The sequence below is a fragment of the Ruegeria sp. CI1 genome (genome assembly GCF_056536925.1).
In genome coordinates, this window is record NZ_JBQFQP010000021.1 from 1 (window position 1) to 82,458 (window position 82,458).

70 protein-coding genes and 1 riboswitch are annotated in these 82,458 nt (G+C 57.6%); of the genes, 41 read left to right on the forward strand and 29 right to left on the reverse strand.

What is annotated here, in order from left to right; genetic code table 11:
• Window positions 1–284: 284 nt before the first annotated feature.
• The 4 genes from ACR0LZ_RS19670 to ACR0LZ_RS19685 are packed head-to-tail and all read right to left on the reverse strand — an operon-like array spanning window position 285 to window position 4,613.
• A complete protein-coding gene (locus ACR0LZ_RS19670; protein ID WP_480751933.1) occupies window positions 285–1,256 on the reverse strand; it encodes a 2-hydroxyacid dehydrogenase in 972 nt (323 codons plus the stop codon).
• On the reverse strand, window positions 1,256–2,146 hold the full coding sequence (gene sucD / locus ACR0LZ_RS19675) for a succinate--CoA ligase subunit alpha (protein ID WP_480751829.1): 891 nt from the start codon (window positions 2,144–2,146) through the stop codon (window positions 1,256–1,258). Before sucD ends, ACR0LZ_RS19670 begins: the two co-directional genes overlap by 1 nt.
• Entirely contained in the window at window positions 2,146–3,342 is a 1,197-nt protein-coding gene (locus tag ACR0LZ_RS19680; RefSeq protein ID WP_480751831.1) for a malate--CoA ligase subunit beta, read from the reverse strand. The genes sucD and ACR0LZ_RS19680 overlap by 1 nt, the downstream gene beginning before the upstream one ends.
• Window positions 3,343–3,371: 29 nt before the next feature.
• On the reverse strand, window positions 3,372–4,613 hold the full coding sequence (locus tag ACR0LZ_RS19685) for a pyridoxal-phosphate-dependent aminotransferase family protein (RefSeq protein WP_480751832.1): 1,242 nt from the start codon (window positions 4,611–4,613) through the stop codon (window positions 3,372–3,374).
• A gap of 218 nt (window positions 4,614–4,831) precedes the next feature.
• On the opposite strand from ACR0LZ_RS19685, the gene ACR0LZ_RS19690 reads away from it, so the two are divergent.
• Window positions 4,832–5,467: a LuxR C-terminal-related transcriptional regulator gene (locus ACR0LZ_RS19690; protein ID WP_480751834.1), complete on the forward strand. Its 636-nt coding sequence runs from the start codon at window positions 4,832–4,834 to the stop codon at window positions 5,465–5,467.
• A gap of 118 nt (window positions 5,468–5,585) precedes the next feature.
• Here the strand turns inward: ACR0LZ_RS19690 and ACR0LZ_RS19695 are convergent, their stop codons facing one another.
• The 4 genes from ACR0LZ_RS19695 to ACR0LZ_RS19710 all read right to left on the reverse strand — a co-directional run bounded on the left by ACR0LZ_RS19695 (window position 5,586) and on the right by ACR0LZ_RS19710 (window position 9,085).
• Window positions 5,586–6,074 (reverse strand): universal stress protein, encoded by a 489-nt coding sequence (locus ACR0LZ_RS19695; protein ID WP_480751835.1) that lies wholly within the window; start codon window positions 6,072–6,074, stop codon window positions 5,586–5,588.
• A 24-nt stretch (window positions 6,075–6,098) separates the two neighbouring features.
• Window positions 6,099–7,439 (reverse strand): TRAP transporter large permease, encoded by a 1,341-nt coding sequence (locus ACR0LZ_RS19700; protein WP_480751837.1) that lies wholly within the window; start codon window positions 7,437–7,439, stop codon window positions 6,099–6,101.
• Window positions 7,439–8,002, reverse strand: a complete 564-nt coding sequence (locus ACR0LZ_RS19705; protein ID WP_480751839.1) for a TRAP transporter small permease — start codon at window positions 8,000–8,002, stop codon at window positions 7,439–7,441. The genes ACR0LZ_RS19700 and ACR0LZ_RS19705 overlap by 1 nt, the downstream gene beginning before the upstream one ends.
• Window positions 8,003–8,068: 66 nt before the next feature.
• Window positions 8,069–9,085, reverse strand: coding sequence for a TRAP transporter substrate-binding protein (locus tag ACR0LZ_RS19710; RefSeq protein ID WP_480751841.1), 1,017 nt, complete (start codon window positions 9,083–9,085; stop codon window positions 8,069–8,071).
• Between the two features lie 184 nt (window positions 9,086–9,269).
• Between ACR0LZ_RS19710 and ACR0LZ_RS19715 the strand changes: the two genes are divergently transcribed.
• Window positions 9,270–10,181 carry a LysR family transcriptional regulator gene (locus ACR0LZ_RS19715; protein ID WP_480751843.1) on the forward strand — a complete coding sequence of 304 codons (912 nt, stop codon included), beginning with the start codon at window positions 9,270–9,272 and terminating at the stop codon, window positions 10,179–10,181.
• 234 nt (window positions 10,182–10,415) lie between these two features.
• Here the strand turns inward: ACR0LZ_RS19715 and ACR0LZ_RS19720 are convergent, their stop codons facing one another.
• Window positions 10,416–11,381, reverse strand: coding sequence for an MBL fold metallo-hydrolase (locus tag ACR0LZ_RS19720; RefSeq protein ID WP_480751845.1), 966 nt, complete (start codon window positions 11,379–11,381; stop codon window positions 10,416–10,418).
• A gap of 182 nt (window positions 11,382–11,563) precedes the next feature.
• Between ACR0LZ_RS19720 and ACR0LZ_RS19725 the strand changes: the two genes are divergently transcribed.
• Window positions 11,564–11,905: a winged helix-turn-helix transcriptional regulator gene (locus tag ACR0LZ_RS19725; protein WP_480751847.1), complete on the forward strand. Its 342-nt coding sequence runs from the start codon at window positions 11,564–11,566 to the stop codon at window positions 11,903–11,905.
• Between the two features lie 84 nt (window positions 11,906–11,989).
• Here the strand turns inward: ACR0LZ_RS19725 and ACR0LZ_RS19730 are convergent, their stop codons facing one another.
• The 7 genes from ACR0LZ_RS19730 to ACR0LZ_RS19760 are packed head-to-tail and all read right to left on the reverse strand — an operon-like array spanning window position 11,990 to window position 19,607.
• The gene (locus ACR0LZ_RS19730; protein ID WP_480751849.1) at window positions 11,990–13,279 is read right to left on the reverse strand and encodes an amidase; all 1,290 of its coding nucleotides are present in this window, start codon (window positions 13,277–13,279) and stop codon (window positions 11,990–11,992) included.
• Window positions 13,276–14,466, reverse strand: coding sequence for a YlbE family protein (locus tag ACR0LZ_RS19735; RefSeq protein WP_480751850.1), 1,191 nt, complete (start codon window positions 14,464–14,466; stop codon window positions 13,276–13,278). The genes ACR0LZ_RS19730 and ACR0LZ_RS19735 overlap by 4 nt, the downstream gene beginning before the upstream one ends.
• The gene (locus ACR0LZ_RS19740) at window positions 14,466–15,092 is read right to left on the reverse strand and encodes a hypothetical protein (protein ID WP_480751851.1); all 627 of its coding nucleotides are present in this window, start codon (window positions 15,090–15,092) and stop codon (window positions 14,466–14,468) included. Before ACR0LZ_RS19740 ends, ACR0LZ_RS19735 begins: the two co-directional genes overlap by 1 nt.
• Window positions 15,083–15,724: a hypothetical protein gene (locus ACR0LZ_RS19745; RefSeq protein ID WP_480751852.1), complete on the reverse strand. Its 642-nt coding sequence runs from the start codon at window positions 15,722–15,724 to the stop codon at window positions 15,083–15,085. Before ACR0LZ_RS19745 ends, ACR0LZ_RS19740 begins: the two co-directional genes overlap by 10 nt.
• On the reverse strand, window positions 15,721–17,088 hold the full coding sequence (locus tag ACR0LZ_RS19750) for a Rieske 2Fe-2S domain-containing protein (protein WP_480751854.1): 1,368 nt from the start codon (window positions 17,086–17,088) through the stop codon (window positions 15,721–15,723). Before ACR0LZ_RS19750 ends, ACR0LZ_RS19745 begins: the two co-directional genes overlap by 4 nt.
• 35 nt (window positions 17,089–17,123) lie before the next feature.
• Window positions 17,124–18,584: an aldehyde dehydrogenase gene (locus ACR0LZ_RS19755; RefSeq protein ID WP_480751856.1), complete on the reverse strand. Its 1,461-nt coding sequence runs from the start codon at window positions 18,582–18,584 to the stop codon at window positions 17,124–17,126.
• Entirely contained in the window at window positions 18,585–19,607 is a 1,023-nt protein-coding gene (locus ACR0LZ_RS19760; RefSeq protein WP_480751857.1) for a succinylglutamate desuccinylase/aspartoacylase family protein, read from the reverse strand.
• A gap of 114 nt (window positions 19,608–19,721) precedes the next feature.
• Between ACR0LZ_RS19760 and ACR0LZ_RS19765 the strand changes: the two genes are divergently transcribed.
• From ACR0LZ_RS19765 to ACR0LZ_RS19775, 3 genes are read left to right on the forward strand one after another with little or no spacing between them, the layout of a single operon-like run.
• Entirely contained in the window at window positions 19,722–20,816 is a 1,095-nt protein-coding gene (locus tag ACR0LZ_RS19765) for a pyridoxal phosphate-dependent aminotransferase (RefSeq protein WP_480751859.1), read from the forward strand.
• Window positions 20,816–21,364 carry a decarboxylase gene (locus ACR0LZ_RS19770; protein ID WP_480751861.1) on the forward strand — a complete coding sequence of 183 codons (549 nt, stop codon included), beginning with the start codon at window positions 20,816–20,818 and terminating at the stop codon, window positions 21,362–21,364. The genes ACR0LZ_RS19765 and ACR0LZ_RS19770 overlap by 1 nt, the downstream gene beginning before the upstream one ends.
• On the forward strand, window positions 21,361–21,936 hold the full coding sequence (locus tag ACR0LZ_RS19775) for a thiamine pyrophosphate-dependent enzyme (RefSeq protein ID WP_480751862.1): 576 nt from the start codon (window positions 21,361–21,363) through the stop codon (window positions 21,934–21,936). Before ACR0LZ_RS19770 ends, ACR0LZ_RS19775 begins: the two co-directional genes overlap by 4 nt.
• Here the strand turns inward: ACR0LZ_RS19775 and ACR0LZ_RS19780 are convergent.
• Complete coding sequence (locus tag ACR0LZ_RS19780) at window positions 21,920–22,813, reverse strand: LysR substrate-binding domain-containing protein (protein WP_480751863.1); 894 nt, start codon at window positions 22,811–22,813, stop codon at window positions 21,920–21,922. The two genes, ACR0LZ_RS19775 and ACR0LZ_RS19780, sit on opposite strands and share 17 nt — an antisense overlap.
• 153 nt (window positions 22,814–22,966) lie before the next feature.
• On the opposite strand from ACR0LZ_RS19780, the gene ACR0LZ_RS19785 reads away from it, so the two are divergent.
• The 4 genes from ACR0LZ_RS19785 to ACR0LZ_RS19800 are packed head-to-tail and all read left to right on the forward strand — an operon-like array spanning window position 22,967 to window position 26,425.
• Window positions 22,967–23,818 (forward strand): amino acid ABC transporter permease, encoded by an 852-nt coding sequence (locus tag ACR0LZ_RS19785; protein ID WP_480751865.1) that lies wholly within the window; start codon window positions 22,967–22,969, stop codon window positions 23,816–23,818.
• A gap of 44 nt (window positions 23,819–23,862) precedes the next feature.
• Entirely contained in the window at window positions 23,863–24,705 is an 843-nt protein-coding gene (locus ACR0LZ_RS19790) for a transporter substrate-binding domain-containing protein (RefSeq protein ID WP_480751867.1), read from the forward strand.
• Window positions 24,706–24,754: 49 nt separating this feature from the next.
• Window positions 24,755–25,660 (forward strand): amino acid ABC transporter permease, encoded by a 906-nt coding sequence (locus ACR0LZ_RS19795; RefSeq protein ID WP_480751869.1) that lies wholly within the window; start codon window positions 24,755–24,757, stop codon window positions 25,658–25,660.
• Between the two features lie 9 nt (window positions 25,661–25,669).
• Window positions 25,670–26,425, forward strand: a complete 756-nt coding sequence (locus ACR0LZ_RS19800; RefSeq protein WP_480751871.1) for an amino acid ABC transporter ATP-binding protein — start codon at window positions 25,670–25,672, stop codon at window positions 26,423–26,425.
• A gap of 27 nt (window positions 26,426–26,452) precedes the next feature.
• Here the strand turns inward: ACR0LZ_RS19800 and ACR0LZ_RS19805 are convergent, their stop codons facing one another.
• A complete protein-coding gene (locus ACR0LZ_RS19805) occupies window positions 26,453–27,031 on the reverse strand; it encodes a helix-turn-helix domain-containing protein (protein WP_480751873.1) in 579 nt (192 codons plus the stop codon).
• A 95-nt stretch (window positions 27,032–27,126) separates the two neighbouring features.
• Window positions 27,127–28,194, reverse strand: coding sequence for an aromatic ring-hydroxylating dioxygenase subunit alpha (locus tag ACR0LZ_RS19810; protein ID WP_480751875.1), 1,068 nt, complete (start codon window positions 28,192–28,194; stop codon window positions 27,127–27,129).
• A gap of 349 nt (window positions 28,195–28,543) precedes the next feature.
• Here ACR0LZ_RS19810 and ACR0LZ_RS19815 point away from each other — a divergent pair, with 349 nt between their 5' ends.
• The 7 genes from ACR0LZ_RS19815 (at window position 28,544) to ACR0LZ_RS19845 (ending at window position 39,788) form a co-directional block, all read left to right on the forward strand.
• Window positions 28,544–29,794, forward strand: a complete 1,251-nt coding sequence (locus ACR0LZ_RS19815) for an FAD-dependent oxidoreductase (RefSeq protein WP_480751877.1) — start codon at window positions 28,544–28,546, stop codon at window positions 29,792–29,794.
• A 16-nt stretch (window positions 29,795–29,810) separates the two neighbouring features.
• Window positions 29,811–30,065 carry a sarcosine oxidase subunit delta gene (locus tag ACR0LZ_RS19820; protein WP_480751879.1) on the forward strand — a complete coding sequence of 85 codons (255 nt, stop codon included), beginning with the start codon at window positions 29,811–29,813 and terminating at the stop codon, window positions 30,063–30,065.
• A complete protein-coding gene (locus tag ACR0LZ_RS19825) occupies window positions 30,055–32,925 on the forward strand; it encodes a 2Fe-2S iron-sulfur cluster-binding protein (RefSeq protein ID WP_480751880.1) in 2,871 nt (956 codons plus the stop codon). The genes ACR0LZ_RS19820 and ACR0LZ_RS19825 overlap by 11 nt, the downstream gene beginning before the upstream one ends.
• Before the next feature lies 1 nt (window position 32,926).
• Window positions 32,927–33,424, forward strand: coding sequence for a sarcosine oxidase subunit gamma (locus ACR0LZ_RS19830; protein ID WP_480751882.1), 498 nt, complete (start codon window positions 32,927–32,929; stop codon window positions 33,422–33,424).
• Window positions 33,425–33,841: 417 nt separating this feature from the next.
• Window positions 33,842–35,572 carry a thiamine pyrophosphate-binding protein gene (locus ACR0LZ_RS19835; protein WP_480751883.1) on the forward strand — a complete coding sequence of 577 codons (1,731 nt, stop codon included), beginning with the start codon at window positions 33,842–33,844 and terminating at the stop codon, window positions 35,570–35,572.
• A gap of 13 nt (window positions 35,573–35,585) precedes the next feature.
• The gene (locus ACR0LZ_RS19840; protein WP_480751884.1) at window positions 35,586–38,408 is read left to right on the forward strand and encodes a peroxidase family protein; all 2,823 of its coding nucleotides are present in this window, start codon (window positions 35,586–35,588) and stop codon (window positions 38,406–38,408) included.
• 3 nt (window positions 38,409–38,411) lie between these two features.
• Window positions 38,412–39,788, forward strand: a complete 1,377-nt coding sequence (locus ACR0LZ_RS19845) for a hypothetical protein (RefSeq protein ID WP_480751885.1) — start codon at window positions 38,412–38,414, stop codon at window positions 39,786–39,788.
• A gap of 2 nt (window positions 39,789–39,790) precedes the next feature.
• Here the strand turns inward: ACR0LZ_RS19845 and ACR0LZ_RS19850 are convergent, their stop codons facing one another.
• The 3 genes from ACR0LZ_RS19850 to ACR0LZ_RS19860 form a co-directional block, all read right to left on the reverse strand.
• Window positions 39,791–40,222 (reverse strand): GtrA family protein, encoded by a 432-nt coding sequence (locus ACR0LZ_RS19850; protein WP_480751887.1) that lies wholly within the window; start codon window positions 40,220–40,222, stop codon window positions 39,791–39,793.
• Between the two features lie 691 nt (window positions 40,223–40,913).
• Complete coding sequence (locus ACR0LZ_RS19855) at window positions 40,914–45,344, reverse strand: two-partner secretion domain-containing protein (RefSeq protein WP_480751888.1); 4,431 nt, start codon at window positions 45,342–45,344, stop codon at window positions 40,914–40,916.
• Window positions 45,345–45,348: 4 nt separating this feature from the next.
• A complete protein-coding gene (locus ACR0LZ_RS19860) occupies window positions 45,349–46,920 on the reverse strand; it encodes a ShlB/FhaC/HecB family hemolysin secretion/activation protein (RefSeq protein ID WP_480751889.1) in 1,572 nt (523 codons plus the stop codon).
• 359 nt (window positions 46,921–47,279) lie between these two features.
• Here ACR0LZ_RS19860 and ACR0LZ_RS19865 point away from each other — a divergent pair, with 359 nt between their 5' ends.
• Window positions 47,280–48,671 (forward strand): hypothetical protein, encoded by a 1,392-nt coding sequence (locus ACR0LZ_RS19865; RefSeq protein WP_480751891.1) that lies wholly within the window; start codon window positions 47,280–47,282, stop codon window positions 48,669–48,671.
• Between the two features lie 67 nt (window positions 48,672–48,738).
• Here ACR0LZ_RS19865 and ACR0LZ_RS19870 read toward each other — a convergent pair whose 3' ends face one another.
• Complete coding sequence (locus tag ACR0LZ_RS19870) at window positions 48,739–49,584, reverse strand: M15 family metallopeptidase (RefSeq protein WP_480751892.1); 846 nt, start codon at window positions 49,582–49,584, stop codon at window positions 48,739–48,741.
• Between the two features lie 166 nt (window positions 49,585–49,750).
• On the opposite strand from ACR0LZ_RS19870, the gene ACR0LZ_RS19875 reads away from it, so the two are divergent.
• The 15 genes from ACR0LZ_RS19875 to ACR0LZ_RS19945 all read left to right on the forward strand — a co-directional run bounded on the left by ACR0LZ_RS19875 (window position 49,751) and on the right by ACR0LZ_RS19945 (window position 66,120).
• The gene (locus ACR0LZ_RS19875; RefSeq protein WP_480751893.1) at window positions 49,751–50,329 is read left to right on the forward strand and encodes an OmpA family protein; all 579 of its coding nucleotides are present in this window, start codon (window positions 49,751–49,753) and stop codon (window positions 50,327–50,329) included.
• Window positions 50,330–50,368: 39 nt separating this feature from the next.
• Entirely contained in the window at window positions 50,369–52,549 is a 2,181-nt protein-coding gene (locus ACR0LZ_RS19880) for a protein kinase domain-containing protein (RefSeq protein WP_480751894.1), read from the forward strand.
• Between the two features lie 206 nt (window positions 52,550–52,755).
• Complete coding sequence (ehuR, locus tag ACR0LZ_RS19885; protein ID WP_480751895.1) at window positions 52,756–54,150, forward strand: MocR-like ectoine utilization transcription factor EhuR; 1,395 nt, start codon at window positions 52,756–52,758, stop codon at window positions 54,148–54,150.
• Window positions 54,151–54,246: 96 nt separating this feature from the next.
• A complete protein-coding gene (locus ACR0LZ_RS19890; protein WP_480751897.1) occupies window positions 54,247–55,266 on the forward strand; it encodes a TRAP transporter substrate-binding protein in 1,020 nt (339 codons plus the stop codon).
• Between the two features lie 67 nt (window positions 55,267–55,333).
• Window positions 55,334–55,900 (forward strand): TRAP transporter small permease, encoded by a 567-nt coding sequence (locus ACR0LZ_RS19895; protein ID WP_480751898.1) that lies wholly within the window; start codon window positions 55,334–55,336, stop codon window positions 55,898–55,900.
• Window positions 55,901–55,910: 10 nt separating this feature from the next.
• Window positions 55,911–57,197, forward strand: coding sequence for a TRAP transporter large permease (locus ACR0LZ_RS19900; protein WP_480751899.1), 1,287 nt, complete (start codon window positions 55,911–55,913; stop codon window positions 57,195–57,197).
• 15 nt (window positions 57,198–57,212) lie between these two features.
• Window positions 57,213–57,650: a universal stress protein gene (locus ACR0LZ_RS19905; RefSeq protein ID WP_480751900.1), complete on the forward strand. Its 438-nt coding sequence runs from the start codon at window positions 57,213–57,215 to the stop codon at window positions 57,648–57,650.
• 10 nt (window positions 57,651–57,660) lie between these two features.
• Entirely contained in the window at window positions 57,661–58,425 is a 765-nt protein-coding gene (eutA, locus tag ACR0LZ_RS19910) for an ectoine utilization protein EutA (protein ID WP_480751901.1), read from the forward strand.
• Between the two features lie 17 nt (window positions 58,426–58,442).
• Window positions 58,443–59,456 (forward strand): hydroxyectoine utilization dehydratase EutB, encoded by a 1,014-nt coding sequence (gene eutB, locus ACR0LZ_RS19915; protein ID WP_480751903.1) that lies wholly within the window; start codon window positions 58,443–58,445, stop codon window positions 59,454–59,456.
• Window positions 59,449–60,438 (forward strand): cyclodeaminase, encoded by a 990-nt coding sequence (locus ACR0LZ_RS19920; RefSeq protein ID WP_480751904.1) that lies wholly within the window; start codon window positions 59,449–59,451, stop codon window positions 60,436–60,438. Before eutB ends, ACR0LZ_RS19920 begins: the two co-directional genes overlap by 8 nt.
• Window positions 60,439–60,457: 19 nt before the next feature.
• Complete coding sequence (gene doeA, locus ACR0LZ_RS19925) at window positions 60,458–61,645, forward strand: ectoine hydrolase DoeA (RefSeq protein ID WP_480751906.1); 1,188 nt, start codon at window positions 60,458–60,460, stop codon at window positions 61,643–61,645.
• A gap of 3 nt (window positions 61,646–61,648) precedes the next feature.
• Window positions 61,649–62,641, forward strand: coding sequence for a N(2)-acetyl-L-2,4-diaminobutanoate deacetylase DoeB (gene doeB, locus ACR0LZ_RS19930; protein ID WP_480751907.1), 993 nt, complete (start codon window positions 61,649–61,651; stop codon window positions 62,639–62,641).
• Between the two features lie 13 nt (window positions 62,642–62,654).
• Complete coding sequence (locus tag ACR0LZ_RS19935) at window positions 62,655–63,134, forward strand: Lrp/AsnC family transcriptional regulator (RefSeq protein WP_480751908.1); 480 nt, start codon at window positions 62,655–62,657, stop codon at window positions 63,132–63,134.
• A 110-nt stretch (window positions 63,135–63,244) separates the two neighbouring features.
• The gene (locus ACR0LZ_RS19940) at window positions 63,245–64,720 is read left to right on the forward strand and encodes an NAD-dependent succinate-semialdehyde dehydrogenase (RefSeq protein WP_480751910.1); all 1,476 of its coding nucleotides are present in this window, start codon (window positions 63,245–63,247) and stop codon (window positions 64,718–64,720) included.
• A gap of 26 nt (window positions 64,721–64,746) precedes the next feature.
• Entirely contained in the window at window positions 64,747–66,120 is a 1,374-nt protein-coding gene (locus ACR0LZ_RS19945) for an aminotransferase (RefSeq protein WP_480751912.1), read from the forward strand.
• Window positions 66,121–66,347: 227 nt separating this feature from the next.
• Here the strand turns inward: ACR0LZ_RS19945 and ACR0LZ_RS19950 are convergent, their stop codons facing one another.
• From ACR0LZ_RS19950 to pobA, 5 genes are all read right to left on the reverse strand, one after another.
• On the reverse strand, window positions 66,348–67,193 hold the full coding sequence (locus ACR0LZ_RS19950) for a 3-oxoadipate:acetyl-CoA acetyltransferase (RefSeq protein WP_480751913.1): 846 nt from the start codon (window positions 67,191–67,193) through the stop codon (window positions 66,348–66,350).
• Between the two features lie 60 nt (window positions 67,194–67,253).
• Entirely contained in the window at window positions 67,254–67,874 is a 621-nt protein-coding gene (pcaG, locus tag ACR0LZ_RS19955; RefSeq protein ID WP_480751915.1) for a protocatechuate 3,4-dioxygenase subunit alpha, read from the reverse strand.
• Window positions 67,875–67,876: 2 nt separating this feature from the next.
• Window positions 67,877–68,605, reverse strand: a complete 729-nt coding sequence (gene pcaH, locus ACR0LZ_RS19960; protein ID WP_480751916.1) for a protocatechuate 3,4-dioxygenase subunit beta — start codon at window positions 68,603–68,605, stop codon at window positions 67,877–67,879.
• Between the two features lie 45 nt (window positions 68,606–68,650).
• A complete protein-coding gene (pcaC, locus tag ACR0LZ_RS19965) occupies window positions 68,651–69,028 on the reverse strand; it encodes a 4-carboxymuconolactone decarboxylase (protein ID WP_480751918.1) in 378 nt (125 codons plus the stop codon).
• A gap of 88 nt (window positions 69,029–69,116) precedes the next feature.
• Window positions 69,117–70,286, reverse strand: coding sequence for a 4-hydroxybenzoate 3-monooxygenase (gene pobA / locus ACR0LZ_RS19970; RefSeq protein ID WP_480751919.1), 1,170 nt, complete (start codon window positions 70,284–70,286; stop codon window positions 69,117–69,119).
• Window positions 70,287–70,533: 247 nt separating this feature from the next.
• Between pobA and ACR0LZ_RS19975 the strand changes: the two genes are divergently transcribed.
• The 7 genes from ACR0LZ_RS19975 to ACR0LZ_RS20005 all read left to right on the forward strand — a co-directional run bounded on the left by ACR0LZ_RS19975 (window position 70,534) and on the right by ACR0LZ_RS20005 (window position 79,836).
• On the forward strand, window positions 70,534–71,529 hold the full coding sequence (locus ACR0LZ_RS19975; RefSeq protein WP_480751920.1) for an HlyD family secretion protein: 996 nt from the start codon (window positions 70,534–70,536) through the stop codon (window positions 71,527–71,529).
• Window positions 71,526–74,219: a ribosome-associated ATPase/putative transporter RbbA gene (gene rbbA, locus ACR0LZ_RS19980; protein WP_480751921.1), complete on the forward strand. Its 2,694-nt coding sequence runs from the start codon at window positions 71,526–71,528 to the stop codon at window positions 74,217–74,219. The genes ACR0LZ_RS19975 and rbbA overlap by 4 nt, the downstream gene beginning before the upstream one ends.
• The gene (locus tag ACR0LZ_RS19985) at window positions 74,220–75,344 is read left to right on the forward strand and encodes an ABC transporter permease (protein WP_480751923.1); all 1,125 of its coding nucleotides are present in this window, start codon (window positions 74,220–74,222) and stop codon (window positions 75,342–75,344) included.
• 189 nt (window positions 75,345–75,533) lie between these two features.
• A riboswitch (TPP riboswitch) is annotated at window positions 75,534–75,639 on the forward strand.
• 32 nt (window positions 75,640–75,671) lie between these two features.
• Entirely contained in the window at window positions 75,672–76,652 is a 981-nt protein-coding gene (thiB, locus tag ACR0LZ_RS19990; protein WP_480751924.1) for a thiamine ABC transporter substrate binding subunit, read from the forward strand.
• Window positions 76,628–78,175 (forward strand): ABC transporter permease family protein, encoded by a 1,548-nt coding sequence (locus ACR0LZ_RS19995; RefSeq protein ID WP_480751926.1) that lies wholly within the window; start codon window positions 76,628–76,630, stop codon window positions 78,173–78,175. Before thiB ends, ACR0LZ_RS19995 begins: the two co-directional genes overlap by 25 nt.
• Window positions 78,162–78,854, forward strand: coding sequence for a thiamine ABC transporter ATP-binding protein (locus ACR0LZ_RS20000; RefSeq protein WP_480751927.1), 693 nt, complete (start codon window positions 78,162–78,164; stop codon window positions 78,852–78,854). The genes ACR0LZ_RS19995 and ACR0LZ_RS20000 overlap by 14 nt, the downstream gene beginning before the upstream one ends.
• Window positions 78,855–79,152: 298 nt before the next feature.
• On the forward strand, window positions 79,153–79,836 hold the full coding sequence (locus ACR0LZ_RS20005; RefSeq protein WP_480751928.1) for a hypothetical protein: 684 nt from the start codon (window positions 79,153–79,155) through the stop codon (window positions 79,834–79,836).
• A 181-nt stretch (window positions 79,837–80,017) separates the two neighbouring features.
• Here the strand turns inward: ACR0LZ_RS20005 and ACR0LZ_RS20010 are convergent, their stop codons facing one another.
• Window positions 80,018–80,170 carry a transposase domain-containing protein gene (locus ACR0LZ_RS20010; protein ID WP_480751930.1) on the reverse strand — a complete coding sequence of 51 codons (153 nt, stop codon included), beginning with the start codon at window positions 80,168–80,170 and terminating at the stop codon, window positions 80,018–80,020.
• A gap of 630 nt (window positions 80,171–80,800) precedes the next feature.
• Here ACR0LZ_RS20010 and pdxR point away from each other — a divergent pair.
• Window positions 80,801–82,306: a MocR-like pyridoxine biosynthesis transcription factor PdxR gene (pdxR, locus tag ACR0LZ_RS20015; RefSeq protein ID WP_480751931.1), complete on the forward strand. Its 1,506-nt coding sequence runs from the start codon at window positions 80,801–80,803 to the stop codon at window positions 82,304–82,306.
• Window positions 82,307–82,458 lie beyond the last annotated feature (152 nt).

Consider the following 82,458-nt stretch of genomic DNA (forward strand, 5'->3'; position numbering starts at 1 on the left):
GACGCGATCAGCTCGATCTCGTCGCGCTGACGGCCAAGCTCCGACGCGATCGAGCCGTAAAGCTCAGGATCACGATCCGCGAGAGATTGGGTGAAAAAATCGTCGGTACGATAGGGGGCATTCATGTCGAAACCTTTCGAATTGTGTTGGTCGTTCCGGTCCGGAACAGCAAAACTGGGGGGCAGGGGCAGGGGCAGGGGCAGAGCAGGTCTGGACCTCGTCACAATCACTTTGCGAAAGCCGTTTTGACCCGTACCTGCCTGTTGCCCAAGACGTTGTCTGTATCAGATCACCCGGTCACGCGGCGGGCGTCCCTCGAAGAAATCGCTCAGATTGTCCAGAACGCGAAATCCCATGGCTTCGCGCGCTTCTCGGGTGGCGCTTCCCAGATGGGGCAGCATGACCAGATTGTCGCAATGCAACAGGTCCGGGCTGACGTGGGGTTCTCCGTCGAAGACGTCGAGCGCTGCGCCGCCGATGGTGTCAAACATGAGGGCCTGGATCAGGGCATGTTCGTCGATGACCTCGCCGCGGGCGGTATTGATCAGATAGGCGTCAGGCTTCATCAAGTCGAGGCGGCGACCGTCGATCAGATGCCGGTTGGCGGCACCTCCGGGGCAGTGCAGCGAGACAAAATCGCATTGCGGCAGCAAGTCGTCGATGGTGTCGACCTGCGCGGCATTGCATTGATCCAGAATCTCCGACGAGACACGCGACCGGTTCTGTACAAGAATTTTCATGCCAAACCCGTGATGGGCGCGACGGGCCATTTCCTGGCCGATTCGACCGAAACCGATGATGCCCAATGTCTTGCCGCTGACTTTGGTGCCGACAAGATGTGTGGGCCGCCATCCTGTCCATTGGCCCGCGCGCAACTCTCGTTCTCCTTCGCCTGCTCGGCGGGCAACCATGAGCAACAACGTCATCGCGAGATCGGCAGTACATTCTGAAAGCACGTCGGGCGTATTGGTGACGGTCATTCCCAGGTCGCGTGCCGCAGGCTCGCAAATGTGGCTGTACCCAACACCGTAGTTGGCCAGGATCCTGGTTTGCGCCGACGGTACGTCCAGTGCTTCGGCATTCAGTGTATCGGTCACAGTCGGTAGGACCGCATCATACCGTTTGAGCGCTTCGCGAATTTCCGCCGGGGTCAAAGGTTTGTCCCCGGTATTCAGAACTGCGTCATAGCTCTCCATCAGTTGCGCCTCGACGGCGGCGGGCCAACGACGGGTGACAAGGACAGAGGGTTTGACCATCACGCTGCCTTTCCCATGACACGGGCGATGGTTTCGCCAATCACAGCGGGGTTTTCAGCCACGGTCACGCCTGCGGCCGAAAGGATTTCCACCTTTTCCGACGCACTTTCGCCAAAGGCCGAGATGATCGCACCAGCATGGCCCATCGTTCGCCCTTTGGGAGCGGTCAGGCCAGCGACATAGGCCACCACGGGCTTTGTGACGTGATTGCGGATATATTCTGCGGCTTCCGCCTCCTGAGGTCCGCCGATTTCTCCGATCATGGCGATCACCTCGGTGTCCTCGTCCTGCTCGAAGCGTTCCAGGATGTCGCGGAAAGACGAGCCGTTGATCGGGTCGCCGCCAATTCCGACGCTGGTCGAAACACCGATGCCGCGTTCCTTCAACTGCGCGGCCGCTTCATAACCCAGCGTGCCCGAACGCCCGATGATGCCGACAGGGCCAGGCAGATAGATATGGCCCGGCATGATCCCCAGCAGCGCTTTGCCCGGGCTGATCGTACCTGCGCAATTGGGGCCGGTCAGAACCATGCGCCGCTCTTTCGGATAACGGTACATGTAACGCTTGACGCGGATCATGTCCTGCGCCGGAATTCCGTCGGTGATGCATACGCAATAGCGGATACCGGCGTCAGCGGCTTCCATGATCGAATCCGCGGCAAACGGCGGTGGTACAAACACCAGGCTGGCATTGGCGCCGGTTGCTTCGACGGCTTGTTTGACCGTGTCAAAGACCGGAACGCCTTCGACGGTTTCGCCGCCCTTGCCGGGAACAACCCCGCCAACAACGTTGGTGCCATATTCCAGCATGTCCTTGGTGTGGAACCTTGCCATGCGGCCGGTTATGCCCTGAACGATTACGCGGCTTTCGCGATCGAGAAGAATGCTCATTACACGGCCCTCATCTGGGTGTTATGGGTCAGATCGTGCTTCCACGCGCTCACGGCGCGTTCGGCGGCTTCCATCAGAGTTGTTGCACGGATGATTGGCAGGCCCGATTTCGCAAGAATCTTTTGACCTTCCTCGACATTCGTTCCGGCAAGGCGAACTATGACGGGCAGATCGATCTGCAATTCGCGCAGCGCCTGCACGACACCTTCGGCAACCCAGTCACAGCGGTTGATGCCCGCAAAGATATTGACCAGCACCGCCTGAACGTTCTTGTCTGTCAGGACAAGACGGAACGCCTTGGCCACCCGTTCGGGCGAAGCGCCGCCGCCAATGTCGAGGAAGTTGGCAGGCTCACCACCAGCCAGCTTGATCGTGTCCATCGTGGCCATCGCAAGGCCGGCGCCATTCACGATGCAACCAATATTGCCCTCGAGCCCGACATAGGACAGGCCGCGATCTGCCGCACGGCTTTCGCGCGGGTCTTCCTGACTTTTATCGCGCAGTTCAGAGATTTGCGGATGACGGAACAGGGCGTTGTCGTCAAAGCTCATCTTGGCGTCAAGCGCCAGAACCCGATCGTCGCCGGTGATTACCAGGGGATTGATTTCCACCATGGTCGCGTCCAGCTCACTGAATGCGGCATAACACCCTTGCAATGTGCGGACCATTTGCTGAATCAGGCGGGGTTCCAGACCAAGGTTGAAGGCAATCTCCCGGGCCTGGAATTCCTGCAAACCTACTGCCGGTTCCACTGTGGAGCGCACGATACTTTCGGGTTTTTGCGCCGAAATCTCCTCGATCTCCATGCCACCTTCAGAGGATGCAACAATCATGATCCGCTGGCTGGAGCGATCAAGCACGAAACCAAGATAAATCTCGCGATCGATCGGCACCGCGCTTTCCACATAGACGCGATAGATGCCCTTGCCCTCGGGGCCGGTCTGATGGGTTACCAGCTTTCGACCGAACAGGTCATCGCATGCTTCGTAGATCTCGCCTTCGCTATTGCAAAGCTTGACGCCGCCCGCCTTGCCGCGACCGCCGGCGTGGACCTGTGCCTTGACGATCCATTTGTCGCCGCCCAATTCGCGGGCGCGATAAGCGGCCTGCTCCGGGCTGTAGGCCAACGCTCCCGAAGGAACTTCGACCCCGAAATTCGAAAGAATTTCTTTCGCCTGATACTCATGAATGTCCATTTGGAGTTCTCTCTTTTCTGCAGCGCAATTCAGGCGGCGATCGAAGTGCCGTAACGGCTCTCGAGCAAAGCCTCGACGACGTCGTTGTCCACCTGACCTCCGAGCTCCCGCAGGGCTTCGGCAAACAGACGCACGATCCGGCTGACGGCTTGGCGGTTCAATTGGTTGAGAATACCGATCCGCACCTGTACTGGCGCACTCAGTGTCGGCCATATGCCAAAGCCGCGCGCGCGGCAGTTCTGGACCAGTTCCATTTCACGGCCGGCCAGTTCCGGCGGCAGGTTGAGTACGACGAGGCTGGGCATGTCCGATGTGACTTCGCATCCCATCGCAGTTACGGCATCGCGCAGAACGTTTTTGTGGGTCCGGTACGCATTTGACCGCTTTGCCAGTCCTTCCTGCAGGGTGAGGCGCAGTGATTCATGAAAGGCAGCGACGGCATAGCCTGAATGGGTCCGGTGATAGGTGCCCTTTTCGACATCCCGACCATCGACAATTCCCCAATGGCGCGCCTCGAAAATCGGGTTGTGCACATAGGTGTAAGCGCCGGTGCTTTTCAGCGAGTCGATGTAGGCAGCGGTAAAGCTGACGGGCGCATAGGTCAGCGGCAGGCAACACAAACCTTTTTGTGGGCACGAGGCCCACCCGGCGACACCGGGAAAATCGTCGATCCGGAAATTCTCGACCCCAAGCGACGAGACGGCATCGATCAGCCCCATGACGCCATGGCGTTCGCACGCATCCGAGAACCCGCGCAGATCGTTGATACGGCCTGAACCGGTTTCCCAATGCGCCATGAAGGCCCACTTCGGCTTGTGCTCGGCCAAAGCGGCCTCGATTGTTTCGGCGGTGACCGGCTGGCCGTGCGGTACATCAATGACGATTACGCTGGCAGCTTTCGGATCGAGTGGATCGGCGGCGTGTTCCTGCGGTGTTGCTGCCTTGATCCGGAGTGTCAGCGAGTCGATGCCCGAAAAGGTTCCGTTCGAGAAAGCGACAACCTTGTCACCCGGCATGACGGCCGAGAACATGGTGTCCAGCCCGCTCCAGCCGGTGCCGGCCACAGCAAAGGTATACGCGTTTCTGGTGCCCCAGATCTCGCGCAGCATGTGCTTGCATTCGACCATTCCACGCAGAACGTCTGCTTGCATGTGATCGGCCACTCCGGCGCCGGAGAATGCCTGCAACACGCGGGCATCCGTGTTACCCGGCCCGGGGCCAGCCGCCAACGTCTCGGGGATTTCGAGCTGGGGGAAAATCTGAAACGTCATTGACGGCCTCCACTTCATCAGGGGCAATTGCTGGCCCCGTGTCTTTCGCTGACGTGTAGAAAAGCGATACTTGCTTTGGTCCGCAACGTAACTTACTACTGCTACGGGGCTTCCAAATAGATGGGGAAAAACCTACCCAAACTGGTAAGGATACCGATGCATACAAAGAAACCTACTGCCAAAACGGGTAGGTTTTGAAAATTTTAGGTGGAATTACAATGACTGGAACTCAGCGTTCTCCAATTGCCGTCATGCTCGCTGACAACAATCCGCTGGTGTTATCGGCGATGTCCGAGATCTTCGAACGCGATCCCCGATTCTCTTTGGTCGCAACATCGGCAACTGCCGAGGGCTTCCTGGGCGCGGTGATGCGGGTGCCGGTAAAGGTCTGCATCGTCGCTTGGGATTTGCCGGTTCTGGGCGCCGCGAAACTCATAGAAGTGCTGCGAGAGCAGGAAAACGCGCCGCGTTTTGTCATCTACGGGGATGAAGTTGGTGATGTGCCGCGTCTGGCGATGCAGGCGGGTGCCGCGGGTTTTGCGGCGCGCTCTGGCGAAGTCGAAGGGTTATTGGAAACCTGCGTCGATGTTGCGGCGGGCAAGATGGTTTTTCCCTTCATCGATGTCCGAAAGATGCAACGAAACCCGTTAGACAGCCTGTCACGAAAGGAAAGGGCCATTCTTGAGGCCCTTGCCAAAGGCATGTCCAATCGCGACCTGTCCAAGGACCTGCAGATTTCCACGAATACGGTGAAATTTCACCTGTCGAACATTTATGAAAAACTGTCGGTCAAGAACCGGGCGCAGGCTATTGCCTACTACTATTCTTCAAAATTCTCAGACATCAAACAGTAGGGGATTCAAAGCCACTGCATCTATCAGGTGCCAACACCAGAAGGGCCGCCATGGCGCTAAAGATCGCTGAAAAAAAGGCGACCGTTTGGCCGCCTAAGTTCAGTCCAGGAGGGTAATTCTAGTGCACATGAGGTACGACAAGTGTCGGGATTCTGGATCGTCGAAGCACCCGTTTGACGACGGTACCGATAAATGTGTGACCCGTTCCATGTTCATGCGTTCCCATGACGATCAGCCCGCAATCAAGGTCCTTGGCTCTTTGCAGGATCGCTTCCGCCGGGTGACCATCGACCAGTTCAACTGACGCAACCTTTTCGTAGGCCTGCTTTTCTTCCTTGCTCAGCGAACTGACAAAGGCCTTCTGGTTTGCCTTCAGCATGTCCTTTATGGACGCGTGCCGTTCCCTGATCGCATGCTTTCGCGATGCATCATCCTGGATGAACATCCGCAGCGTCATGATTGCGTCCTGAGTCAACGGTTCGGTCACATGCAGAACGTGAACTCTTGCATCATGCGTCTGCGCCAAAGCAATGGCGTGGCGCAAAGCATTGTCTGCGTTTGCCGACAGGTCGGTCGCGAACAGGATGTCTTTTATCTGAGGTAACATTGTTCAGTTCCTTTCATCTGCCGCTCAGTATCCGAACGCCCGAGGCAACCAAAGCGAGATTTCAGGGAAAAACGCGATGATGAAGATTGCCACAGTGTTGATGAAGGCAAACGGCAGCGCAGCCACTGATATCCGCTCGATGGAAATGTTGGATATCCCCGACGCGATGAACAGGTTTTCTCCCAATGGTGGCGTCTGAAAGCCGATACCCAGGGTACAGACCATGACAACTCCGAAGTGGATCGGATCGATGCCAACGCTGTAGGCAACCGGCAGCATGACCGGTACAAGGATCAGGATCGTGGCCAGCGTTTCCATGAACATTCCGACGAACAGCAGGAACAGGATCACGAGGGTCCAGATCACATAGATATTGTCGGTGACCGACAGCATCCCCTGCGCGATGATGGCCGGAATTTGATTTTCGACCAGCAACCGCCCAAAGACCGTCGCCGTGAACATGATCAACAACACACGGCCTGTCAGCCAGGTTGTCGTTTCAAGTGACGTGAAAAGCTTGTGCCACGACAATTCCCGATAGATGAACGTACCCACCACCAGAGTGTAAAAGATCGCGACGATCGCGGCTTCTGTCGGGGTGAAGAAACCCGAATAGATACCGCCAAGGATCACGACAGGTGCCATCAGCGCCCAGAAACCGCGGTACATTTCACACCAGATGTGGCGCGCGGACCAGCCTTCGGTGGTTCCCTTGTAACCGTTCTTCTTGGCCAGGATGTAGTTCATGATTAACAGGCTGCCGGCGATCAGAAAGGCGGGGAAGAATCCTGCGATGAACAGTTTCGGGATGGAAACCGTCTGGAATGTACCATGCTCGGCCACGGCCTCCGGCGGCGCGGGCATGCCAAGGGCGGCAATGCCGAAGATGATCAGCGGAATCGATGGTGGAATGACGATACCAAGACCCCCGGATGACGCGGTGATCGCAGACGCGTAATCCCGGTCATACTTGCGGTCGATCATGGCCGGGATCATCAGCATACCGACCGCAGCGGTCGTTGCCGGGCCAGAACCCGAGATTGCGCCGAAGAACAGGCAGGCAAACACCGTTGCGGCAGACATGCCACCGGTGAACGGACCGGCAAAGCTTTCGGCCACGGAAATCAACCGCCGGGACAGGCCTGATGCCTCCATCAAGGCTCCGGCCAGAATAAAGGCGGGCAAGGCCATCAACGGGAAAGACCCGACAGAGGTGAACGCGATCTGCACGAATTTGATCGGATTCTCATCAAGGACGAGAAACGTGATCATCGTCGAAACGCCAAGCGCCACCGTGATCGGCGCGCCAATGAACAAAAGCAGCAGGAAGCCGCCAAACAGGATATAAACGATTTCCACGCCCATCACTTGTCCTCCTCGCTTGCAGCGTGCGCTGCGTCGCCGCCGAATTCGGCGCGTACTTCTTCCAGATCGATTGCATCGGGATCGCGAAGGTCCTCATCCAGGACGATCTTTTTGTAGTTCACCTGGATGATGCGGATTGTCATCAGGGTGAACGCGATCGGCAGAACGATATATACCCAGCTCAGGTGGAACCCGAGGGTCTGTGAGGACTGGAACTTGTTCATCCGGTTGAAGATGAAATCCAGCGCCAGATAAACGAAATAGACATTGAAGCAGATCCAGAACAGATCGGCGAATGCCTCGATGAACTTGATTGCGCGAGGCGGAAGGAACTTGAACTGAAAGGTCACCCGGTTGTGGGCGCCCATCTTGGCCGCATAGCTGGCTCCGAAGAACACGAACCACACGAACATATAAACCGAAAGCTCTTCCACCCAGGAGAATGAGAAGTTGAACAACGTTCTCACCACGACCTGAAGGAACAGCAGACACACGAACACTGCCAGCAGGAACCGGCAAAGATAACTTTCGATATTGTCTAAAACACCCCAGAAGTTTTTCATGGGCCCCTCGCTGTCAGTGCGGCATGCGCCGGTTCAGCGCATGCCATTTGTTATTGTTGAGCGATATTATTCCGAGACGGGGTCGCGACCGATCGCGGCCAGCACCGCGTTCAGCTTTTCGACGCCGCCGATGCTTTCATAGAACTTCGGCCAAACGGCAGCGGTCGCCAGGTCGATGAATTCCTGCTCGTTGTTTTCCGGATCATCGATCTGCATGCCCTTGTCGAGCAGGATCTGCTTGATCTCGGCTTCCTTGTCGCGCAGGAACTGGGCCGATGCCGCGGTTGCCGCTTTGCCAGCCTCAAGGATGATTTCCTGATCTTCGGCCGACAGGTCCTGAAAGACCTGCTCGGAAATGATCAGCGGTTCAATCGAGAAGATGTAGCGGATGTTCGTGACGTACTTTTGCACCTCGTAGAACTTCATCGCGTTGATGGTGGTGTAGGGGTTGTCCTGACCATCCACAACCTTGGTCTGGAGACCCGCAAAAGTTTCCGACCATGCCATCGGCGTCGGGCTGATGCCCCAGGCTTTGTAGGTGTCGATCATGATCTCGTTCTTGGGGACGCGAATGACCAGGCCTTCAAGGTCGGCAACCGATTTGACCGGCTTTTTCGAATTGGTCAGCCGGCGGAAGCCGGTATAGGTCCAGGCAATGATGCGCACGCCTGCGTCATTGATGGTGTTTTCGGTCAGTTCCTGACCGATTGGGCCCTGGGTCAGCGTTTCGGCGTCTTCCAGGCTGAGAATGACGTAAGGCAGCGTGAACACGCCCACAGAGGGCGAAAACGGTGTCACGTTGTTGATCGCCAACAGCGACATGTCCAGCGTGCCGATCGCAGCCTCGTTCACGGTGTCCTGTTCCGAGCCCAGCTGGCCGTTCAGAAACAGTGTTGCGGTATGATTGCCGCCGGACAATTCCTCAAGTTTCGCCTTGAATGCCAGACCCGTGGCTTCCTGGCTTGATCCGCCGCTGTCGCCCACCGCGATTTTGAAGTTTTTGGCCTGAGCGGGGGCCGTAAGAGCAAAAGCCGCAACTGATGCAGCAATCGCAAACGATGACAGGTTTTTGATGAGTGTCATAAAGTCTCCTCCGGAGTTGGACTTTTTGTCTTGCTGGATCAGGCGACAGACACAGCAATGCCGCGCGCCGAAATCCAATGGAAAACATATAATTTGCAATTACCGTTCAGGTAATACAAAGTAATCGAAGCAAAGTTTGATAAACAGGAAACCTTTTATCTCGCGAAAATCGATCATATCGCGCGTGGCGAACGTAGACATCCGGCTGTTGGAGGTTTTTCGCACCGTCGTTGCATGCGGTGGGTTCACCGCGGCCGAGTTCGAGCTGAACATCGGCCGCTCGACTATCAGCAAGCATATTTCCGATCTGGAAACGCGTCTGAACCTCAAGCTTTGCCACAGGGGGCCGGCAGGTTTTTCCCTGACATCCGACGGGCAGCATGTTCTGGACGCAGCCGAAGACCTGTTCGCTGCGATCGACAAGTTTCAGGAACAGATCGACGAAGCGCACACTGCTCTGACCGGAAAGCTCAAGATCGCGATCTTCGATCACTCCTCGACGAACCCGGGCGCAAACGTCTTTGGGGCCATTCGCTTGTTCAGAAGCAGGGCGCCGGGTGTGACGCTCGATATATCCATGGAACCCCCTAACATCATCGAAGAGGGTGTGATCAACGGGCGCTTCAATCTGGGAATCGTTCCTTTGCACCGGCAATCGCCGATGCTCAACTATGCGAACCTCTATCAGGAAGACATGCGTCTTTATTGTGGAAAGGGGCACGAGCTGTTTGACGATCCGCGCGAAGAGTTCGAACTGAAATCGTTAAGAGCATTTTCGTTTGCCGGGTTGAGCTTCAACTCACCGAACATGTCGGTGCACCAGAAACTCAAGTTGAGAAAATCCGCATTCGTCCAAAATGAAGAAGCGCTTGCCCTTCTTGTTCTGTCAGGACGCTATCTCGGGTTTCTGCCAACCCACACGGCCTATCCATTCATCGAGGCCGGGCTGGCGCGCGAGATCCCGTGCAAGGGAACCCGTTTCGTCTCGCAGATGTCCGCGATCGTCCGGCGCAGCGCATCCAAGGGTCGTCGTCTCAATGCGTTCCTCGAAAGCCTCCTTAGCGCGCATGCAGATGATATGTTTGCCAAGCAATGATGGCTTTCACCCGGAATTGATCCGCTCTGGTTTTCTTGTCAGCCGTCGGGTTCTGGATATGCCAATGTCTTTGGAAATGGCTTCCAGGCGATAGTCGTGCATTGTGAAATCCTGGGGTTCATCCGGCTCTGCCTGTCGCAGAAATGCCCTATGGCAACCAGCAAGTGAATGCTGGCTGCCCCTTTCTACACGCCCATGGCAACCCAACGACTGGCCTTGGCGTGTTGGATCAGATCAAACCTCGAACCGGTACTCGTCAGGCTGCCATGCGTATGCCGAACCCGAGCGAAGAACACGGCCAAAGCTCGGGAAAGGCAAGTGGGCCGAAGCGACCAAAACGCCCTCGCCGGCTGCCATGTCCAGAAGTGAGGCGCGGGTCGCCTTGCCCGTTGCCCCATCGACATCAAAGGCAAGACCCGCTTCGGGATGCTGAAACTGAACCGAGGCCACACCACAGGCATCGCCCCAGATCAACAGGTCTTCTCCAGCCGAGGACAACCGGTATCCGGTATGACCCGGCGTGTGCCCGACCAAAGGCACCGCGGTAATGCCAGGTATAACTTCGGGGGAACCGGTGAACAGTTTGATCCGGCCATCATAAGCTGCCTTCACGCCCTTTGCCGCGTCGAACCAGGGCTTGGCAAAGTCCGGTGCGGCTGATTGTTCGCTGCTTGACGTCCAATAGTCGAACTCTGTTCCGCAGATATGGATTTCGGCATTCGGAAACACCGCAGCGCCGTTGGACAGCATTGAACCTATGTGGTCAGGATGCATGTGCGTGATAAGGATCGTATCTATTTGATCCGGAGTGTATCCAGCCGCCGCCAGCGTTGTCAGAAACTGCCCGGCCGTTGGGCCGAAATAGTCTGCAGACCCGGTGTCCACCAATGTCAGGCGATCTCCCTGATTGATGAGGTATGAGGTGACACCAATTCGGATCGCTCCCGATGCCGGCAAACCCGCAGCGGCAGCCAGGTCTTCGACTGTTGCCTGTTCGATGTTGGTCCAGAACCCGTGGGCAACGTCGATGTAGCCATCCAGCAATGCGGTGACCTGGGCGTCCCCCACTTTTCTGCGGTAAAATCCCGGTGCTTGACCGGATGCCTTTGGCGCCTTGGCCGCGACCATGCCGGGCATGGTCGCGGCAGTCGCGGCGACCGCCGCAGTTCCCAGAACCATTCTTCGCGTGACGTTTACCATATCGGTTTTCCTTTCTATTCAACTGCCCTGCGCGCCAGCAGCGGGTCCGTCAGCAACCTGGCCGGTCCACAGGGTTTCCGATTTCGAGTGAATCTTGTTGTTGCATCACATGTGAGAGACGATATTATGATAAGAACCAATGATAAAGTACGCACCTTCTGGTTCCTGTCGAAAGGTCACAAATGCTTGATATCAAACCCGACCCATATATCGCGCTGTGCCCGTCCCGGAAAATCATCGCGGTGATTGGCGATAAGTGGTCGCTGCTTGTCATTCCGTTGCTTATCGACGGGCCAAAACGGAATTCGGAACTCATGCGAGAGATCGAGGGCCTGTCTCAGAAGATGCTGACGCAGACACTCAAACGGCTGGAGAAATACAATCTGGTCGCGCGCCACGATTACGGAGAAGTGCCACCTCGCGTGGACTATCGTTTGACACCGCTTGGGCATTCGCTGGCCAGTGTGGTCAGAACGCTTGATAACTGGGTCATCGCAAACTTCGATGACCTGACCACCCTGTGATGCCAAGATCAGGTGTGGATCTCGCTCACCCGGGCCACGGTTGAACGCGCGAAACAGCAGCCCTTCGGTCCGGATCGAGAAGCTTCACCAAGACTGTTGCAGCACGCCATGCATCCATTGTGCGATGTCAAGCAAGCGGTCGTCATGTCCGCGCGGGGCGATCAGTTGTATGCCCAACGGCAAGCCTTGCGGATCGGTCCCGAACGGCAGCGCAACCGAGGGCACCTGCAACAACGCCCACATGCGCGAGAACAGCGGATCGCCGGTCGCCGCCAGACCCTTGGGCGCGGGACCGGGCGCCGAAGGAACCAACATCGCGTCCACATCCATAAACAACTGATCAAAAATCGCATTTGCCCGATCCCGCAGGTCCAGCGCTGCGTGGTACTCCGCTTCGTCGACCCGGTGTCCCGCCTCGATCAGGGCGTGGAATTGCGGGCTTATTCCCGGCTCGCCGATCTCGTATTCCCGCGCCCGCTGCCGGGCGGTCTCATAGCCCATGACAACGATATGCGCCCAGACCAGACCTTCAAAAACAGCGGGATGAGCAATCTCACCCGTTTCCGCACCGGTCCCGGCGATGGCGGCCAACGCCCTTGTGCAGACGTCGCGCATTTCGATCGATCCGTCCTGCCAATGTGGTCCACGCATCAGGCTGATCCTTGGCAAACCTTCATCGAAAGCCGGAACCGGAGGCAGCTCGGCACCTCGAAGAACGCTGTCGGCCAGCACCAGATCGCGAGGGTCGCGTGAAAGAATTCCAAGCGTATCCAGGCTGTGCGACAGACCCATCACACCGCGCAGATCGAACCGCCCCGCCGTCGGCTTGAATCCGCAGACACCGCAATAGGCCGCGGGCCGGATCAGCGAGGCCGCCGTTTGCGAACCGAAGGCCAGCGGCGCCATGAAATCGGCCACCGCCGCGGCCGAACCCGACGAAGACCCGCCGGGCGTATGCGCCGGGTTGGCGGGATTTGCTGTCTTGCCGGGGCGAAAATAGGCGAACTCGGTGGTCACCGTCTTGCCGAGCGGGATCGCCCCGGCCTCCAGAAACGCGTCAACACAGGCGGCGTTCTGCTCGGGGCGGCGGTCGGCGTACAGATCGCTGCCCCATCCGGTCGGCATGTCCCTTGTGTCAATGATGTCCTTGATGGCAAAGGGCACGCCATGAAGCGGCCCGCCGACGGGGAGAGTGTCGGCGGCGAGTGCCCGCTCCATGGCGCGCTCCGCATCGAGGCTTTGGAATGCCCCGATCACGGGTTCCCGCGAACCGATCCGGTCCAGGTGCGCCGCCATCACCTCTGACGGTTTGACCTCGCCATCGCGGATCATGGCGGCAAGCTCATAGGCGCGGTACCGGTTCAGTTCGCTCATGCGTCCAGCGCTTTCAGGGCGGCGGCAAAGGGGTCGACCGGCATGTCATAAATGCCACCTCCCAGACGCCCCGCTTCGCCCAGCCTATCAAGGATGCCAAGCCCGATCACCGGCCCCGCCCCCTGTGCGACCGCACCGCGCGCGGTGGTGCCCAGCCGCAGATCAAGCGCGCCGAAATAGGGATGCGCGCCAACCGACAGCCCGGATGTGCGGGCCGCCGCGTTTGCAGGCAGGAAGGCTTGCAAGCCTTTCTTCTGCTCGGGGCTCAATTCAATGGCCATCGCGCCCAGGCCAAAGGCCTCGACCACGGCGCTGTCGCCGATCGCTCCCAGGGCGCGATCCTCGGGCAAATCGACATCGAACCGGCCCTTGGGTGGGGTGGCCGGAACCGTAAACCATTGCCCCGGCAACCCCGATATCTGAATACCCACGTCGCGCCCGTTGCCGCCCGCGGCCGTGACAAAGCTCGATCCCTCGATTCCTTCGGCCAGTTTCATCATGATCTTGGTCGCCGCCATCCACAGGTTCAGGAACAGCGATGGCGAACCGGCCATGAACTCCAGGGAATCTTCGTCTGCAATGCCGTTCGGTGTGCGGTCCTTCAGCTCGGCCACCAGCGCAGCGGTGGCAACCGGGGTTCGCCCGTGGCAGTCGTCTCCGCCCATCAGCCCGGTCACGGCCAGCGGCACCAGCGCGATGCCTTCGGCCAGCCCGTTTTCCAGAACCTCCAGAAACCGTGTGTTGAGCCAGCGGATATGCGCCAGCACCGCCTCGGACCGCAGCCCCAGCCGCATGGCCGGGCGCGACCCGGCGTTGATCGGCGTGAACACTCGCTGCTGACCGCGCCAGGCGTCATAGATGGTGTGCAGCGGCATATGCGCCGAAACCACCGCCGCCAGCGGGGTGACGACGTCATGGTCCTGCGCCGGTTCCAGCACAATCTCGCCCGCCAGGATCATCGCCTCCGCCTGATCGAAATCCCGCGCCAACCCTTCCCAAACGGAGGCGACGCAGGCCGAGTTCAGAATCGGCGCGGCGATCTGATCGGGGCTGGCAAAGGCCGGGCCGGCATGCAGCAGCACGTTGTCCGGCAATTTGACCGCATCGGCAGCGGTGTTGAACCGGTTCCAGACCGGCTGGGTCACCATCGCCTTGTCGAATGCAAGCTGATCGGCAGGATGCAGCATCACGCCCCCTCCGGCGGAATGATCCATGTTTCCGAGAAATACAGGAACGCGGTCGTCGTTTCGTACCCGGCCTGAACCCGTGTGCCCAGCTTGCCGGGCAGCGCGCGGCCATTGACGATGATCTGCGCCGAATGCGCCGGCACCAGCAGCGAAAACATGTTCTGCTCGCCCGAGGCCACCTCATGCGGCGACAGTTCCAGCGCGCGCGGCGGTTCAAACCCTTCCCAGACAAGCTCCACCACCAGGTTTTCTCCGGCAATTGTCTCGGTATAGCGGTGGCCCATCGGATCGCCCGAACTGCGAACGGCCTGCGCGCCGATCTCGGGCAGGGTGGCAAAGGCGGGTGCGTTTGCAAAGGCCGCCAGCTTGCTGATGAAGTTCGTCTTCAGGAACGCGGTCAGCTCTGGATTGTCGCTGAGGATGATATTGGGTGCGCCGGACGGCCCTTCGACCTGATCCGGGGTTCCGTAAAGCAACAGCACTTGCCCCTGACCGACCGGTGACCATGCCACCCGGAAAAACAGCGCCATGGCGCTGAAATTGCCATCGTCGTTTTTCAGCAGAATCCCCGGATTTTCACCGGTCCAGTCAACCACGCCCGGAGTAATCGGTTCGTTCAGCGGCATCGGATGTCCTCCTTTGGCGTGACCCAGGTTTCGGAAAAGGCCAGAAAGGCCGTGGACATGGTGCGGCCAAAGAATTGGCGGCTGGCCACCTGACCGGGCAGGGGGGTGCCGTTGATCCGGACCTCGGCTGCCCGCGCCTCCAAAAACACCGAATACATCTCATGCGCCTTGGTGGCCGAGTTCTCCTTGGTGACCTCGACCGGCAGCGGCGGCCCCATGTCGCGCCAGATCATCTCCAGCGTGACACCAGACCCGCGCAGGGTTTCGGAATACCTGCCTTTCAGATCGCCGGGGCGCTTTTCGACACTGTCACAATCCAGCCAGCTCATGGCATCCAGTCCGGCCTTGCCGACAAAGGTCGGCATCCTTGTCACCCAGCCATCGACGATCCAGCGCATCATGCGCTGATTGTCGGTCATGATCAGGTTCGGTGCATGCGGCCAGCCGCGCGCCTCGTCCGGGGCGCCCAGAACGATGGCCGCATGGCCCCGCCCATAGGGTGAAAGAACCACCCGAAAGAACAGCGCCAGCGTATCATAGTGATCCTGATCCGGGTCCTGCTTGAGATAGATGCCGGGGTTTTCCCCCGACCAGTCGACCCGGCCGGGATTGTGCGGAATACGTGTGCTCATGCCCAGCCCGCCTCATAGTCCCTCAGCGCGTTTTCGATGAATTCCCGGCGCGCTTTGCCTTGCAGATGGTCACCGGATTTCAGGATCTCGGCGACCTTAAAGGACACTTCTTTTTGCAGCGCGCCGTCGTCGCGGCCCTCCTGCAGCGGAATTTTCAGCACCGTATCGCCGGCATAGGTCGGGATCACCGCGTCGAAATTGTCGGTGGGTTGCGGCGGCCTCTCGCCCTTTTGCAGCGCCCGGATGGCGTTGCGCACCATGCGCCGCGCCTTGGCCACGCCGCGGTCGGTAAAGCTGAGGTTCTCGCGCGCATGCACGTTGATCGGCCCCTGGCTGACCCAGGCGTCATAATCGCCCGGATCGCGCTGGCGCATCTCATAGGGCCGGTCCGGCCCCTGACCATAGAAATCGGTCTTGCCGTAACCCACCTCATCGCGATTGGTCATGCCGCGCGGATCGTCGTTGAACCGGTTCTCGCGGAAATGCCGCCAGGCGATGACCATGGTGTTGGTGTCGTCAATCGGCGTGATCCAGCGGGTCAGCCCGCCACGCCCGAAATAGCGCGACCGGTCGGGGATCGGAAAATGCCCGCCATTCTGGGTAAAGCTGGGCAGCATGTGATCATGCACCCGCACCCAGATGAAATCGCCGTCGCGCCGCACATTGGTATAGAAATCGCCGGTCTGGCTGTCGTGGAACTCGATCATCGGCATATGGGCGAACGCCTCGTGAAACTGCACGCGGGCGGCCTTGGTATGCAGGTAAACGACGTGAAACGGATCCCAGGCGTTTTCCATCACCTGCAGCCAGTTGCAGGGCGACTTGATCAGATAGGGCACCAGCTCGTCCCCCTCGTCATCAAAGGTGTCCATGACGGGGAAAGGCGGGCGCTCGGCGCTTGGCCCCATATAAAGAAACGCCAGCCCCTTGTATTCGATCACCGGATAGGCCCCCAGACAGGCCTTTTTCCTGACCTGAGAGGCGGGCGGTTCACAGGGCGTTTCCAGAACCGTGCCATCCAGCCCGTATTTCCACCCATGATAGGAACAGCGGATGCCGCCCTCTTCGACAATCCCGAATTCCAGGCTCATGTTGCGGTGACAGCAATGCAGATGGGTACAGCCCAGCCGACCCTCTTTCTTCTCCCGAAACAGCACCAGATCCTCGCCCAGAATGCGGATGCGATAAGGCAAATCGCCGATCTGGTCGGTCATCGCCACCGGCATCCAGAACCGGCGCAGGTATTCACCGCACGGCGTGCCGGGGCCGACCTCGGTCAGTTCCGGGTCATGCGCCTGGCCCCAAACCGATTGCTGATCGTGACCGCGAAAATTGCCCTCGGGCGCCTGAAAAAGATCGTTCATGGGTTCCTCCGTTACTTCGTTCGGTCCGTTTTGGGTCAGGGGAACGGGTCTGGCACCGGCGCGTTGCCGGTCCAGACCGACTTGACCTGCAGGAAATCCTTGATTGCCTCCGGGCCAAGCTCGCGCCCATACCCGGACAGCTTCATTCCGCCGATGGGGCTGGACGGATCGACGCTACGGTAATGGTTGACGTAAACGGTGCCCGCTTCGATGGATGCCGCCACCCGCGCGGCCCGGTCTGAGTCCGAGGTCCAGACCCCGCCCGCCAGGCCATAATCGCTGTCATTGGCCAGCGCGATGGCCTCTGCTTCGCTTTCGAATGTGGTCACAGCCAGAACCGGCCCGAACACCTCGTCGCGCCACAGCTGCATATGCGGCGCGACATCGGCGAAAATCGTGGGTCCGACATAAAATCCCTCCCGCCCCCGCGCCGTTGCCAATCCGTCCAGCAGGCACGTGGCGCCGTCATCCTTCGCCTGCACGATCATCGAGCGCACCTTGCGCAGGTGCGGCTCGTTGGCCAGCGGCGCGACCTGCGTATTCGGGTCCATCGGGTCGCCCATCCGCAGCGCCTGCGCGCGCTTTAGCAAGCGGTCAACAAACCGCTTGGCAATCGGGGCTTCGACAATCAGCCGCGATCCGGCGACACAGGTCTGACCATTGGACAGAAAGATGCCGGACAGAACCCCGTTCACCGCGTTTTCGATATCGGCATCGGCGAAAACCACCTGGGCCGACTTGCCGCCCAGCTCCAGCGTTGTGGGTACAACCCCGGCCGACGCCGCTTCGGCCACCTTGCGGCCGCCCAGATCCGAACCGGTAAACGTGACTTTTCGTGTCAACGGATGGCGCACAAGCGCCTCACCCACCTCGTGCCCAAGACCGGTCACCACGTTCAGCACACCGCCTGGCAGCCCTGCTTCGTGTGCCATACGGGCAAATTCAAGTGTCGAGGCCGAAGCCATCTCTGACGGTTTGACCACTACCGTATTGCCCGCCGCCAACGCCGGGGCCAGCTTCCACGCAAGGATCATCAGCGGTGAATTCCAGGGGGTGATGGCGACCACCACGCCATAAGGCAGGTGATAGCCGGTGCTCTCGACCCCCGCGACCGCGTTATTCTGACGCTCCGGTCCCAAGTTGCGCGCCTCAGCGGCGAAATGGCGATACCAGCTGTGCAGCCCGGCGAATTGCGCGCGCACTTCGGTGATGCGTTTGCCATTGTCGCGGATTTCCGGCTCGACCAGCTCTTCCCAGCGGGCCTCCAGCACATCAGCCAGTTGCTCCAGCATTCGCGCCCTGTCCCCGGTATCCGCCCCGGCCCAGTGCCCGGTTCGAAAGGCCCGGTCCGCCGCCCGCACGGCAAGGTCGGCCTCGACCGCGCGGCATCTGGCAACCCGGCTCCAGACCTGACCGGTTGCGGGGTCGGTACTGTCCAGTACCGGCCCCGACCAGCCGAGCGAGCGGCCATCTATGAACGGAGCGTATATGCGCATTCATCCTCCCCCGGTTGCGGGCAGGTCTTGCGCCACCAGCGCCAGCATTTCACCCCGGCGCACCATCCCCCGGTTGCCATGCGCCAGAACAAAGCCAGCTTCGGGAAAGGGCAGTGGTATGGGGTCTCGCGCAGGTTCCAGCGGGAATCGCAGGGTTCCGGCCAGTTGACCTGCCTCAACCGTTTCGCCCGCGCTCACAAGGCGATCGAACAGCCCGTCCGACGGGGCAAAGACCGAATGCAGCGGAGAGGCGATATGAACATGACGGGGCAGGGGCGGTTCGCGCAGTTTCCCCGGCAGCAGGCCCAGATGGATCAGGCAGTTGCGCAAACCGGCTTCGGTCTGGTCGGTGATATGCGGATCGGCGCCGCCGCCGCCACCCAGTTCCGCCGCGATCATCGGTACACCGGCGCGCACCGCCGCCGCGTTGACCGAGCGGTCGTCATTGTGTTCGCCCAGCACCCATACCAAGGGCAGGCCGAAGCACTGCGCCAACTTCCGGCTACGCTCCGTCAATTCCGGGTCTTGATACGGTCCGGCCAGCGTGCATGTGGCAAAGACAGACGCCTTGCCGCCCGAATGCAGATCGATCACCGCGTCGCACCGGGGTATCAGAACCCGCTCGATGAAATCCGCGATCATCTCGGTCGGGCCGCCATCCCGGTCGCCGGGAAAGGCACGGTTCAGATTGCCGCCATCCAAAGGCGAAACCCGCGTCGACGCGGCCAGGGCAGGGGCGTTCAGCGCTGGAACCAGCAGAACCTGACCGTTCAACTGCACCGCATCCAGCACCTCCGCCAGTCGCATGATTGCGGCCGGCCCTTCGAACTCGTCCCCATGAGTGCCGCCAACGATCAGAACTGTTGGTCCCGTGCCGCCTTTGAAGCTCATGATCGGGATCGGATGATACCCCAGAGGGTTGGTGTTGTCCGACCAGCGCAGCATCAGATCGCCCGTCTGAAAACCCGGCTTTTCCAGGTCGATGGTCGATTTCAGCCTGCTGTCCAAATCGTGCAAACGCATTCCAGATACATCCGATAACGATAACCTGCATTCTTCTAGCATAATTTTTTTGCAAGTGAATTGTAAAAATGCTGTAATCATGTGATGCAAGAAAATCTTGAAACGGAGACCTCGATGACTGTTGCCCGCGCCAAGGCCGGAATTGAGAGAATCAAGGCGCACATGATCGGTGCTCCATCCGAACCTGCACCGCCCGCGTCGATACTTCTGAATTCGAACGAAAGCGTGTTCGGAGCCAGCCCGCATGCGCATGCCGCAGCGCGCGCCGCAGTCACCGGGATCGAGCGTTATCTGGAAGATCCGGACCATGTCCTGGCCCCTGCAATTGCTGCGCATTTCGGCCTGGACCCGGCGCGGATCGCCACCGGTCAGGGTTCGGATGATCTGTTGGCACGGCTGGCGCGCGCGTATCTGGGGCCGGGAACCGAACTGATCCGCAGCGCCAACGGCTATCTCAAGGTGCCGAATTACGCGCATGCCAACGATGCCGAGGTGATCTCGGTGACGGACGACCATTTCAAGCCGTCGGTTGATGCGATGATCGCAGCGATCACCGACCGGACCCGCATCGTCTATGTTGCCAACCCGGAAAACCCCGCCGGCACCTACCTGAGCGGGGCAGAGCTGCGGCGGCTGCATGCGGCGGTGCCCGACACCTGCCTGCTGGTCATCGACAGCGCCTACGAAGAATACGTGGACGCCGCCGATTTCGAACCCGCGCACAAGCTGGTGGAAGGGGCCGGAAACGTGGTCATGTGCCGGACTTTTTCCAAGATCTTCGGGCTCGCGGGTGCGCGGGTCGGGTGGATCTACGCCCCCGATGACGTGATCGACTCGGTGCGCCGCATCGCATTGACTTTCCCGGTCGCCTCGCCCTCGGTCGCCGCAGCGGTCGCCGCGCTCGAGGATCGGGCGCACACGGAATTCGTCCGCACTGCCAACCGACGCGGGCGCGACTGGCTGACAGCCGAGTTGACTGACCTCGGCCTGCCGGTGGTGCCAAGCCAGGCCAATTTCATCCTGACACAGTTTCCCGATCCGGGCCGGTCCGCCGCAGCCTGTGACCGGTTCCTGCGGCAGCGGGGCATCGCCATTCGCCGTTTCGCCTCGCCCGCCTATCGGGACTACATCCGCATCAGCATTGGCCACGCGCACGAGATCGAGGCCGCGCGCGATGCCATCGCGCTGTTTCTGAGCGGTGCGGACTGATGGGGTCCGGCGTCGCCATCACTCCCGATGCGCCCCCGGTCGCCCACCCCTCGGGCGCCCAGATCATTGCCAGGCTCAAGGTGTCCGGCGTGCGCGAAATCGTGGCCCTGCCGGATATCGTCACCAGCGACGGCCTGCTCTGGCCGATCTCGCGCGACCCCGATTTCCGCCTCACCCGCATCTGCAAGGAGGACGAGGGCGTCAGCATCTGTGGCGCCATGTCCTATAACGGCACCCGCGCCCTGCTGATGATGCAACAGACCGGGCTGATGGATTCCCTGAACGCCATCCGGGCCATCGGCGTCGATTACGAACTGCCGGTCGTGATGATGGTGGGGCTGCAGGGAAAAGAGCCGCACCTGCCTCCCGACCTCTCGGGCTCTTTCGGGGTCCGGATCATCCGCCCGGTGCTGGACGCGATGAACCTGTCGCATTCGCTGATCGAAAACCCCGAGGATATCGACCATATCCCTCAGGCGATCGACGCCGCTTATGCCGCGTCGCGCCCGCATATCTTCCTGATTGGCCGTCCCCCGGAGGTATCATGACCCTGCGCCGCGATCACGCATTGAAAGCCCTGATCCCGCATGTGCGCGACGATGATATCGTTGTCGCCGTCTACCAGACCTGTTTCGACTGGCTGGCGCTCAACCCGCGCGACCTGAACTATGTGGCCGTGGGCGCGATGGGGCAGGCGTCTTCGCACGGGCTGGGTCTGGCGCTGGCCAATCCCGACCGCCGGGTGATCGTGCTCGACGGTGACGGTAGCCTGCTGATGAATCTCGGGTCTCTGGTGACCATCGCCAATGCCGGGGTCGGCAACCTGTATCACTTCCTGTCGGTGAACCGGGTCTACGAGGTCAACGGCGCACACCCCTTGCCCGGCGCTGACAAGGTCGATTTTCACGCAATGGCGCGTGCCGCAGGCTATGCCGGATCATGTCAGATCGATACCCTGGATCGGTTGGACCGCGCGCTGCCCGGCATACTGGCCCAATCCGGCCCGCAATTTGTCGCGCTGGATATTGTCGCGGGCGATCCCTATCCGCGCGACTACGACTATATCCACAGTGCCGACGCGCGCGATACCTTCCGGCGGGCGCTCAACCGGCGTCCGTAAGGTTCGCGCGGGCAACATCCAGAAAGGTTTCGCCAACGGCGGAAACCGGCTTGTTCTTCGACCAGAACAGTACGGCCCGGAAATTGAGCGGCGCCGCAAAAGGCAGCGCCACGCAATCTGTAAAGCTCTTCAGATACTCGCCGCTTGATCCGACAACCGAAACGCCCATCCCCCGGGCAACCAGACGACAGATCACGTCGGTCGTCCGGGTCTCGTACTGCATCCTGCGCTCAATCCCCTTGGCTTCGAAAAACTGGTCGATCTCGAACCGGAAACGTGAGGACGGCATGTACGAGATAAAGCTTTCGCCAGCCAGATCGCGGGCCTGAACGATGGTCTTGTCGGCAAGCCGGTGGTTCTTGGGCAGTACGCAGTACACGTCATTGTCCTTGATCACCATACTTTCAAATGACGGATTGGCGGGTTCCATCGTGGTGATGCCGAAATCATAGTTCTGGGACACCATCCATTCGACCGCATCATCACTTGATGCGATTTCCATCCGGGCCATCGCCTCAGGGCGCGCTCTGGCGAATTTACTGATCAAATCCGGGGCAAGCTGTGACGACACGCCTGGCGTGACGGCCAGGCTTAACCTTGCATGACCAAACTTGCCGATTGCGGTTGCCGCCTCTTTTATGTGCTCCATTCCACTGACGGCCTGACGCACTTCGTCAACCAGCAGACGGGCTTCTTCGGTCGGCACCAGAACCCGACCCGACCGTTGGAACAAGGCAAACCCGACCTCGGCTTCCAGGTCCGAAATCAATCGGCTGACCGCGGGCTGGGAAATCCTCAGCATCGATGCCGCTTCGGTTACGGTGCCGGTGGACACGACGGTTCGAAAAGCATCTACCTGTCTGAACGTGATCTTCATGGTGTATCTACTTCCTCAATATCCGGCGCTGACACAATTGATTTATCAATGCATAGCATTTTTGCAAACCATTGCCCGAAATATGTTGACAGAGCTATGGATTGAAATTGATACTTCAGAGGCATGTTTTATGCCGCAAGGCGAGGAGAAGCTATGGCGGGACGCGTATGGGCGGCAACGCCCCGCGACAGACGGCGACGCGAAAAGACCGAACTGAACATGGCCGAACTCACTCGCACTCTGTGGCAGATCGGGCAGGCGGTTCTGGTGTTCGCCGTTGTCGGTTTCCTGATCTGGCGGGGCGCCGACGCGATGGACTACAACTGGCAATGGTACCGGGTACAGCCATTCTTCTATCGCGTCGTCGATGGTGAACTCATCTGGGGTCCGCTGGTTCGCGGCCTGATCCAAACCCTCAAACTGGCCTCGATCGCCGGGGTATTCGCGGTCCTGATCGGTTTTGTCACCGCCTTTGCGCGCCTGTCGGATTCGATCTCGGGCCGGGTCATTGCCACCACCTATCTCGAAGCAATCCGTAACACGCCGCTTCTGGTTCAACTGTTTCTGTTTTACTTCGTGCTGGCCCCGATCTTCGGCATTGACCGGTTTTGGGCCGGAGTACTGTGTCTGGCCTTCTTCGAAGGGTCCTTTGCCGCCGAAATCATTCGGGGCGGTATCCTGGGGGTCGACAAGGGCCAGTACGAAGGCGCCGACGCAATCGGGCTGAACATCGTCGACAAATACCGTTTCATCATCATTCCGCAATCGCTGCCGCTGATCCTGCCGCCACTCACGGGCCTGATCATTTCACTGATCAAGCATTCGGCCATCGTCAGCGTCATCGCGGTTGCGGAACTGACCACGGCGGGCCTGAACCTGATCGCCGACACATTCATGGCGTTCGAGGTCTGGTTCATCGTCGCAGGCATCTATCTGGCAGTGACCCTGACATTGTCGATCGGCGTCAGCCTGTTCGAACGATCTCTCAACAAGGACAAACGATAAATCCTGAAAACAGGATGCCAAATGCAACATCGGAGGTAACACCAATGAAATTCATGAAACCAGTCAAAGGCCTGCTCGCAGCGGCGGCAATCGCCGCAACCAGCTTTGGCGTCTCGTCCACGTCGGTCGCGGCGGAAGAACAGGAAAGTGTCCTGATCGAGATTCAGAAGCGCGGCAAGCTCAAGGTCGGCATGGCCACATTCGTGCCCTGGGCCATGCGCGACAAGGAAGGCAACCTGATCGGGTTCGAGATCGACGTCGCCAAGAAAGTGGCCGAAGACATGGGCGTCGAGGTCGAGTTTGTTCCCACGGCATGGAGCGGTATCATCCCCGCCCTGATCGCCAAGAAGTTCGATATCATCATCGGCGGCATGTCGATCACGCCGCAGCGCAACCTGACGGTCAATTTCACCACGCCCTACGCGCATTCCGGCCAGCAGATGGCCGCGAACAAGGAACTGGCGGGCGGCTTCACCACGCTTGAGGATTACAACGACACTTCGGTGACCATTGCCTGCCGCCGTGGCGCCACCCCCTGCAACCTGGCGCAAAAGCAGTTTCCCAAGGCCAACCTGCGCCGCTTTGACGACGATGCCCAGGCCTTCCAGGAAGTCGTGAACGGCAACGCCCATGCGATGATCTCCTCCGCGCCCAAGCCGCTCTTCTGGTCCGAAGCGCATCCCGACAAGGTATTCGTCGCCAATGACGGCGAGAACCTGAGCAAGGGTGACGAGGCCTTTGCCCTTCGCAAGGGCGACAGCGACGCGCTGAACTTCTTCTCGAACTGGATCGTGGTGAACACCTCCAACGGCTGGCTGAAGGAAACCCATGACTACTGGTTCAAGGATCAGTCGGCCTGGAAAGACATGGTCGCCGAAAGCCAGTAACGCCACTCCCCGGAGGCGCCCCGCGCCTCCGGCCCTTCGGGATAGCATGATGGACCGAAACGCGCCGCCTCCGGCCCCGCCCCGCAAACGCCTGACGCCGGTCGACTATGCGCTGTTTGCGCTGGTGCTCGGTCTTGTGGCCTATGCTGGCTACCGGGTGAATGACGTTCTCGTCTATAACTGGGATTGGTCGCGGGTCCTGGGGTTTCTGGTCCGCTATGACGCCGATACCGGCCGCTGGGTCGGAAACCTGCTGCTGACCGGGCTGTTCACCACGCTGCGCCTTGCCGTCTGGGCCACCGTTCTGGCCACCGTGATCGGCATCGTGATGGGCTATTGGCGCACCAGCGAGAACCTCACCCTGCGGATCATCAGCCGCTGCTATGTCGAACTGATCCGGAACATCCCGCCGGTGGTGTTCATCTTCATCTTCTTCTTCTTCATCTCCAGTCAGCTCTTCCCCGCGCTGGGGCTGGAAGACATCAATCCCGATGGCGGCATGGTCGACAACCCCGTCTTTCGCTTCCTGTTCGGCGACCCGCGCCTGTTGTCCAACTTCCTTGCCGGCCTCCTGTGTCTGGCGATGTTCGAAGGCGCCTACGTGACCGAGATCGTGCGCGCCGGCATCCAGTCCGTACCCAAGGGCCAGTGGGAGGCCGCCCGCGCCATCGGCCTGTCGCGCACCAACGTCCTGCGCGACGTGATCCTGCCACAGGCGATCCGCAAGATCCTGCCGCCTCTGGCCGGGCAGTTCATCACCCTGATCAAGGACAGCGCCATCGTATCGCTCATCTCGATCCAGGAGCTGACCTTTCTCGCCACCGAAGTCGCCGCGACCACCACCAAGGTCTTCGAGACATGGATACTGGTGGGCGGCATGTATTTCGTCCTGTGCTACAGTTTCGCGGTTCTGTTCGCCTGGCTTGAACGCCGCGCCGCCCGCAGTCGCCGATAGGAGTTTCCGATGCTGCAATCCTCACCCGGCAAACCGCTGGTCGAAATCACCGGCATGTGCAAATGGTATGGCGATTTCAACGCGCTCTTCGACATCAACCTGACCGTGCACGAGGGCGAAAAAGTCGTGGTTTGCGGCCCGTCCGGATCGGGCAAATCAACCATGATCCGCTGCATCAACCAGCTTGAGGCGCACCAGAAGGGAACGATCCACGTTGATGGCGTCGAGGTGACGCCCGACATGAAAAGCATCGAACACATCCGGCGCGAGGTCGGCATGGTGTTCCAAAGCTTCAACCTGTTCCCGCACATGACCATCGTCGACAACCTGACCCTCGGGCCGGTCCGAAATCGCGGCATGTCCCGCAAGGAAGCAACCGAACTGGCCATGCACTATCTTGACCGGGTCCATATCGCGGCGCAGGCCGATAAATATCCCGCGCAGCTGTCAGGCGGTCAGCAACAGCGGGTCGCCATCGCCAGATCGCTGTGCATGAAACCCAAGGTGATGCTGTTCGACGAACCGACCTCGGCGCTGGACCCCGAGATGATCGCAGGGGTGCTCGACGTCATGATCGAACTGGCCGAAGAGGGAATGACCATGGTCGTCGTGACCCATGAGATGGGCTTTGCCCGCAAGGTGGCCGACCGGGTTGTGTTCATGGACGAGGGCGAGATCATCGAAGTGGCCGAGCCCGAGGCGTTCTTCGGCAATCCTCAAAGCGACCGCGCGCAACTGTTCCTCAGCCAGCTTCTGGGTCACTAGCCTTTTCAGTCCCGCCGGTGTCGCTGATCAGGCCGGTCGGGTCGAGGTGGTGATGAACTCGATCGCAGGCGAGCGGATTTTCTTGAACCCGTGTGGCAGCTTGGCGTCGAAACTCAACGTATCTCCCGCCGACATTTCGAACTGTTCCTCGCCGCAGCCATAAGTCGCCTCGCCCTCGATCATGTAGATAAAGACATAGCCCTCATGCTGGTAGCTGGGCAATGTGCCCGAATTCTCCCGCAATATCCGTATGCGCGAGGCCTGAAAAATACCGCTTGGCCCGCTATGCTTGCCCAGCATCAGATAGTCATGGGCGTGATCGGGCGTCAGGCGGCGCGAGGGCAGGCCTTGCCCGGCCTTCACATGATGGACATCCGCCGCGCTGTTGCTGTGGGAAAACAGGGCCATCAGCGATACCGACAAGGCGTCAGCCAAGGCATGCATCGAAGAGAGCGAGGGCGAGACATGACCGTTTTCGATCCGCGAGATCATCGCGGTGGACAGGTTCGCCTTGGCCGCCAGTTGGGTAACGGTCAGCGATCTTTCGGTTCGCAGCCGGTTCAGCGTGCGCCCGATTTCCACGTCTATCTCAGATCCTGACGCCACCGCCGCCTCTGCTTCTGTTCGCGTTTCAGCCCGCCCAATCTAAGGTTGGCCCGGCCCCGTATCAAGAAGGCTCGGTTCGCCAGCGGCAAGCCATGTCATTTTGCGGCGACAGGCGCGGATTGTTCTTCCTTGGCGCGGCGGACGATTTTTTGGCGAAAGCGCATGGCGCCCGCGTCAAGCCCAAGGTTGAGATAGGGCGTCTTGCGATTTGCCATGCCGGTCTGAACTTCCTCCAGCACCTCCTTGTCTTCGGTAAAGGCCATGATGGCGCCTTCGAACATGTGCTTGTCGATGCTTTCGTCGCCGGCGTGCTGGTTGCGGTGCTGGAACCAGAAATAGAGCGAGTTCTCCTCATCCACCGGCGTGATGAAATTGTAGGAGATGTTCATGAAGGTCTCGGGCGGCAGAGTCTTGTCCTGGCCACCGGTTCCGGCGGGGGCATAGATCGACTTGTTGATCGCGATGGACGGCAAGCGGCATTCATAGTGCTGCTTGCGGTCGCAGTTGGGGCCAAATCCAAGCAGGGGCTTGTAATAGGGCGCGGGCGGCTCGTTCGAAATCCAGCGGAAGATCGTGACATGGTCTTCGCTTTCTTCCATCTCCAGCGGCCGGTTGTCGGTCCCCGCCCCGGCAAACGAGGTCACGTGCACCCAGGCGACATGGCTGGGATCAAGCAGGTTGTCGGTGATGTAGAGATAGTTGCAGGCCATCGACATCGCGCCCAGCGGGGTGCGTCCCCATTGTGGATTGTCGAAATTGGGGATGTCGATGATGGTGTCGGGGTCGGCCTTGTCGGCATCGCCCATCCAGATCCACAGGAACCCCCACCGGTCCTCGACAGGGTAGGACCGGACCGTGGCGCGTTTGGGGATGGAATCCTCCTGTGTCGGGGCGGCGACGCAGGCGCCCGTGCAATCGAAGGTCAGCCCGTGATAGCCACAAACCACCGCGCTGCCCTCGATCCGCCCGCGCGACAGTGGCAGTTTCCGGTGTGGGCAGGCATCCTCCAGTGCGATTGGTTCGCCCTGTTCGCCGCGAAAGATCACGACGGCGTCGCCCAGCAGCTTTGCCGCCGTCAGCGTGCGTCCGAAATCCGCGCTGCGCCCGGCGACGTACCAGCTGTTGCGAATGAATTGTTCACTGCCGATCAGGTCATTTTGCATGATGGTCTCCATGGCTTGGCACGCTTGTGGCGAATTTACTGAAAGTCAAAATTTTTCGCAAAGAGAAAATTTAGGACAGGCAGACAAAAGTACAATTCGAACAATCGGGGGTGATGAACATGTACATTTCGGACAATTCCGAAAGAAACCGGTCCGGCACCATCCAGGCCGAGGATGGACGCCTCCTCTGAATTGCTCTCGGCCAAATTGTCCGTCCTCTCGAGCCGTGGTTTAAGTACTCAATCAAAAAGATCCAATAAAAGCAACGCATTGCTGATATAACATTGGCTTGATCTCAAGTAAAAAAATTCTTGACGAAATATTAGTCAAAGTAAATATTCTTATTATCATGCAAAAGTATTCGATCTTCTCTCTCGCCCGAAACGCGATGACCGGCCACCGAAACTGGCACCGCGCCTGGCGCTCTCCGCCGCTGAAATCTTCCTATGATATCATAATCATAGGCGCCGGCGGCCATGGTTTGGCCACCGCTTACTACCTCGCCAAGGAGTTCGGAATCACCAACGTAGCCGTTCTGGAACGAGACTGGCTGGGCGGCGGCAACATTGCCCGCAACACGGTCACGATCCGCTCAAACTATATGCGAGACGCATCGATTCCCTTCTATGTCAAGTCGGTAGAGATGTACGAAGGGCTCACAAAAGAGTTGAATTTCAACATGATGCACTCCAAGCGCACCATGGTCGATGTCGTTCAGACCTACCCCAAAATGCGTGAGCTGCGTCGTCGGCAACTGACTATGGACATCTATGGATCCACCTATGAGCAGATCTCGACAGAGGAATTGCGCCGCCGCATACCGGCACTGACCGGGGGCGGCCCAGATGCACGTTTGCCGGTGATCGGCGGGATGGTGCATACGGATGCCGCGGTCAATCGGCACGACGCGGTGGCGTGGGGCTATGCTCGCGGTGCGGATGCGTTGGGGGTTGAAATACATCAACAAACTGCTGTTCTGTCACTGATACGCGGTGCGGGCGGTCGTATCGAAGGGGTCGAGACCACCCGTGGCACAGTGGCGGCGCCCAAGGTAGTGGTGGCCGTGTCAGGTCACACGACAACAATCACCGAAACTGCCGGATTGAAACTGCCTTTGCGCACCATAAACCTGACAGCCTTTGTCTCGGAGCCGGTCAAGCCGCTGGTCGACGTGATCGTCAACTGCCCTGATAGTGGCTTCTATTTCAGCCAGTCCGACAAGGGAGAGATGGTGATCGGCGGCGCGCCCGATATGGGGCAGAGCTTTCGACGGGACATCAAGCAGCACGTGTTCGAAGACACGGTGACAGCGATGTTGTCGCTGTTCCCGTCGTTCAAGAAACTCAAGTTGATGCGGCAATGGGGTGGTCACCTGGACATCGCTCATGACGCCTCTCCGATCATGTCCAAGACGGATGTCGAAGGGCTTTTCATCACCGCCGGATGGTGGGGTGGATACAAGGCCATTCCCGCCGGGGGGCTGACATTGGCGCATCTCGTCTCTCGGGGTGAGCCTCACCCGTTGATGGCGGATTTCACCCTAAACAGGTTCCGAAATCTGGATTTCGTGATGGAATCCGGCACCACAACTGCCCGATGAGCAGGAGGACGAGATCATGATGAACATTCCCTGTCCTTTCTGTGGGCGTCGCAACGAAAGTGAGTTTGTCTATGGCGGTCCCGTCGGAGCTGATCGCCCCAACCCGAATACTGCCAGCGATGTGGAATGGGTCGAATACCTGACCATAGTACCAAACCCCTTGGGTCCTGTGCAGGAACGTTGGTGGCACGCGCGCGGGTGCGGCACCTGGTTCGAAATCTGGCGTGATACCAAAACCCATGACATTGTGGAGAAGCCCGATGGGAAATGAAAACCGTTTCGCTTCGGGTGGGCTGATCAACCGAGAACGCCCGATCAAATTTCGGTTCAACGGCAAAACTTATGAAGGCTATGAAGGCGACACGCTGGCCTCGGCGTTGTTGGCAAACGGAGTGCGCGTCACTGCCCGTAGCTTCAAATACCACCGGCCGCGTGGCATCGTCGGGCATGGGCCGGAAGAACCCGCCTCTCTGGTCGAGCTTGAAGGTGTCGACGCCTCGGGCAACAATCCGATTACCACGGTACCGCTGCGTGACGGGATGAGCGCGCGCTCGGTCAACTGTTGGCCCTCGCCTGATTTTGATCTGGGCGGTGTCAATCAGTTGGCTGCGAAATTCATCCCGGCGGGGTTCTACTACAAGACATTCAAATGGCCGGACTGGCACCTGTTCGAACCTTCGATCCGAAGGGCTGCAGGCCTTGCCGAAGCGCCGCCCGAACCGCCCGCATCGGGTCATTTCGAGGCGCGTCATGCGCATACGGATGTGCTGGTTGCGGGGGCGGGTCCGGCTGGATTGCGTGCCGCGCTGGAAGCGGCCCAGACTGGGAAACGCGTGTTCCTTGCGGACGAAGGCCGTGAGGCCGGCGGCAGCCTCCTCAACCGCGAGCTGTTCATCAATGGCGCTCCGGCAATGGAATGGGTGGGGGACACGGTTGCTCAATTGCGAGCGATGAAAAATGTCACCCATCTGCAGAACGCAACTGTTTGGGCCTATCGTGAGCACAACCTGTTGATTGTAAACGAGCGCGGGCCTGAAAACCTCTCGGTGATCGAGCGCAGTTGGCGGGTCCGGGCGGGTGAGGTGGTGATTGCAACCGGCGCAACCGAACGTCTGCTGGTGTTCGGTGACAACGACCGCCCAGGCATGATGCTGGCCTCGTCGGTGCAGGCTTATGCCAACCGCTTTGGAGTGCGGCCGGGCCAACAGGTGGCCCTGTTCACGAACAACAACAGCGCCTATGAAGTTGCTGCGGATCTGGTGTCAAAGGGTATCACGGTGACTGCCGTTCTGGACAGCCGCAAGACCGTGCCACAGGCCGCGCTGAATGCAGTCAACGGCTTGCCGGTTTACGCTGGCACCGTGGCCGCAGGTGTTCGGGGGAGAAAAGGCGTCAAGGCCGTTTTTACCAAGCCGCTAAGTGGCGGTTCGGGCCAGTGGATCAATTGCGATGTTCTGGCCTTGTCAGGTGGTTGGAGTCCAAATGTACATCTGTGGTCACAGTCGCGCAGCTCGGTGCGGTTCGAAGAAAGCATCGCCGGATTCGTTCCCGATCAGGCCGTGCAGGCTTGCCGAGCCGTCGGTGCAGCCGCTGGTGATATGACGCTGGATCGGATTGTCGAAGGTGGTGAGGAACTGGACTATGCGATCGAACCGCTATGGCGTGTAGATACGGAAGGTCAGCGCGGAAAGGCATTTCTGGATTTGCAGAACGACGTGTCTGTGGATGATGTACATCTGGCGCTGCGGGAAGGCTATGACAACATCGAGCATGTCAAACGCTACACCACTGGCGGCATGGGAATTGATCAGGGCAAAACGGGCAACATCAACATCATCGGAACGGTGGCGATGCAGCAGGGTCGCCCGCTGCAAGATGTCGGAACAACCACCTTTCGCTCGCCATACACCCCGGTCTCTTTTGGAGCGATTGGCGGCATTCGCGAGGGGAGCGTCCTGTTCCCCTATCGTCACACGCCGGTGACGAAGTGGAATCTGAAACAGGGTGCCTTCATGTACGAGGCGGGCGCGCGCTGGCGGCGGCCGGGATATTTTCCGCGTGGAAATGAGAGCTTTCAGGAGACGGTAAATCGGGAATGCCGCGCAGTGCGCGAACGCGTGGGTGTCTATGATGGTTCGCCATTGGGTACGTTCGAACTCAAGGGGCGGGATGTCGGCAGGTTTCTAGATTTCCTCTATACCAATGTGATGTCCAGCCTGAAGCCGGGTCAGGTACGGTATGGCCTGATGTTATCTGATGATGGGCTGATCCTGGACGATGGCGTGACTCTGCGGCTGGACGAGCATCGCTGGTTAATGTCGACCTCAACCGGTCATGCTGATGCGATGAACCAGCATATGGAAAAGTTGCTGCAGACCGAGTTTCCCGATTGGCAGGTGATGATCACGACCGTCACCAGCCAGTGGAACAATGCCACGATCTGTGGGCCGCGGGCACGCGAGGTATTGCAGGCCATGGGGACCGATATTGATCTGTCTTCCGACACGTTCTCGTTCATGAGTTTCCGTGAAGGGACTGTTGCCGGCCTGCCTGCGCGGGTGGTTCGGGTCAGCTTTACGGGCGAGCTGTCTTTCGAGGTCAACGTCGCCCCTCGGCACATGCGGGAATTGTGGGACAAGGTAATGGCGGTAGGCGAATCCTTTGGGATCGAGCCGGTGGGGTCCGAAGCCAGCCATGTTCTGCGGGTTGAAAAGGGGTTCCTGTCGCTGGGGCACGAGGTCGACGGAACCGTCGATGCCCATGATCTTGGAATGGGATGGGTAATGTCGAAAAAGAAACCCGACTATCTGGGCAAGCGCGCGGTCGAGCTTCGCCGCGCCGGCGGCAGCCCTCGGCGCGAGCTTGTGGGTGTGCTCCCACAGGATCCGAGCCGCCAGATTCCCGAAGGTGCGCCGCTGACCCCAGGCGGGCGCAGGGAAGCGACCGAAGGGCTTGTCACTGCATGCGTCTGGAGCGTTGTCAACGATCGTTGGGTTGGTCTTGCGCTTTTGGAAAATGGCCATGCACGGCACGGGGAAACCGCGCATGTGCGTCTAAAGGGTGGGACGATCCCGGTAACCATCACCAAGCCGGTGTTTCACGACCCGGATGGCGAATTGTTGAGGTCCTGACATGAGCTATGACGTGCAGATCCGCCGGCAAAGCCTGTATGCGCTATTCGATCTGAAAGGCGCGCCCTCGGCTATCCAAAGCTGGTGCGGTGATATCTTGCCCAAATTGCCAGAAATGCCCAACACGCGGCGCGCGCGGGGCAACATAGAAGTGTACTTTATCGGGAACCACCATTGGATCGTCCGGGCACCTCTGGAGCTAGAAGGCGTACTGAATACAACGCTCCGGCCGACTGACTGCCCGGCCGATATCAGTATCGTGTGTGTTTCCGATACGCTGATCTTTTTTCACGTAGTGGGCCCACAGGCCGCCGAGGTGATGTCCATAGCCTGCCCGTTGGATATGCATGACGCTGAATTCAGTGAGGAGGCGACCACGTTCACCGAAGTTTTCGGCCTCAAGGCACTGGTAATGCGGTGCGAAAAGGGCTTCGAAATTGCCATCGAGCAAAGCTTTGGTGATATGATGGAGGATTATTTGTCCCGCGCCACCGCTTGATGAAGGAGCCGCAATGACCCGCGTCCATATCCACAAATACCAGACGCAGTATCATGCGCATGCAACCTATTCTAGCAACTGATTTTTCAAGCGGTCTGAGCGGTATTGCCAAATTGTTTGCACGCGACTGACAGCGGTCTGGCCCGCGTCTTTCAGGCGGCCATTTCGAGAGCGTAACCGTCCCAGAGGCCGAAAGCATCGGTTCTGGCGGGACGGCATGAAACGGTAGAGAGTTGATAGCGGCGGGGTCGGAATATGGCTGTGGCTCTACATCGTGTAATCAGTGTTATGGTGAATTATTAGAAGTATTCCATTGGCGACTTTATACCAACCGGTTTGGCCGTCACTATCTTAATTCGCGATTTTTTGGTAGATTACTCAAACTATACTAGAGAATTTATTGGCGGAGTGCATTGAATGCGGGTGTACGAAGCGGTTGTTGCCGCGCTCGAATCCATTGGTGTCGATGCCGCATATGGTGGCGCTGGTGAAAACGCCGCGGGATTGATGCTGGCGCTGGATGCCTCGGAAAAGATCAGACCGGTTATCGCCAAGAACGAACAAGGTGCGGCCTTTATGGCCTGCGGCCATGCCATGTTCACCAACAAGCTGGGGGTCTGTTTTGCGACAGCGGGCCCTGGTGCTTTCAACCTGATTTCGGGTCTGTCGGTGGCGTTGACCGACAGTTATCCTCTGCTGGCGATAAGCGGCTATTCGACATTGGCGTGGCAAGGTCGCGGGAGCCTGAACGAGACTTCGGGATTGGTCCGGACACCGGACTCGCGCATGATTTTTCGGGCGGTGACCAAGAAAGACCCCGCCACTGGAGAACCTGCAGATTATTTGGTCACCGATCCGAACGATCTTGTCGATGTGTTGCAGCGAGCGATCGATGTCGCCTTTGAAGGACGTCCGGGACCGGTTCATGTGGCAATCGCCGAAGACATCACCGACCCCAATGTCGAGGTAACGAATTTCCAGCCGTTGAAGCTGAGCAAAACCGTCATGCGTCCTGACCCGGCACAAGTCGGGAAAGTTGTCGAATGCCTCAAAAACGCCTTGGGCGACGAAAAAACGGTCGTTTTGCTGGCTGGTTTCGGGGCCATTCGAGCAGAGGCGCACGAGATCACCAGAACATTCATTGAGCGCTTTCAGATGCCTCTGCTGACGACAATGGACGGCAAGGGAATTGTGGATGAAGAGCATTCGCTTGCCATCGGGCTGTATTGCGATTCCGGCCACAAGGCGGCGTGGGAAGTCTTTGAAGAGGCAGATGTCGTTCTGGCTGTTGGAAATTCTTTCGCACAGCATGCGACTTTCGATTTCTTTGAGGATCTGTTCAAGGACAAAACGCTTATTCACATCAATATCGATCCGGGTGAGTTCGACAAGTTCTACAAGGCCGACCTTGTCATTCAGGGAGACGCCCGACTAGCATTGGAAGAGGTGTTTGCACAGCTAGACCGCCAGATAGGCCCAATCGAAGAACGCGACTATCGGCCCGAGGACTATGATGAACGGTTCATCATCTCGCCGCAGAAAGAACTTCACCCCGGTGAGATGGTGCAAAAAATCTCGCAGATGCTTCCACCCAGTGGGATCGTTCTGACTGATGCGGGGGCGCATGCTGCCTGGACGGCTTATTATCTAGAACTCGACGAAGGTCAGAATTTTCGTAAACCCGGAACTTACGGGCCTATGGGCATCGGTGTGTGCGGTGCCATTGGCGCAAAATATTCTCAAATGCACCGGCCGGTGGTCGCTGCAGTAGGAGATGGCGCCTATCTGATGACCGGGTTCGAGTTGATGACTGCAGTGCAATACGACATCCCGGTCATCTGGGTCATTTTCAATGACCGAGAGTTCAAGTTGATCAAGCTCTACCAGCTATCAGCGTTTTTCAAGACCGGTCTGGTGGAGTTCGACAATCCCGACTATGCCGCCTATGCCCGCGCCTGTGGGGCGCAAGGCTTTTCTGTCGACAAGCTGGACGATTTCGAAGAGGCATTTCGTGCCGCCCTGGCCAGCGGGAAGCCCACGTTGATCGACGCCCGGATCACACGTCTGGCCCTGCCGCATTATTCGCCTCATCCCGAAGGAATTCTGGCTGCGCTCTGGTCGGGTGTGCGCGAAAGATTTGGGTTGTGATTGGGAGGCCAAGATGACCGGCAATACCGCGACTTCGCACAAGTGGACCGAAACCTATTCTGGCGGTTCTCCGGAGGCTGAGCGAAGTGAGACCAAAAAACTTGCCGAACTGATGATGGCCGCCCAACTCAAGTCTCAGGCGGCGGCCAAGGCACGCAAGGTGGACCGGGCCTTTCACACCAAATCGATTGCGGCATTGAAAGGTGCCGAGCTCCGCTTTGTCGAAGATTTCCCTGAAGACCTGCAAGTTGGCTTTGCCAAACCCGGATCTGTTTATCCCGCGATGGTCCGGTTTTCCAACGCGTCTTCACAAACCCAGTCGGACGAGGAAAAGGATTTGCGTGGCATCGCTGTGCGCATTGAAGAGAGCGAAAGCGTCGCGCACGACCTTCTGGCCACGAATTATCCCGTGCCGCACGCGCGCAACGCCCGACAATTCGTGATTTTTGCTCACGCGCTTGCCGGAGGGAGGGTGTCGAAGCTCTTTGGCCTTTTGCAGTTGGCTTTTGTACTGGGCCCGTCCGAGACATGGCGCATGCTGCAAAACGTTCGTGAGGCGCTTAGGACTTGTGACAGTGTCGCCCTTGAAAGCTATTGGAGCCGCGGCGCCATCGCTTGGGGTAACGAGGCGGTGCGGTATGTTTTCAAGCCGGCTCCCGGCGCACCTGGCGTTGCTGGCGAATACACTGGCCCTGCACGTCTTTCATCCGAATTCGCAGCCAGACAGGCCAGGGGGGACATTCTGTTTGAGCTGTTTGCCCAACGCTTTGTATCGGAAGCCCAGACACCGATCGAAGATGCGGCGCATGAATGGGAAGAAACTGTCAGCCCTCCTATCAAGGTAGCTGAACTGGTGATACCCCGGCGGGATCTTTCCACGACCGATGCATTGGCCGACGCCGCGGCTGTTGACGGCATGGCATTCAACCCGTGGAACACGACGGACGCATTCAGGCCGCTTGGAAACCTGAACCGGGCACGCAAGACGGTCTATGATGCCTCGGCGGCCCATCGTCAAGGCAAGCGGTTCAAGGCACATCCACTGCCATTGCAGAACCGGGTATTTGGCAATTTGGCGCGGTCCGTTCTTCGCGCGGTCAACCGGCGCGTGCCATGGCATAAGATCCCGTTTCTGTTGATACAACTGCTGAACCTGGACGCCCTGAGATACGACCTGAGACAGAAAAGTCTGCTCGACACCGATCCCGAAGAAAAGGTTCCGTCAGCGCGAACTGTCCCATCAGAACCTACCGCCGAACAGCGGCTGTATCGAACATATGATGGCACCTATAACGACCTTTCCGATCCCCGAATGGGAGCGGTGGGCGCCAGTTTCGGGCGCAACATGCCGCCACAAATCCAGCCCTCTGCAAGTCCCAACCCGATAGAGGTTGCGCGTAGGCTGATGGATCGGGACTCTTTCATCCCGGCCAAGATTCTGAATATTCTGGCGGCCTCCTGGATACAGTTTCAGGTTCATGACTGGGTCGCACATGAACGCCGCAAGCTGGGCGAACAGGATGACATTGTCCCGATCCCCGATGCCTATCCCGATTGGCGCAATACACCCGATGGAGTGCCCGAACGGGAAATGCGCATTGCGGGAAACATCCCGCTTGGTGACGGTGGCGATCCGTTCCTGTTTGCTAATGAAACCTCGCATTGGTGGGATGGATCGGAGGTCTATGGCAACAATTCAAAGACGGCGCAGTCGCTGAGAGATGGAGCCAAGCTCAAACTAGATAACGGGTATCTGCCCGAGAACGTTCACGGTTTTGAAATGACCGGGTTCAACGAAAGCTGGTGGTTGGGCTTGTCGACCATGCACACGCTTTTTGCCCGTGAACACAATGCGATCTGCGATGCGTTGAGCAGAGAATATCCGCGGATGGACGAAGAAAGAGTCTATCAGACCGCGCGACTGATCGTGTCAGCGTTGATTGCCAAGATACATACGGTCGAATGGACCCCCGCCATTCTTGGCACCGAGGCGCTGGATATCGGGATGAAGACCAACTGGTTCGGTCCGCCAAAGTCCTGGCTGACACGGTTGGGGATATGGCTGACGGACGTGCATGCCTTGAAGGGCATTCCGGAAACCCTTCCTGATCACCACACGGCCAGATACGCGCTGACCGAGGAGTTCGCGACGGTTTACCGGATGCATCCGCTTATTCCGGATGATTACATCTTTTATGACTTCGGGTCCGGCAAGGAAAAAGCGCGGCTTGGATTTTTGGATATTCAGGGCCAGCACACCGATGACCAATTGCGAAAGCTGGGACTGAGGGATGCGCTATACTCACTTGCAGTTGCCCATCCCGGAGCAATCACACTGCACAACTTTCCAAAGTCGCTTCAGAACCTGGAGCGATTTGGCGAGTTGATCGATTTGTCGGTTGTCGACATTGTACGAACCCGCGCGCGACGCGTACCGCGTTACAACGAGTTTCGCAAAGGTTTGCATATGCCCCCGGTAACCCGGTGGGAGGATTTGACGGCAGACCCCGCAACAAACCGGACACTTGAAGAGCTTTATGGCGACATCGACAAGGTCGATACGGTAATCGGCTTGCTGGGGGAAACGCCCCCCGACGGGTTTGGATTCTCCGACACCGCGTTTCGTGTGTTTGTTCTGATGGCGTCGCGGCGGTTGCAGTCAGACCGGTTCCTGACCACCGATTTCAGACCGGAAGTCTATACACCGCTGGGTATGGATTGGATTGCACGGAACGGGATGAAGTCGGTACTGCTGCGTCACTTCCCCGAGTTTGCATCGGTCTTGCCAAAAACGGGTACCGCTTTTGCTCCATGGCGGGTTGTAGACGGAGGGTGAGATATGGGAAAAGCCGACACCTCGAAGGGGCTAGATGCCTTTTTGGAAACCCCCCTTGCCCGAACCCTTTGGAACCGGCGAACCAAGCGGGTCAGCCGTGGTTCGAACGTGGTTGCAGGCTCTTTAAGTTGGACGTCAGAAAACGAACGTTCACCCCTCGATCCATTGCAAGAGGCCATTCTGATCGCGGCAACCGGCGCGTCAGGCATGACCATGCCGGACAGACCCTTTTTCGACGACGAAAGCGGCGATCCGATCATGTCCAAACCCAACCTGGTGATGGAAGGGCGCACTGCGGGAAGCCCGGATAATGCGCAAGGCACGCATTTCTTCATGATCAACGATAGCGGTACATATTTCCTGCGCCGTCTCGATCCATTGGCAGGCGGCACCAAAAACTGGACGCCGGATGTGTTGATGGAGCGGGCGGAACGAGCCAAGGTGCGCATTCTGGATCGCCGTATTGATGTGCCCGGCGATATGCGCGACTTTCCGGCCTATCTTGATGCAAACCGGTTTTTGTCGAACAGGCCCGGATCAACGATCTTTTTCCCCGTGGTGGATCTGTCGCACCAGTACATCAATGCGTTGATGTATCTGCTGACCCAACCCGACCATGCGCGCCCGGTCATTGTGGATGATCGGAACTTTTATCAGCCCGCTGGTGTCAAGGAGTGGATCAAGAAGGGATTCCTGAACCCCGATATCAAAATTCCATTGGGCGCCCTGGGCCAGATGCGTACTCAGATCGAAGCGGATCTGCTGATTCAAAACCTGTTTCTGGTCACGGAGGCCTTGGGCCTCGGTGGCTGGATACACGCTGCAATCTCTCCGCCTGTTTTGCTTGGCGATCCGAAGTTCCAGAAGAAATACGGATCCATGCTGAACTTCGATCATGTTTCGCCAAGATGGCGGTTCATGGATTTGTTCCGCTGGCATACGCTGCCGATCACAAGGATGAAGGATGTCCGCGCTCACGCAGTGGGACTGCGTCACCACGGGGAACATCTGATCAAGGGCAAATGCCCACCCTATTACAATTCAATGTCGGATGCCGTTGATGCGGTTATTGCCGGCAAGTTCGGCGATGGCGGCATCTACAAAAACGAGGAGTTGTTCGCCAGGATCTACAAAGGTGATTTTGGGAACAAGTATCTGGAAGAGGCCGGAGAATACGAGCAGGATGTGATCAACTGCGCGCGCGATATCTGCACCTATATCCATGATACACACGGGCGCTTTCCAGCGCATTGCGAAGCGATTCACGCGCCGGGAATCTGGCTGCAGACGCACCGGGTCGAAAACGAATATTATGAGACTTACTTTGACGACGGTTTGACCGAGGCACAGCGCGCGCAGGACGCGAACTGGCCTTCGTGAGGTCAGAACAAATCGCCCCGATAGTCGCGTGGCCGCACGCCCAAAGCATGGGAGTTCAAAACGTGTGAAAGAAGCGCAATCGGCAAAAGCGCCAGGGCCTGAGCCGTAAGTGCGTCTGCGCCAGACTTCAATACCAGCTGCAGTAGGTAAAGGTTCGACAGATACACGACGATATTCGCAAGGATATAGACGCGCGACCTGGTTGTTCCTCTGGAACGGAACACATGAGTTGCGTGGCATCGCAGATTAAGATCCCAACACAAAGCGAATTGCGCGGTTAGCGCGAGTAACGGATTCAGTCCGGCAAATACCAGCACCGCATAAACTGAATAACCCGACAAAACACAAAGCAATCCAAAAGGAACAAGGTTAAGCCTTAGTCCTCTGGGGAGTGAGATGTCATCAACCGGTCTGGGCAAGCAGCAAACAGTCATCTGCCCACCCTCTGGCCAAAGGCAATGTCTGCAAAGCGACGCTTGCAGACAGACCCCAATGCGGCCTTAGTATTTTCAAAGCCGGCTTCGTCGGACCACGACGAAGACGGCAAACCCTTTTGCTTATCCCCACTCATTGGGACAACCCCCCAGTACCATTTACAACCAAACCACCAAACACGGTGCACTACATTCAAACACATCGCGGGAAACGTTCCTGCGATCATCGAGCGAACGTCTCTCGTATCGGGACCTAAAGAAAGAAGGTTGGCCGCGAAAGAACACCCCGCGTTCCTTGACCTTCCTGCTTTGCTAAAAGGTGGAAACACCAAAAACTAGAGACGGCGATCGACTGTTTCAATCTACCACATCTGAACAGTTAGCATTACAAATTTCTTAAATACGCAATGAATTCAACCAACCAGTTCAGCTTGTGGATTTTGATATTTTTTTACTTACAATGTGTTGCGCGGCGTTCTTCATATGCCAATCGGATTTCGCAAAAATCCATCCCGTCAACAATAACGTAGAGGAATGATTAATCATCCAGTCAATGGAAACATTGCTGCGGTTGGGGCCACTTTCGCGATTGCCTGCCGTTAGGCGTTTCAATTTGTACGCCCCTGCCCTGCAGAGCTGGAGCGCCTTTTGAAATCACACGTAGAAGCAAGTCATCCGTCGTGCCGGTGCATCACAACTCCAGCACGCGGGACAGGCTAATCTCGGCGCGGCCCACCGCCTGTACGATTGTCTCGACCTGCTGACGTTGCAATCCCGCCAGTTCCGGATCATCAGCTCGGATCAGGGTGATCGCCTTACGGATTTCAGATTGAGCCGACTGGATCGCACGTCGTGCTTGTGTGGCGGCCTCACGCCGGATGGATTCACGTTCTGCGGCCGTGGTTGCCAGGGCAAGACGGCGATTGGCATTCTCGCCTGCTTCCCGTACCCCGGCGGCCGCACCGCGGACAATGTCTCCGATCTGTTCCAAACCGGGCGGCAGGTCGGATGCAATGCTTTCAAGATCGCCCGCGTAGTCGTCCATCGCATCGGCGAGACAGGCCAGGTACAATGCAACATCGTCACCTTGGCCACCGCACGACGCGATACGGGCATCCAAGTCATCGGAAACGATTTCGACCGTATCCAGCGTCTTGGCTGCTTCTTCGACCGGTGTGACGGCAGTGCCACCGGTGCTGGAGCCACCGCCACCGCCGCCGGTACTGATCTTGGTATCTACGGTCGGGGTGATTTCGATCTTGGGTATCGGCGGATACGGAACGTTTATTTCCTCCACAACATCGAAAAGGCCGGCCACATAAGTAATGACATAGTTCGACAGGCCGCTGCCGGTCGCATTGGAAACAGATATTGCGTAAGGCGAGTCATCAATTGTTGCGTCCGCTGAGGCACCTGCGCTTTGCAGCTGCGCTGAGGCAACATTATCGGCCGGATTCACAAGGCCAGAAGTGGTGAATTCGGTCCCGTTGAAAACAAATTCAAGACCTTCCGGTTTTACCTGATTTAGCGCGGTAACAGTCAAAGACGCAGGATCAACGAACAATAGGCTGGTATCATAAAAAATGTCGTAGTTCCCGACACCTGACCCGATGGCGTTGCTGGATTCGATCAGATATCCGGCGCTGCCCGATGCCGGAGCGAACTGAGCCGCGCCAGCGCTGGTCAGTGTCACGCTTGTCACCGTGTCGGACCCCAAAAGGCCCGTTGTCGTAAACTCGGTTCCGGTAAAGGCGAAGCCGTCGCCATAAGTGCGGCTCAGGAAGTCGGGGGTGATGGACAAAAACGCGGGATCCACGGTCAGCTGACCGTTTACATAGGTGATATCGTAGTTGCTCAACCCCCCGCCGGTCGCGTTGCTTGCGACGATTGCGTAGGGACTTCCGGCTACACTGGCAAACTCGGCCGAGCCTGCACTTGTCAGCGTGACGCTCGACACAAAATCTTCATTCGCGACGATCAAGCCCGTTGCCGTGAATTCCGTGCCATCAAAGCTGAACGTCGTGCCATATGTCTTGGACTGGTCATTTGCGGTAATAGTCAAAGGCGCGGGTGTAACCGTTCCTGCACCGGACAGGGCCGCGACGTCATATGTTATGCCTTGAGAGCTGTTGAGCGATGTCGTCGACGTCGCAAACGTCGTACTTCCTACCGTATCGTCGGCAAAGAACAAGTTTGTGAAGGCTGGTGCGGTGTCGAGTGTGTCACCTGCCGGCCCGAACAAATAGGTTCCCGGACCACCTGTGACGGTGCCGGTTGCGGTCGCGGAGAATGTGCTGCCGTATTGGGCGGACAGTGGATCATATGTCACGTAGATCACGGGGCTGGTGGTGTAGTTCTGGGGATAGAGGCCGAATGCGCCCGGAGCCCAGTTGTTCGCGAAATCCCACCCAACGGCACTTGCCAGCGAGACAAAACCATCCGTGTCCTGAAACTGGGCCGTGTTCAACCCGGTGCCGCCCGCACTGGTGCTTTGTCCGGACGTGCCCGTGTCCCAGAAAGAACCGCTTACCGTTCCTGTATTGGCCCCGGCCAGACCACCGGTGATGGCAGTTCCGTTCGAAACCGAAACACCGCCTATTGAATAGGATGCAGATACTGTTCCACCTGCATTATTGCCAATCAGGCCCCCAGCCGTCCCGGTGCCGCCGGCAAGGGGAAGTGTTACGTCGCCGATGGCGTAAGAGCTTTGAATGGACCCGGTCGAACCATTCTCACCAACCAAGCCGCCCGCATGGAAGCTGGCGATGGTTGAACCAGACCCAGGATCGGTGCCCGTAACCGTTCCGCCCGCGTGAGACCTGAGTATGGTTCCATCGTTCACACCCGCAAGCCCGCCGATTTCAACCAACCCTGACCCAAAACCCGGCTCTTGGTAGCTGACAGAAGCCAACGAGAAACTGTCGCGAATGGTGCCGTTATTTGTTCCAACCATGCCGCCGAAGGGACCGGAGTCGCCGTACTCAAACCCACCCGAAGACTGATTGCTCATCGATCCCGAGACAGACGAGCCTTCGATCAACCCGTTGTTGACAGCGGCAAGGATACCTCCGCCGCCGGTCACGATATCAGCATTCGCGAGCCGCAAATCTGTTACGACCGCGCCGCTTCCTAGCGTGGTAAACAGCCCGCCTATAGCTCCGGAGCGGTCGACAAACAGCCCGTCAATCGTGTGGCCCATCCCATCGAAGGTTCCGTCAAACGAACTGATGGGCTGGAATCCCTCGAAACCTTCGCCAAAATCGAACCAACCAGATGTTCCGCTTGCGTCGATATCATTGGCAAGTACGAAATTCGACGAGGATAGTGAGGTGCTGTTTACCCCTTGTACGCCGTAGATGTCCGCCAATTGATATGGATTGGCAGCAGACCCGTCACCGCCGAGGGCACGCAAAAAGGTGGTGGAACCGCCGAGTTGAAAATCCGAAGCCTGAAATGCGGGCAACGTTCCGTTCACCTGAGACCAAGTACCGTTTTCCAGTCGGAAAGTCCCTACGTTTACGGCTCCGCTTGCGCCGGTGGTGATCGTGCCGCCGGCATTAATGGCAAACTCACCGGTCGTTCCGGTTATCCCGGCGTTCAGGATGACATTTCGGTTAGCTGTCAGCCGGAATTCGCTGAAGCTGTTCCAGGTAATCGCGCTGTTGATCGTAATGTCACCGACGTCCGTCCCCGAGCCGCCGAGATCCGTCGGGGAACCACCCACAACCAAAGATCCGGTGCCATTGGTGTTGAGTTCAACAGAGGTGGTGGCCAGATTGGATTCTATCGTGACCACGTCAATGGTGCCGGGCACGGTGATGTTTGTAGGATCGAGCAGCAGCAGTCCGACTTCGCCGTTGGGTGCTCGCAAATCGGCCAAACCGCGATAGCGCAAATCCAGTTTGCCCGACACTTCGGCAAAGCCACCGTCGCCAGCAATATCACCGCCCCGGGCGGATATCAGGCCGTCGAACTCGGTATAGACATCGGACCAGACGATGATGCGACCGCCGTCCCCGCTGTCGCCGCCATTGGCGGACAGCCGTGTATCGGCATCGACATCAACGTGCGAAGCGTGCTGAAGAGTGCCGCTGCCTTGATAGTCACCGCCCACGCGGATCAGGCCGCCTTGTCCCTCCCCTGCCCCGTCGGCCAGAAGCTCGGCGCCAGCAAGCGTGATCTGCTCGCCAGTGATGGTGATGTCCCCTCCGGTCGCCGGTCGAGCCACGGGACGCGGACTGGTTTCAACCAACTCTACCTGTGCAGAAGCGTTGATTGTTCCGCTGACGTTAACGCTGCCGCCGCTTCCTCCCAGAACAACGGCGCCGGAACGTCCGCCGACTGTCTGCGCCTCGATCACGCCCGACATGTTCACAACCTGACGCGCCGCATCCCGCGCGCTGGCCGCCAACAGATGCACCTGACCGCCATTTGCCTCGATCAACCCAGAGTTTTCGACCAATGCATCCATGCTGTCGTCGCTGTCGGAGGGTACGGCAACCTGAAGGAAACCGTCACCGGAGACGTCAAGCGTAATCTGCTCTCCGGCCGCCAGGCCAACCTTGCCCAGAGGGACCCGGATGACACCCGAGTTTTTGACCTTGCCACCCATCAGAGCGGCATATCCCCCCGGTACAACTGAAATCTGGCCCGCATTTTCGACACTTGCCGAACTGCCGTGCCCATTGAATCGATATTGCCCGGTAAGGAAATCGTCGTTGTTGATATCCAAAGTGGACGCCACGAAACCGCCGGTTTGTACATGTCCGTTCGGGCCGATGAAAATACCGTTTGGGTTGACCAGAAAAACCTGACCATTGGCGTGCAGCTGGCCATGAATCTGCGAGGTAGTGTTTCCGGTTACCCGGTTCAACAAAGTGCTGTTTGCCGTTGGCTGGGCAATGTTGACCTGAGCATCCTGACCGATGGAGAAACTGTTCCAGTTGACGATGGCGGCATCTGAGCCCTGATTGATGTTCATTTGGGACGACGATGGAGAAGTGATCGCCACGGAACCAGCGCTTACGGTTCCGCCCGTTGGCAGACTGTCCGCCAAGGCAGTTGTGCAGAGCAACGTCGCCAAGGTGCCGACGAGGAATGGTGAAGAATATGGGTGTGCCATCTTGTTAGAACCTGCGGCTGGCGACGATGCTGAAGCGGTTCTCATCTGGTTCAAGATCATCTCTTAACCCTCTCCCATACTCAACTCGCAATGATCCGGACTTGAATGGGGAGTTTTCAATCGTCAAAAATTCGAACCCAAGTCCGTAACTGGAAGCCTTGGTTGTGCTTTGTTCAAAAACAGTCGGATTTTCCAGTCCTACCATACCTGTGGCTCCGAACAAATATGGTTTGCCAATAAATGGATAGCCGCCAATGGAAAGCGCCATCTGTCGGGCAACCTCGGCCCTCAGGACCCATCCATCATCGCCCTTGATCGTTCCGGCATCAAAGGTCGACAACTCTCCCGTGCCGCCAAGGCTGATCTGCTCGGAGGACACCAGTGGATCCCCGAAGTTGCTTTGGGCGCGACCGCGCAACGACAGGCTCCAATTCTTGTCAAATGGGCGAAGATACTGGAAACCCAATACGAGTTTGGTAAAAACCGCATCAGCACCCTGACGTGAAAGCGGTGTTTCCCCTGGCCCCGGTGTTGTCCGCGCGCCAAACGCATCTATGCCCTGTGACAAAACTGCACTGGCTTGCAGGTATGATCCGTCATCGTAGTTCCAAGTCCCATCGAGGGAAGCCCGCAGAACGCTCAATTCGTCGTCATAGACTGGGAACTCGGTCGTTGTTCCGATCAGGTTTTGCTCGTCACTTGTGCGATCAAGAATGAACTGCGAGGACAAGTTGAACCGTCGCGACCGGATCCATGGGTAATAAAACCGGAAAGACAGGCGGTCAAAGCTGCTGTTGGTCGGAATGAGCTCATTATCTGGCGTCGACCGGCTGGATGTGCCTTCGATGTTGAAGGTCAACCCGCTCAAGCCGATCGGAAACACGGCGCCGGCAGCAAGAATGCGGTATTGGGCCGAGTCTGAAAAATACCGGGTCGGAGAGCCGCCGAGGCGAGCGTAAAACGTCTCGCCCATCTGAAGCGCGCCGTTCAGTTCCACACCGGCGCTCAAATTTAGTGGACCTAGTTCGTCGGAAAGCGAGTTGTCGAAACCAAATGATCCGGTCACCCTTTGGTATTCGCCATCCAGGGTGAGCAACGTGCCGCCATCCTGCTGACCCGTGGAAAGGGTGGAAGACAGCCTTACACCATAGGTGTCGCCGGCCAGTAAAAGTGCCCGCTCGATTTGCTGAAGACGAATGCCGCGCTTTCCGATCAGGGGATCCGTCAGGCGGACGATTCGGTTCCGCACGGGTTCGGGGACGGCTGTTGCATCAATTCGTTCAATGAATCCGTCAACCACAACGATCCTGAGTGCGCCGCCATCCCTGACAGTCTGCTGCGGCAGAACAACCCGGGCCAGCACATATCCTGCATCTGCATATTCACTTTCCAATACCCTTGTGGCTCTGAAAATCTCGGAAACAGGAACCCGTTTGCCAGCCAGAGATTGTGTGAACGCCTGATTTGCGGCCGCCATCTGAGGTAAGGCATTTTGGATTTCGACGGTGCCGATGGTGACGAATAGCCTGTCAGACCCCGGCGGAGTCTGCGCACCCGGGTCTCGCGCGACGGTCACTGGCCCTGACGTTGCGCGCTGGTTCTGCGGCTGAAAAGTGGACGGTGCCAGATTGCCGGCGGACTGTGCCGACGCCGGTCCGTTATCCGCCCCGAACAGCAACGCGGAGATCAAGCAGGCTATAAGTTTGGGCGAGACGGCTAACCGAGGAAAACGCATTGGTTCCTTACTGTATTCAAATGGTCGGGTAGTTGACAGAGAACCCCTTTTAGGCCGTATCAGGCAAGCACAAAGAGCCGAGATGTGTGTTTCTCGTTAATATCCGGGGCCAAGTATGTTGGAGGAGCAACAAATTTCCGCCACATTCCGAAACCTAGGCTATCTTTGTTCCCGACTGCTTTGAACCGGAGTTCAAGCTCATGCTGACCAAATCCCAACGAGCCTTTTTGGAAAGATTTACAGATACGCAGGGGCCCGAAGGCGGCGATCGGACCGATGAAAGCGGCGATTTCGAACGGACTGCACAAGATTTCGAGTTACTTTTGGCGCGGGTTCATGCCTTGCCTCCGCGAGGGGCGCGGTTGTTGCAACCTTTGTCCGCCCCCCTTTCGAAAGCACTTTCCAAGGCGCGCGATCTGATTGCCCAGGGTGCTGGAGAAAACGCTGAAATAGTATTGGATCGGGAACGTGACACGGCTCGCGCTCTGGATCGGGAGTACGATGCGGCCGTCTTGTACCTGGAGGAAGAGAAGAAGTTTCAGACGCGGCTCAAGCAGACCCTGGCCCAGAAACACACTGGGGGGGATATAGCCATTCTCGATTATCTCGCGCGCATGGAAGCAGACGAAAAGCGCAGGCAGGCGGCAATCGCACGCGGGGATATCGGGCAGGCTCTGGCCGTATGCGAAGGGCAGGATCACCGCCATACTGCCATGATGCAAGAGGCCTCACGTGGGGCCGACTATGCGCGCCTGGTCACGGAACTTACTGCTGAAATCGCAAGGATCGAAGCCCTTGCTCCAGCAGGTGGTCCGGCGCGGCCAGTTCTGAACGACGTCCGCGAGATGATGAACGACGCCGCCAACTTTACCAAAAGCGACAATTGGGTCGGTGCGGTTGTCATGCTGCAAAAGGCGCGTACCGAATTGCGAGTGGGCACAAAGGGGCTGGATTTGGCTTCAAAGTTGCCCGCTGTGGAAAAAGATGACGACTTCGACAAAGTCTATGCCCGAATTTTCGCGATGGTGGGAGGGTTGAAAAAGCTACCTGCTTCCCGCCAATTCTCGACTGAACTGTCCGAGTGCATAAAGACACTTCGGCAAGCTCGAGCCATCCTTCCTGATCAAGCGGGTGCGCTGGCCATGCTTGAGACTGCACGGCGGATCGTCGAACAAGTGACCCAAGATGTCCTGCAGGACGGAAAATACGCCAGCGTATTCCGACAGTTGGTCGCCCGTGCGAAAGAGTTGCAGCGCGTCAACGTGGGCAATTGCGTCAAACCAGAACTTGGACAGGTTCATGCGGCTTTGGCCGAGGCCGATCAAGCCGCGCGTGCTCGAAATTTTCTGGCTGCATTTCGCTGTCTCGAAACGGCAGAAGCGGCGATAGCGAATGGCAATGCCGCTGCCCGTGTGTATTTGGAATTTGTCGAACCGGCCCATGCGGCCATCGCGTCAGCGACGCAAAATCGCGATCAAGCTGAAAGCTTGTTGGACCGATTGAAAATGGCATTCCAAAACCGCGAGCTTGATGAAGTGAAAGTGCTTTCTGAAGAAGCGGTTGCCTTCGCGGAACAGGAAATGACCGTATAGAACAGGGCGCTCATGAAGGCTTGGAACGGTTCTGTTGCAAGGACGGATTTCGAAACGTGGATTGCCGCTAAAGCGCGCCTTCTTCGATCCATTCCTCGATTTTGTTGCGGCTGACTTCGAAATGCATCGAGTCTTCGCGGCCCCAGGCCGCGCCCCATACCCAGCCCTCTTCGCGGAAGAAATCGGCCAGGATCGTCAGACCCAACTGGGTTTTCCCATCGCCCAATGTGTCCAGAACACCGTCGATGTTCAAATCCACAGCCAAACCGTAAGCATGGGCTGACGCCGATGAGGTCGATCCCCGGATCAGCCGCACACACAGCGAACCGGCCGTGTTTATCCGGGCATACAGGTCCGGATCTGTCCTTCGAATGTTGTCGAAGACCTGACGCAGAGAATCGATTGCGGGTCTCAGCATACGGACCTGCACCGGGCCAACCTGTTCGAGGATAAGCTTGTCAGCCAACCGCTCGTTGGTCATGGCTTGGCATGTGTCGGTCAGGTTCTCGCGTGGCGGCCCGAAGGTTTGAGCCAGAAATGATGGCGACGCGATCTCCAACTCTCGGTTCACCTTGTTTCTGTTGGCAATCAGAACGACCTGAGCATAGGCATCGATGATATCGTTGGGTGACGTGCTGTCGTAACCATATGAATCCGCATCAAGGCTATCGGGTTGAAGTAACGGTGCGGCATTGCCGGATTGCAAGCGCCCGATTTCACCGGAAATTTCTTCCAAGCGATTTCTCAGATCTTCGACCTGCTGGCTGAGCATTTCAATTTCGATCCGCGCACCTGAATCGATGGCCGGGCCATCAAATGTCTCGTCAGACGAAACAAGCATCGGGAAGACGTACCAGATGATAGGTGCCAGCAGAATTGCGATTGCCAGAATTATCGCAGGCACGATGCGCATGAGTTATTTCCCTGTGAACCGACGTTCTTACCGCTCAGCGATACTTTAGGATGCTCTTTTGCAACTGTCACGTCGAAGGCTCAACAAATGCACATAATGATTGTGACACCAATTCCCGTTGGTTAATCTCAGGAGAACTCTTCATTTGGCGCCAGGGAGCCGGGCAATGTTCTTCAAAAAAAATCTCGTTCGTTTCTGTTCATCGGTCGCGGTGGGGTTGTTCGCCCTGCAAGCGGCAAGCGCACAAACTTCGAGCGAGATGACGGCAGAAGAGATGACCGATGCGTTCAACAAGCAAAAAACGCGCGGCTTGGTTATAGTGCCTTCAACGCAAGCTACGACCGCAGAAACCGAAGAAAGCAGTGGAACCACAGTGGCTGCAGCGGCAGATTATCAAGAAGTCGCGAAGGAGGATCAGGTCAATTTGCAGATCAGTTTCGATTTTGACTCTGCGGCGTTGCGTGACGACCAGAAACCCAAGCTCGCTTCGCTTTGCCAGGCCATGAAATCGGTGGATGTTCAGGTCTTTCAAATCATCGGGCACACAGACAGTTCGGGGTCGGCAGACTATAACCAAAACCTGTCCTTGCTGCGTGCAAAGGAAGTAAAACGTCATCTTGTGGGTGATTGCGGCATTCCGGAAAACCGGCTGGAAGCCATCGGGATGGGTGAAACCGTTCCCTATAACTCGGACGATACCCGCGCAGATGAAAACCGTCGGGTGGAATTCCAGGCGCTTGGTTAAGAACGTACTCGCTTCAACCGATTGATCTATGGGGGCCGAATGACCGAATCCCGCGCCGGTGACCTGTTTCAGCCAGGCGACTTGGTAAATAATACTTACCGTATCGAGGCGATCCTGGGCCGGGGTGGCACGTCGGATGTGTATCGGGCCAAGTCGGAAATTTCAGGCCGACAAGTTGCGCTAAAAGTGCTAAAGGCAGAGTTTTCGGGCAATGATGATTACCTCGTCCTGCTCACGCGAGAAGAGGAAATCCGTGAAATCCGGCACGATGCAGTGGTGCGATATTCGGAAAATCACCGAACTGCCGATGGCCACGTTTATCTTTTGATGGATTATGTGGACGGGCCGGGATTGGACGCAAAGCTTAAAGAAGGCCCGATGTCTTCTGCGGACCTTTTGACAGTCTGCAAGAGGGTATGTGAAGGCCTTGAGGCGGCGCATGCAAGGAACATTGTTCATCGGGACCTGAGTCCGGACAACATCATCCTGCGCAACGGCGACCCGGCGCAGGCAGTGATTATCGACTTTGGCATCGCCAAGGACACCAATCCCGGCGCAGAAACCATTGTCGGCAACGAATTTGCCGGGAAATATGCCTACGCCGCACCAGAGCAACTGTCGGGCAAAACGGATGCCCGCACCGACCTGTACTCTCTGGGCGCTCTGCTTTTGGCTAATTATCGTGGCAAGTCACCCGAGATAGGGCGCAATCCGATGGAGGTGGTCGAGAATAAGAAAAAGCGTTTGGACACAGAAGATGTGCCGGACCCTTTGAAGTCGATAATCGACAAGATGACCGCCCCCGACCCCGACGACCGTTTTCAAAGCGCGTCAGAGGTTTTGCGCGCTCTTGCCAATCGCAAGGCCGAGCACACAACACCTTTGGAGGATGCGACGATTATCGTGCCCAAGGGTGCTGCAAAACCAGAACCGGCGAAGCCACAAGCCGCGCTCATGAAGGAACCAAAATCTTCGCGCCCTGCACCACAGGCGAATGAAACAGGGTCGCGCAGTGGGTTGGTTGTAATTTTGCTTGTTGGTTTCTTGGCTTTGTTGGGCGCAGGCGGATACGTAGCGGGATTATTCGACAGCATGATGGGACCAACCTATCCTGTAGCCAACCCATATACACTGATTGTGGAAGCGCCCCAAAACGGCGTTCCCCGTGCGATTGGCAATGTACCGACTGAACAGATCAGAGAGGAAATCACTGCAATCGTGGAATCTGACGCTGGATTCGCCCAACTCACACTGGCATCTGGTGAAATTGCTGAAACATGGGGCGCGGACGTGGTGGCCACAATAAAGGCCCTTTCTCCGTTGGACTCCTGGAGACTTGAGCTGAATGGGAATGACGCGTCGGTCAACGGCCTGACGAGTGACAAGGGTATCCAGGAACAAGTTGAACAAGTTTTCAGCGCGGGATTTTCCGGCGGATTGAAGGGCAATGTTTCTGTGGAACTGAGGGAACTGTTTTTGTCTGCCGAAGCAATTACATCGGTTCTCGAAAACCTTGCCGATTGCGGTGAGTTGAACCTAGTGGACCCTCCGGCCGCCGGTTACGGCCCCGAAAGCCAGATCCTGGTCAAGGGAACAGTTGCAACGGCTGAAACACGTGCGGCCCTGTTCGATTCCGTTCGCGCGGTTGGGGGAGAGCGTCCGGTTACCGTCGACACCAGTATCCTGAATCCGACGTTGTGCCTGATCGAGAATTTTCTCCCGGCAGCGCCAGCGGGGGAAATCGGTATAGACTTCAGCAACGGAGAAGCGGGTAACGCACCAAACCCGACCGGGGATTATGTGGTTGGCGAAAACCCGGTTATCGACATAGTGTTGCCTGCTGACGCTCAGGATGGCTTTCTGTCTGTTTCGGTGTTGGACGTTTCCGGCAACGTGTTCCATCTGATTCCCAACATTTCACGCCAGAACAACGACATTTCGACGCTCCGTAACGGACGCAACGGACCTTTGTCAGTGCGCGTCGCCTATTCCATTGCGGAAAGTCAGGAAAACGGCGGCATTGCGTTTCAGGTCGATGACAGCACGCTTGGTAAAAGCAAGATTATCGCCATTCATTCCGACGAACCGCTGTTCGAGAGCATGCGGCCAACAACCGAGTCCGCTGTTGGCTATGCCGAAGCCTTACGAGATCAAAGCCGCAACCAAAGCGCGCGTATTTTGTCGTTGGACAGCCGGATATTGACCACGCTCGACAAGTAGCGACTCGAGGACTGAAAACCTGTTTGCCCTACGAACTTCGCACACCCAGCCGCGATATTGAGAAGTTGCACCTTGCCTAACTCGCGAACGGTCGGGGTTATTGGCGGCAGACAGGAAATGACGCTGCTACGACAAGCCTCGCTGGAAAAATCTGAAAGCCGACGTTTGTATTGCCAGTTTGTACTGATCAATTATACATATGTCGCATGACAATTTGGCTTCCTGACCCCAGTTCCCTCGGCTCACCTATACATTCCAGTCTCGCGCGATCCATTGCGAGGGCGATCTCTGATGGCAAGCTGCCAAAGGGTACGCAGCTTCCGACTCATCGCAAACTGGCCGAAGAACTGGGCCTGAGCGTACATACGGTCAGCAAAGCTTATGAAAGTTTGCGGCGGCAACGGTTGATTGATGGTCAGGTGGGACGGGGTAGCTACGTTCTGGATCCTGACAAACCCAACGACCAGCCGTTTCAACTGAGCTCGGAAAGAGGATCCGGTTTCGACTTGTCGATTTCTCGACCGGTTTTCTCGCAGCAACATGCAGAGCGGTTTCAGCAGGCGTTGAAGGAGTTACCCGAAGGGTTGGACCCGACCTACTATTTGTCTTGCCGTCCGAATATTGGCCATGACGCGCATCGCGCCGCCGGAGCGGATTGGTTGAGGATTTGCGGATTGGAAGTATCCCCGGAACGCATCATCATGACAAATGGGGTCAGCCACGGGATGTCTGCCGCGCTGTCGGCGTTGACCCGCCCGGGTGACACGGTGGTATCTGACCGGATCACGCATCATCTATTGGTTTCTGGATGTTCCTATCTCGGACTGAACCTTGTGGGGCTTGAGACGGACGCGGATGGCGTCATCCCTGATGCGCTAGAGCGTCATTGCCGTGAAAAATCCGCTAAAGTATTGTTTTTACTTCCGTCATTAGCCAACTCCACGGCAGGAATGATGCCTGAAGGCAGGCGTGGGGAATTGGTGGAAATCGCCCGAAAGTACGAATTGTACATCATAGAGAACGATGCGTTTGGTCCTGTTGCAGAATACCGGCCTGTTCCCGTGTCCGCCCTGGCGCCCGAACGATCGATATATCTGACAACCTTCACCAAGTGCACCGTGTCCGGGTTGCGCGCAGGCTACATGGCCGCGCCGGACCATCTGCTGCCTGCATTGACCGGGCGGATTGTCGTGTTCGGCTGGATGGCGACACCATTGATATGCGAACTGGCAACCCGGTGGGTAAAGGATGGAACCGCAGTTGAACTTGCGCAATGGCAGCGGCGCGCGTTGGACGAACGCTACCGTATTGCGGCGGACGTACTTGACGGCTGGCGGTGGCAGGGGCACCCATCGGCGCTTCATTTGTGGCTGCCGCTGACAGAGGGATGGACCACTGGAAGTTTTGTCTCGTATGCGCGCGAACTGAAGGTGGCGGTAGCCCCTGATGCGCCTTTTCTCACTCCAAATACATCGCAGCAAAATGCAGTACGCATCTCGCTGGGCAGCATTCAGGATCTGGAGCGGTTCCGGCAAGGCCTGGAGCTGATTGCCGGTATGCTCAGGCGGCCGCCCGAGGGAGTTGCCCCTTTCACGTTCTAACATTGTCATGCTACAATAAAAAAATTGACATGCAGTACAATTTCTCTCAAACCGAACACGACGGTGCTCCGGCGCCGGTGATCTTGGGAGGAAACTATGGCTCAATCCATCAAATTTACATTTGGAGTCCTGACGGCTGCGGGAATTGCACTGACAGCAGGCACCACCGTGCAGGCGGAAACCTGGCGGTATGCATTCGAAGAAGCGATGACCGATGTGCAGGGCATTTATGCCCAGAAATTCAAGGAAGAGATCGAGGCGAACTCGGATCACGAGATCCAGCTGTTCCCCTATGGCACCCTGGGTGAATCCGCCGATATCATGGAGCAGACTCAGGACGGAATTCTGCAGTTCGTGGACCAATCACCAGGTTTTACCGGGTCGCTGATTCCCGAAGCGCAGGTCTTTTTTGTCCCTTACTTGCTGCCCACCGATCAGGAGCATCTGGCGCGCTTCTACAAAGAGAGCAAGGCGATCAATGAAATGTTCAAACCACTCTACGCCGATCAGGGGCTGGAGTTGTTGAACATGTTCCCCGAAGGCGAGGTCGCCATGACCACCAAAACGCCGGTTGCAACATGTTCCGATCTGGACGAAGTGAAATTCCGGGTCATGACCAACCCGCTTCTGGTGGAAAGCTACAAGGCTTTTGGCGCCACGCCGACGCCACTTCCCTGGGGCGAGGTTTATGGTGGTCTGCAGACCAATGTTATCCAGGGACAAGAGAACCCGACGTTCTTCCTCTACTCCACCAAGATCTACGAAGTGACCGACTACATCACTTATGCAGGACATAACAACTTCACCACGGCAGTAATGGCCAACAAGGATTTCTATGACGGGTTGAGTGCCGAAGATCAGCAGGTCGTTCAAAACGCGGCCCAGGCCGCCTATGACCACACGGTTGTGTATCAACAGCAGGCGGCAGAGACGGAGCTGGCCAAGATCATGGAGGCCAAGCCGGAAATGCAGGTTACCGTGCTGAGCGATGATCAGCGCCAGTGTTTCAAGGAGGCGGCAGCCGAGGTTGAGGCGAAGTTTGTCGAAATGACCGGCGATAGCGGCGCGGCCATTCTCGAGCAAATGAAAGCGGACCTCGCGGCCACAGCAAACTGAAACCCTTTGGTGAAACGCGACGGGCCGGGACTTTACCGGCCTGCCGCCCAATCAATAGGGAGAGAAAATGGGCAATCCGCATGATTCGGCCTTGCCGGGATTTTTGGGTGTTCTGGACAGCGCAATAAGCCGTACGGAATCATTTCTGTTGGCCGCAGGCGTCCTGCTGATGGCGGCCAATACCGTGGCCAACGTTGTTGGACGGTTTTTGCTGGGGCATTCGATTTTCTTTTCCGAAGAACTGAACCGCATACTGATCATCCTGATCACATTTGCTGGTATCAGCTATGCTGCACGCCATGCCCGTCATATCCGCATGTCGGCCATCTATGACACGTTTCCACCACGCGTTCGCAAGGCACTTATGGTCGTGATTGCCGTGATCACGGCATTTTTCATGTTCCTGCTCTGTTACTACTCGGTGAAGTACATCGGCGCTCAGGCGTCGCGCGGGCGCGTGTTGCCCGCGTTGCAGATCCCTGTTTGGGTGATTTTGATCTGGGTACCTGCCGGGTTCTTCATGACCGGCACCCAGTATCTGCTGACCGCGGTGCGTAACTTTACGTCGCCCGAAATCTATCTCTCGACCCATGTGCAAGAAGGGTATGAGAGCGAAGAAGAAATCGAGATCTGAGGGCAATTCAATGGCTGCAACAATTTTCCTGACCATGATTGTCCTGCTTCTTCTGGGCTTCCCGATGATGATCCCGCTGATTGCCGGTGCATTCATCGGTTTTCTGATGCTGTTCGGTGATTTGGCCAGGACCGAGACGATGGTGCAGCAGATGATGGCCGGCATCCGCCCCGCATCCTTGATTGCGGTGCCGATGTTCATCTTTGCTGCGGATATCATGACGCGCGGCCAGTCAGCCGGACGGTTGATCAATGTGGTGATGGCCTATGTCGGCCATATCCGTGGCGGGCTGGCGATTTCCACCGCTGCTGCCTGCACCATGTTTGGCGCCGTTTCGGGATCGACCCAGGCAACGGTTGTGGCGATCGGCTCGCCGCTGCGGCCCCGCATGTTGAAGGCAGGCTACAAAGACAGCTTTGTGCTGGCACTGATCGTCAACGCCAGCGACATTGCCTTTTTGATCCCGCCATCGATCGGGATGATCATCTATGGTGTTGTTTCCAGCACGTCGATTGCTGAACTGTTCATCGCGGGCATTGGCCCCGGGCTGCTGATCCTCGTTTTGTTTTCCGGGTACAGTTACGTGTACGCCGTGCGCAACAACGTTCCGACCGAACCCAAGGCCAGTTGGGGCGAGCGCCTGACGACCATGCGGGAGGCGCTTTGGCCAATGGGCTTTCCGATCATCATCATTGGCGGCATCTACGGAGGCATCTTCAGCCCGACCGAGGCGGCAGCGGCCTGCGTGCTTTACGCGCTTATCCTCGAAGTTGGTGTCTTCCGGTCGATGACGCTGGCAAATGTTTATGACACGGCCAAATCCACTGGTCTCATAACAGCCATCGTCTTTATTCTGGTTGGCGCTGGTGCTGCGTTTTCCTGGGTGATTTCTTTCGCGCAGGTGCCGCAGCAGATACTGGGCGCCATCGGTATCAGTGAGATGGGCGCGATTGGCGTGTTGTTCGTGATTTCAATTGCGTTTTTCATCGGTTGCATGTTCGTGGATCCGATCGTGGTGATCCTGGTACTGGTTCCGGTCTTTGCACCCGTCGTGAAATCGGTCGGTATCGATCCCGTGCTGGTAGGCACCATCATTACGCTGCAAGTCGCCATCGGCTCGGCCACACCACCCTTTGGGTGCGATATATTCACCGCGATTGCGGTCTTCAAACGCCCTTATGCCGAGGTCGTACGCGGCACGCCGCCATTTATCCTGATGCTGCTGGGCGTGTCGGTGGCACTGATATTTTTCCCGCAGATAGCATTGTTTCTGCGTGATCTGGCCTTTGCCAAGTAAGGGAAGGATATCCCCATGTTTGCTTCAATCCTAGTTCCATTTGACGGATCTCACGGGGCCGAGGCGGCCCTGCAAAAGGCGGCGAAACTGACGCAGCTGTGCAAAGCCGATTTGACCCTACTGACGGTATATCGTCACCACTCCCTGCTCGAAGCCTCGATGCATATAGTAGGTTCGGACAAACCCGACAATCTGGACGACATCATGCGGGGACACGCAAAAGAAGTGGCCGAGTGCGGCAAGTCTCTTGCAAGCGAAGCCGGCGTTCCCAATGTGCGGGCTTTCGTCAAGGGCGGTCCCGTCGCGCGCACAATCGTCGGCTTTGCCAGAGAACACCAGAACGATCTGATCGTTATTGGCAGCCGCGGGTTGGGGTCGCTCGAAGGGGTGTTTTTGGGTAGCGTTTCGCACAAGGTGACCAGCCTTGCCGAAACGCCAGTTCTTGTCGTTTAGGAGTACGAAAATGGCACTGGATATCCACACCACACCGTCGCGCATTCCCGCCCGGCTGGACACCCGCCCGGTAAAAAAGCGGATTGCTCTGGTGGCATTGGCAACCGATCATACGTCTGAGCGCGACTTCGCTCGAATCTGTGATCCGGATCAGGTTGGCGTTTACGTGAACCGGATCGAATTCGAAAATCCGACCACCAAGGAAACGCTTCTGAAGACCGGGCCGCGTCTGACTGCGGCCGCGGCGCAGATCCTGCCGGATGAAGAGGTGGATGTGGTCGCCTATTGCTGTACCGCGGCCTCAATCGTGCTGGGCAATGATACCGTGACCCGGTATCTGAACGCCGCCAAGCCGAACACGCCCTGCGTCACGCCGAGTTCTGCTGCCTTTGATGCCTTTGCAGCCCTTGGCGCAAAACGGGTGTCATTGCTGACTCCCTACAGCCCGGACGTAACCGATGAAATGGCTCAGTACTTTGCGGCGCATGGTCCCGAAGTTGTCAGCGCCACCTGCTTTGGGCTGACCGATGACCGGCAAATGGCGCGGATTTCCGAGGACAGCATTATCGACGGCGCGATTGCTGCCTGTGACAGCCAGGCAGATGCACTGTTTCTCTCCTGCACCGCTCTGCGTGCCGCAACTTGCGTGCAACGGATCGAGGATGCGTTGGGCAAGCCGGTTGTGAGCTCGAACCAGGCAATGGTCTGGCGTTGCCTGCGCTTGGCCGGAATTCCGGATCAGAGACAGGGTTACGGCAGGCTTTTTGAACTATAGGCAGACGGACACGCCCGATGAAAAGACAAATAACCCTTCAGGACAGCTTTCTGGCGCACGCGCGGATTGCCGGACGTATCCGGAAGACGGCCATGGCCTCCTCTCCGTCCTTGAGTACGTTGACCGGCGGAAATATATCCCTGAAGCTGGAAAATACTCAGAACACCGGCAGCTTCAAACTGCGCGGCGCCACCAACGCGGTTCTGTCGCTGACCGATGACCAGCGTGCTGCAGGAGTCGTGGGCGTTTCTACCGGCAATCACGGACGCGGGCTGGCATATGCCGCGGCACAGGCGGGTGTGCGTTGCGTCATCTGCATGTCGGAACTGGTGCCTCGGAACAAGGTTGACGGCATCAAATCCCACGGCGCAGAAGTGCGCATTGTCGGTCGTTCGCAGGATGATGCGCAGGTCGAAGTCGACCGGCTGGTATCAGAGGGCATGACCATGCTGCCCCCCTTTGATCACCGCGATATCATAGCTGGCCAAAGCACCGTAGCGCTGGAAATTCTCAAGCAGGAGCCAAATCTGGAAACCGTGCTGGTGCCCTTGTCGGGAGGCGGGCTGATTTCCGGAGTGGCGATGGTGATGAAGGCCGCAAACCCGGAAATACGGGTGATCGGCGTCTCGATGGAACGAGGCGCCGCCATGTACGAATGCCTGAAAGCAGGCAAACCCATTCTGGTCGAAGAAAAAGCGACGCTGGCCGACAGCTTAGGCGGAGGCATTGGGTTGGACAATGCCTATACCTTTGAAATGACCAAAGCGTTGGTGGATGAAATTGTACTTGTCACTGAAACTGAAATCGCCGAGGCAATCCGTCACGCGTATTTTCAAGAGCGACAGGTCATCGAAGGCTCTGGCAGCGTCGGCATTGCCGCGCTGCTGTCGGGCAAGGTTGACAATCCTGGCCGCTGTGTGTCGCTGATAAGCGGGCAGAACATCGACATGGTTTTGCACAAGCGCATCATCAATGGCGAAAACGTCGATGTCGAAGCAGAAACCCGAAAACAAGGAAGCGTGGATGCCTGATATCAAGATTCTTACGGAATCCGATCTGCGCAACGCTGTTGCGCTGGATGGTGACGCGGTCATGTGCGTGGAAGAGGCATTTCGCCTGCTTGCCACCAAAGATGTGCAGATGCCCCCGATTCTTAGTTTTCATGTGCCTGAGTACAACGGGGAGGTAGACGTAAAGACCGCCTACGTGCCGGGGCTGGACGGGTTTGCCATCAAGATGAGTCCCGGGTTTTTCGACAACCCTAATCTGGGCCTGCCCAGCCTCAATGGATTGATGGTGCTGTTTGACGCGAAAACCGGCGTCGTGCAGGCAGTACTTTTGGATAACGGCTATTTGACCGATGTCCGTACCGCCGCCGCCGGTGCGGTCGCGGCCAAACATCTGTCGCGGGAAGACAGCACAGTCGCAGGCGTCCTCGGCACAGGTATTCAGGCACGGCTGCAACTGGAAGCGCTGACATTGGTGCGCGATATCCAACGCGCCGTCATCTGGGGCCGCGATGTGCAGAAAGCCGAGGCGTGTGCGCGGGATTGCGCGGAAAAACTGGGCATCCAGGTCACCGCTGGCAGCATTGCCGAAGTAATGGAGCAGGCTGATATCGTTGTGACCACCACACCATCCGGCGAACCGCTGATCAGTGCCGAAATGCTCCGGCCCGGACAGCATGTGACTGCCATGGGTTCTGATGCCGATTACAAGACCGAGCTTTCACCAGATGTGATCCCCGCCGCGACGTTGTTTGTTGTGGACCGGCTGGCACAATCCGTAAAGCAAGGCGAGTTGCGCCCTGCACTGGCCGCGGGCACTGTCACCGAAACAGGGAGATTTCCCGAACTGGGCCAAATTATTGCGGGCCAGGTACCGGGCCGGGCTTCGGATGCGGACATCACCGTCTGCGACTTGACCGGAACCGGTGTACAGGACACCGCTATAGCAACACTTGCAGGTTCCCGCGCCAATGCGGCGGGTGCAGGCACCAACATTACCAGCTGATCAACCAGGACTTACCCATATGGCAAACCCAAAGCTGTATTTTTCGCATGCTGAATACCAGCAACGCATCAGCAATACCCGGGCCGAAATGGCGCGGCGTGGACTCGATCTTTTGATCGTTACCGATCCTTCGAACATGAACTGGCTGACCGGTTATGACGGCTGGTCCTTCTATGTGCATCAATGCGTTGTGCTGGGCATGGACGGCGACCCGATCTGGTATGGGCGTGGTCAGGATGCAAATGGCGCCCTGCGCACCTGCTTTATGAATCCCGCCAATATCATCGGCTACCCGGACCACTATGTGCAGTCGACCGAACGGCACCCGATGGATTACCTTTCGGCACAACTGAAGGACCGTGGACACGACAGCGGCAATATCGGCGTCGAGATGGACAACTACTGGTTCACGGCCGCAGCTTTTGCGTCGTTGCAAAAACACCTGCCCAATGCCCGCTTTGCCGATGCCAATGCGCTGGTCAACTGGCAGCGTGCGGTAAAATCCGAGGCCGAACTTACTTTTATGCGCCAGGCCGGCAAGATCGTCGAACGGATGCATCAGCGGATCTTCGACAAGGTCGAACCCGGCATGCGCAAATGCGATCTTGTCGCCGATATCTATGACGCCGCCCTGCGCTTTGACGAAAGTTTGGGCATTGGCGGTGATTATCCGGCCATCGTGCCACTGTTGCCGTCTGGACCCGACGCCGCCGCGCCGCATCTGACCTGGGATGACCTGCCGATGAAGTCTGGCGAAGGGACCTTTTTCGAGATTGCTGGCGTCGTGCACCGCTATCATTGCCCATTGTCCAGAACCGTGTTTCTGGGCAATCCGACGCAAACCTTCCTGGATGCCGAAAAAGCAGTGCTTGAAGGCATGGATGCGGGGCTGGAGATGGCCAAGGCAGGCAACACCTGCGAAGACATTGCCAAGGCCTTTTTCAAGGTTCTGAAAAAATATGGCATCGAGAAGGACAACCGCACCGGTTATCCCATCGGCGTGTCTTACCCGCCGGACTGGGGCGAGCGCACCATGTCGCTGCGCCCGGGCGATACGACGGTTCTGCAGGAAAACATGACTTTCCACTTCATGACGGGTCTTTGGATGGAAGACTGGGGTTTCGAGATCACCGAAAGCATTCGCATCGGCGCGAACGGGCCGGAATGCCTGTCAAACGTGCCGCGCAAAATGGTCGTAAAGGACTGATCCATGAAGGAAAATCCGATCTCATCCACCATCCCGCTTGACCAGGATGGGGTGCATCACGGCTTTCTGAAACTACCTTACAGCCGCGATGACAGCGCCTGGGGTTCAATCATGATCCCGCTGACCGTGATCCGGAATGGCGAAGGCAAAACTGCGCTTTTGACCGGGGCCAACCACGGTGATGAGTACGAAGGCCCCATCGCCCTGCACGAATTGGCGGCCACGACCCGCGCCGAAGATGTGACCGGCAGGCTGATCATCATCCCTGCCTTCAACTATCCCGCCTTCCGGGCCGGAACCCGTACTTCGCCGATCGACAAAGGCAACATGAACCGGTCGTTTCCGGGCCGCCCTGACGGCACCGTGACCGAGAAGATCGCTGACTATTTCCAGCGCACGCTTCTGCCGTTGGCCGACGTCGCAGTGGATTTCCACTCAGGCGGCAGAACACTGGATTTTGTGCCTTTTGCCGCAGCCCATATTCTTGAGGACAAGGCCACACAGGACGCCTGTTTCGCCGCGATGAAGGCATTCAATGCCCCGTACTCGGTACAGCTTCTGGAAATTGACAGCGCCGGTATGTACGACACCGCAGTCGAGGAGATGGGAAAGGTACTTGTCACTACCGAACTTGGTGGTGGCGGCTCTTCCACCGCCCGCAGTAATGCGATTGCCAAGAAGGGACTGCGCAACGTCCTGATACACTTCGGCATCCTGCAAGGCGAGATGCAGATCGACGAAACGGTGAACCTGTCCATGCCCGATGACGAGTGCTTTTTGTTCAGCGAAGGCGACGGGCTTTATGAGGTGATGGTGGATTTGGGTGAACCGGTTTCCAAGGGCGATCTGGTCGCCCGTGTCTGGCCGCTGGACCGAACTGGGCAGCCACCGCGCGAATACCACGCGCGCCGCGATGGCCATGTCATCAGCCGCCACTATCCCGGCCTGATCCAGTCCGGGGATTGTCTGGCAGTTGTTGGCGTGACCGAGACGTAATTGGACCAATCACATGCAATTGGATCAGCGCGACCTACAGATTCTGCGCGTGCTTTCGACCGAGGGCCGCATTACCAAGGCCGCGCTGGCCGACCGGATCGGTTTGTCGCCGACGCCCTGCTGGGATCGGCTGAAGAAGCTGGAACAAGCCGGGTTGATCGAAGGATACGGTGCCCACATCAACCTGCGGAAACTGGCGCCGCATGTGACAGTGTTTGTTGCGGCAGAGATCACCGATCACACCGCTGCCAGCTTTCGGGCTTTTGAGGCTGCGATGCAGCGCTATGACGAGGTAACCGCCTGCTGGGCACTTGGCGGAGGTTTTGACTATCTTCTGCAGATCATCACCCGGGATATCGACGCCTATCAACGTTTGATCGACGAAATGTTGGACGCCCGCATCGGTCTGTCGAGGTATTTCACATATGTCGTGACCAAACCGGTCAAGGGTCAAACCCCTCCACCCTTTGAACTGTTGCTAGGCCGGAGTTAGGCAAAGGTTCAGGGTCCTTGTCAGATGAATCCTCTGTCAGCGGGGCCAAATTCGGCCACAACTTCTAAGGCGATCGGGCAGAATCGGCTGCGAAGGTTTGGAGGTTGTTCATGACAGAAACCGCTCTCTCTGCTCGCGCAGATATTGCAGACAAGGCATTAGTACGTTCTTTTTCCTATATAAATGGAAAATGGTGTGCTGCCGCCAATGGCAGATCTTTTCCTGTCACCGACCCGGCAGACGGAACCGAACTCGGTCATGTCGCAAGCCTTTCGGCAGAGGAATCATCTGGTGCGGTTGAGGTTGCTCAGGCAGCTTTTCCGGCTTGGTCCGCACTTCTTCCCCAACAGCGCGCAAAGATCTTGCGCCGCTGGTACGAGCTGCAGCTGGATCACAAGGAGGACCTGGCCCGCATCATGGTGCTGGAACAGGGCAAGCCGTTGTCGGAAGCCCGCGGCGAGATCGAGTACGGCGCAGCTTTTGTGGAGTTTTATTCCGAGGAAGCCAAACGCCCAAATATCGAAGGCGTGACCAGCCACCTGGCGGATGCTGAAGTGGAATTGTGGCGCGAACCAATGGGTGTTGCGGCCCTGATCACGCCATGGAATTTCCCCTCGGCGATGCTCACCCGCAAGGCAGCTGCGGCTCTGGCAGCAGGCTGTACCGTTGTTGCCCATCCGTCCGGGGAAACCCCTTTCAGCGCGTTGGCGTTGGCAGAACTTGCCGAACGCGCGGGCATCCCTGCCGGTGTGTTCAACGTCGTCACCGGAGAGGCCGCCACAATCGTGGAGCCGTGGACGCGCGACAAGCGGGTCCGGGCGTTGTCATTCACGGGCTCTACAGCCATCGGCAAGTTGCTCTACCGCCAGTCCGCCGACACGGTGAAACGGCTGGTGATGGAATTGGGTGGACACGCGCCGGTGATTGTTTTCAAAGGCGCCAATTTGGATCGGGCGGTTGCCGAAACCATCAAGGCAAAGTTTGCAACATCCGGACAAGATTGCCTTGGGGCGAACCGGATCTTTGTCGAACGCCCGGCCTATGCAGAATTCTGTGCCAAGTTCACCGAAGCTGCAAAGGCTCTGACAATCGGACGGGGCCTGGATGACTGTGATATCGGCCCATTGATGAACGAAAAGGCGGTACAGAAGCAGGAAGAGCATGTGGCGGACGCGATGGCCAAGGGTGCCAAGCTGTCCTGTGGTGGCAAGCGTCACGCGCTGGGTCCTTTGTTTTATGAACCCACCGTGCTGACGGATGTACCCGCTGACGCTCTGATCATGTCGGAGGAAACATTTGGCCCTGTCGCCCCGATCACTCCTTTCGACACCGAGGAAGAAGTGATTGCACGAGCCAATGACAGCGAATACGGGCTGGTGGCCTATGTTCACAGTCACGACCCACGCCGTATCTACCGGCTGAGCCGGGCGTTGCAATATGGCATGGTGGCGGTCAACCGCACAAAGGTCACTGGCGCGCCCATACCGTTCGGCGGCACCAAACAATCCGGCCTGGGTCGCGAAGGGGCCCGTTTGGGCATGGAAGAATTTACCGAAATAAAATACGTCTGCCGTGACTGGGCGTGATCCACACGGATGAGAAAGGAAAACTGATGCTGAAGAACGACCAACTCGACCAGTGGGATCGCGAGAATTTTTTCCACCCCTCGACCCATCTGGCGCAGCACGCTCGGGGGGAAAGCCCGAACCGCGTGATTAAGACCGCCAGCGGCGTCTTTATCGAAGATCGTGACGGCAACAAGCTGCTGGATGCCTTTGCCGGGCTCTATTGCGTGAATGTCGGCTATGGTCGTCAGGAAATTGCCGAGGCGATTGCAGAGCAAGCCCGCGAACTGGCCTATTACCACGCTTACGTGGGTCACGGTACCGAGGCCTCGATCACGCTGTCAAAGATGATCCTGGACCGGGCGCCCAAGAACATGTCGAAGGTTTATTTTGGGCTTGGCGGTTCCGATGCAAATGAAACCAATGTCAAGCTGATCTGGTACTACAACAACATTCTGGGTCGCCCCGAGAAGAAGAAGATCATCTCGCGCTGGCGAGGGTATCATGGTTCGGGTCTGGTTACCGGCTCACTGACCGGGCTGGAATTGTTTCACAAGAAATTCGACCTGCCGGTGGAACAGGTGATCCACACCGAGGCGCCCTATTACTATCGCCGCACCGACCTGAAACAGACTGAAGACCAGTTTGCGGCCCATTGCGCGGCCGAACTGGAAGCGCTGATCGAGCGCGAGGGCGCAGATACAATCGCAGCCTTCATAGGCGAGCCGGTGCTGGGCACCGGCGGCATCGTTCCGCCGCCCGCAGGGTACTGGAAAGCGATCCAGACGGTGCTGAAAAAACACGACATCCTGCTGGTCGCAGATGAGGTGGTAACCGGCTTTGGCCGCCTCGGCACCATGTTCGGTTCGGATCACTATGGGATAGAGGCCGACATCATAACCATCGCCAAGGGCCTCACCTCGGCCTATGCGCCGCTTTCCGGATCCATCGTCTCGGACAAGGTCTGGAAAGTGTTGGAACAGGGCACGGATGAAAATGGCCCGATCGGCCACGGCTGGACTTATTCGGCGCACCCGATCGGGGCCGCGGCAGGGGTTGCCAACCTCAAGCTGATTGACGAGTTGAACCTTGTGCGAAATGCCGGCGACGTTGGGGCCTACCTCAATGCCACCATGGCCGAGGCATTGTCGGACCATGCCAATGTCGGCGACGTGCGCGGCGAAGGTATGCTATGCGCTGTTGAGTTCGTGAAGGACAAGGACAGTCGCACCTTCTTTGACGCAGCCGACAAGATCGGCCCGCAGGTATCGGCCAAATTGCTGGAGCAAAGCAAAATCATCGCCCGCGCCATGCCACAAGGCGACATCCTCGGCTTTGCGCCACCCTTCTGCCTGACCCGCGAAGAGGCGGATCAGGTTGTGGCCGGGACAGTTCAGGCCGTCAAAGCCGTACTTGGATGAACCCCGCCGATAGTCTGACGAGAGGGCCGGTCATTCCGGCCCTTTGTCATTCCGGCTTGTTCAACTCGCCAGTTGTCAGGATCGCGCCAGCCTGGGCTTAATCAGGCGGCGCACAAGTTAAGTGCCGTTGAAAAACGTCTGCGCGCCAGAGTCGCGCTGCCGCCGAACCACAGCCGTACCTAGACACGCTGACGGTCGGTGAATAGTTCTCTTTCCCGGCCTTGCAGTTAACATTTTTCGGGAATAGCTCTTGCGAGCTTCAGCATCTCTCTTGCCTGCCGCCATGTTGCCACGGGACGATCATAGCGGTCGCAAAGTTCGACCGCGCGTCTTACCAGCGCCGCGTTGGAAGGCGCTAGCGTACTTCTATCGAGCCTGACGTTGTCTTCGAGGCCAGTGCGCGTGTGACCACCGGCGGCAATAGCCCATTCGTTGACAACAATCTGGTTCGGCCCGATACCAGCGGCGCACCATTCAGCGTTTGGTGCACGGGCCTGCATGGTTTTGACGTAATAGTCGAATACGTCACGGTCAGCGGGCATCGCATTCTTCACCCCCATAACGAATTGCACATAGAGTTGGCCCGGCAAAATGCCTTCGCCATGCATGTGAATGGCGTTCAGAATATGGCTGAGGTCAAAGGCTTCGACTTCGGGGATTACGTTGTATTTGCGCATTTCAGCAGCGAGCCATCGCACCAGATCCGGCGGGTTTTCGTAGACGCGCGTGGGAAAATTGTTCGAGCCTACCGACAACGAGGCCATATCGGGTGCCAAAGGCAGCATTCCACCTCTTTCTTTCCCTGCGCCCGAGCGTCCTCCGGTCGAAAACTGGATGATCATCCCGGGGCAGTGCTTTTCCACACCTTCCTTGAGCCGGGCAAATTTTTCGGGGTCCGAACTTGGTGTCTGGTCGTCGTTCCGAACATGGGCATGGACGATTGAAGCCCCTGCTTCGAACGCTTCGTGGGTGCTTTCGATCTGTTCCTGCACGGTAATAGGAACTGCAGGGTTGTTGGCCTTTGTTGGCAACGACCCCGTGATGGCAACGCAGATGATGCAGGGCTTGGTCATGGCTTGGCCTATCCTGGTGGGTCCACCGGCCAACTTGAACCGGGCGATGAACAAACTGCCTCAGATATCGAAAAAAACGGTCTCATCCTGGCCTTGCAGCTTGATGTCAAAGCGATAAACCGCCTGCCCGTCCCGTTCGGAACGCTTCGCAATCAGAGTATCGCGCCGTCGTTCCCATTCGATCAGGTTAAGCACCGGGTCAGCAGCATTTGCCTGGACTTCGTCGTCGAAATAAATGCGCGTGTTCAGTCCGACATTGATGCCGCGGGCAACGATCCACAAACTGATATGTGGGGCCTGAACGCCAACGTTGCGCCCCCGGGTCGGTCCGGGCTTGACCGTATCGAATGCCCATTCGCCGGTGTCAAAGTTGGTGATGACGCGGCCCCAGCCTCGAAATCCGACCTCAACCTCTCCCTCGTCTTCCGGGTGTGCATAGTGACCTTCGGAATTGGCTTGCCACGCCTCAAGCAACACATCCTTGATCGGGCTGCCGGTGCCATCAATCACCACACCTTCGATGCGAATGCGCTCTCCTTTCGCATTTGGACCTGCGATGTCGTGCCCAAGTTCGTGTTTGTATATGTCAAATCCGGCTGCCCCCGGCGCAAGACCGATATGGACATACGGCCCAGCCGTCTGAGACGGTGTTTCCTTGAGGTATCTGAGCTCCTGCGGCATGATCAGTTCCCCTCCAGGCGGTTCTCGAACAGGGTCGAACGGCGCCCCCTGAGCACCATGTCGAATTTGTAGGCGATTGTGTCGAGCGGGATGGTAGAGTTCAGATCCAAAGGCGCGATCAGTCGCTCGATTGCGTCTGGGTCCGGAATGGTGTTGATGATCGGGCATTGCGGGATCAGCGGGTCGCCTTCGAAATAGCACTGAGTGATCAGACGCTGCGCAAACGCGCTACCGAATATCGACAGGTGGATATGTGCAGGACGCCAACTGTTGACCCAGTTTCGCCAGGGATAGGCCCCGGGTTTGACCGTTCGAAAGTAGTAGTATCCATTTTCGTCAGTCAGGGTTCGGCCGCAACCACCAAAATTCGGATCGATCGGCGCGAGGTAGGTGTCTTTCCTATGCCGGTAACGACCGCCCGCATTGGCCTGCCAGATCTCGACCAGGGTACCAGGAACCGGTCGACCATTTTCGTCCAGAACGCGCCCATGAAGTATGATGCGCTCGCCGATGGCGCTTTGGTCGGGTTGCGCGTAATTGTAGATCAGATCGTTGTCATTCGGGCCGATGTCGTTGTGACCAAAGACGGGACCCGTGACTTCGCCGATCGAGTTTTGCAACGAGATCAAAGAGTACTGAGGTGAGCGCGACACGCTTGTCTTGTAGTTTGGCGTGAGGGCCGGAGGATGCCATTCACGATCCCTCTGATAGAACTCGCCTGGTTTCAACATTGTCAGATCTCTCCTCCCTATTCTGGTGCTGCGCGCGTTTGGCTGTCATTCCTTTTCCATTTCGTCATAGGTCTGCCTGGCCAGCTTGAATGCGTGATTGGCACGCGGCACACCGGCATAGATCGCCACATGCTGAAATGCCTCCAACACATCCTGCTTGCTGGCCCCGGTCCGAGCCGTGGCGCGGATATGCATGGGGATTTCGTCAAAGTTTCCCAGTGCCGCCAACAAGGCAAGTGTCAGCATCGAACGTTCGCGGTCACTGATCCCATCCGAGGCCCAGACCGTGCCCCACGCCGCTTCGGTGATCAGGGTCTGGAACGGTTCATCAAAATCCGACTTTGCCGCTTCGGCACGATCAACGTGGGCGTCACCCAGAATTCTCCGGCGCACCTCCATTCCGTCGCGAAATCGGTCGTTCATTCAGGCGTCTCCTTTGAAACCTCGTTTCTCTGATCGGCAAACAGGGCAACATGAAACGGACGATTTGGGTTCAAACATCCTGTCCACATCAATATGGCAGCCCCACATAGTTTTGCGCAAACACCGACTGTGCCTCGCGATTTTCCCGCAGGAAATCTATGTCTGCCTGCTGCATCTTGAGATCGAATTCGTTCTGATATGGAAAGCGATGCAGCAGGTTGGTGGTAGACCAGCTGAAACGCTCTGCTTTCCATATGCGCGCCAATGCCTTTTCCGAGTAGCGGTCGATACCTTCACTGTCACCCTCCTCAAAAAACTGCATCAATCCATGATAGAGATAGTGAATGTCGCTGGCGGCGGTGTTCAATCCTTTGGCCCCGGTTGGGGGTACGATATGGGCGGCATCCCCGCAAAGGAACAGGCGCCCCCAGCGCATGGGTTCGACAACGAAAGACCTGAGCGGCGCAATTGATTTCTCGACCGATGGGCCGGTCACCAGATTTTCCGCGTATTTTTCGGGAATGCGGCGCTTGAGTTCATCCCAGAATGCGGCGTCCGTCCAATCCTCGGGGCTGTCGGACAGGGAACACTGGATGTAGTACCGGCTGAGATGTTCGTTGCGCATCGAGCACAGGGCAAAGCCACGGTCGGATCCAGCATAGATCACTTCGTCGTTCACGGGTGGCGTTTCAGACAGAACGCCCAACCACCCAAAAGGATAGAGTTTTTCGTATTCGCGTCGCACGGTCAGGGGAACGGTCTGACGGCTGACCCCGTGAAATCCATCACAACCGGCGACGTAGTCACAGTCGATGCGGTATTCGGTGCCGTCGACCAGGTAGGAGACGTTCGGTGTATCGGTATCTGCGCCGTGAATGGTGACATTGTCTGTATTGAAAATGACCTTGCCACCTGCGGCCTCGCGGGCATCGTATAGGTCCCGTGTCAACTCGGTTTGGCCATAGACGACAACGTGACTGCCGGTCAGCTCCTTGAAGTTGATGCCAAATTCCGTACCGCCATAAGAGATCACCGTACCGTCATGGACAAAGCATTCCCTGTCCATTCTTTCCGATACTCCTGCCTCGCGCATAAGCTCGACAAATCCGACTTCCAGAATCCCCGCGCGAATGCGGCCGAGAACATAGTTCCTGGTTTTCCTTTCCAGAACGACCGTGTCGATACCCTTTCGATGGAGTAGCTGGCCCAGCAACAGCCCTGACGGGCCACCGCCAATTATGGCGACTTGCGTGCGCATGGTGGTCCTCCCAAAATCTTTGAATAAGATATTGCTTGTCGAATAGATCAAAGTAAAACGATCTTATCGTTCCCGCCTTTTGGAAACTATGGCTCGATGCCCGATCGCTCTTAGCCGCGTCGGAAGTGTGTCAACGACAAATAGGTACCCGTCGTCAGGCCATTACTGCCGTTTGATTCATCGCAATGTAGGTTGGGTTGGGAAAAAATATATTCAAAGCGCATCGTCAACAGTTGGACACTTGTTCATGAAACTGACGGCAGGCTCGATAACTTTTGCAACCATACTCCTGCTGGCAGGGGCAGTGGCGTATGTGGTCATCGCCAGGAACGGCGAAGAACTGCCGCCCGGCTTTGTGCAGGGCAACGGGCGGATCGAGGCTGAACAGGTTGAAATCGCCCCGACCAGCGCCGGGCGCATCGCCCGGATCATGGCAGCAGAAGGCGAACTTGTCTCGGCTGGTGATATCCTTGTCGAAATGGATACGGATGAGTTGTCGGCTGCACTTGATCGAGCCAGAGCCGAAGTTGCCCTGGCGCGCCAGAACAAGGCCGAAGCCGAGGCCGTGGTCGTCCAGCGAGAGAGCGAACAGCGCAGGGCAAAGCAGGAATTTGACCGCGCGACAGCGTTGCTGGCCGGCCAGAACATTTCCGAAACCGTGTTCGAGGCACGCGTAACCGCCAAGGAAGTGGCCGAGGCTGTCCTGGGCGCGGCAAAGGCCCGCGTTGCAACTGCGGCTAGCCAGATCGTGGCAGCCGAGGCCGAAGTTCGACGGATCGTTGCAAAGATCGAAGACAGCTCCCTTGTTGCCCCCATGCCCGGACGGGTCCTCTATCGATTGGCTGAGCCCGGAGAAGTCGTCGGCGCGGGAGAGCCGATCCTGACCCTTCTCAGTCTTGAAAACATCTATATGGAAGTGTTCCTTCCGGCCCGAGAAGCAGGTCTTTTGCCAATCGGTGCCGAAGCGCGCATCGTACTTGATGCCCTGCCCGACTATGCCATCCCGGCAACCGTTACTTTCGTCTCGCCCGAAGCTCAGTTCACACCAAAGCAGGTGGAGACACTGAGCGAACGCGAACAACTGGTGTTTCGGGTCCGCGTCCGCATTCCAGAGGAACTGGTCTCGGAGCGGATAGAACATGTCAAAACCGGACTGAGGGGTATGGCGGTGATACGCCTCACGTCTGGCGCCGTATGGCCAGACGCTCTGGAAAGGCGCATTCCACCTGAGTTGTTCGAATGAGTGCCGGAGCAGCCGCAACGATCCGCGTTCAGGGCGTCACACATCGGTATCGCAAGGTTGTCGCACTGGACGCAGTATCATTGGAACTTCCCACCGGCCGGCTCACCGGGTTCATCGGGCCGGATGGGGTCGGAAAGTCGACCCTGCTGGGGCTTGTGACCGGAGCGAAAAAACTGCAGGCCGGAACAATTGATGTGCTTGGGGGTCCAATCGACGATCCGGCACATCGTCGCCGCGTGTGCCCTTCCATCGCTTTCATGCCGCAAGGGCTGGGCCGCAACCTGTATGCCGAACTGTCGGTCCGAGAGAACCTGGAGTTTTTTTCGGGCATCTTCGGACAAGGCCCGGAGGAACGCGATATCCGAATCGACGCGCTGTTGGCGGCGACGGGGCTTTCACCCTTCGCCGATCGGTTGATGGGCAAACTCTCAGGCGGCATGAAACAGAAATTGGGGCTTTGTTGCGCACTGATCCACGATCCGGAAATTCTGGTGTTGGATGAACCGACAACCGGCGTCGATCCGCTGTCACGTCGACAATTCTGGGCGTTGATCGACGCAATTCGGGCGGACAGCCCCAACCTGACCGTACTGGTTTCAACGGCCTATATGGATGAGGCTCAGCAATTTGACCAAATTGTCGCCATGGATAGGGGGCGCGTACTTTTCCAGGGGGCGCCCCAAGATTTAAAGGGCGACGAAGAAGACCTCGAAACAGCTTATAGGCGGCTCCGGACACACAAGACACCGCAGCAAAGCCAGGAACAAAAGCCAAGCCCACATACCACCGCTGAACCTGTTATTATCGCACGCGGCCTGACCCGTCGTTTTGGGGATTTCGTTGCAGTCGATGCCGTCAATTTCGCTATCAGGCCTGGAGAAATCTTCGGCTTTCTCGGGTCGAATGGCTGCGGCAAGTCGACAACCATGAAAATGCTGACCGGCCTGCTGCCCGCGAGTTCGGGCGAGGCCTATTTGTTTGGCAGGCCTGCTGACGCGCATGACCTGCAATTGCGCCGAGAAATCGGTTATATGAGTCAGGCATTTTCGCTTTATGGCGAACTGACTGTCCGCCAGAACCTGAAACTTCACGCCCGAATTTTCGAGATCGATAACCGCGATGCGCGGATCGACGAATTGCTGAATCGCTTCGCTCTTGGAGCCCATAGTGATGCGCTGGCCATGTCATTGCCTCTTGGCATCAAGCAACGATTGTCACTGGCAGTCGCTGTGATCCACCGCCCGAGAATTCTCATTCTGGATGAACCGACGTCAGGCGTGGACCCCGAGGCGCGCGACTCGTTCTGGGAGCTTCTGATCGAGCTGGCACGCCAGGAGAACGTGACAATCTTCGTCTCAACCCACTTCTTGTCTGAGGCCGAACGTTGCGACCGCGTCTCGTTCATGCATGCGGGTCGGGTTCTTGTCGAAGGTACACCGGATGAGCTGATTGCGGCGGAAGGTGTCGACAGTCTGGAAGCCGCCTTCGTGTCCGTTCTGCAAGCCGCCGATCCGCCAGTTCCAGTCTCGGCTCCGACGATCCCGGTTGACACAGCGCGCGCAGGAACCGGAGGAGGAGTCGGGCGGGTTTTGGCGTATGCTCGACGTGAAGCGATAGAAGTGTTGCGCGACCGAGTTCGGCTTGCGTTCGCGTTTTTGGGTTCAGCCCTGTTGATGCTGGTTTTCTGTTACGGGATCACGTTGGATATTGAGGAGCTGGACTTTGCGGTTTTCGACCTGTCACAAAGCCCGGAAAGCCGAGCTTATGTTGCCGAAATCGAAGGGTCACGGTACTTCCAGCCAACGACCCCACTGACCTCTGCAACCGAAGGGCATCGTCGGTTGGCCGCCAACGAAGTTTCTCTGGTCGTGGAATTACCGCCGGATTTCGGACGCAAGCTGCGCTCGGGCGAGCCGACAGAGGTTCTGGCGATCGTGGATGGGGCAATCCCGTTCAAAGGCGAGACGGTCGAAGGCTATGCCATGGGGCTGCACCAAACATTTCTGAACGTTCTGGCCGACAACAGTGGCGCGAAGAAAGCAGAGATTGCCCGGATCGAGCCGCGTTTCCGGTACAATCAGAGTTTCGAGAGCATAGCCGCGATGGCTCCTGCCATGCCCGCGATCCTGCTCATCATGCTGCCTGCGATCCTGATGGCCGTCAGTGTGGCGCGGGAACGGGAATTGGGTTCGGTGGTCAATTTCTATGTGACGCCCACGACGCGGCTCGAATTCCTGATCGGCAAGCAGATCCCCTATATTGTGATCGCATTTGCCAATTTTCTGCTTCTGACCGGGATGATCATTCTGGTTTTCGGTGTGCCGCTCAAAGGCAATCCGATTCCACTTGCGATTGGCGCACTCCTCTATGTTTGGGCCACAACGTCCTATGGCTTGCTGATCGCAACCATGACGTCAAGCCAGGTTGCCGCAACCTTTGCAACCGCCATCGCCTCGGTTGTGCCCACCATCCAGTTTTCCGGCCTGCTGCAACCGGTCTCGACCCTGGAGCCCGGCGCGCAGACGATCGGATCGCTGTGGCCGTCGTCCTATTTCCTGCACTTGAACGTCGGTGCATTCACCAAAGGTCTGAGTTGGGAAGCGCTTGGCCCTGATATTCTGGCGCTGGCCTGCTTTGGGCCGGTGTTTACAGCAATTGCGGTGCTGGCGCTTCGGGCTCAGGAGAAGTAAATGCGACGGTTGCATTGCATTTTCTGGCTTGGACTGAAGGAGATGATAAGCCTGCGCCGCGATTGGGTGATGATGGCGCTACTGGTTTGGTCGTTCACTCTGTCACCGATCATGGAAGCGACCGGAGTTTCAACTTCTGTCAACAACGCGTCAATTGCGTTTTCGGATGAAGACAACTCTCCGCTTTCTCGTGCGTTGGCCGCTGCATTCTTTCCACCAGAGTTCCAGCCCGTGGTGCACATCAAGCCCGGGACGGGTACGGCAGAGATGGATGCGGGTCGTTTCATCTTTGTCGTTGCTGTACCGCCGGGTTTCGAAAAGGATCTCCGGGCCAACCGTTCTCCAGAGATTCAGGTGCTCATCGACGCGACCGCAATGGAACAGGCGGGGATAGGGTCAAGCTATATCTCCAACATTCTGAGTGCTGAAATCCGCCGCTTCGCCATTGGTGCCGATCTATTGGATCCGCCCAAAATCGGCATGATCGTGCGCAGCGCCTTCAATCCGAACCGCGATACGGTCCGATTTGCCGGGATCGTTGCCCTGATCGGTCAGATCATGTGGCTGACCACGATCCTGACAGGAGCAGCGATGATCCGTGAGCGCGAGCATGGAACGATCGAGCATTTGCTTGCCATGCCGGTAACACCGTTCGATATCGCTGCCGCCAAGATATGGGCAAACGCCGCAGTGGTTCTTGTTGCGACGGCGCTGTCGATGACATTTGTTCTGCAAGGATCATTGGGAGTGGTCATCGCGGGGTCGAAGGTTCTTTTTCTTCTCGGCACCGCGTTGTTTCTTTTCACCGCTACAGCTTTGGGAGTATTTCTGGCAACGCTCGCGCGATCCATGGCGCAGTTTGCGCTTTTGGTGATGCTGACGATCCTGCCGATGCTGATGCTGTCAGGCGGCGAAACCCCGATCGAGGGGCAGCCCGAATGGTTGCAGGTTGCAACTCTGCTCCTTCCGTCTCGCCACTACATGTCCGCCAGCCAGGCAATCGTCTTCAAGGGAGCCGGGATCGAAACCGTCTGGCCTGAGTTCTTCTGGATGACATTGCTGGGGGCCATGCTTTTGACCACAAGCCTTTTACTCTTTAGGCGTTCCGTTGCGCATGGCAGCTAGAGGGGCGCGGCGACAAGCAAGGCCACGTCGTGTTCTTCTGACCACCTGCCGTACTGTTCTGATTGCTCTCTTGTGAATCTGGCGCCACGCTACGTTCGAAGAACCTGGCTCAAGGCCCAGCAATCCCTGTTCGGCGCGGACAACGCTCGCGGATTTCTGTTGAGTTCGGTTCGAACTTGCCCTAGTCACGGCACTACCTCGGGGTGCGCGTCACATCGCGCTGAGATGCCATCCGGCGAACCCGTTGAACCTGAACCGGCTAGAACCGGCGGAGGGAAAGGTAGCGGATTCATCCATCCTTGTCCTGACGCCGCAATGGAGGATGATATGAGACATCTGATTATTGCTGCGGGAATACTGAGTGCAACGTCGGCCTTTGCCGCCGACAAACCCCAGTTGACCGTTTACACCTATGACAGCTTCGTATCCGACTGGGGCCCCGGCCCTCAGATCGAAGAGGCGTTCGAGGCAGTGTGTGACTGTGACCTGAATCTTGTCGGCCTCGAAGACGGCGCAGCCCTTTTGTCGCGTGTGCGGCTGGAAGGCGAGAACTCGGACGCCGATGTTGTGTTGGGGCTCGACACAAACCTGATTTCAGCAGCGAGGGAAACCGGGCTGTTCGCATCCCATTCGGTGAGCGCCAACTTTGCGCTGCCCGTCGACTGGAGCGATTCAGAATTTGTCCCCTATGATTGGGGTTATTTCGCCTTTGTTCACAACGCCGACGTGCCGGCTCCCGCCAACTTCCGCGAGCTGGCGGACAGCGACACCAAGATCATCATTCAGGATCCGCGTTCGTCCACACCGGGCCTGGGCCTGCTATTGTGGGTCAAGGCGGCCTATGGGGCCGACGCACCGGCTCTCTGGGCAGATCTGTCCGACAATATCGTGACCGTCACAAAGGGCTGGTCCGAGGCTTATGGTCTGTTTCTCGAAGGTGAATCCGACATGGTGCTGAGCTACACCACCTCGCCCGCCTATCACTTGATTGCCGAGGAAGACGCTTCCAAATCCGCCGCAATGTTCGACGAAGGACATTACATGCAGATTGAGGTGGCCGCAAAACTGGCACATACCGACCAGCCGGAACTGGCCGACGAATTTCTGACCTTCATGGTTTCTGACGCGTTCCAGCAGATCATTCCAACAACGAACTGGATGTATCCCGCCGTAATCCCGTCAGTTGGGTTGCCCAAAGGGTTCGAAACCCTGCACACACCCGCAAAGGCTCTTTTTTTCCAGCCTGACGAAGCTGAACCCGTGCGAGACGAGGCTCTGGCCGAATGGCTGGGCGCACTCAGCCAGTAAGCCCCTATCCGGGGTTCTGCGCGGCTGCACTTGTGGCCGCGCTGATACTGGGGACACTCAGCGCAGTAGCCCTGCGTGCCGAAGCCGGGCGTGGATTCGGCCCGGCGGACTGGGCTGCCTTGCGGTTTACCCTGACACAAGCCACTCTATCGGCATTGATCAGCACCGGGCTGGCCATTCCGGTCGCCCGCGCGCTTGCACGACGGCGTTTTCGGGGTCGGCGTGCGCTTATCGCGTTGCTGGGAGCGCCATTCATTTTGCCCGTCATCGTTGCGATTCTCGGGCTGTTGCAAGTCTTTGGACGTGCCGGTTGGATTTCGGATTTTCTGAGCCTGTTCGGGCTACCACCCATTCAGATTTATGGATTGCACGGGGTGGTCTTGGCCCATGTGTTTTTCAACCTTCCCCTGGCAACCCGTCTTGTTTTTCAGGGCTGGCAGGAAATCCCCGCGGAACGCTTTCGACTGGCTGCGCAACTGGGCTGTGACGGTCGCGCCATTTTCCGGTTGATCGAGATACCGATGCTGACCCGTGTTCTTCCCGGAACGATGGCCGTCATTTTTGCCATTTGCCTGAGCAGCTTCGCGGTCGCCCTGACCTTGGGGGGCGGGCCGCGCGCGACAACGGTCGAACTCGCTATCTATCAGGCATTTACCTATGACTTTGATCTGGGGCGGGCGGCACTTTTGTCTGCCTTGCAGTTGCTGTTGACCGCCGCCGCCGCACTGACCGCCCTAAGGCTTTCACGCCGGGAAGGGTTCGGTTCAGGGCTCGACAGGGCCATTCGACGTTGGGACGGTGACGGAACGATTATCGATACGCTTTGGATCGTGTCAGGTGCGACTTTTTTGTTTCTGCCGCTTGCCTCGGTTGTGATATCAGGATTAACCGGGCTTGCAGAGTTGCCCATACCGATCATTCGCGCGGCACTGATTTCGGTTCTTGTCGCCGCCGCCAGTACGGTTTTCCTTTTGCTTCTGGCCCTGCCAATGGCCGCAGCGGTTGCCAACAGGCGCTTTGGGTTGGTTGAACTCGGAGGCATCCTCGGGCTTGCCGCGTCGCCGTTGGTGATCGGCACCGGATTGTTCATCATGATCCGGCCGGTGGCAAATCCAACGATGTTGGCATTGCCGGTCACTGCGCTGGTAAATGCGGTCATGGCATTGCCGTTTGCTTTGCGAATTCTTGTGCCCGCCGCACGAGATGTATCTTCACGATATGGGCGCTTGGCACTCTCGCTGGATATGGGCGGATGGGTTTTCTTTAAGCGCGTCATGCTTCCCCGTATGCGCCCGCAGATCGGGTTTGCCGCAGGTCTCGCTGCCGCGCTTTCCATGGGCGATCTCGGAGTGATCGCGCTTTTTGCCGACGCACAGGTTGCCACCCTGCCCCTTCAGATTTACCGCTTGATGGGCGCTTATCAAATGCAGGCCGCAGCGGGCGGCGCATTGATATTGCTGATCCTATCGATGGGAGCATTCTGGGCTTTGGATCGCGGAGGGCGGTGGCATGCTGAAGCTTGAGAACTGCGTTCTTGGGAACGGCAATTTCGTTTTGCGCGCCAATCTCCAGATCGAGGCCGGAGCGAGTGTCGCGATAATTGGCCCCTCGGGGGAGGGAAAAACCACCCTTCTGGAAACCATCGCCGGGTTCCGCGATCTGAAAGAAGGGCAGATATCGTGGCAGGGTCGAGACATGACCCATATCCCGCCGGGAAAACGCCCATTGGCAATGTTGTTTCAGGACGGCAATCTCTTCCCTCATCTAAGTGCCGAGCGGAACATAGCCCTGGGGATCCGCCCGAAAGGTCGCCTTTCAAAGGCCGAAGAGGTACAGGTACAGGATGCCCTGATGCGAGTTGGGTTGTCCGGGATGGGTGATCGTAAGCCTTCCCAGCTGTCCGGCGGGCAACAAAGCCGCGTCGCCTTGGCTCGCGTGCTTGTGCAGCGGCGACAGTTGCTTTTGCTGGACGAACCGTTCGCCGCCCTTGGTCCCGCACTGAAAGCGGAAATGCTGGATCTTGTTTCCAATCTGGTTAACGAGACCAATACAACCTTGTTGATGATCAGCCATGATCCCCAAGATGCGCGTCGTATTGCAAATCAGACAATCCTGGTCACGGATGGGCTCGTGCATCCTCCGGCAGTGACAACGCAACTTTTTGAAACTCCCCCTCCGGGCCTGCGCGATTACCTGGGCTAGGGGTGCTCCGAACGGGCGACCACCAGCGATCGCAACCACGGATCGGTCCGTTCGCGATCGAAACCCAACCTGAGTATGAAGTTGTACGACCAAAGGCTGATGATATCGCGATGGAAGTTTGCACAATAACCTCGAAATACAGCTGATATCGGTAGGGTTGTCGAGATCTGAATTCGGTCCGGGTCAAAAAACGGTCCTGGTTTTGGCGCTAGCTCGCTATCACGTGACCGCCTCAGACTAGACGTATTGGCGGTCACTGCTTAACGTTCTGATAAGAATTTAATAATGGGAGGATAATATGTTCAAAATAGCGACCGGCACGATCTTAGGCGCAACAATAGCACTGTCTACCCTTGGGAGTGCTACCACTGGCAACGCTCAGGAGATGTCATTTTTCATTACAAGTGACGGGGCTGGCGACGGTGCGAATTTCGGCGGATTGGAAGGTGCTGATGCGCATTGCACGAAACTTGCCGAAGCTGCCGGATCTTCGCGAACATGGGCCGCATATCTGAGCGCAAGCATGGTGATTGACCGCAGCAGCGGAAGCCCCAAAGTAACCAACGGCATCAGCGCAAGAGACCGGATCGGATCAGGCCCGTGGTACAATGCCAAAGGTGAGATGATCGCGAAAGATGTGGACGATCTGCACAGTGCCAACGCGAATATCAACCTTGAAACCGGGCTGGACGAAAACGGCAATCCTATCAATGGACGAGGCAGCAAGCCGAACGAACATGACATCCTTACAGGAACAGACTCGAACGGACATTTCTCGACAGCTGGCGGGGATACGACCTGCGGCAACTGGACAAGCAACGGCGAGGGTTCTGCAATAGTCGGTCACCATGACCGGGCCGGGCTGAACGACTCCCGGAATATGGTGTCGTGGAATTCCTCGCATGCCTCAGTAGGCTGTGGCGAAGGGGACCTTCCCAAGACCGGCGGCGCAGGGTTGCTGTACTGCTTCGCAATCGATTGAGTCTGCGACACCTGTACTTGGTTAACATGTGCCAAGCATAGTCGAACTGTCACATCTTTAGTAGCACAAGCGCCATCGCTGCGACGGTGGCGTCGTGAGCTGCCCCTACGAAATTCGGACACTGACATTGTCTGACGAAAGTTCTCGCTTTTCGTCATCAAAAAAATATGCGGTGCGCCGATCACATCTGCAGGGTGAAAGTCCAGGGCAGCAGGGCGTTGAAATCGGATTGCTTGTGCCCGATTGCGATGGCGGTCAGGGTTTTGGCAAGCCACGCGGCATGGGGATCGACGCTGTTTGGCTCCAGTTCCACGCGACCGTCGCCAAGGAACACGGTCAGGCCTTCCCGGTATTTGGCAACGTAGCTCTGGGTCTCACCGATGAGTGATTTGGCGAAAATCCAACGTTGCCGCCGACGACGAGATACCGGGAACAGGATCAGAGGTCACAACCAAAGGTGCAAAGTCGGGCTCTGGACGTGTTGCGGTTTGATGCCGCTCCTTTGATAGCATTTAGCCCGAATTGAACCGCCTGCCCGTGTGTCCTGCAGAGAGGATGAGCGCGGTGCTGGAACACATCAAGGCCGAGCAGGACAACACCCCGCCGAAGAAACGCTGCGCCAAGGAAGCCCGCAAAGCCAGCCAGAGCTGCGATGTCTGAGGTCTCCGCCCTGTCGGGCTTTGCTCACCTCAGCGCCCAGTTGGGACATGTCCATTTTGCAGAACCAGCGACATTTCTACTTGGTTACAACATTCTCCACGCGCAGGGGGGCGCTACCCTGAACAGCAACCTGTGCCCTTCACGGAGAACCGGGCAATCCGGCCAAACCTGTACGGGTCGACCGTCAACCGATGTCAGGATCTCGCACCGGATCATGATCGCCCGCCATTGTGTCGTCAAAATGGATATGTGAAACTTCCCAGAAGACAATTAGAGGTATATCCAGTTGAGGAGTGCCGTCACGATGACGGGCAAGATGAAGAAAACCGGCGGCGCCTTCTTGTCGATGCTGCACCTGGACAGGCGAACCAAAACACCCCTTACCCGACAACTTGAGAACAAGATACGCAAAGCGATCCTGAATGGCTCCCTGCCCCAGGAAACGCGCTTACCTTCAACCCGCCAATTGGCACAGGATCTTGGTGTATCACGTCTTACGATCAAAAACGCATTTGAACAGCTTGTCACCGAGGGTTTTCTGGAATCACACACAGGCTCAGGCACTTACGTGGCAAACTTGTCACCTGGCGATCTGCCGATCGAAGTCTCTCCCTCGCGGCGATTGCATCCCTCGCTCAACCTCGGCCCTGTATCACCCCATATAGAGCAGATCCTCGGGTCGCGCTCGACAACCCGACTTGACCAGGTCTCGGCGTTCAGACCGGGTATTCCGGCCCTGGATCTTTTTCCGCGCCGTGCCTGGGCCGAGGCGCAATCTCGCGCAACCCGCAACCAGGATTCAGCTTTGCTTGGATACGGCCCCCCAGGTGGGCTTGAAGAGTTGAAACGTGCGATTGCCGGCCATGTCAGGGACAGCAGAGGTATCGAATGCGACGCGGACCAGATCGTCGTGACAGCCGGTGCTCAACAGGCTTTTTCAATTGTTCTCATGACCCTTCTGACGCGCGGCAACACCATATGGATGGAAGATCCGGGCCACATTGCATTTCGGGATACCGCGCGGCTTCAGGGGTTGAACGTTCGATCCGTACCGCTTGATAGCGAAGGTTTTTCAATCGCCTATGCCGTCGCCAATCATGACCCCTGCAACCTGATATTTGTCACTCCGTCGCACCAACACCCGCTTGGCATGACGATGAGCCTCCCTCGCAGAATGGAGTTGCTGGAACTGGCGCGCGATCAGAAAGCGTGGATTGTCGAAGACGACTATGACAGCGAATTCCACTATGAAGAGCGCCCCCAACCCGCCCTCAAGGCACTCGACCCGAACGCGGGAATTCTCTATGTCGGCAGCTTTTCAAAAACAATGTTTCCTGCCATTCGGCTTGGCTATCTGATTTGCCCGCCCGGATTTAGCGGCGCCTTTGCCACCGCTGGAACATTGCTAAGTCAGAATGTATCGCTCCTCCAACAAAAGGCGATGGCTCTTTTCATGCAGGATGGGAGTTACAATGCTCATATCCGAAAGATGAAACAAGCATACCGACAGCGTCGCGATCTTCTTGTCACAACCTTGACGGATCACGCAGCAGATATTCTGGAATCAGCACCTTGCAAGGCGGGTATCCATCTTTTTGCAAGGTTCAACGATACCACGATATCCGATCGTGAAATGGCAAAGCGCCTTTGGGATGCCGGCATCGATTGCCTGCCGGTCTCGATCTTCAGGGATCAGGCGCCTGTTGCCCCCGGCCTTCTGCTGGGGTTTGCCTGCGCACCGGAACAACAGATTGTCGAAAAGACCATGCAAGCTGTTGTTTGCCTGAAACGTGGTGTTCAGCTCACATGAACAGCTGGAAAGGCCCCGTTGCCGGGGCCTTTTCGCCTTCTTCCCAGTTTATCATGTTGGCCATGGCAGGGAGTATGTTTTGACGTTTGTGAAGAACTTCATGGCTTCGATGACGCCTTCTTTTACGCCGTTTCCGCTGTCCTTGATGCCGC

What these genes read in the sequence shown, in the direction of transcription:
- ACR0LZ_RS19855 (WP_480751888.1), bottom strand. Translation starts at nt 45,344, where the DNA reads ATGGCACACCCATATTCTTCACCATTCCTCGTCGGCACCTTGGCGACG.
- ACR0LZ_RS19760 (WP_480751857.1), bottom strand. Translation starts at nt 19,607, where the DNA reads ATGCGTTTGCACGATTTGGACAGCAGGCTGAAATCGACCATCGACCTG.
- ACR0LZ_RS19685 (WP_480751832.1), bottom strand. Translation starts at nt 4,613, where the DNA reads ATGACGTTTCAGATTTTCCCCCAGCTCGAAATCCCCGAGACGTTGGCG.
- pcaC (WP_480751918.1), bottom strand. Translation starts at nt 69,028, where the DNA reads ATGAACGACCGATTTCGCGACGGAATGGAGGTGCGCCGGAGAATTCTG.
- ACR0LZ_RS19810 (WP_480751875.1), bottom strand. Translation starts at nt 28,194, where the DNA reads ATGCAAAATGACCTGATCGGCAGTGAACAATTCATTCGCAACAGCTGG.
- ACR0LZ_RS19870 (WP_480751892.1), bottom strand. Translation starts at nt 49,584, where the DNA reads ATGCGCATCGTGCCTGCGATAATTCTGGCAATCGCAATTCTGCTGGCA.
- ACR0LZ_RS19900 (WP_480751899.1), top strand. Translation starts at nt 55,911, where the DNA reads ATGGCTGCAACAATTTTCCTGACCATGATTGTCCTGCTTCTTCTGGGC.
- ACR0LZ_RS19825 (WP_480751880.1), top strand. Translation starts at nt 30,055, where the DNA reads ATGGGAAATGAAAACCGTTTCGCTTCGGGTGGGCTGATCAACCGAGAA.
- ACR0LZ_RS19945 (WP_480751912.1), top strand. Translation starts at nt 64,747, where the DNA reads ATGCTGAAGAACGACCAACTCGACCAGTGGGATCGCGAGAATTTTTTC.
- ACR0LZ_RS19940 (WP_480751910.1), top strand. Translation starts at nt 63,245, where the DNA reads ATGACAGAAACCGCTCTCTCTGCTCGCGCAGATATTGCAGACAAGGCA.
- ACR0LZ_RS19820 (WP_480751879.1), top strand. Translation starts at nt 29,811, where the DNA reads ATGATGAACATTCCCTGTCCTTTCTGTGGGCGTCGCAACGAAAGTGAG.
- rbbA (WP_480751921.1), top strand. Translation starts at nt 71,526, where the DNA reads ATGAGTGCCGGAGCAGCCGCAACGATCCGCGTTCAGGGCGTCACACAT.
- ACR0LZ_RS19790 (WP_480751867.1), top strand. Translation starts at nt 23,863, where the DNA reads ATGAAATTCATGAAACCAGTCAAAGGCCTGCTCGCAGCGGCGGCAATC.
- ACR0LZ_RS19785 (WP_480751865.1), top strand. Translation starts at nt 22,967, where the DNA reads ATGGCGGGACGCGTATGGGCGGCAACGCCCCGCGACAGACGGCGACGC.
- ACR0LZ_RS19835 (WP_480751883.1), top strand. Translation starts at nt 33,842, where the DNA reads ATGCGGGTGTACGAAGCGGTTGTTGCCGCGCTCGAATCCATTGGTGTC.
- ACR0LZ_RS19895 (WP_480751898.1), top strand. Translation starts at nt 55,334, where the DNA reads ATGGGCAATCCGCATGATTCGGCCTTGCCGGGATTTTTGGGTGTTCTG.
- ACR0LZ_RS19745 (WP_480751852.1), bottom strand. Translation starts at nt 15,724, where the DNA reads ATGAGCACACGTATTCCGCACAATCCCGGCCGGGTCGACTGGTCGGGG.
- pobA (WP_480751919.1), bottom strand. Translation starts at nt 70,286, where the DNA reads ATGCGCACGCAAGTCGCCATAATTGGCGGTGGCCCGTCAGGGCTGTTG.
- ACR0LZ_RS19985 (WP_480751923.1), top strand. Translation starts at nt 74,220, where the DNA reads ATGCGACGGTTGCATTGCATTTTCTGGCTTGGACTGAAGGAGATGATA.
- ACR0LZ_RS19875 (WP_480751893.1), top strand. Translation starts at nt 49,751, where the DNA reads ATGTTCTTCAAAAAAAATCTCGTTCGTTTCTGTTCATCGGTCGCGGTG.
- ACR0LZ_RS19720 (WP_480751845.1), bottom strand. Translation starts at nt 11,381, where the DNA reads ATGGTAAACGTCACGCGAAGAATGGTTCTGGGAACTGCGGCGGTCGCC.
- ACR0LZ_RS19680 (WP_480751831.1), bottom strand. Translation starts at nt 3,342, where the DNA reads ATGGACATTCATGAGTATCAGGCGAAAGAAATTCTTTCGAATTTCGGG.
- ACR0LZ_RS19950 (WP_480751913.1), bottom strand. Translation starts at nt 67,193, where the DNA reads ATGACCAAGCCCTGCATCATCTGCGTTGCCATCACGGGGTCGTTGCCA.
- ACR0LZ_RS19705 (WP_480751839.1), bottom strand. Translation starts at nt 8,002, where the DNA reads ATGAAAAACTTCTGGGGTGTTTTAGACAATATCGAAAGTTATCTTTGC.
- ACR0LZ_RS19815 (WP_480751877.1), top strand. Translation starts at nt 28,544, where the DNA reads ATGCAAAAGTATTCGATCTTCTCTCTCGCCCGAAACGCGATGACCGGC.
- ACR0LZ_RS19690 (WP_480751834.1), top strand. Translation starts at nt 4,832, where the DNA reads ATGACTGGAACTCAGCGTTCTCCAATTGCCGTCATGCTCGCTGACAAC.
- ACR0LZ_RS19920 (WP_480751904.1), top strand. Translation starts at nt 59,449, where the DNA reads ATGCCTGATATCAAGATTCTTACGGAATCCGATCTGCGCAACGCTGTT.
- ACR0LZ_RS19740 (WP_480751851.1), bottom strand. Translation starts at nt 15,092, where the DNA reads ATGCCGCTGAACGAACCGATTACTCCGGGCGTGGTTGACTGGACCGGT.
- ACR0LZ_RS19975 (WP_480751920.1), top strand. Translation starts at nt 70,534, where the DNA reads ATGAAACTGACGGCAGGCTCGATAACTTTTGCAACCATACTCCTGCTG.
- ACR0LZ_RS19670 (WP_480751933.1), bottom strand. Translation starts at nt 1,256, where the DNA reads ATGGTCAAACCCTCTGTCCTTGTCACCCGTCGTTGGCCCGCCGCCGTC.
- ACR0LZ_RS19995 (WP_480751926.1), top strand. Translation starts at nt 76,628, where the DNA reads ATGGCTGGGCGCACTCAGCCAGTAAGCCCCTATCCGGGGTTCTGCGCG.
- ehuR (WP_480751895.1), top strand. Translation starts at nt 52,756, where the DNA reads ATGACAATTTGGCTTCCTGACCCCAGTTCCCTCGGCTCACCTATACAT.
- ACR0LZ_RS19880 (WP_480751894.1), top strand. Translation starts at nt 50,369, where the DNA reads ATGACCGAATCCCGCGCCGGTGACCTGTTTCAGCCAGGCGACTTGGTA.
- eutA (WP_480751901.1), top strand. Translation starts at nt 57,661, where the DNA reads ATGGCACTGGATATCCACACCACACCGTCGCGCATTCCCGCCCGGCTG.
- ACR0LZ_RS19700 (WP_480751837.1), bottom strand. Translation starts at nt 7,439, where the DNA reads ATGGGCGTGGAAATCGTTTATATCCTGTTTGGCGGCTTCCTGCTGCTT.
- ACR0LZ_RS19750 (WP_480751854.1), bottom strand. Translation starts at nt 17,088, where the DNA reads ATGAACGATCTTTTTCAGGCGCCCGAGGGCAATTTTCGCGGTCACGAT.
- ACR0LZ_RS19695 (WP_480751835.1), bottom strand. Translation starts at nt 6,074, where the DNA reads ATGTTACCTCAGATAAAAGACATCCTGTTCGCGACCGACCTGTCGGCA.
- ACR0LZ_RS19735 (WP_480751850.1), bottom strand. Translation starts at nt 14,466, where the DNA reads ATGCTGCATCCTGCCGATCAGCTTGCATTCGACAAGGCGATGGTGACC.
- thiB (WP_480751924.1), top strand. Translation starts at nt 75,672, where the DNA reads ATGAGACATCTGATTATTGCTGCGGGAATACTGAGTGCAACGTCGGCC.
- ACR0LZ_RS19775 (WP_480751862.1), top strand. Translation starts at nt 21,361, where the DNA reads ATGACCCTGCGCCGCGATCACGCATTGAAAGCCCTGATCCCGCATGTG.
- ACR0LZ_RS20005 (WP_480751928.1), top strand. Translation starts at nt 79,153, where the DNA reads ATGTTCAAAATAGCGACCGGCACGATCTTAGGCGCAACAATAGCACTG.
- ACR0LZ_RS19800 (WP_480751871.1), top strand. Translation starts at nt 25,670, where the DNA reads ATGCTGCAATCCTCACCCGGCAAACCGCTGGTCGAAATCACCGGCATG.
- doeB (WP_480751907.1), top strand. Translation starts at nt 61,649, where the DNA reads ATGAAGGAAAATCCGATCTCATCCACCATCCCGCTTGACCAGGATGGG.
- ACR0LZ_RS19795 (WP_480751869.1), top strand. Translation starts at nt 24,755, where the DNA reads ATGGACCGAAACGCGCCGCCTCCGGCCCCGCCCCGCAAACGCCTGACG.
- ACR0LZ_RS19850 (WP_480751887.1), bottom strand. Translation starts at nt 40,222, where the DNA reads ATGACTGTTTGCTGCTTGCCCAGACCGGTTGATGACATCTCACTCCCC.
- ACR0LZ_RS19845 (WP_480751885.1), top strand. Translation starts at nt 38,412, where the DNA reads ATGGGAAAAGCCGACACCTCGAAGGGGCTAGATGCCTTTTTGGAAACC.
- ACR0LZ_RS19830 (WP_480751882.1), top strand. Translation starts at nt 32,927, where the DNA reads ATGAGCTATGACGTGCAGATCCGCCGGCAAAGCCTGTATGCGCTATTC.
- ACR0LZ_RS20000 (WP_480751927.1), top strand. Translation starts at nt 78,162, where the DNA reads ATGCTGAAGCTTGAGAACTGCGTTCTTGGGAACGGCAATTTCGTTTTG.
- pdxR (WP_480751931.1), top strand. Translation starts at nt 80,801, where the DNA reads ATGACGGGCAAGATGAAGAAAACCGGCGGCGCCTTCTTGTCGATGCTG.
- ACR0LZ_RS19890 (WP_480751897.1), top strand. Translation starts at nt 54,247, where the DNA reads ATGGCTCAATCCATCAAATTTACATTTGGAGTCCTGACGGCTGCGGGA.
- ACR0LZ_RS19905 (WP_480751900.1), top strand. Translation starts at nt 57,213, where the DNA reads ATGTTTGCTTCAATCCTAGTTCCATTTGACGGATCTCACGGGGCCGAG.
- ACR0LZ_RS19780 (WP_480751863.1), bottom strand. Translation starts at nt 22,813, where the DNA reads ATGAAGATCACGTTCAGACAGGTAGATGCTTTTCGAACCGTCGTGTCC.
- ACR0LZ_RS19840 (WP_480751884.1), top strand. Translation starts at nt 35,586, where the DNA reads ATGACCGGCAATACCGCGACTTCGCACAAGTGGACCGAAACCTATTCT.
- pcaH (WP_480751916.1), bottom strand. Translation starts at nt 68,605, where the DNA reads ATGTTGAAACCAGGCGAGTTCTATCAGAGGGATCGTGAATGGCATCCT.
- ACR0LZ_RS19865 (WP_480751891.1), top strand. Translation starts at nt 47,280, where the DNA reads ATGCTGACCAAATCCCAACGAGCCTTTTTGGAAAGATTTACAGATACG.
- ACR0LZ_RS19765 (WP_480751859.1), top strand. Translation starts at nt 19,722, where the DNA reads ATGACTGTTGCCCGCGCCAAGGCCGGAATTGAGAGAATCAAGGCGCAC.
- sucD (WP_480751829.1), bottom strand. Translation starts at nt 2,146, where the DNA reads ATGAGCATTCTTCTCGATCGCGAAAGCCGCGTAATCGTTCAGGGCATA.
- pcaG (WP_480751915.1), bottom strand. Translation starts at nt 67,874, where the DNA reads ATGCCGCAGGAGCTCAGATACCTCAAGGAAACACCGTCTCAGACGGCT.
- eutB (WP_480751903.1), top strand. Translation starts at nt 58,443, where the DNA reads ATGAAAAGACAAATAACCCTTCAGGACAGCTTTCTGGCGCACGCGCGG.
- ACR0LZ_RS19935 (WP_480751908.1), top strand. Translation starts at nt 62,655, where the DNA reads ATGCAATTGGATCAGCGCGACCTACAGATTCTGCGCGTGCTTTCGACC.
- ACR0LZ_RS19755 (WP_480751856.1), bottom strand. Translation starts at nt 18,584, where the DNA reads ATGCGCATATACGCTCCGTTCATAGATGGCCGCTCGCTCGGCTGGTCG.
- ACR0LZ_RS19770 (WP_480751861.1), top strand. Translation starts at nt 20,816, where the DNA reads ATGGGGTCCGGCGTCGCCATCACTCCCGATGCGCCCCCGGTCGCCCAC.
- ACR0LZ_RS19710 (WP_480751841.1), bottom strand. Translation starts at nt 9,085, where the DNA reads ATGACACTCATCAAAAACCTGTCATCGTTTGCGATTGCTGCATCAGTT.
- ACR0LZ_RS19730 (WP_480751849.1), bottom strand. Translation starts at nt 13,279, where the DNA reads ATGAGCGAACTGAACCGGTACCGCGCCTATGAGCTTGCCGCCATGATC.
- ACR0LZ_RS19725 (WP_480751847.1), top strand. Translation starts at nt 11,564, where the DNA reads ATGCTTGATATCAAACCCGACCCATATATCGCGCTGTGCCCGTCCCGG.
- doeA (WP_480751906.1), top strand. Translation starts at nt 60,458, where the DNA reads ATGGCAAACCCAAAGCTGTATTTTTCGCATGCTGAATACCAGCAACGC.